This window comes from Pseudomonas sp. B21-059, assembly GCF_026016285.1.
GTDB lineage: Bacteria > Pseudomonadota > Gammaproteobacteria > Pseudomonadales > Pseudomonadaceae > Aquipseudomonas > Aquipseudomonas danubii.
On record NZ_CP087201.1, the window covers coordinates 125,001 to 240,343 of the forward strand.

The 115,343-nt window shown below is 63.0% G+C and carries 93 protein-coding genes, 1 tRNA gene, 2 rRNA genes and 1 pseudogene (2 of these 97 cut by a window edge); 65 read left to right on the top strand and 32 right to left on the bottom strand.

Annotated features, from left to right (window positions below):
• From LOY69_RS00615 to LOY69_RS30430, 4 genes and pseudogenes are all read left to right on the top strand, one after another.
• Window positions 1–1,861, top strand: a 23S ribosomal RNA gene (locus LOY69_RS00615) (it extends 1,031 nt beyond the left edge of the window).
• Window positions 1,862–2,007: 146 nt separating this feature from the next.
• Window positions 2,008–2,123 (top strand): 5S ribosomal RNA (gene rrf, locus LOY69_RS00620).
• A gap of 918 nt (window positions 2,124–3,041) precedes the next feature.
• Window positions 3,042–4,067, top strand: a pseudogene (locus LOY69_RS30425) (cache domain-containing protein); the annotation flags it as partial.
• Between the two features lie 69 nt (window positions 4,068–4,136).
• Window positions 4,137–4,922, top strand: a complete 786-nt coding sequence (locus LOY69_RS30430; RefSeq protein WP_371826218.1) for a methyl-accepting chemotaxis protein — start codon at window positions 4,137–4,139, stop codon at window positions 4,920–4,922.
• A gap of 69 nt (window positions 4,923–4,991) precedes the next feature.
• On the opposite strand, the gene LOY69_RS00630 is transcribed toward LOY69_RS30430, so the two are convergent.
• Window positions 4,992–5,756, bottom strand: coding sequence for a thioesterase II family protein (locus tag LOY69_RS00630; RefSeq protein WP_170002495.1), 765 nt, complete (start codon window positions 5,754–5,756; stop codon window positions 4,992–4,994).
• A gap of 300 nt (window positions 5,757–6,056) precedes the next feature.
• Between LOY69_RS00630 and lapG the strand changes: the two genes are divergently transcribed.
• Together lapG and lapD are read left to right on the top strand one after the other, a co-directional pair.
• Complete coding sequence (lapG, locus tag LOY69_RS00635) at window positions 6,057–6,749, top strand: cysteine protease LapG (protein ID WP_102882660.1); 693 nt, start codon at window positions 6,057–6,059, stop codon at window positions 6,747–6,749.
• Window positions 6,750–6,763: 14 nt separating this feature from the next.
• Window positions 6,764–8,710 (top strand): cyclic di-GMP receptor LapD, encoded by a 1,947-nt coding sequence (gene lapD / locus LOY69_RS00640; protein ID WP_102861885.1) that lies wholly within the window; start codon window positions 6,764–6,766, stop codon window positions 8,708–8,710.
• Window positions 8,711–8,753: 43 nt separating this feature from the next.
• Here lapD and LOY69_RS00645 read toward each other — a convergent pair whose 3' ends face one another.
• Both LOY69_RS00645 and LOY69_RS00650 read right to left on the bottom strand, forming a co-directional pair.
• Window positions 8,754–9,092, bottom strand: a complete 339-nt coding sequence (locus LOY69_RS00645; protein ID WP_102861886.1) for a tryptophan synthase subunit beta — start codon at window positions 9,090–9,092, stop codon at window positions 8,754–8,756.
• A gap of 159 nt (window positions 9,093–9,251) precedes the next feature.
• Entirely contained in the window at window positions 9,252–25,808 is a 16,557-nt protein-coding gene (locus LOY69_RS00650; RefSeq protein WP_265073993.1) for a LapA family giant adhesin, read from the bottom strand.
• A 362-nt stretch (window positions 25,809–26,170) separates the two neighbouring features.
• On the opposite strand from LOY69_RS00650, the gene LOY69_RS00655 reads away from it, so the two are divergent.
• The 14 genes from LOY69_RS00655 (at window position 26,171) to LOY69_RS00720 (ending at window position 44,652) form a co-directional block, all read left to right on the top strand.
• Window positions 26,171–27,523, top strand: a complete 1,353-nt coding sequence (locus LOY69_RS00655) for a TolC family outer membrane protein (RefSeq protein ID WP_265073994.1) — start codon at window positions 26,171–26,173, stop codon at window positions 27,521–27,523.
• A gap of 37 nt (window positions 27,524–27,560) precedes the next feature.
• Window positions 27,561–29,717 (top strand): type I secretion system permease/ATPase, encoded by a 2,157-nt coding sequence (locus tag LOY69_RS00660; RefSeq protein WP_102882663.1) that lies wholly within the window; start codon window positions 27,561–27,563, stop codon window positions 29,715–29,717.
• The gene (locus LOY69_RS00665; RefSeq protein ID WP_102862544.1) at window positions 29,707–31,074 is read left to right on the top strand and encodes an HlyD family type I secretion periplasmic adaptor subunit; all 1,368 of its coding nucleotides are present in this window, start codon (window positions 29,707–29,709) and stop codon (window positions 31,072–31,074) included. Before LOY69_RS00660 ends, LOY69_RS00665 begins: the two co-directional genes overlap by 11 nt.
• 326 nt (window positions 31,075–31,400) lie before the next feature.
• Window positions 31,401–32,288 (top strand): TauD/TfdA dioxygenase family protein, encoded by an 888-nt coding sequence (locus LOY69_RS00670; RefSeq protein WP_265073995.1) that lies wholly within the window; start codon window positions 31,401–31,403, stop codon window positions 32,286–32,288.
• A gap of 26 nt (window positions 32,289–32,314) precedes the next feature.
• Window positions 32,315–33,352, top strand: coding sequence for an ABC transporter substrate-binding protein (locus LOY69_RS00675; RefSeq protein WP_306468863.1), 1,038 nt, complete (start codon window positions 32,315–32,317; stop codon window positions 33,350–33,352).
• A 5-nt stretch (window positions 33,353–33,357) separates the two neighbouring features.
• Window positions 33,358–34,218 carry an ABC transporter ATP-binding protein gene (locus LOY69_RS00680; RefSeq protein WP_110597175.1) on the top strand — a complete coding sequence of 287 codons (861 nt, stop codon included), beginning with the start codon at window positions 33,358–33,360 and terminating at the stop codon, window positions 34,216–34,218.
• A gap of 33 nt (window positions 34,219–34,251) precedes the next feature.
• Window positions 34,252–35,118, top strand: coding sequence for an ABC transporter permease (locus LOY69_RS00685; protein ID WP_265073996.1), 867 nt, complete (start codon window positions 34,252–34,254; stop codon window positions 35,116–35,118).
• A gap of 215 nt (window positions 35,119–35,333) precedes the next feature.
• The gene (locus LOY69_RS00690) at window positions 35,334–36,260 is read left to right on the top strand and encodes a LysR family transcriptional regulator (protein ID WP_110651274.1); all 927 of its coding nucleotides are present in this window, start codon (window positions 35,334–35,336) and stop codon (window positions 36,258–36,260) included.
• A 176-nt stretch (window positions 36,261–36,436) separates the two neighbouring features.
• Window positions 36,437–37,981 carry an MFS transporter gene (locus LOY69_RS00695; RefSeq protein ID WP_102882664.1) on the top strand — a complete coding sequence of 515 codons (1,545 nt, stop codon included), beginning with the start codon at window positions 36,437–36,439 and terminating at the stop codon, window positions 37,979–37,981.
• A 14-nt stretch (window positions 37,982–37,995) separates the two neighbouring features.
• Complete coding sequence (locus tag LOY69_RS00700; protein ID WP_265073997.1) at window positions 37,996–39,066, top strand: HlyD family secretion protein; 1,071 nt, start codon at window positions 37,996–37,998, stop codon at window positions 39,064–39,066.
• Entirely contained in the window at window positions 39,063–40,559 is a 1,497-nt protein-coding gene (locus tag LOY69_RS00705) for an efflux transporter outer membrane subunit (protein ID WP_265073998.1), read from the top strand. Before LOY69_RS00700 ends, LOY69_RS00705 begins: the two co-directional genes overlap by 4 nt.
• A gap of 70 nt (window positions 40,560–40,629) precedes the next feature.
• The gene (locus LOY69_RS00710; RefSeq protein WP_102882666.1) at window positions 40,630–41,139 is read left to right on the top strand and encodes a sigma-70 family RNA polymerase sigma factor; all 510 of its coding nucleotides are present in this window, start codon (window positions 40,630–40,632) and stop codon (window positions 41,137–41,139) included.
• The gene (locus tag LOY69_RS00715) at window positions 41,136–42,089 is read left to right on the top strand and encodes a FecR domain-containing protein (protein ID WP_110597170.1); all 954 of its coding nucleotides are present in this window, start codon (window positions 41,136–41,138) and stop codon (window positions 42,087–42,089) included. The genes LOY69_RS00710 and LOY69_RS00715 overlap by 4 nt, the downstream gene beginning before the upstream one ends.
• A 97-nt stretch (window positions 42,090–42,186) precedes the next feature.
• Complete coding sequence (locus LOY69_RS00720; protein WP_110597169.1) at window positions 42,187–44,652, top strand: TonB-dependent siderophore receptor; 2,466 nt, start codon at window positions 42,187–42,189, stop codon at window positions 44,650–44,652.
• A 94-nt stretch (window positions 44,653–44,746) separates the two neighbouring features.
• Here the strand turns inward: LOY69_RS00720 and LOY69_RS00725 are convergent, their stop codons facing one another.
• Both LOY69_RS00725 and LOY69_RS00730 read right to left on the bottom strand, forming a co-directional pair.
• Window positions 44,747–45,496 carry a DUF3142 domain-containing protein gene (locus LOY69_RS00725; RefSeq protein ID WP_265073999.1) on the bottom strand — a complete coding sequence of 250 codons (750 nt, stop codon included), beginning with the start codon at window positions 45,494–45,496 and terminating at the stop codon, window positions 44,747–44,749.
• The gene (locus LOY69_RS00730; RefSeq protein WP_265074000.1) at window positions 45,466–47,664 is read right to left on the bottom strand and encodes an outer membrane assembly lipoprotein YfiO; all 2,199 of its coding nucleotides are present in this window, start codon (window positions 47,662–47,664) and stop codon (window positions 45,466–45,468) included. The genes LOY69_RS00725 and LOY69_RS00730 overlap by 31 nt, the downstream gene beginning before the upstream one ends.
• A 208-nt stretch (window positions 47,665–47,872) precedes the next feature.
• On the opposite strand from LOY69_RS00730, the gene LOY69_RS00735 reads away from it, so the two are divergent.
• From LOY69_RS00735 to LOY69_RS00745, 3 genes are all read left to right on the top strand, one after another.
• On the top strand, window positions 47,873–49,480 hold the full coding sequence (locus LOY69_RS00735) for a glycosyltransferase family 39 protein (protein WP_413787138.1): 1,608 nt from the start codon (window positions 47,873–47,875) through the stop codon (window positions 49,478–49,480).
• A 116-nt stretch (window positions 49,481–49,596) separates the two neighbouring features.
• Entirely contained in the window at window positions 49,597–50,058 is a 462-nt protein-coding gene (locus LOY69_RS00740; protein ID WP_102882672.1) for an aminoacyl-tRNA deacylase, read from the top strand.
• 14 nt (window positions 50,059–50,072) lie between these two features.
• Window positions 50,073–50,318: a DUF2789 domain-containing protein gene (locus LOY69_RS00745; RefSeq protein WP_102882673.1), complete on the top strand. Its 246-nt coding sequence runs from the start codon at window positions 50,073–50,075 to the stop codon at window positions 50,316–50,318.
• On the opposite strand, the gene LOY69_RS00750 is transcribed toward LOY69_RS00745, so the two are convergent.
• Both LOY69_RS00750 and LOY69_RS00755 read right to left on the bottom strand, forming a co-directional pair.
• Entirely contained in the window at window positions 50,315–50,596 is a 282-nt protein-coding gene (locus LOY69_RS00750) for a type II toxin-antitoxin system RelE/ParE family toxin (RefSeq protein ID WP_102882674.1), read from the bottom strand. The two genes, LOY69_RS00745 and LOY69_RS00750, sit on opposite strands and share 4 nt — an antisense overlap.
• Window positions 50,593–50,871 carry an antitoxin of toxin-antitoxin stability system gene (locus LOY69_RS00755; protein ID WP_265074001.1) on the bottom strand — a complete coding sequence of 93 codons (279 nt, stop codon included), beginning with the start codon at window positions 50,869–50,871 and terminating at the stop codon, window positions 50,593–50,595. The genes LOY69_RS00750 and LOY69_RS00755 overlap by 4 nt, the downstream gene beginning before the upstream one ends.
• A 197-nt stretch (window positions 50,872–51,068) precedes the next feature.
• Here LOY69_RS00755 and LOY69_RS00760 point away from each other — a divergent pair, with 197 nt between their 5' ends.
• From LOY69_RS00760 to LOY69_RS00790, 7 genes are all read left to right on the top strand, one after another.
• Window positions 51,069–51,497, top strand: coding sequence for a MarR family winged helix-turn-helix transcriptional regulator (locus LOY69_RS00760; protein WP_110595253.1), 429 nt, complete (start codon window positions 51,069–51,071; stop codon window positions 51,495–51,497).
• Window positions 51,494–53,581, top strand: coding sequence for an FUSC family protein (locus LOY69_RS00765; RefSeq protein ID WP_265074002.1), 2,088 nt, complete (start codon window positions 51,494–51,496; stop codon window positions 53,579–53,581). Before LOY69_RS00760 ends, LOY69_RS00765 begins: the two co-directional genes overlap by 4 nt.
• Window positions 53,578–53,787: a DUF1656 domain-containing protein gene (locus LOY69_RS00770; protein WP_011058538.1), complete on the top strand. Its 210-nt coding sequence runs from the start codon at window positions 53,578–53,580 to the stop codon at window positions 53,785–53,787. Before LOY69_RS00765 ends, LOY69_RS00770 begins: the two co-directional genes overlap by 4 nt.
• The gene (locus tag LOY69_RS00775) at window positions 53,784–54,674 is read left to right on the top strand and encodes an HlyD family secretion protein (RefSeq protein WP_265074003.1); all 891 of its coding nucleotides are present in this window, start codon (window positions 53,784–53,786) and stop codon (window positions 54,672–54,674) included. Before LOY69_RS00770 ends, LOY69_RS00775 begins: the two co-directional genes overlap by 4 nt.
• Window positions 54,671–56,119: an efflux transporter outer membrane subunit gene (locus LOY69_RS00780; RefSeq protein ID WP_102882679.1), complete on the top strand. Its 1,449-nt coding sequence runs from the start codon at window positions 54,671–54,673 to the stop codon at window positions 56,117–56,119. The genes LOY69_RS00775 and LOY69_RS00780 overlap by 4 nt, the downstream gene beginning before the upstream one ends.
• A gap of 93 nt (window positions 56,120–56,212) precedes the next feature.
• Window positions 56,213–56,848: an NADH:ubiquinone oxidoreductase subunit N gene (locus LOY69_RS00785; RefSeq protein WP_102882680.1), complete on the top strand. Its 636-nt coding sequence runs from the start codon at window positions 56,213–56,215 to the stop codon at window positions 56,846–56,848.
• 198 nt (window positions 56,849–57,046) lie between these two features.
• Window positions 57,047–58,549 carry a YdgA family protein gene (locus tag LOY69_RS00790; RefSeq protein WP_110651256.1) on the top strand — a complete coding sequence of 501 codons (1,503 nt, stop codon included), beginning with the start codon at window positions 57,047–57,049 and terminating at the stop codon, window positions 58,547–58,549.
• Window positions 58,550–58,722: 173 nt separating this feature from the next.
• Here LOY69_RS00790 and LOY69_RS00795 read toward each other — a convergent pair whose 3' ends face one another.
• Together LOY69_RS00795 and LOY69_RS00800 are read right to left on the bottom strand one after the other, a co-directional pair.
• A complete protein-coding gene (locus tag LOY69_RS00795; RefSeq protein WP_253167009.1) occupies window positions 58,723–59,316 on the bottom strand; it encodes a DUF4291 domain-containing protein in 594 nt (197 codons plus the stop codon).
• Window positions 59,317–59,364: 48 nt separating this feature from the next.
• Complete coding sequence (locus LOY69_RS00800) at window positions 59,365–59,634, bottom strand: hypothetical protein (RefSeq protein ID WP_265074004.1); 270 nt, start codon at window positions 59,632–59,634, stop codon at window positions 59,365–59,367.
• A gap of 421 nt (window positions 59,635–60,055) precedes the next feature.
• Here LOY69_RS00800 and LOY69_RS00805 point away from each other — a divergent pair, with 421 nt between their 5' ends.
• The 7 genes from LOY69_RS00805 (at window position 60,056) to LOY69_RS00835 (ending at window position 64,755) form a co-directional block, all read left to right on the top strand.
• The gene (locus LOY69_RS00805) at window positions 60,056–60,334 is read left to right on the top strand and encodes a BrnT family toxin (protein WP_102882683.1); all 279 of its coding nucleotides are present in this window, start codon (window positions 60,056–60,058) and stop codon (window positions 60,332–60,334) included.
• The gene (locus tag LOY69_RS00810; protein WP_110595261.1) at window positions 60,312–60,575 is read left to right on the top strand and encodes a BrnA antitoxin family protein; all 264 of its coding nucleotides are present in this window, start codon (window positions 60,312–60,314) and stop codon (window positions 60,573–60,575) included. Before LOY69_RS00805 ends, LOY69_RS00810 begins: the two co-directional genes overlap by 23 nt.
• A gap of 201 nt (window positions 60,576–60,776) precedes the next feature.
• The gene (locus LOY69_RS00815) at window positions 60,777–61,337 is read left to right on the top strand and encodes a YbhB/YbcL family Raf kinase inhibitor-like protein (protein ID WP_170002517.1); all 561 of its coding nucleotides are present in this window, start codon (window positions 60,777–60,779) and stop codon (window positions 61,335–61,337) included.
• 88 nt (window positions 61,338–61,425) lie between these two features.
• Window positions 61,426–63,195 (top strand): vWA domain-containing protein, encoded by a 1,770-nt coding sequence (locus LOY69_RS00820; protein WP_265074005.1) that lies wholly within the window; start codon window positions 61,426–61,428, stop codon window positions 63,193–63,195.
• Between the two features lie 37 nt (window positions 63,196–63,232).
• Window positions 63,233–63,814 (top strand): RNA polymerase sigma factor, encoded by a 582-nt coding sequence (locus LOY69_RS00825; RefSeq protein ID WP_265074006.1) that lies wholly within the window; start codon window positions 63,233–63,235, stop codon window positions 63,812–63,814.
• A complete protein-coding gene (locus LOY69_RS00830; RefSeq protein ID WP_265074007.1) occupies window positions 63,811–64,494 on the top strand; it encodes a hypothetical protein in 684 nt (227 codons plus the stop codon). The genes LOY69_RS00825 and LOY69_RS00830 overlap by 4 nt, the downstream gene beginning before the upstream one ends.
• Window positions 64,495–64,566: 72 nt before the next feature.
• Window positions 64,567–64,755, top strand: a complete 189-nt coding sequence (locus tag LOY69_RS00835) for a hypothetical protein (protein ID WP_110595265.1) — start codon at window positions 64,567–64,569, stop codon at window positions 64,753–64,755.
• 18 nt (window positions 64,756–64,773) lie between these two features.
• Here the strand turns inward: LOY69_RS00835 and LOY69_RS00840 are convergent, their stop codons facing one another.
• From LOY69_RS00840 to LOY69_RS00850, 3 genes are all read right to left on the bottom strand, one after another.
• Complete coding sequence (locus LOY69_RS00840; protein WP_265074008.1) at window positions 64,774–65,238, bottom strand: hypothetical protein; 465 nt, start codon at window positions 65,236–65,238, stop codon at window positions 64,774–64,776.
• On the bottom strand, window positions 65,222–66,073 hold the full coding sequence (locus LOY69_RS00845; protein ID WP_265074009.1) for a hypothetical protein: 852 nt from the start codon (window positions 66,071–66,073) through the stop codon (window positions 65,222–65,224). The genes LOY69_RS00840 and LOY69_RS00845 overlap by 17 nt, the downstream gene beginning before the upstream one ends.
• Before the next feature lie 174 nt (window positions 66,074–66,247).
• Window positions 66,248–66,324 (bottom strand) — tRNA-Arg (locus LOY69_RS00850).
• 188 nt (window positions 66,325–66,512) lie between these two features.
• Here LOY69_RS00850 and LOY69_RS00855 point away from each other — a divergent pair.
• The 9 genes from LOY69_RS00855 to LOY69_RS00895 all read left to right on the top strand — a co-directional run bounded on the left by LOY69_RS00855 (window position 66,513) and on the right by LOY69_RS00895 (window position 74,207).
• Complete coding sequence (locus tag LOY69_RS00855) at window positions 66,513–67,055, top strand: RNA polymerase sigma factor (protein ID WP_181430787.1); 543 nt, start codon at window positions 66,513–66,515, stop codon at window positions 67,053–67,055.
• Window positions 67,056–67,174: 119 nt separating this feature from the next.
• The gene (locus LOY69_RS00860; RefSeq protein ID WP_011058560.1) at window positions 67,175–67,402 is read left to right on the top strand and encodes a RebB family R body protein; all 228 of its coding nucleotides are present in this window, start codon (window positions 67,175–67,177) and stop codon (window positions 67,400–67,402) included.
• Window positions 67,403–67,426: 24 nt separating this feature from the next.
• A complete protein-coding gene (locus LOY69_RS00865; protein WP_265074010.1) occupies window positions 67,427–68,089 on the top strand; it encodes a hypothetical protein in 663 nt (220 codons plus the stop codon).
• A 160-nt stretch (window positions 68,090–68,249) separates the two neighbouring features.
• Entirely contained in the window at window positions 68,250–68,777 is a 528-nt protein-coding gene (locus LOY69_RS00870; RefSeq protein WP_265074011.1) for a hypothetical protein, read from the top strand.
• A 112-nt stretch (window positions 68,778–68,889) separates the two neighbouring features.
• Window positions 68,890–69,204, top strand: a complete 315-nt coding sequence (locus LOY69_RS00875) for a RebB family R body protein (protein ID WP_011058563.1) — start codon at window positions 68,890–68,892, stop codon at window positions 69,202–69,204.
• 55 nt (window positions 69,205–69,259) lie between these two features.
• Complete coding sequence (locus LOY69_RS00880; protein ID WP_102862578.1) at window positions 69,260–69,574, top strand: RebB family R body protein; 315 nt, start codon at window positions 69,260–69,262, stop codon at window positions 69,572–69,574.
• 378 nt (window positions 69,575–69,952) lie between these two features.
• Window positions 69,953–71,395: an NADP-dependent succinate-semialdehyde dehydrogenase gene (gene gabD / locus LOY69_RS00885; protein WP_102882696.1), complete on the top strand. Its 1,443-nt coding sequence runs from the start codon at window positions 69,953–69,955 to the stop codon at window positions 71,393–71,395.
• A gap of 177 nt (window positions 71,396–71,572) precedes the next feature.
• The gene (gene gabT / locus LOY69_RS00890) at window positions 71,573–72,850 is read left to right on the top strand and encodes a 4-aminobutyrate--2-oxoglutarate transaminase (protein WP_102862579.1); all 1,278 of its coding nucleotides are present in this window, start codon (window positions 71,573–71,575) and stop codon (window positions 72,848–72,850) included.
• A 142-nt stretch (window positions 72,851–72,992) separates the two neighbouring features.
• Window positions 72,993–74,207 (top strand): response regulator, encoded by a 1,215-nt coding sequence (locus tag LOY69_RS00895; protein WP_110595271.1) that lies wholly within the window; start codon window positions 72,993–72,995, stop codon window positions 74,205–74,207.
• Between the two features lie 105 nt (window positions 74,208–74,312).
• Here the strand turns inward: LOY69_RS00895 and LOY69_RS00900 are convergent, their stop codons facing one another.
• A complete protein-coding gene (locus LOY69_RS00900; protein ID WP_102882698.1) occupies window positions 74,313–75,305 on the bottom strand; it encodes a GGDEF domain-containing protein in 993 nt (330 codons plus the stop codon).
• 187 nt (window positions 75,306–75,492) lie between these two features.
• Complete coding sequence (gene desA, locus LOY69_RS00905; protein WP_102862582.1) at window positions 75,493–76,677, bottom strand: delta-9 fatty acid desaturase DesA; 1,185 nt, start codon at window positions 76,675–76,677, stop codon at window positions 75,493–75,495.
• 146 nt (window positions 76,678–76,823) lie between these two features.
• Between desA and dibA the strand changes: the two genes are divergently transcribed.
• From dibA to LOY69_RS00950, 9 genes are all read left to right on the top strand, one after another.
• Entirely contained in the window at window positions 76,824–78,743 is a 1,920-nt protein-coding gene (dibA, locus tag LOY69_RS00910; RefSeq protein WP_102862583.1) for a phosphodiesterase DibA, read from the top strand.
• A 506-nt stretch (window positions 78,744–79,249) separates the two neighbouring features.
• On the top strand, window positions 79,250–79,432 hold the full coding sequence (gene oscA / locus LOY69_RS00915; RefSeq protein ID WP_022643503.1) for a sulfur starvation response protein OscA: 183 nt from the start codon (window positions 79,250–79,252) through the stop codon (window positions 79,430–79,432).
• Window positions 79,433–79,604: 172 nt separating this feature from the next.
• Entirely contained in the window at window positions 79,605–80,615 is a 1,011-nt protein-coding gene (locus LOY69_RS00920; RefSeq protein ID WP_102882699.1) for a sulfate ABC transporter substrate-binding protein, read from the top strand.
• A 149-nt stretch (window positions 80,616–80,764) separates the two neighbouring features.
• Complete coding sequence (gene cysT / locus LOY69_RS00925) at window positions 80,765–81,583, top strand: sulfate ABC transporter permease subunit CysT (protein ID WP_102862585.1); 819 nt, start codon at window positions 80,765–80,767, stop codon at window positions 81,581–81,583.
• Window positions 81,584–81,596: 13 nt separating this feature from the next.
• Window positions 81,597–82,466, top strand: a complete 870-nt coding sequence (gene cysW / locus LOY69_RS00930) for a sulfate ABC transporter permease subunit CysW (protein WP_016968484.1) — start codon at window positions 81,597–81,599, stop codon at window positions 82,464–82,466.
• Window positions 82,467–82,469: 3 nt separating this feature from the next.
• Window positions 82,470–83,459 carry a sulfate/molybdate ABC transporter ATP-binding protein gene (locus LOY69_RS00935; RefSeq protein ID WP_265074012.1) on the top strand — a complete coding sequence of 330 codons (990 nt, stop codon included), beginning with the start codon at window positions 82,470–82,472 and terminating at the stop codon, window positions 83,457–83,459.
• Window positions 83,460–83,754: 295 nt separating this feature from the next.
• Window positions 83,755–85,131, top strand: coding sequence for a cytochrome C (locus LOY69_RS00940; RefSeq protein WP_110595274.1), 1,377 nt, complete (start codon window positions 83,755–83,757; stop codon window positions 85,129–85,131).
• Complete coding sequence (locus LOY69_RS00945) at window positions 85,128–85,640, top strand: sorbitol dehydrogenase (RefSeq protein WP_102882702.1); 513 nt, start codon at window positions 85,128–85,130, stop codon at window positions 85,638–85,640. The genes LOY69_RS00940 and LOY69_RS00945 overlap by 4 nt, the downstream gene beginning before the upstream one ends.
• Window positions 85,637–87,874 carry a GMC family oxidoreductase gene (locus LOY69_RS00950; protein WP_110651230.1) on the top strand — a complete coding sequence of 746 codons (2,238 nt, stop codon included), beginning with the start codon at window positions 85,637–85,639 and terminating at the stop codon, window positions 87,872–87,874. Before LOY69_RS00945 ends, LOY69_RS00950 begins: the two co-directional genes overlap by 4 nt.
• A gap of 44 nt (window positions 87,875–87,918) precedes the next feature.
• On the opposite strand, the gene LOY69_RS00955 is transcribed toward LOY69_RS00950, so the two are convergent.
• Window positions 87,919–88,443, bottom strand: a complete 525-nt coding sequence (locus LOY69_RS00955; protein WP_102882704.1) for a DUF962 domain-containing protein — start codon at window positions 88,441–88,443, stop codon at window positions 87,919–87,921.
• Window positions 88,444–88,545: 102 nt separating this feature from the next.
• Between LOY69_RS00955 and LOY69_RS00960 the strand changes: the two genes are divergently transcribed.
• A complete protein-coding gene (locus LOY69_RS00960) occupies window positions 88,546–89,232 on the top strand; it encodes a Crp/Fnr family transcriptional regulator (RefSeq protein WP_102882705.1) in 687 nt (228 codons plus the stop codon).
• A gap of 147 nt (window positions 89,233–89,379) precedes the next feature.
• Here LOY69_RS00960 and uraH read toward each other — a convergent pair whose 3' ends face one another.
• Both uraH and LOY69_RS00970 read right to left on the bottom strand, forming a co-directional pair.
• Window positions 89,380–89,790 carry a hydroxyisourate hydrolase gene (uraH, locus tag LOY69_RS00965; RefSeq protein WP_102862589.1) on the bottom strand — a complete coding sequence of 137 codons (411 nt, stop codon included), beginning with the start codon at window positions 89,788–89,790 and terminating at the stop codon, window positions 89,380–89,382.
• Window positions 89,791–89,888: 98 nt separating this feature from the next.
• Window positions 89,889–90,377 (bottom strand): GlcG/HbpS family heme-binding protein, encoded by a 489-nt coding sequence (locus LOY69_RS00970; RefSeq protein ID WP_102882706.1) that lies wholly within the window; start codon window positions 90,375–90,377, stop codon window positions 89,889–89,891.
• Between the two features lie 135 nt (window positions 90,378–90,512).
• Between LOY69_RS00970 and LOY69_RS00975 the strand changes: the two genes are divergently transcribed.
• Both LOY69_RS00975 and LOY69_RS00980 read left to right on the top strand, forming a co-directional pair.
• Window positions 90,513–91,193: a heavy metal response regulator transcription factor gene (locus tag LOY69_RS00975; protein ID WP_041115126.1), complete on the top strand. Its 681-nt coding sequence runs from the start codon at window positions 90,513–90,515 to the stop codon at window positions 91,191–91,193.
• A complete protein-coding gene (locus LOY69_RS00980; RefSeq protein ID WP_265074013.1) occupies window positions 91,180–92,568 on the top strand; it encodes a heavy metal sensor histidine kinase in 1,389 nt (462 codons plus the stop codon). Before LOY69_RS00975 ends, LOY69_RS00980 begins: the two co-directional genes overlap by 14 nt.
• Window positions 92,569–92,579: 11 nt before the next feature.
• Here the strand turns inward: LOY69_RS00980 and LOY69_RS00985 are convergent, their stop codons facing one another.
• From LOY69_RS00985 to LOY69_RS00995, 3 genes are all read right to left on the bottom strand, one after another.
• Window positions 92,580–93,800: a type II toxin-antitoxin system HipA family toxin gene (locus LOY69_RS00985; protein WP_253085845.1), complete on the bottom strand. Its 1,221-nt coding sequence runs from the start codon at window positions 93,798–93,800 to the stop codon at window positions 92,580–92,582.
• The gene (locus tag LOY69_RS00990) at window positions 93,793–94,041 is read right to left on the bottom strand and encodes a helix-turn-helix domain-containing protein (RefSeq protein ID WP_102862594.1); all 249 of its coding nucleotides are present in this window, start codon (window positions 94,039–94,041) and stop codon (window positions 93,793–93,795) included. Before LOY69_RS00990 ends, LOY69_RS00985 begins: the two co-directional genes overlap by 8 nt.
• A gap of 171 nt (window positions 94,042–94,212) precedes the next feature.
• Complete coding sequence (locus LOY69_RS00995) at window positions 94,213–95,217, bottom strand: AraC family transcriptional regulator (RefSeq protein ID WP_102882708.1); 1,005 nt, start codon at window positions 95,215–95,217, stop codon at window positions 94,213–94,215.
• 99 nt (window positions 95,218–95,316) lie between these two features.
• On the opposite strand from LOY69_RS00995, the gene LOY69_RS01000 reads away from it, so the two are divergent.
• Both LOY69_RS01000 and LOY69_RS01005 read left to right on the top strand, forming a co-directional pair.
• Window positions 95,317–96,390 (top strand): fatty acid desaturase, encoded by a 1,074-nt coding sequence (locus LOY69_RS01000; protein ID WP_265074014.1) that lies wholly within the window; start codon window positions 95,317–95,319, stop codon window positions 96,388–96,390.
• Between the two features lie 396 nt (window positions 96,391–96,786).
• A complete protein-coding gene (locus tag LOY69_RS01005; RefSeq protein WP_265074015.1) occupies window positions 96,787–96,951 on the top strand; it encodes a hypothetical protein in 165 nt (54 codons plus the stop codon).
• Window positions 96,952–97,132: 181 nt separating this feature from the next.
• Here LOY69_RS01005 and LOY69_RS01010 read toward each other — a convergent pair whose 3' ends face one another.
• Genes LOY69_RS01010 through LOY69_RS01020 form a run of 3 tightly spaced genes read right to left on the bottom strand, consistent with a single transcriptional unit; the run spans window position 97,133 to window position 101,165 of the window.
• Entirely contained in the window at window positions 97,133–98,743 is a 1,611-nt protein-coding gene (locus LOY69_RS01010) for an arylsulfatase (protein ID WP_265074016.1), read from the bottom strand.
• 14 nt (window positions 98,744–98,757) lie between these two features.
• Window positions 98,758–99,573 (bottom strand): ABC transporter ATP-binding protein, encoded by an 816-nt coding sequence (locus LOY69_RS01015; protein WP_110595281.1) that lies wholly within the window; start codon window positions 99,571–99,573, stop codon window positions 98,758–98,760.
• Entirely contained in the window at window positions 99,570–101,165 is a 1,596-nt protein-coding gene (locus tag LOY69_RS01020) for an ABC transporter permease (RefSeq protein WP_110595282.1), read from the bottom strand. The genes LOY69_RS01015 and LOY69_RS01020 overlap by 4 nt, the downstream gene beginning before the upstream one ends.
• A gap of 386 nt (window positions 101,166–101,551) precedes the next feature.
• Between LOY69_RS01020 and LOY69_RS01025 the strand changes: the two genes are divergently transcribed.
• The gene (locus LOY69_RS01025) at window positions 101,552–102,574 is read left to right on the top strand and encodes an ABC transporter substrate-binding protein (RefSeq protein WP_265074017.1); all 1,023 of its coding nucleotides are present in this window, start codon (window positions 101,552–101,554) and stop codon (window positions 102,572–102,574) included.
• A gap of 265 nt (window positions 102,575–102,839) precedes the next feature.
• Here the strand turns inward: LOY69_RS01025 and LOY69_RS01030 are convergent, their stop codons facing one another.
• Window positions 102,840–103,760 (bottom strand): LysR family transcriptional regulator, encoded by a 921-nt coding sequence (locus tag LOY69_RS01030; RefSeq protein WP_102862601.1) that lies wholly within the window; start codon window positions 103,758–103,760, stop codon window positions 102,840–102,842.
• Between the two features lie 183 nt (window positions 103,761–103,943).
• On the opposite strand from LOY69_RS01030, the gene LOY69_RS01035 reads away from it, so the two are divergent.
• A complete protein-coding gene (locus LOY69_RS01035; protein WP_110651294.1) occupies window positions 103,944–104,849 on the top strand; it encodes a TauD/TfdA dioxygenase family protein in 906 nt (301 codons plus the stop codon).
• Between the two features lie 155 nt (window positions 104,850–105,004).
• Here the strand turns inward: LOY69_RS01035 and LOY69_RS01040 are convergent, their stop codons facing one another.
• Window positions 105,005–106,621, bottom strand: coding sequence for an alkaline phosphatase family protein (locus LOY69_RS01040; protein ID WP_265074018.1), 1,617 nt, complete (start codon window positions 106,619–106,621; stop codon window positions 105,005–105,007).
• Between the two features lie 275 nt (window positions 106,622–106,896).
• Window positions 106,897–107,841 (bottom strand): LysR family transcriptional regulator, encoded by a 945-nt coding sequence (locus LOY69_RS01045; RefSeq protein WP_110651204.1) that lies wholly within the window; start codon window positions 107,839–107,841, stop codon window positions 106,897–106,899.
• Window positions 107,842–107,995: 154 nt separating this feature from the next.
• Here LOY69_RS01045 and LOY69_RS01050 point away from each other — a divergent pair, with 154 nt between their 5' ends.
• Window positions 107,996–110,368, top strand: coding sequence for a TonB-dependent receptor (locus tag LOY69_RS01050; RefSeq protein ID WP_265074019.1), 2,373 nt, complete (start codon window positions 107,996–107,998; stop codon window positions 110,366–110,368).
• A 114-nt stretch (window positions 110,369–110,482) separates the two neighbouring features.
• Here LOY69_RS01050 and LOY69_RS01055 read toward each other — a convergent pair whose 3' ends face one another.
• From LOY69_RS01055 to LOY69_RS01075, 5 genes are all read right to left on the bottom strand, one after another.
• Entirely contained in the window at window positions 110,483–110,797 is a 315-nt protein-coding gene (locus LOY69_RS01055; RefSeq protein ID WP_102882709.1) for a hypothetical protein, read from the bottom strand.
• Window positions 110,798–110,820: 23 nt separating this feature from the next.
• Window positions 110,821–111,249 (bottom strand): SMI1/KNR4 family protein, encoded by a 429-nt coding sequence (locus LOY69_RS01060; RefSeq protein WP_265074020.1) that lies wholly within the window; start codon window positions 111,247–111,249, stop codon window positions 110,821–110,823.
• A gap of 104 nt (window positions 111,250–111,353) precedes the next feature.
• Entirely contained in the window at window positions 111,354–112,025 is a 672-nt protein-coding gene (locus LOY69_RS01065; protein ID WP_102882710.1) for a hypothetical protein, read from the bottom strand.
• A gap of 74 nt (window positions 112,026–112,099) precedes the next feature.
• The gene (locus LOY69_RS01070; protein ID WP_011058598.1) at window positions 112,100–112,315 is read right to left on the bottom strand and encodes a helix-turn-helix domain-containing protein; all 216 of its coding nucleotides are present in this window, start codon (window positions 112,313–112,315) and stop codon (window positions 112,100–112,102) included.
• Between the two features lie 9 nt (window positions 112,316–112,324).
• The gene (locus LOY69_RS01075; RefSeq protein WP_102882711.1) at window positions 112,325–112,903 is read right to left on the bottom strand and encodes a hypothetical protein; all 579 of its coding nucleotides are present in this window, start codon (window positions 112,901–112,903) and stop codon (window positions 112,325–112,327) included.
• Window positions 112,904–113,208: 305 nt separating this feature from the next.
• On the opposite strand from LOY69_RS01075, the gene LOY69_RS01080 reads away from it, so the two are divergent.
• Window positions 113,209–113,460 (top strand): helix-turn-helix transcriptional regulator, encoded by a 252-nt coding sequence (locus LOY69_RS01080; RefSeq protein WP_092318531.1) that lies wholly within the window; start codon window positions 113,209–113,211, stop codon window positions 113,458–113,460.
• Window positions 113,460–114,656: a type II toxin-antitoxin system HipA family toxin gene (locus tag LOY69_RS01085; RefSeq protein ID WP_265074021.1), complete on the top strand. Its 1,197-nt coding sequence runs from the start codon at window positions 113,460–113,462 to the stop codon at window positions 114,654–114,656. Before LOY69_RS01080 ends, LOY69_RS01085 begins: the two co-directional genes overlap by 1 nt.
• A gap of 221 nt (window positions 114,657–114,877) precedes the next feature.
• On the opposite strand, the gene LOY69_RS01090 is transcribed toward LOY69_RS01085, so the two are convergent.
• On the bottom strand, window positions 114,878–115,343 hold the 3' portion of the coding sequence (locus tag LOY69_RS01090; protein WP_265074022.1) for a DUF6392 family protein. The gene runs 11 nt beyond the window's last position; 466 of the gene's 477 nt are visible here — the last part of the coding sequence; its start codon lies beyond the right edge, outside the window; its stop codon occupies window positions 114,878–114,880.

Genomic DNA, 115,343 nt, shown 5'->3' on the forward strand with positions numbered 1-115,343 from the left:
GGCTTAGACAGCTAGGAGGTTGGCTTAGAAGCAGCCACCCTTTAAAGAAAGCGTAATAGCTCACTAGTCGAGTCGGCCTGCGCGGAAGATGTAACGGGGCTCAAACCATACACCGAAGCTACGGGTATCACGTAAGTGATGCGGTAGAGGAGCGTTCTGTAAGCCTGTGAAGGTGAGTTGAGAAGCTTGCTGGAGGTATCAGAAGTGCGAATGCTGACATGAGTAACGACAATGGGTGTGAAAAACACCCACGCCGAAAGACCAAGGTTTCCTGCGCAACGTTAATCGACGCAGGGTTAGTCGGTCCCTAAGGCGAGGCTGAAAAGCGTAGTCGATGGAAAACAGGTTAATATTCCTGTACTTCTAGTTATTGCGATGGAGGGACGGAGAAGGCTAGGCCAGCTTGGCGTTGGTTGTCCAAGTTTAAGGTGGTAGGCTGGAATCTTAGGTAAATCCGGGGTTCTAAGGCCGAGAGCTGATGACGAGTTACCTTTTAGGTGACGAAGTGGTTGATGCCATGCTTCCAAGAAAAGCTTCTAAGCTTCAGATAACTAGGAACCGTACCCCAAACCGACACAGGTGGTTGGGTAGAGAATACCAAGGCGCTTGAGAGAACTCGGGTGAAGGAACTAGGCAAAATGGCACCGTAACTTCGGGAGAAGGTGCGCCGGTGAGGGTGAAGGACTTGCTCCGTAAGCTCATGCCGGTCGAAGATACCAGGCCGCTGCGACTGTTTATTAAAAACACAGCACTCTGCAAACACGAAAGTGGACGTATAGGGTGTGACGCCTGCCCGGTGCCGGAAGGTTAATTGATGGGGTTAGCTAACGCGAAGCTCTTGATCGAAGCCCCGGTAAACGGCGGCCGTAACTATAACGGTCCTAAGGTAGCGAAATTCCTTGTCGGGTAAGTTCCGACCTGCACGAATGGCGTAACGATGGCGGCGCTGTCTCCACCCGAGACTCAGTGAAATTGAAATCGCTGTGAAGATGCAGTGTATCCGCGGCTAGACGGAAAGACCCCGTGAACCTTTACTATAGCTTTGCACTGGACTTTGAATTTGCTTGTGTAGGATAGGTGGGAGGCTTTGAAGCGTGAACGCCAGTTTGCGTGGAGCCATCCTTGAAATACCACCCTGGCAACTTTGAGGTTCTAACTCAGGTCCGTTATCCGGATCGAGGACAGTGTATGGTGGGTAGTTTGACTGGGGCGGTCTCCTCCTAAAGAGTAACGGAGGAGTACGAAGGTGCGCTCAGACCGGTCGGAAATCGGTCGTAGAGTATAAAGGCAAAAGCGCGCTTGACTGCGAGACAGACACGTCGAGCAGGTACGAAAGTAGGTCTTAGTGATCCGGTGGTTCTGTATGGAAGGGCCATCGCTCAACGGATAAAAGGTACTCCGGGGATAACAGGCTGATACCGCCCAAGAGTTCATATCGACGGCGGTGTTTGGCACCTCGATGTCGGCTCATCACATCCTGGGGCTGAAGCCGGTCCCAAGGGTATGGCTGTTCGCCATTTAAAGTGGTACGCGAGCTGGGTTTAGAACGTCGTGAGACAGTTCGGTCCCTATCTGCCGTGGACGTTTGAGATTTGAGAGGGGCTGCTCCTAGTACGAGAGGACCGGAGTGGACGAACCTCTGGTGTTCCGGTTGTCACGCCAGTGGCATTGCCGGGTAGCTATGTTCGGAAAAGATAACCGCTGAAAGCATCTAAGCGGGAAACTTGCCTCAAGATGAGATCTCACTGGGATCTTGAATCCCCTAAAGGGCCGTCGAAGACTACGACGTTGATAGGTTGGGTGTGTAAGCGCTGTGAGGCGTTGAGCTAACCAATACTAATTGCCCGTGAGGCTTGACCATATAACACCCAAGCAATTTGCGAACTCGAAAGAGACCAGATTGCGGTGTGTGAAGACGAAACAAACCGAAAGTTTGCACAACACACAAATCTATTACATACCCATTCGCTGGCACGTTGCATCAGCAACGGACTGGCTACCGAATTTCTTGACGACCATAGAGCGTTGGAACCACCTGATCCCATCCCGAACTCAGAAGTGAAACGATGCATCGCCGATGGTAGTGTGGGGTTTCCCCATGTGAGAGTAGGTCATCGTCAAGATTAAATTCCAAAACCCCTGTTTGCTGACGCAGACAGGGGTTTTGTTTTTGCGCTCGATAAAGTCTGGGTAATCAAGTCACAAGGTCCTGCGGAGTACCTGTAGCTGCCTTGAACAGACGGCTATTACCAACGTTCGACTCTATCCTTAACGCCAGGCTCTACGCCGATTGCCGCTCCTGCGGGCAATCAACTTACACCACCAGATATAAATGCCATCAGCCACAGCCCACAATTGCCGGGCAAGACCAGGGTTGTAATGGAACTCATGCAGAAACGGCACCAGGTTCTCTCTGTAAGCCGCAGGCTCCCCCCAAAGCGCTTGAGCACTGACCGAATCTAGATAAAGCACCTAATGGCTTTGGCATAACGCCTGCGGGTGGTAGTTCCGTACGTGGTACAACTGCCAGCAATGCAGTGTCCGGCCTCTTGTAGATACTCCTGCAGCCTTGGATATCCGGTCTGCACTCGGTCCACCAGCGCTCCGGGTGCCAGTAGTAGCGCTGCTCCGGATGCTTCATAGAGTTGGGGAAGGCATGCCGGCTCTCCACCAGCAGTGGGCGCCGAGTGCCCCGCTGATCTGGACGGCGAACTTGCTTGATGACATGGAGCCTGCCGGCCTGATTGCCACAAATGACAATTAGTCGTGCTGTTATGGAGGGGTTATCGATTTGGCAGTGAGCAGGAAGCTGTCGGTCATCTAAAAATGCGCGGCGGACGCTCTGGAATGCCGTTCGGCGGGAATCTGCAAGTTCAGACAAGTAATTCAGATAAATCTCTAAGGGTTCGGGGATTCTTGCCGAAAGACTGATAAGACATGTGTGCACCAAAGTAGAGCGGCCGGAGAATGTCGCCTGCACTGTTACATGGAATGTTGCTTTACGGACGCATCCCCACTTTCGGCATAAGAAGTCCCATGAAATGAATCTCAAGTTCAGCCATAAAATCCTTTTGGCCGCCTCCGGCGTAGTGGTTCTGGCTTTTGCGTTGTTCACTTTGTACAACGACTACTTGCAGCGAAACACTATCCGACAGAACCTCGAGTCCTCCATTCAGCAGGCCGGTGAGCTCACCTCCAGCAGCGTGCAGAACTGGATGAGCGGGCGAATCCTGGTGCTCGAGAACCTGGCGCAGAACGTTGCCCACCAAGGTCACAACGCAGACTTCCCGGGCCTGGTGGATCAGCCAGCCTTCACCTCGAATTTCCAGTTCACCTATGTCGGCCAAGCCAATGGCACCTTCACCCAGCGTCCTGATGCGAAGATGCCCGACGGCTACGATCCGCGTCAGCGGCCCTGGTACAAACAGGCCGTAACCGCCGATAAAACCATGCTGACCCCGCCCTACATGGCGGCTGTCGGCGGTCTGGTGGTCACCATCGCCATGCCGGTGAAGAAGCAGGGAGAATTACTCGGTGTGGTCGGTGGCGACCTGAGCCTGGAAACCCTGGTGAAGATCATCAACTCGGTGGACTTCGGCGGCCTGGGCCATGCCTTCCTGGTCAGCGCCGACGGTCAGGTGATCGTCAGCCCGGACAAAGACCAGGTGATGAAGAACCTCAAGGACATCTATCCCAGCGCCAATGTACGGATCGCCAGCGGCAACCAGGAAGTGGTCCTGAACAAACAGGAACGCATCCTTTCCTTCACCCCGGTGACCGGTCTGCCGAATGCCGAATGGTACATCGGTCTGTCCATCGACAAGGAAAAGGCCTACGCACCACTGAGCCAGTTCCGTACTTCTGCCTTGATCGCCATGTTTATCGCTGTGGCGGTGATTGCGGTATTGCTGACTCTGCTGATCCAGGTGCTGATGCGCCCGCTGATCACCATGGGCCGGGCGATGCAGGACATTGCTCAGGGCGAAGGCGACCTGACCCGGCGTCTGGTCGTGGAAAGCAAGGACGAGTTCGGCGAGTTGGGCAGTTCGTTCAACCAGTTCGTGGAACGGATTCACGCCTCGATTTCCGAAGTGTCCTCGGCTACTCGCCAGGTGCATGATTTGTCGCAACGGGTGATGGCATCGTCCAACGCGTCGATCATCGGTTCCGACGAGCAGAGCGCCCGCACCAACAGCGTGGCCGCAGCGATCAACGAACTGGGTGCTGCCACCCAGGAAATCGCCCGCAACGCCGCCGATGCCTCGCAACACGCCAGTGGCGCCAGCGAGCAGGCCGACGACGGTCGCCAAGTGGTGGAGCAGACCATCCAGGCGATGACCGAGCTGTCGCAGAAGATCAGCCTGTCCTGCACCCAGATCGAGACCCTGAATGCCAGCACCGACAACATCGGGCACATTCTTGATGTGATCAAGGGCATCTCCCAGCAGACCAATCTGTTGGCCCTCAACGCCGCCATCGAAGCGGCCCGTGCCGGTGAAGCCGGCCGTGGTTTCGCCGTGGTGGCCGATGAGGTGCGTAACCTGGCCCACCGTACCCAAGAGTCGGCGGAAGAGATCCACAAGATGATCACCTCCCTGCAGGTCGGGTCCCGCGAGGCGGTCTCGACCATGAATGCCAGCCAGGCGTCTAGCGAAGAGAGCGTCGAAGTGGCCAACCAGGCCGGTGCACGGTTGATCAGCGTGACTCAGCGGATCGGCGAGATCGATGGCATGAACCAGTCGGTGGCTGCGGCAACCGAGGAACAGACCGCGGTGGTGGAGACCCTCAACGTCGACATCAACCAGATCAACCTGCTGAACCAGCAGGGCGTTGCCAACCTCAACGAAACCCTGAAGGACTGTGATGCACTGTCGCAGCAGGCCAGCCGCCTGAAGCAACTGGTGGACAGCTTCAAGATCTGAGGCCGTCAGGGACCGCCCCTAAAGCCCGCTCCTGCATCACAGCAGAGCGGGCTTTTTCATGGGCGGCGTTCAGGTCAGGTGTTCCCCCAGCAGCCCCAGGTGCGTGTTGATCACCTGCAACAGGCGCTGGCGCTGAGACTTGATGAAGAAATGGTTGCCGGCCACTTCAATCAGTTCGAATTCGCGCCCAGTGAACTCTCGCCAGTTGAGCATATGGTTGGCTGTCGCCAGCGGGTCCTCACTGCCATAGAAAGCCGTCAGCGGTATGTCGAGGCAGCCGCTGGAGGTGTCGTACCAGGTTTCGAAGAGTTTCAGGCCGTTGCGCAGCAAGCGTTCGTAGGATTGCAGGTCGTTTTGCCCCCGGGGCATCTCCAGGGGGCTGGCGCCGAGAGTCAGGATCGCTTCGCGGAATGCCGCGATGGGCAATGAGTGCAGCAAAGGCCGGCGGGGCAGGCTGTCAGGGCTGCGGCAGCCAGAGACGAACAGGTGGCGGGTCTGCAGTGGAAACCGCTCCTGGGCGTACTTGCAGGTTTCGTACGCCAACAGTGCCCCCAGGCCGTGGCCGAACAGCGCATGGGGCTTGTCGAGCCAGGGATTGAGGGCGGCGAACGTGTTTTCCAGCAGGCTCGGCCAGTTGTCACAGGGCGCTTCGTCGCGGCGTGGGCCGTGCCCCGGAAGGTTGATCACCACCAGCTCGATGTGATCGGCCAGGCTGTTGGACCACACCCGCAGTTGCTCCGCTGCCGCCCCGGCCTGGGGAAAGCAGATCAGGCGTATGCGGGTGGCGTGCCCTGAGTTGATCACCAGCGTCCATTGTCGGGTGTCGGTGTACACAGCTTTTCCTTAAGCAAGGTGGCCCGTGGGCGGGATCTCGTTGCGGACAAGAGGCCGTTGGAGGGGGACGTCCCAGTCCGCGAATGGTTTCTAACATAGTGGCTGGCGCGGCTGAATGCACGTGGCGACGGGTGAAATTCATGGGCTGTCGCCGGCAACGCAAAGGCCACTTGAAGCTATTCTCTGAGTGTTGAATGCAGGCCCTTCCCTGGTGGCCGGTGATTGTAAGGTGCCATTGTTTTTTGTCGGGCCAGCCTTCACCATCAGCCGATTTACGACAGCTCCCATGGACTCATTGCATTGGCGGCACGTTTAGCTCTTTTTCGGACCTTGCGCTGGTTCTGCTCGGCACTGCTGCTGGCTGGCGCGCTGCTGGGCAGTCTGCACGCCGACTGGGATTTTTCCCTGATCAGCCGCCGTGCCACGGCGCTCTACGGTCCCCTGGGCGAAGGTCAGCAACGTATCGATGCCTGGCAGCACCTGCTGGCCACGCAGAAGCAGGTGCCCGAGCGCGAGCAGTTGAAAGTGGTCAACCTGTTCTTCAATAAGAACATGCGCTACATGGAAGATATCGATCTGTGGCGTCAGGTGGACTACTGGGAGACGCCGATCGAGGCGCTATGGAAGGGCGCCGGTGACTGCGAGGACTATGCGATTGCCAAGTACTTCAGCCTGCGGCGTCTCGGGGTGTCCAGTGACAAACTGCGCATCACCTACGTCAAGGCCTTGCGCCAGAACCGCGCGCACATGGTCCTGACCTACTATTCCACGGCGGATGCCATGCCGCTGGTGCTTGATAGCCTGGAGGACTCGATCCGCCCGGCCAGCGAGCGAACCGACCTGCTGCCGGTGTACTCCTTCAATGCCGAAGGGTTATGGCTGCCGGGCGCCAAAGGCAACAAGCGGGTCGGTGATACCAAGCGCCTGTCCCGTTGGCAGGATGTGTTGAAAAAAATGCAGGCCGAAGGTTTCCCGGTCGAGACGACTAACTAGGAGCACGAGCTCAGATGTCTTTGTTCAAACAACTGTTGATCGCAATCTGTGTGTTCCTGGTGGTCGCCTTCAGCGGCAGCTTCATGGTCAGCCTGGAAAGTTCACGCACCCAGTATGTCAATCAGCTGCGCTCCCATGCCCAGGACGCGGCCACGGCCCTGGCCTTGTCGCTGACACCGAATATCGACGATCCGGCGATGGTCGAACTGATGGTCAGTTCGATCTTCGATAGCGGCTACTACGCCAGCATCCGGGTGGTGGACCTGGCCACCGACAAGACCATCGTCGAGCGCAACGGCATCCCGGAAGTCAGCAATGTGCCCCAGTGGTTCGTCAAGCTCATCGGCCTTGAGCCTGCCGGCGGCGACGCCATCGTCAGTCGTGGCTGGGAGCAGGCCGCGCGGGTCGAGGTGCTCAGCCATCCGATGTTCGCCGTGGCCAAGCTTTGGCAGAGCGCCCTGGGCAGCCTGGGCTGGCTGTTGATCTGTGGTGCGGTGAGCGCGGTGCTCGGTGCCCTGTTGCTGCGGCGCCAGCTCAAGCCGCTGGACTACATGGTCCAGCAGTCCCATGCCATTGCCCGCCGCGAGTTCCTCAGCCTGCCGCAACTGCCCCGAACCCCGGAACTGCGCCGGGTAGTGCAGGCGATGAACCAGATGGTCGAGAAGCTCAAGGCGCTGTTCCAGGAGCAGGCCGAGCGCAGTGAAAAACTGCGCATCGAGTCTTACCAGGACAGCCTGACCGGGCTGGCCAACCGACGTTATTTCGAAATGCAGCTGCATGCCCGGGTGAGCAACCCGGAGCAGGCCAGCTCCGGTTACCTGCTGCTGTTGCGGGTCAAGGACCTGGCTGGCCTGAACCAGCGTCTAGGGGGCCAGCGCACCGACCAACTGCTGCAAGCGGTGGGAGAGCAATTGCTGCGCGAGTGCAACAAGTACCCCGAAACCCAGAACCTGGTGACCCGGGTCCGCGGTGGCGAATTCGCCGTACTGGCGCCCGGCCTGGTGCGTGAGGAAGCCATCCAGCTGGCCCAAAGCCTGGACAGCGCTCTGGGCAACCTGCATGCCACCGGCGCCACCGACGTTGCCGCAGTAGCCACCATCGGTCTGGCGGCCTTTGCTCACGGAGATTCGCCACAAGCGGTGCTCAGCCTCGGCGATCAGGCCCTGGCCCAAGCCGAAGCCCAGGGCGAGACCAACTGGGCCTGCCTGGATCAGGGGGGTGGCGCTCAAGTCGGTGATGATCACCATGCCTGGCACCGGCTGCTGGACCGGGCGCTGTCGGAGCAGCGCTTCAAGCTGTATTTCCAGCCGGTGGTGGCGGCCCAGGACACCACGCTGGTGCTGCACTACAAGGTGTTGTCGCGGTTGCTGGACGAGCAGGGCCAGACCATCCCGGCCGGGCGCTTCCTGCCCTGGTTGGAGCGCTTTGGCTGGACGTCGCGCCTGGATCTGCTGATGTTGGAACAGGTGTTGAAGCAGATGGTCGGACATGACCACTGCCTGGCGTTGAACCTGTCGGCAGCCACCCTGGAAGATCCTCAGGCCCTGAACCGGGTATTCGAGATTCTGCGCCAGCACTCTGACCTGGGGCCGCGCCTGACCCTGGAAATCGGTGAGGAACAGCTGCCTGAGCAGATTCAGCTGGAACAGTTGACCCGGCGCCTGCGGGAACTGGGCTTCTCCCTCAGCCTGCAACGCTTTGGCGGGCGCTTCAGCATGATCGGCAACCTGGCGCGCTTGGGCCTGGCCTATCTGAAGATTGACGGCAGCTACATCCGCGACATCGATCAGGAAAGCGACAAACGCCTGTTTATCGAAGCTATCCAGCGGGCTGCCCACAGCATCGACCTGCCGCTGATTGCCGAGCGGGTCGAGACCCAGGGCGAGCTGCAGGTGATTCGCGAGATGGGGCTGTATGGCGTGCAGGGGCAACTGTTCGGCGAGCCAGCACCTTGGGCTTGAACGTGCATTCGCCGGCAAGCCGGCTCCTGTAGGCGAGGGGCTTTCAGATCAAACCGGTTTCATCATCATTGATCAGCCGGCTGAGTCCACCCAGGGCCTCACGGGCCTGGGTGCGATCCATCAGCTTGGCCTGAGCCGCCGCCGGCAGGTCGGTGACGCGAATCACGCCCTTGCTGGTCAGGACCTGAATCAGGTCGTCCAGCACCCGGATCATTTCCAGGTCACTCTGCTTGAGCTGCTTGAGACTGACTTCCACCGCCTCGTTGGCGTACCAGGTCTGGATCTCGTGGTGATCGGCGGGCAGCGTCTCGGTAGCCTCGGCGTAAGCGGCGGCTTCCACGCGAATCAGCTGACCTTGCGCATCGCGTTGCACGTAGAACATGGCAAATCCCTCAGGCTTTTTTAGGCATCCGGCTGTCAGCAGCATAGGCCAGCGCAGCATTCAGAGCGCGAGTATGCGGTGCGCCGCGACAATCGTCACGGCGCAGGCTGTTGGCCAGGACCCGGCAACCACCCGCCAGGGGTGGCTGCCAGGAGCCGATCAGCTGTTGTTGTGATCGATCTTGATGGTCGGGTCGCTACCGGCGATCAACGAGTTGATGTTGGCATTGGACCAGTTGTTGCCTTCCAGCTTGATCGTCACGTCGGCGTTGGCCAGGCCCCCGGCGGCGTTTAGCTTGCCTTCGGAACTGACCTGCAGAGTCGAGACCCCGTCCACGGTAGTGATCTTGAGGAAGTTGTCGATGGTGCTGGCGCTCTCGCCCTGCAGCAGATCCCGCAGGTCGATACGGTCACCTTCACTGGCCTTGAAATCCTTGATCACATCGTTGCCAGTGTCGCCGGCCTTCCAGACAAAGGTATCGGCACCTGAACCGCCGATCAGGATGTCATTGCCCTGGCCGCCGATCAGGGTGTCTTTGCCGGTGCCCCCCAGCAGGATGTCATTACCCTTGCCGCCGTCCAGCGTGTCGTTGCCGCCCTGGCCGAAGAGAATGTCATTGCCGGCGCCGCCCAGCAGGGTGTCGTTGCCGTCATGGCTGCCAGACACATCGAACTCTGTGTAGTGCTCGGTGATGTACTGGTGCACGTTGCTGGTGGTGACCTTGCTCACATCGACCCCGTTCTGCTGGGCCACGTAGGCCTGCATGGCCTGGTAACCCTCGCCGGCGATGCCGTTGAAGCTCACCAGGTCGCCGAACAGGATGTCGTTGCCGTCGCCGCCGCTGACCTTGTCGGCCCCCGGCATGGTGGCTTCGGTGTGACCGATGATCGAATTGGCCAGGTCGTTCGGGTCGATGTTGGTCTGCGGCTTGCCATCGCTGTCGTATGGCTTGAGGTCGTTGAGGCTGACATCGTTGTTCAGGCCGATGGCTTCCACCTGGGACAGTTTGCTCAGCAGTACGAAGCCATCATTGGAGTTGCTGGTGGTGGCCGAGTTAGTGCTGCTACCGGTACCCGCCAGGTTCGACAGCTCATAGGTGCCGTCACCCTGGGCGTGCAGGGTGCCCAGGGTCTTGCTGCTCCAACCCCAGCCATTGGTGTAGGTCTGCAGAACCACCGAGCCGCTAGAGTTCACGGAGAGGTAGTGGGTGTTGTCGATGTAGCTGCTGAAGGTATCCCCCAGCTTGTAGTTGCTGGTGGTCACCACATCGTCGAGGCGCACGTTGCCGTACAGCGTCGGGTTGGTCTGCTCGCCGCTCTGGTAGTAGGTCGGCTTACCGTCGGTGATGAAGTAGGTCAGGTTGGTGGCATTGGTATTACCGGTGGCCTGGCTGCTCTGGAAGAAGTTGGCCGTGGTCTTGAACACGTCTTCATAGTTGGTGCCGCCGCCAGAAGCCATCGAATCCAGCACGGCCTTGAGTTGGGCCAGGGCATTCGGGTCGTTGAGGTTCACCGCTACCGACTTGTTGACCTGGGAATCGAAGTCGGCCAGGAAGATGTTCACGGTACCCGAGCCAGCGCTGCCGATGCTGTTCTTCAGGGTATTGAACACCGAGGTCAGTGAGTTCTTGGCCGCGGTGATCGAGGCGCTGCTCATACTGCCCGAGGTGTCCACCATGAAAGCGATGTTGTAGTTGGTGCCCGGGACCACCGTCAGGCCGCCGATGTCGGCGACCACGATGTCGTTGCCGTCGGTACCGGTGACGGTATCGTCGTCGGCGGTGGCGACCACAGCGTTGTAGTTTGCCGGGTAGACCTTGACCGGGATCTGCGCCGAAGTGCTGGCAGAACCGCCCAGGGACTCGGTGGAGGTCGAGGTCACGTTGAGGTTGAAGGTGCCGTTGTAGTACGGCGGCGGGGTGACCGTCAGGTTGCCCAGGTTCCAGCCGGTGACGTTGGCTTCGCCGGAGGTCGCGGTGGCGGTGAAGGTATGCCCGGCGCCATCGCTGAGGACCGAGCCAGCCGGGATGCCGCTGATCTTCACGCTCAGGGTTTCCGAACCGTCGGTATCGGTCAGGCCGGTGCTGATCTTCGACAGATGCACGCTGCCGCCTTCGCCGCCTTCGTTGAGCTTGTAGCCGTCGTAGTAACCCTCGCCGTTGGTGCCGTGCAGGTCGGACACCGAAACTCCGGCGTTGGTCAGGTCGGTGACGCCGGTGTACAGCGGCACGCCGGCGTTGCTCAGGTCTACCGGGGCTCCGCCGTTGACCGACAGGTTGACGTCGTAGCTGCCCGGGCCACTCTGGTTGTGGTGGTAGATATCGATGGTGTAGTAGCCGTTGGTGGTCGGGGTGAAGGTACCGTTGAGGTTACCGCCCGCGCCCCAGGTGGTGCTGGCCACGTTCTTGCCGCCGATGGTCACCAGCAGGCTGTCGTCGCCGGTGCCGGAGAAGGTGTAGGCCTTGCCGGCTTCCAGGTAGATCAGGCCGGAGGTCTTCGATGCGGTGCCCGGGGTGATGTTGCCATCGGACTGGACGTTGGTCGCCAGGCTGCTGCTGTTAGGCGTACCGGCAGCATCAATCACCGATTTCAGGGTGCTGGCGGACGCGCCGTTGCCGTCGGTGCCCAGGCCGCTGAGGCCGGTCCAGACTTCCTTGAGCAGGCCCACCGAGTTGACGTTGTTGCCCGCCACGCTCAGGGTCGGGGCATCGGCCACTGGGGTGATGTCGACCGTGACCGTACCGGTGCTGCCCAGGGCCTGGCCATCGGTTGGCTGGAACTTGATCTGGGCGTAATCGGCCTGTTGGTTGCCTACGCCGCTGCCGCCGTAGCCATTGGTGCCGGATTCATTGGCGTCCGGGGTGAAGCGCAGTTTGCCGGCATCGATATCGGCCTTGCTGAAGGTCTGGTTGTTGGCCACATCCTTCCAGGTCGAACCGTCCAGGTACTGCAGTTTGCCTTCACCCGGCAGTTGGGTAATTTTCACTCCAAGGTTGGCAGCCGGGCTGTCGACGTCGCTGACGCCGAAGTTGGACCAGGTCAGGGCCAGCGGGCTGTCTTCGCTGCCGGTCACGGCGCCGCCGGTGGCGGTTGGGGCGTCGTTTACCGCCACCACATTGACCGTGGTGGTGGCGACGTTGGAGTAGTTGCCGCCGTCGGTCACGGTCACGGTGATGGTCCGTGGCGTGGTGCTCGGGTCTTCACTGTTGTTGGTGAAGGTGATGTTCTTGATCTGTTGCATGTAGTCGGCCAGCGTCGCGTTGCCCGACAGGGTCAGGGTGATCGAGCCGTCCTTGCTGTTGGCATTGATGTTGATGCCGTTGACGCTGTTGCCCAGGTTCAGCGAGTCCCCCGGCTGACGGTTGGTCAGCACGATGGTGGCGCCGGTCAGCATCGTGCTGTCCGGGTCGGTGATGCTCAGGTCGGTGTCGGCGATCGACACGCCAGGGCCCGTGGTGCCTTCGGTGAAAGTGACCTTGTAGTCGGCACCGGTAGCGCCGCTGGAGTTGTTGGCGTCCAGGTCGATGACCGGTGGCGCATCGTTGTCGATGATCGAGGTGGTGACGCTGTTGTTACTGCCCACCACCAGGTTCTCGAAGTTACCGCCGCTGGCCGAATCGATCTTGACCGTGAAGTTCTCGGTGCCTTCAGTGATCTTGTTGTCAATGGTGGCGACGTTGAAGTTGGCGCTGCTGGCGCCGGCCGGAATCTTCACGGTGTACACGCCGCTGAAGTCCGAACCGTCAGTGGCGGTGCCGCTGTAGCTGATCTTCAGGGTGACTTCGGTCTGCGCCGGATGCGTCAGGCTCACGGTGTAGCTGGCGGTCTGGCCTTCAGTGACCGAAGTGCTGCCGGTGATGCCCACCGAAGTGGTATCCACGGTGTCGGTCACGTTGGTCACCGCTGGTGTGGTGTCCGGCACCAGCTTCTCGAAGTTGCCTCCGGTGGCGCTGGTGATCGAGGCATTGACCTTGCCGGCGTCGATATAGACGTCGTCAGCCGGCGCCGCAACGGTGACGGTGCCGGTGGTTTTGCCGGCGGCGATGTTGATCACCGCGCCGTTGCTCAGAGTGACGGTCACCGGAGTACCGGCTGCGTTGGTCAGGGTCGCGGTGTAGATGATCGAACCGCCTTCAGCCACGGTGCCAGTGGCGCTGAGGCTGACACTGGTGGTGTCGACGGAGTCGGTCACGGTGGTGCTGACCGGGGTCTTGTCGGCCACCAGGTTCTCGTAGTTGCCGCCGCTGACGTTGGTGATGGAGTTGGTCAGCGGAGTGTGGCCGACCAGTACATCGTTAGGCGCGCTGATGCTCACCGAACCGGTGGTCTCGCCGACCGGGATGGTGATCTTCTCGCCATTGGCCAGGTTCACGGTGACGGGCGAACCGGTCACAGGAGCGCTAACGGTGGCGGTATAAGTGACGTTGCCGCCTTCGGCAGCCGAAGGCGTGGCCTTGAGCGTGACGGTGCTGTTGTCGATGGTGTCGGTAACGTCGGTCACCGCTGGTGTGGTGTTTGGCACCAGCTTCTCGAAGTTGCCGCCCTCGGCCTTGGTGATGGTGGCCTCAACCTTGCCAGCGTCCTTGTAAACGTCATCGGTTGGCGCCGCGACGGTGGCGGTGCCAGTGGTGGCGCCGGCAGCGATGGTGATTACTGCACCATTACTCAAGGTCACGGTAACCGGAGTGCCTGCAGCATTGCTCAGGGTCGCGGTGTAAACGATGGAACCGCCCTCGGCCACAGTGCCGGTGGCAGTGAGACTGACACTGGTGGTGTCGACGGTGTCGGTCACGGTGGTGCTGACCGGGGTCTTGTCGGCCACGAGATTTTCGTAGTTGCCGCCGCTGACGTTGGTGATGGAGTTGGTCAGCGGAGTGTGGCCGACCAATACATCGTTCGGTGCGCTGATGCTCACCGAACCGGTGGTTTCGCCGACCGGGATGGTGATTTTCTCGCCATTGGCCAGGTTCACGGTGACGGGCGAACCGGTCACTGGAGCGCTAACGGTGGCGGTGTAAGTGACGTTGCCGCCTTCGGCAGCCGAAGGCGTGGCCTTGAGCGTGACGGTGGAGTTGTCGATGGTGTCAGTCACATCGGTTACGGCTGGCGTGGTGTTTGGCACCAGCTTCTCGAAGTTGCCACCCTCGGCCTTGGTGATGGTGGCTTCGACCTTGCCTGCATCCTTGTAAACGTCATCGGTTGGCGCCGCGACGGTGGCGGTGCCAGTGGTGGCGCCGGCAGCGATGGTGATCACCGCGCCGTTGCTCAGGGTCACGGTGACTGGAGTACCGGCCGCATTGCTCAGTGTTGCGGTGTAAACGATGGACCCGCCTTCGGCCACGGAGTCAGTAGCACTCAGGCTCAGTGTGGTGGTGTCTGGCGTATCAGTAACCGAGGTTTCAGCTGGTTTGTCGCTGATCTCCAACTTCTCGTAGTTACCGCCGTCAGCCTTGGTAATGGTGGTGCTCAGGGAGCTGCCGCCAGCCAGAGCATCGTTAGGCGCGGTGAAGTTCACGGTGCCGGAGGATTCACCGACCGGAATGGTGATGGTCTGACCGTTGGACAGGGTCACTACTACTGGTGAGCCAGTCACTGGCGCGGTGACCGAAGCGGTGTACACCACAGTGCCGCCTTCGGCGACGCTTGGCGTAGCGGTCAGCGAAACGGTGCTGGTGTCGATGGTGTCGGTGACATCGGTGACGGCTGGCGCTGGGTTGGTCTCCAGGTTTTCGAAGTTGCCACCGTCTGCTTTGGTGATAGTGACTTCGACCTTACCGGCATCCTTGTAAACATCATCCGCAGGAGCGGCAACGGTTGCAGTCCCCGAAGTAGCGCCAGCGGCGATGGTGATGACGGCACCATTGGAGAGTGTGACCGTGACCGGAGTGCCAGCGGCGTTGGTCAGTGTTGCGGTGTAAACGATCGAGCCACCTTCGGCCACAGAATCGGTGGCCGTCAGGCTCAGGGTGGTGGTATCCGGAGTATCGGTAACCGAGGTTTCAGCGGGTTTATCGCTGATCTCCAGCTTCTCGTAGTTGCCGCCGTCAGCTTTGGTGATGGTGGTGCTCAGGGAGCTGCCGCCAGCCAGGGCATCGTTCGGTGCAGTGAAGTTCACCGAACCTTGGCTTTCGCCAACTGGGATGGTGATGGTCTGACCGTTGGACAGGGTCACTACTACTGGTGAGCCAGTCACTGGCGCGGTGACCGAAGCGGTGTACACCACAGTGCCGCCTTCAGCCACGCTTGGTGTAGCGGTCAGGCTGACGGTGGAGGTGTCGATGGTATCGGTGACGTCAGTCACGGCAGGTGCTGGATTGGTGACCAGGTTCTCGAAGTTACCGCCGTCCGCTTTGGTGATGGTGGCTTCAACCTTGCCGGCGTCTTTGTAGACGTCATCGGCTGGGGCCGCGACAGTCGCGGTGCCAGTTGTGGTACCAGCGGCGATGGTGATCACCGCGCCGTTGCTCAGGGTCACAGTGACCGGAGTCCCTGCAGCGTTGGTCAGCGTAGCGGTGTAAACGATGGAGCCGCCTTCAGCCACGGAGTCGGTGGCCGAAAGGCTCAGTGTCGTGGTGTCTGGTGTATCGGTAACCGAGGTTTCGGCTGGCTTGTCATTGATCTCCAGCTTCTCGTAGTTACCACCGTCAGCCTTGGTAATGGTGGTGCTCAGGGAGCTGCCGCCAGCCAGAGCATCATTTGGAGCGGTGAAGTTCACGGTGCCGGAGGATTCACCGACCGGAATGGTGATGGTCTGACCGTTGGACAGGGTCACCACGACCGGCGAACCGGTCACCGGAGCGGTAACCGACGCGGTGTAAACCACGGTTCCACCTTCGGCGACGCTCGGGGTCGCGGTCAGGCTGACAGTCGACGTATCGATAGTGTCAGTGACATCAGTCACAGCTGGCGCTGGGTTGGTGACCAGGTTCTCGAAGTTGCCGCCATCCGCTTTGGTGATGGTGACTTCAACCTTACCAGCGTCTTTGTAGACGTCATCGGCTGGGGCCGCGACAGTCGCGGTGCCAGTTGTGGTACCAGCGGCGATGGTGATCACCGCACCGTTGCTCAGGGTCACGGTGACCGGAGTACCACCAGGGTTGGTCAGCGTAGCGGTGTAAACGATGGAGCCACCTTCAGCCACGGAGTCGGTGGCCGAAAGGCTCAGTGTCGTGGTGTCTGGTGTATCGGTAACCGAGGTTTCGGCTGGCTTGTCATTGATCTCCAGCCTCTCGTAGTTACCACCGTCAGCCTTGGTAATGGTGGTGCTCAGGGAACTGCCACCTGCCAGTGCATCGTTAGGCGCGGTGAAGTTCACGGTGCCGGAGGATTCACCGACTGGAATGGTGATGGTTTGACCGTTGGACAAGGTCACCACAACTGGCGAACCGGTCACTGGCGCAGACACAGACGCGGTGTAAACGACGATGCCGCCCTCGGCGACGCTCGGAGTCGCCGTCAGGGAAACGGTGCTGGTATCGATAGTGTCAGTTACATCGGTGACCGCAGGCGCTGGATTGGTGACCAGGTTCTCGAAGTTACCGCCGTCCGCTTTGGTGATGGTGGCTTCGACTTTGCCGGCGTCTTTGTAGACGTCATCGGCCGGCGCTGCGACGGTGGTGGTGCCGGAAGTGGCACCGGCAGCAATGGTGATCACCGCGCCGTTGCTCAGGGTCACAGTGACCGGAGTCCCTGCAGCGTTGGTCAGGGTCGCGGTGTAAACGATGGATCCGCCTTCTGCTACCGAGTCAGTAGCACTCAGGCTCAGAGTAGTGGTGTCCGGGGTATCGGTAACCGAGGTTTCAGCTGGCTTGTCGTTGATCTCCAGCTTCTCGTAGTTACCACCGTCGGCTTTGGTGATGGTGGTGCTCAGGGAACTGCCACCTGCCAGTGCATCGTTAGGCGCGGTGAAGTTCACGGTGCCGGAGGATTCACCGACTGGAATAGTGATGGTCTGACCGTTGGACAAGGTCACCACAACCGGCGAGCCGGTCACTGGAGCGGAGACCGAAGCGGTGTACACCACAGTGCCGCCTTCAGCGACGCTTGGCGTAGCGGTCAGCGAAACGGTGCTGGTATCGATAGTGTCGGTGACATCGGTGACGGCTGGCGCTGGGTTGGTCTCCAGGTTTTCGAAGTTGCCACCGTCTGCTTTGGTGATAGTGACTTCGACCTTACCGGCATCCTTGTAAACATCATCCGCAGGAGCGGCAACGGTTGTAGTCCCCGAAGTAGCGCCAGCGGCGATGGTGATGACGGCACCATTGGAGAGTGTGACCGTGACCGGAGTGCCAGCGGCGTTGGTCAGTGTTGCGGTGTAAACGATCGAGCCACCTTCGGCCACAGAATCGGTGGCCGTCAGGCTCAGGGTAGTGGTATCTGGCGTATCGGTAACCGAGGTTTCAGCAGGTTTGTCGCTGATCTCCAGCTTCTCGTAGTTGCCGCCGTCAGCTTTGGTGATGGTGGTGCTCAAGGAGCTGCCGCCAGCCAGGGCATCGTTCGGTGCAGTGAAGTTCGCGCTGCCGGACGATTCGCCAACCGGAATAGTGATGGTCTGTCCGTTGGACAGAGTTACCACAACCGGCGAGCCGGTAACCGGAGCCGTAACCGAAGCGGTGTACACCACAGTGCCGCCTTCGGTGACGCTTGGTGTAGCGGTCAGGCTGACAGTCGACGTATCGATAGTGTCAGTGACATCAGTCACGGCAGGCGCTGGATTGGTGACCAGGTTTTCGAAGTTGCCACCGTCCGCTTTGGTGATGGTGGCTTCGACTTTGCCGGCGTCTTTGTAAACGTCGTCGGCTGGTGCTGCGACGGTGGCGGTGCCGGAAGTGGCGCCAGCGGCAATGGTGATCACCGCGCCATTGCTCAAGGTTACGGTGACCGGCGTACCAGCCGCATTACTCAGTGTCGCGGTATAGACAATGGAGCCGCCTTCAGCCACGGAGTCGGTGGCCGAGAGGCTCAGCGTCGTGGTGTCCGGGGTATCAGTGACTGTAGTTTCAGCTGGTTTGTCGCTGATCTCCAACTTCTCGTAGTTACCGCCGTCAGCCTTGGTAATGGTGGTGCTCAGGGAGCTGCCGCCAGCCAGGGCATCGTTCGGCGCGGTGAAGTTCACCGTGGCGGAAGACTCGCCCACTGGAATAGTGATGGTCTGACCGTTGGACAGAGTCACCACAACCGGCGAGCCGGTAACCGGAGCCGTAACCGACGCGGTGTATACCACTGTGCCGCCTTCGGCGACGCTCGGAGTGGCAGTCAGGCTGACGGTGGAAGTGTCGATGGTGTCGGTGACATCAGTCACAGCCGGAGCTGGGTTGGTGACCAGGTTCTCGAAGTTGCCGCCGTCAGCTTTGGTGATGGTGGCTTCGACTTTGCCGGCATCCTTGTAAACATCGTCTGCGGGAGCGGCAACGGTGGCAGTCCCCGAAGTGGCGCCTGCCGCGATGGTGATGACGGCACCGTTGGAGAGTGTGACCGTGACCGGAGTGCCAGCGGCATTGGTCAGGGTCGCGGTGTAGACGATGGAGCCGCCTTCGGCCACCGAGTCGGTGGCGGTGAGGCTCAAAGTCGTTGTATCCGGGGTATCGGTCACGCTGGTCTCAGCCGGTTTATCGCTGATCTCCAGTTTTTCGTAGTTGCCGCCATCGGCCTTGGTGATGGTGGTGCTTAGGGAGCTGCCACCGGCCAGAGCGTCGTTGGGGGCGGTGAAATTGACAGAGGCCTGGCTTTCGCCGACCGGGATGGTGATGGTCTGGCCGTTGGACAGGGTCACTACAACTGGCGAACCGGTCACCGGCGCGGTGACCGAAGCGGTGTACACCACGGTGCCGCCTTCAGCGACGCTTGGCGTTGCAGTGAGGGACACGGTACTGGTGTCGATGGTGTCAGTGACGTCGGTTACTGCCGGAGCAGGGTTGGTCTCCAGGTTCTCGAAGTTGCCGCCGTCAGCTTTGGTGATGGTGGCTTCAACCTTGCCAGCGTCCTTGTACACGTCGTCGGCCGGGGCGGCGACGGTCGCGGTGCCGGAAGTGGCGCCAGCGGCGATGGTGATCACCGCGCCATTGCTCAGGGTCACGGTCACCGGAGTACCTGCCGCATTGCTCAGGGTCGCGGTGTAGACGATGGAGCCGCCTTCGGCCACCGAGTCGGTGGCACTCAGGCTCAGAGTAGTGGTGTCCGGAGTGTCGGTGACAGCGGTCTCGGCCGGCTTGTCATTGATCTCCAGTTTTTCGTAGTTGCCACCCTCGGTCTTGGTGATGGTGGTGCTCAGGGAGCTGCCGCCAGCCAAGGCATCATTGGGCGCCGTGAAGTTCACGGTGGCGGAAGACTCGCCCACCGGAATGGTAATGGTCTGTCCGTTGGACAGGGTCACCACAACCGGAGAGCCGGTCACCGGCGCCGAAACCGACGCGGTGTACACCACGGTGCCGCCTTCGGCGACGCTTGGGGTAGCGGTCAGGCTGATGGTCGAGGTGTCGATGGTGTCAGTGACATCGGTCACCGCTGGAGCCGGGTTGGTCTCCAGGTTCTCGAAGTTGCCGCCGTCAGCCTTGCTGATGGTGACTTCAACCTTGCCGGCGTCCTTATAGACGTCGTCGGCAGGCGCCGCGACAGTGGCGGTGCCAGTCGTGGCGCCAGCGGCGATGGTGATCACCGCGCCGTTGCTCAGGGTTACGGTCACCGGGGTGCCAGCGGCATTGGTCAGTGTGGCGGTGTAAACGATGGAACCGCCTTCGGCCACGGAGTCGGTGGCCGAGAGGCTCAGGGTGGTGGTGTCCGGGGTGTCGGTTACTGTGGTTTCAGCGGGCTTGTCGCTGATCTCCAGCTTCTCGAAGTTGCCGCCGTCAGCCTTGGTGATGGTGGTGCTCAGGGAGCTGCCGCCAGCCAGGGCATCGTTGGGTGCGGTGAAGTTCACGGTGGCGGACGATTCGCCCACCGGGATGGTAATGGTCTGTCCGTTGGACAGGGTCACTACAACTGGCGAGCCGGTCACCGGCGCCGACACAGACGCGGTGTACACCACGGTACCGCCTTCGGCCACGCTTGAAGTCGCCGTCAGGTTCACCGTCGAGGTATCGATGGTGTCGGTGACATCGGTGACGGCTGGCGCTGGGTTGGTTTCCAGGTTCTCGAAGTTGCCGCCGTCAGCTTTGGTGATGGTGACTTCGACCTTGCCGGCGTCTTTGTACACGTCGTCAGCCGGTGCGGCGACGGTGGCTGTACCCGAGGTAGCGCCAGCGGCGATGGTGATGACTGCACCGTTGGACAGGGTCACGGTGACCGGAGTGCCTGCAGCATTGGTCAGGGTAGCGGTGTAGACAATGGAGCCGCCCTCGGCCACGGAGTCGGTGGCCGACAGGCTCAGCGTCGTGGTGTCCGGCGTATCGGTAACACTGGTCTCAGCGGGTTTGTCGTTGATGTCCAGCTTTTCGTAGTTGCCACCGTCCGCTTTGGTGATGGTGGTACTCAGAGAGCTACCGCCAGCCAGGGCATCGTTCGGTGCAGTGAAGTTCGCGCTGCCGGAAGATTCGCCAACCGGAATGGTAATGGTCTGGCCGTTGGACAGGGTGACCACAACCGGAGAGCCGGTAACCGGAGCGGTGACCGATGCGGTATACACCACGGTGCCGCCTTCAGCGACGCTTGGCGTAGCAGTCAGTGAAACGGTACTGGTGTCGATGGTATCGGTGACATCAGTCACCGCTGGAGCTGGGTTGGTGACCAGGTTTTCGAAGTTGCCACCGTCAGCTTTGGTGATGGTTGCTTCGACTTTGCCGGCGTCTTTGTAGACGTCGTCGGCTGGCGCCGCAACAGTGGCGGTGCCAGTCGTGGCGCCAGCGGTGATGGTGATCACAGCACCGTTGCTCAGGGTCACGGTCACCGGAGTTCCGGCAGCGTTGGTCAGAGTGGCGGTGTAGACGATAGAGCCGCCCTCGGCCACAGACTCAGTGGCCGTCAGGCTCAGAGTCGTTGTATCCGGAGTATCGGTAACGCTGGTTTCAGCGGGTTTATCGCTGATTTCCAGTTTCTCGTAGTTGCCGCCATCGGCCTTGGTAATGGTGGTGCTCAGAGAGCTACCGCCAGCCAGGGCGTCATTCGGTGCAGTGAAGTTCACGCTGCCGGAGGACTCGCCCACTGGAATAGTGATGGTCTGGCCGTTGGACAGGGTCACTACCACTGGCGAGCCAGTCACTGGCGCGGTGACCGATGCGGTGTATACCACGGTTCCACCTTCAGCGACGCTCGGGGTTGCGGTCAGGCTAACAGTCGAAGTGTCGATGGTGTCAGTGACATCGGTCACCGCTGGAGCCGGGTTGGTTTCCAGGTTCTCGAAGTTGCCGCCCTCGGCCTTGCTGATGGTGACTTCGACCTTGCCGGCATCTTTGTAAACATCATCCGCAGGAGCGGCAACGGTTGCAGTCCCCGAAGTGGCGCCTGCCGCGATGGTGATGACGGCACCGTTGGAGAGCGTGACCGTGACCGGTGTGCCAGCGGCGTTGGTCAGGGTGGCGGTGTAAACGATGGACCCACCTTCGGCCACGGAGTCGGTGGCCGACAGGCTCAGGGTGGTGGTATCTGGCGTATCGGTAACGCTGGTCTCAGCAGGTTTATCGCTGATTTCCAGTTTTTCGTAGTTACCGCCATCGGTCTTGGTGATGGTGGTGCTCAGAGAACTACCGCCAGCCAGGGCGTCATTCGGCGCAGTGAAGTTCACGCTGCCGGAGGACTCGCCCACTGGAATAGTGATGGTCTGACCGTTGGACAGGGTCACCACGACCGGCGAACCGGTCACCGGAGCGGTAACCGACGCGGTGTAAACCACGGTTCCACCTTCGGCGACGCTCGGGGTCGCGGTCAGGCTGACAGTCGACGTATCGATAGTGTCAGTGACATCAGTCACGGCTGGCGCTGGGTTGGTGACCAGGTTTTCGAAGTTGCCGCCATCCGCTTTGGTGATGGTGACTTCAACCTTACCGGCATCTTTGTAGACGTCATCGGCTGGAGCCGCCACGGTGGCAGTGCCAGTTGTGGCGCCAGCGGCAATGGTGATCACCGCGCCGTTGCTCAGGGTCACGGTGACGGGAGTGCCAGCAGCATTGGTCAAGGTCGCGGTGTAAACAATCGAGCCGCCCTCAGCCACGGTATCGGTAGCGGTCACGCTAAGGGTGGTGGTATCCGGGGTATCGGTAACCGAGGTCTCAGCGGGCTTATCGCTGATTTCCAGCTTTTCGTAGTTACCACCGTCAGCTTTGGTGATGGTGGTGCTAAGGGAGCTGCCGCCTGCCAGTGCATCGTTTGGCGCGGTGACGTTCACGGTGCCAGAGGATTCGCCCACCGGAATGGTGATGGTCTGGCCATTGGACAGCGTTACTACGACCGGGGAGCCAGTTACTGGGGCGGTGACCGAAGCGGTGTACACCACGATGCCGCCTTCGGCGACGCTTGGGGTCGCGGTTAACGAAACGGTGCTGGTATCGATAGTGTCAGTGACATCCGTCACGGCTGGAGCTGGATTGGTGACCAAGTTTTCGAAGTTGCCGCCATCGGCTTTGGTGATGGTGACTTCGACTTTACCGGCATCCTTGTAGACGTCATCGGCCGGTGCCGCCACGGTGGCGGTGCCAGTTGTGGCGCCTGCGGCAATGGTGATCACCGCACCGTTGCTCAGGGTCACGGTGACTGGAGTGCCGGCAGCGTTGGTCAGGGTCGCGGTGTAAACAATCGAACCGCCTTCTGCCACGGTATCGGTGGCAGTCACGCTGAGTGTGGTGGAGTCCGGTGTGTCGGTGACCGAGGTTTCAGCTGGCTTGTCATTGATCTCCAGCTTCTCGTAGTTACCACCGTCAGCTTTGGTGATGGTGGTGCTCAGGGAACTGCCGCCTGCCAGTGCATCGTTAGGCGCGGTGAAGTTCACGGTGCCGGACGATTCGCCAACCGGAATAGTGATGGTCTGTCCGTTGGACAGAGTCACCACAACCGGCGAGCCGGTAACCGGAGCCGTAACCGAAGCGGTGTAAACCACGGTGCCGCCTTCAGCGACACTTGGTGTAGCGGTTAACGAAACGGTGCTGGTATCGACAGTGTCAGTTACATCGGTGACCGCTGGCGCTGGGTTGGTAACCAGGTTCTCGAAGTTGCCGCCGTCGGCTTTGGTGATGGTGACTTCAACCTTGCCAGCGTCTTTGTACACGTCATCGGCTGGGGCCGCGACGGTGGCGGTGCCAGTCGTGGCGCCTGCGGCAATGGTGATGACTGCACCGTTGGACAGGGTCACGGTGACGGGTGTGCCAGCAGCATTGGTCAGCGTGGCGGTGTAAACAATCGAACCGCCTTCTGCCACGGTATCGGTAGCAGTCACGCTAAGGGTGGTGGTATCCGGAGTATCGGTAACCGAGGTTTCAGCTGGCTTGTCGTTGATCTCCAGCTTCTCGTAGTTACCACCGTCAGCTTTGGTGATGGTGGTGCTCAGAGAGCTACCGCCAGCCAGGGCGTCATTCGGCGCGGTGAAGTTCACGGTGCCGGAGGATTCACCGACTGGAATAGTGATGGTCTGGCCGTTGGACAGGGTGACCACGACCGGCGAGCCGGTAACCGGAGCCGAAACCGACGCGGTGTAAACCACGATGCCGCCTTCGGCGACGCTCGGGGTGGCGGTCAGGCTGACAGTCGACGTATCGATAGTGTCAGTGACATCAGTCACGGCAGGCGCTGGATTGGTGACCAGGTTCTCGAAGTTGCCGCCATCGGTCTTGGTGATGGTGACCTCGACCTTGCCGGCGTCCTTGTACACATCGTCGGCCGGGGCCGCGACGGTGGCGGTGCCGGTGGTGGCACCAGCAGCGATAGTGATGACAGCACCGTTGCTCAGGGTCACGGTGACCGGAGTCCCTGCAGCGTTGGTCAGCGTAGCGGTGTAAACGATGGATCCGCCTTCTGCTACCGAGTCAGTAGCACTCAGGCTCAGAGTAGTGGTGTCCGGGGTATCGGTAACCGAGGTTTCAGCTGGCTTGTCGTTGATCTCCAGCTTCTCGTAGTTACCACCGTCAGCTTTGGTGATGGTGGTGCTCAGAGAACTACCGCCTGCCAGGGCATCGTTCGGCGCGGTGAAGTTCACCGTGGCGGAAGACTCGCCCACTGGAATAGTGATGGTCTGGCCGTTGGACAGGGTGACCACGACCGGCGAACCGGTAACCGGAGCGGTGACCGACGCGGTGTAAACCACGGTTCCACCTTCGGCGACGCTCGGAGTGGCGGTCAGGCTGACGGTGGAAGTGTCGATAGTGTCAGTGACATCAGTCACGGCAGGCGCTGGATTGGTGACCAGGTTTTCGAAGTTGCCGCCATCGGTCTTGGTGATGGTGACTTCGACCTTGCCCGCGTCCTTATAGACGTCATCAGCCGGTGCGGCCACGGTGGCGGTGCCAGTGGTGGCGCCAGCGGCGATGGTGATCACCGCACCGTTGCTCAGGGTCACGGTGACCGGAGTCCCAGCAGGATTGGTCAGTGTCGCGGTGTAGACGATGGAGCCGCCTTCGGCCACGGTGCCGGTGGCCGACAGGCTCAGGCCGGTATCGTCAATGGTGTCAGTGACTGTGGTCACGGCCTTGTCGGTGCTGGGCACCAGGCTCTCGAAGTTGCCGCCCTCGGCCTTGGTGATGCCGACCTCGATGGTGCTGCCGTTCTTGTAGACATCGTTGACCGGGGCCGCGACGTCGATCGAACCGCTGGACTTGCCCGCTTCGATGGTGATGACCGAACCGTTGGACAGGGTAATGGTCACCGGCGTTTGCGCCGGGTTGGTCAGGGTGGCGGTGTAGGTGATCTGTCCGCCTTCGGTGACGTTGGCATCGGCTGTCAGGGTGACGGTGGTGGTGTCGATAGTGTCGGTGATCTGGGTCACCGCCGGGGTTGGATTGACGGTCACCAGCAGGCCACCGCCGCCAGCGGTGCCGGTCACGCTCACGCTGATCTGGCCGGGGTCGATGTAGACGTTGTCTTGGGGCGCCAGAGGGACCTGCACGCTGCCAGTGGTTTGGCCCGCACTGATCACGATGACCGCACCATTGGACAGGGTGACGGTCAGGTCGGTCAGCGGTGCCTGGGTCAGAGTGGCGGTATACACCAGCACGCCACCGGCTTCGGTGATGGTCGGGGTGGCGCCCAGGGTCAGGGTCGCCGGACGCAGCGAATCACTGCCACTGCCGTTGCCATTGGCCAGGCCATTATTGTTGGTCAGCCCGCCAATGGTGTTGTCCTGGGCCGAAGTGGCCAGCCCCAGGCCGGCCGTCGGGAAGCCGATGGTCGGGTCCACCCGGCCAGCGGTTTCCTCAAGCTGGACGAAGCTATGGCCGCCCCCGGCGGCACCGCCCGTACCTGCTGCGGACGGGCCGGCAGCGGTGGCTTCCAGGTCGGTGGTCGGGTCGACACCCGCGGCAATGGCCTGCTGCAGTTCAGCCACCGATGGCGCGGCTTGCGCACTGGCCTGGGCCAGGTCGGTGCTGGAGTCCGGTGCGGCACCGCTCCATTGAGTGTCGCGGCCAAGGTCGAGGGTACGCCCGTCGGTCAACTCCAGGGTAACGGCACCCGCCGGGCCGGTATCCACCTGGTCACCCACGAACAGGCGGTCGCCTTCGATGAGTACGCGCCGGATTCCTTCCGGGGAAACTACGAAAACCTGACCGACAATGCTTTTGACGATGGCAACAACACTGCTCATTGGGGACTCTCCGGTGTACCGCTCAGTTGACATCCATGTACCGGCTTGGGCGCGGGCCGCAACTCAGTCTGGAGGTACATTGCTGTGTAATTGGGAACGGGTATTTGACAGTATAGTCGTCAATATTTTGGCTAGATTTTTTCGGGATTAACTTTATGCCAAACTATTGACCTTCTGGGTGCCATCCTAAACAATCGCCGAATTAATGTCACATTGATATTCGTGCAGTAACCTGACTTGAAGTATGTGAACCAGTTCTTAGTTTGAACTTTCCGACGGACGGTCGTTGTGGTTGCAATCATTCGATGTGGCACCACGTTATGACGTGTTTCTGGACATGCTGTCCGAGGGAAATTCTTACCATGCGTTTTCACCTGTTCAAGGCCCTGCCGTTCGCCTTAGCTGCCAGTTTCGTGCAGGCACAAACACTCCCCGAAGCCATGCAGAAAGCACTGGATGTGCACCCGGAAATTCAAGCCGGGGTAAACAGCCGTCTAGCCGCCGACTATCAACTTAAAGCCGCCAAGGGTGGCTATTTGCCGCGTGTCGATATGCTCGCTGGCTACGGTCGCGAAGGGACCGATAACCCTAGTACTCGTGCGGGTACTGGCAGCAATCACTGGGAAACCCTGAACCGTAGCGAGTCAAGTTTACGTCTCCAACAGATGGTTTTTGACGGTTTTGCCACGTCCAGCGAAGTGGGGCGTCAACAAGCCACCGTCAACTCTCGGGCTTATTCCCTGCTGGGTACTTCCGAGCGCACCGCGCTGACCGTGGCCCAGGTGTACCTGGATGTGTTGACCCGTCGTCAATTCGTGCAACTGGCAGAAGACAATCTGCGTAATCACGAACGCATCTACGACCAGATCAAACTGCGCACCCAGCGTGGCGTGGGCAGTGGCGCCGACCTTGACCAGGCCGAAGCGCGCATGGCCCAGGCCCGCAACAACCTGATCACCGAGCAGACCAACCTGGCCGACGCCCAGACCAACTACCTGAGTGCGGTAGGGCAGATGCCGGATCAGCTGGAACGCCCTGCCAGTTTTATGGCGATGCTGCCGGCCAACCTCGATGAGGCCCGCCGTCAGATGCTGGAAAACAGCCCGATCCTGCGCTCCGCCGAGTCCGACATTGTCGCTGCCGAGAAGCAGTACGACGCCGCCAAATCGGCGTTCTACCCACGTTTCGATGCTGAGCTGGGACGCACCGCCGACAACGACCTCGACGGTCAGAACGGCCACAACAATGAATGGCAGGCCATGCTGCGCATGCGCTTCAACCTGTTCGCCGGCGGCAGCAACAAGGCCGATCTGGAGTCCAAGGCCTACCAGTCCAACCAGGCGCTGGATATCCGCAACAACGCCCTGCGGGTACTGAACGAAGAACTGGGCCTGGCCTGGAACGCCTTGAACAATGCCAACGTCCAGGTGCCGATCGCCCAGCAATATGTTGATCGCAGCATGGCGGTGCGCACCGCCTACCAGAAGCAGTTCAGTCTGGGCGAACGTACCCTGCTGGACTTGCTCGACAGCGAAAACGAACTGTTCACCGCCTCCCGGCGTTTGGCCGAGATCCAGAACATTCAGTTATTTACTCAGTATCGAATCAAGGCGACCATGGGCGAGTTGCTCAAGAGCCAGGGAGTGGTCGCACCTATGGCTTCGGTCGTGCAGAACGATGCGAAGCCCAAGGTCCAGCTGCCTGGGATGAATTGAGCTACTTTCATCCTATTGCCAGCCAAGAGTGTCCAGCGTGGAACCAGAAGTCAGTCGTGTGCAACTCAGTCATGATCCGCGCGGCATGCATGACGACCCCTTGCTGGATGGGCTGCTGACCCTTTGCTTCCTGCATCAGAAGCCCGCCAGTGCGGCCATGCTGACCACGGGTCTGCCATTGCCGTCACAGCGCTTGAGCGCCGAGCTGCTGCCCCGTGCGGCGGCCCGGGCGGGGCTGCAGGGGCGCGTTTTGCGTCGCAAGCTCGAGCAGATTCCGACCATCGCGATGCCCGCCCTGCTATTGCTCAAGGACGGCCGCAGCGCCGTGCTTCTGGGCTGGCAGGGTGAGGACCAGGCACGGCTGCTGCTCAGCGAAAGCGACGGCGGTGAAGTCTGCGTCAATCGCCAGCTACTGGCCGACGACTACAGCGGCCAGGTGTTCTTTGCCCAGCCCCAGCACAAGTTCGACGTCAATCACGGATCGCTGATTCCCCGGGCCCGCTCCTGGTTCCGCGACACCCTCAAGCGTTCGCGCTGGTTGTATGCCGACGCCATCGCCGCGAGCCTGCTGATCAACATCATCGCCATGGCCGCGCCGCTGTTCGTGATGAATGTCTACGACCGGGTAGTCCCCAACCAGACCACCTCGACCCTGTGGGTGCTGTCCATTGGCATCATGGGCGCCTACATTTTCGACCTGATCCTCAAGAGTCTGCGCAGCCTGTGCCTGGACCTGGCGGGGAAAAAGACCGACCTGATCATTTCCGCCACGCTGTTCGAGCGCATCGTCGGCATGGCCATGAAGTACCGCCCGGCTCGGGTCGGTAGCTTCGCCCAGAACATCCATGAGTTTCAGAGCCTGCGGGATTTTCTCGCGTCCCTGACCCTCACCAGCCTCATTGACCTGCCGTTCACCCTGCTGATCTTCCTGGTGATCGCCATCTTGGGCGGCCACCTGGTGTGGATCCCGGTGCTGGCGTTCCCCATCGCCCTGGGTATCGGCTACGCCCTGCAGAAGCCCCTGGTGGCGACCATGGAGAAAACCATGGCCCTGGGTGCCGAGCGTCAGTCGAGCCTGATCGAAACCCTGGCCGGGCTGGACGCGGTCAAGGTCAACAACGCCGAAAGCGAGCGTCAGTATCAATGGGAGCAGACCATTGGCACCCTCAGCCGCCTGGAACTGCGGGTGAAGATGCTCTCCAGCCTGGCGATGAACATCACCTTGCTGATTCAGCAACTGGCCGGGGTGATCATGATCATCTTCGGCGTGTACCAGATCATCGACGGCAACCTCAGCATGGGCGGGCTGATCGCTTGCTACATGCTCAGCGGCCGGGCCCTGAGCCCGCTGGCTTCGCTGTCCGGCTTGCTGACCCGCTACCAGCAGGCCCGCGTCACCATGACCTCGGTGGACCAGATGATGGAGCTGCCTCAGGAGCGCAATTTCGACGAGCGTCCCCTGAGCCGCAGCGTGCTGCAGGGCGCCATCGAATGCCGGCTGTTGAATTTCACCTACCCGGGGCAGCAGAACCCGGCGCTGAAGAACATCAATCTGGTGATCAAGCCAGGCGAGAAGGTCGGCATCATCGGCCGCAGCGGCTCGGGCAAAAGCTCCCTGGCCAAGCTGCTGGTAGGGCTTTACCAGCCCGATTCCGGTGCCTTGCTGGTGGACGGCGTGGACATCCGCCAGATCGATGTCAGCGAGTTGCGCCATAACATTGGCTACGTGCCCCAGGACATCCAGCTGCTGGCCGGCACCCTGCGGGACAACCTGACCTCCGGTGCCCGCTACGTTGAAGACGAGCTGGTGCTGCAAGCCGCCGAACTGGCGGGGGTTCACGAATTCGCCCGGCTGCACCCGCAAGGCTATGAACTGCAGGTGGGCGAGCGTGGACAGAACCTGTCCGGTGGCCAGCGTCAGAACGTCGCCCTGGCCCGTGCCCTGTTGCTCAACCCGCAGATCCTGTTGCTCGACGAGCCCACCAGCGCCATGGACAACACCGGTGAAGAACGCCTGAAGCAGCGCCTGGAGTCAGTGGTGCAGAACAAGACCGTGGTCCTGGTTACTCACCGGGCGTCGCTGTTGTCGCTGGTGGATCGGTTGTTGGTGGTGGACCGTGGACAGATCCTGGCCGATGGCCCGAAAGCGGTGGTGATGGAAGCGTTGAAGAAGGGGCAGATCAGTGTTGCTTAAGTCGGGATTCAAGGACTCGATCCGCCGCTATTTCAAAGGCACCGATTCTCTTCAGGGGCAGCCGCTGCCTGAGGTCAACAAGGCCCTGATCGAAGATGCGCCTCGGGTCATTCGCCTGACCATCTGGGGCATCATCGCGTTCTTCCTGTTCCTGGTGCTGTGGGCCAACTTCGCGGTCATCGACGAAGTGACCAAGGGCGAGGGCAAGGCCATTCCGTCGTCCAAGGTGCAGAAGATCCAGAACCTGGAAGGCGGCATTGTCTCCGAGTTGTACGTCAAGGAAGGCCAGGTGGTGGAGGCCGGAGCGCCGCTGATCCGCCTGGATGACACGCGCTTCCAGTCCAACGTCGGTGAGACCGAGACTGTGCGCCTGTCCATGTTGCTGCGGGTCGAGCGCCTGAGCGCCGAGGTCGATGACCGGGCGCTGAATTTCCCCGAGGACGTGCTCAAGGAAGTCCCCGGCCAGGCCGCCAGCGAAAAGTCCCTCTATGAAAGTCGTCGCCAGCAACTGCATGACGAAATCGGCGGCCTCCAGGAACAGCTGATCCAGAAGCAACAGGAGCTGCGCGAGTTCACCTCCAAGCAGGCTCAGTACCGTCAGCAGCTGGGTTTGCAACGCCAGGAAATTGCCATGTCCGAGCCTTTGGTGGCCCAGGGCGCGGTATCACCGGTGGAAGTGCTGCGGCTCAAGCGTGCCGAAGTGGAAACCCGCGGCCAGCTGGACGCCACCACCCTGGCGATTCCCCGTGCCGAATCGGCGATCAAGGAAGTGCAGCGCAAGATCGATGAAACCCGCGGCAAGTTCCGCAGCGAGGCCCTGACCCAGCTCAACGAGGCGCGCACCGAACTGAACAAGGCCAGCGCCACCGGCAAGGCCCTGGAAGACCGGGTCAGCCGGACCCTGGTCACCTCGCCGGTGCGCGGTATCGTCAAGCAACTGATGGTCAACACCATCGGTGGCGTGATCCAGCCAGGCAGCGACATGGTGGAGATCGTGCCCCTGGACGACACCCTGTTGGTGGAAGCCAAGATCCGTCCCCAGGACATCGCGTTCCTGCACCCGGGGCAGGAAGCGATCGTCAAGTTCAGCGCCTATGACTACACCATCTACGGCGGCCTCAAGGCCCGCCTGGAGCAGATCGGTGCCGACACCATCACCGACGAAGACAAGAAAACCACCTATTACATGATCAAGCTGCGCACCGACCGCAGCCACCTGGGCACCGATGAAAAACCGCTGCTGATCATCCCCGGGATGGTCGCCTCGGTGGACATCATCACCGGCAAGAAGAGCATCCTCAGCTACCTGCTCAAGCCGATCATCCGCGCCCGCGCTGAAGCCCTGCACGAGCGCTGATCCGTGAAAAAAACGACCTTTCCAGCCTTGTAGGAGCTGGCTGCCAGCCAAGGGGCCCGTGAGAGCGTCTTCGCCGGCAAACCGGCTCCTACAGTTCGTCTCATCGAGCCGTCGACAGCGCAGCGGCCCCAGGTATCGCGCCGCTCGAATCAACATATCGTTATTCGCTAACGGTATTTAAATTCGCTTTCTTATATCTATAAAGTCGACTCCCTGCGTACCTGCCGACCAATCGGCGCGCCGCACGAAATGAACCCACACGGGATCTCCGTGAGTTTCTGATCGACGCGCGCGCCCTGGGCGCGCCTGCGCGGGAGTTTTAAGTCATGTCTGCATCAGCCAGTGCCGCGCCTATCGCTGCACAAGCCTTCGAAATCCGTCCCTTCAGCGGCGCCGTGGGCGCCGAGATTATCGGCCTGGACCTGTCCCGGCCGGTCAATGACCAGGACTTCGCCCGCATCCACCGCGCCCATCTGGATCACCACGTGGTGGTGTTCCGCGACCAGCGCATCAGCCCCCAACAACAGATCGCCTTCAGCCGCCGCTTCGGCGTGCTGCAGATCCATGTGCTCAAGCAGTTCCTGCTGGCCGGGCACCCGGAAATCCTCATCGTTTCCAACATCATCGAGAACGGCCAGTCCATTGGCTTGGGGGATGCCGGCAAGTTCTGGCACTCGGACCTGTCCTACAAGGAACTGCCGAGCCTGGGCTCGATGCTGCACGCCCAGGAATTGCCGGCCGAAGGTGGCGACACCCTGTTCGCCGACATGCACAAAGCCTGGGACACCCTGCCGGAGGCCCTGCGCAAGGCGGTGCAGGGCCGCAGCGCCGCCCACTCCTACACGGCGCGCTACAGCGAGACCAAGTTCGAGGGCAACTGGCGCCCGACCCTGACCCCGGAGCAACTGGCCCAGGTTGCCGAGGTGGTGCACCCCATCGTACGCACCCACCCGGAAAGCGGCCGCAAGGCCTTGTTCGTCAGCGAGGGGTTCACCACCCGCATCGTCGGCTTGCCGGAAGACGAAAGCGCCCAATTGCTGGCCGAGCTGTACGCCCACAGCGTGCTGCCGGAAAACATCTACCGCCATCAATGGCACCCCCACGATCTGGTGTTCTGGGACAACCGCTCGCTGATCCACCTGGCCGCCGGTTGCCCGAGCCATCTGCGCCGCAAGCTGTATCGCACCACCATCCAGGGCGACGCCCCTTACTGATCGCCAGGCACGGCAGGAGAATCATCATGTCCTTATCCATTCCCTTCATTCCCCGCCTCGGCAAACTGGCCACGGCCATCGGCCTGGGTTTCAGTCTGCTGGCCGGCAGCCTGGTCGCCCCTGCGGCGGCCCATGCCGAAGGCGAAATTCGCATCGCCGAACAGTTCGGCATCGTCTATTTGCTGCTCAACGTAGTGCGCGATCAGAACCTGATCGAAAAGCACGGCAAGCAAGAGGGCATCGACATCAAGGTCGACTGGACCCAGCTGTCCGGCGGCGCAGCGGTCAACGACGCGTTGCTGTCGGGCTCCATCGACATTGCCGGAGCCGGCGTCGGCCCGCTGTTGACCATCTGGGACCGCACCCACGGCCGGCAGAACGTCAAGGCCGTGGCGTCCCTGGGCAACTTCCCCTACTACCTGGTCAGCAACAATCCCCAGGTCAAGACCATCGCCGACTTCACCGAGAAGGACCGCATCGCGGTGCCGGCGGTGGGCGTCTCGGTGCAGTCGCGCTTCCTGCAATACGCTGCAGCCAAGCAATGGGGCGACCAGGAATTCAATCGCCTGGATAAGTACACCATCGCCGTGCCGCACCCGGACGCCACCGCCGCGCTGATTGCCGGCGGCACCGAGCTGACCGGGCACTTCTCCAACCCGCCGTTCCAGGATCAGGCCCTGGAGAACCCCAATGTGCATGTGGTGCTCAACACCTACGACCTGCTGGGCCCGAACTCGCCAACGGTGCTGTTCGCCACCGAAAAATTCCGCAACGACAACCCCAAGACCTACAAGGCCTTCGTCGAAGCCCTGGCTGAAGCTGCCGAGTTCGCCCAGAACGACAAGGGCGCGGCCGCCGACACTTACATCCGTGTGACCAAGGCCAAGATCGACCGCGCCGCGCTGCTGAAGATCATCGACAACCCGCAGTTCGAATTCAGCGTGACGCCGAAAAACACCTACCCGCTGGCGGAGTTCCTGCACCGGGTCGGCGCCATCAAGAACAAGCCGCAGTCGTGGAAGGACTACTTCTTCCAGGACGCCAAACCGCTGCAAGGGAGCTGATGGCCATGAACGCCCCCTTGCCAGGCCACACGGCCAGCAACCTCACCGCCATCGCCGAGACGCTGTTGGCGGTGGATCAAGTCAGCCTGGAATACCGCACCCCGCAGCGCGTGGTGCGGGCCACCCACCGGGTGAGTTTCGAGGTTGATCCAGCCGATCGTTTTGTCCTGCTGGGGCCTTCGGGCTGCGGCAAGTCGACCCTGCTCAAGGCCGTGGCCGGGTTCATCCAGCCTTGCGAGGGCGAGATTCGCCTGCAGGGGCGGCGAGTCAGTCAGCCTGGGCCGGATCGCATCGTGGTGTTCCAGGAGTTCGACCAGCTACCGCCCTGGAAAACCGTGAAGCAGAACGTGATGTTTCCCCTGCTGGCGTCGAAAACCCTCGGCCGCCGCGAGGCCGAAGAGCGCGCCCTGCACTATCTGGCCAAGGTCGGCCTGGCGGCTTTCGCCGATGCCTATCCACACACCTTGTCCGGTGGCATGAAGGCTCGGGTGGCGATTGCCCGGGCCTTGGCCATGCAGCCGAAGATCCTGCTGATGGACGAGCCCTTCGCGGCCCTCGACGCCCTGACCCGGCGCAAGATGCAGGAGGAGTTGCTGCTGCTCTGGGAGGAGGTGCGCTTCACCTTGCTGTTCGTCACTCACTCCATCGAGGAGGCGCTGGTGGTGGGCAATCGCATCCTCTTGCTGTCGCCGCATCCGGGGCGGGTGCGGGCGGAAGTCCACAGCCACCAGTACGACCTGCAAAGCCTGGGCGGTGTGGCTTTCCAGCAGACGGCACAGCGTATTCATCGCTTGCTGTTCGATGAAGGCCAGGGGCCTGACACCGAAACCGAGCTGGATTTCGCCGATATCCGTATCGCCTATTGAGCCGTCAGGCCACCGTTGAACGAGGAACGCCCGATGAGCCAGTCATCCCCCGTGCGCGAAGAATACGAAGTTGTCCTGCAACCCTTGCTGCAAGTCCCGCTGGAACGAGAGCTGCCCCTGGGCCAGCGACTCTGGCAACAGGGCTGGCTGCGCAAGGGCCTGATCCTGATCCTTTTGGCGCTGCTGTGGGAAGCCGTGGCCCGCTACCAGAACAATGACCTGCTGCTGCCCAGTTTTCTGCAGACCGCCAGCGCTCTTTACCAGGGCCTGCTCAGCGGCGAATTGCTGGGCAAGGTGGGCATTTCCCTGGTGGTGCTGCTCAAGGGCTACCTGATCGGTATCGTCCTGGCGTTCGCCCTGACCACCCTGGCGGTCTCGACCCAGTTTGGCCGTGACCTGCTGAGTACCTTGACCTCGATGTTCAACCCGTTGCCGGCCATTGCCCTGTTGCCTCTGGCGCTGCTGTGGTTCGGCCTGGGGCAGAACAGCCTGATTTTCGTGCTGGTGCATTCGGTGCTCTGGGCCCTGGCCCTGAACACTTACGCCGGGTTTCTCGGCGTCTCGGAAACCCTGCGCATGGCCGGGCGCAACTACGGCCTCAAGGGCCTGCGCCTGGTGCTGTTCATCCTGATCCCGGCGGCGCTGCCGTCGATCCTGGCCGGGCTGAAGATCGGCTGGGCCTTCGCCTGGCGCACCCTGATCGCTGCTGAGTTGGTGTTCGGCGCCACCAGCGGCAAGGGCGGCCTGGGCTGGTACATCTTCCAGAACCGCAACGAGCTGTACACCGACAAGGTCTTTGCCGGGCTGGCGGTGGTGATCCTCATCGGCCTGTTGGTGGAGAACCTGATCTTCGACACCCTGGAGCGCATCACGGTGAAACGTTGGGGCATGCAACGCTGAGCTACCTCGTCCGCCAGACCCCTCGACTGTAGGAGCTGGCTTGCCAGCGAAGGCGTCCTCAGGGCGATGCAAGGTTTGAAGGCCCATTCGCCGGCAAGCCGGCTGCTACGCGGGCAGTGGGTTCGCGGGTAAGGATTGATCTCTCTCATTTTCCTCGGCGCCAAGCCTGCTAGCATTGCGTCTGGATCATCCCTGATCAGTCATGAGTGCTCAGTATGCAACTACCGGATATGAACCTTCTGGTCGCCCTCGATGCCCTGCTGGACGAGGGCAGCGTAGTCGGCGCCGCACGACGCATGAACCTCAGCCCAGCGGCGATGAGCCGGACCCTGACGCGGATTCGCGAAGCCCTGGGCGACCCGGTGCTGGTGCGTGCCGGGCGTGGCCTGGTGCCCACCCCCAAGGCCCTGGAGCTGCGCAGCCAGGTGCGTGATCTGGTGGAGCAGGCGGCGCTGCTGTTTCGCTCGGCGGACCAGGTCGACCTGTTGTCGTTGCGGCGGCGCTTCAATGTGCGCGCCAACGACTTTTTCGTCGGCGTCTATGGCGGTCGCCTCATCGACACCCTGGAGCGTCAGGCGCCTTTGTGCGAGCTGCGCTTCGTGCCGGAAGGCGATGGCGATGACGAGGCCCTGCGGGAGGGACGCATTGACCTGCGGATCAGCAACACCCGGCCCCTGACCCCGGAAGTGAAGGTGCAGAACCTGTTCACCACGGCCTTTGTCGGCCTGGTGCGTGAAGGCCATCCATTGTTGGACGAAGACATCACCGCCGAGCGTTTTGCCGCGTTTCCCCATATCAGCATGTCGCGTCGAGGCATTGCCCGTGGGCCGATCGATACGGCGCTGGCGGAGCTGGGCCTGGAGCGTCGAGTGCCGCTGATTGCCCCGGGTTTTCACGCCGCCATGTTCATGCTGCCGGATTCGGACCTGATCCTGCCGGTACCCCAGGAAACATTGCTCAGCGTCTCGCGCCTGGGCCTGCGTCTGCGCTCCTTTGTCCTGCCGATTTCCCTGCCGACCCTGGTCCTGACCCAGGCCTGGCACCCGCGCTACGACAAGGACCCGGCGCACAAATGGTTCCGCGAAACCCTGCGCAGCTCCTGCCAGGCCACCTGGCAAGAAGCCCAGCCGGCCTCTTCGTAGGAGCCGGCTTGCCGGCGAAAGCGGTCTTGATGGCCCCTTCGCTGGCAAGCCAGCTCCTACGGTCAATAGGGTTAATTGTTGCGTTTGGTGCACTTATAAAGTGTCGATAAGTCAGTTTTCGTCAGTGCTGGCTGTTCATAAACTGCTCTGGTTTTCTTGTCTGGAGCAGTATTTCCATGAGTTCTCTCGCTGTCGCTGCGCCCGCTTCGGTTGAAGCCGCCAGCAAGCCGGCAGCCATCGCCCCACCGGTCTTCGGACCGCGAATCATTATCGGTCTGGTGGGTGTGCTGCTGGTGGTGCTGGTTTCCGGTCTCAACGACATGGTGACCAAGATCGCCCTGGCGGATATCCGCGGCGCGTTGTTCATCGGATTCGACGAAGGCACCTGGCTGGTGGCGTGCTACTCCGCCACCTCGGTGGCTGCCATGGCTTTCGCGCCCTGGTGCTCGGTGACCTTTTCCCTGCGGCGTTTCACCCTCTGCGCCATTGCGCTGTTCACCCTGCTGGCGGTGCTGTGCCCCTTCGCCCCCAACTACCAGAGCCTGTTGCTGCTGCGCACTCTGCAAGGCCTGGCCGGAGGCGCGCTGCCGCCGATGCTGATGACCGTGGCCCTGCGCTTCCTGCCGGCCAACGTCAAGCTCTACGGCTTGGCCGGCTATGCCCTGACCGCCACCTTCGGCCCCAGCCTGGGCACGCCCCTGGCAGCACTGTGGACCGAGTACGTGGGCTGGCGCTGGGCCTTCTGGCAGGTGGTGGCGCCCTGTCTGCTGGCCATGGCGGCGGTGGCTTACGGCCTGCCTCAGGACCCGTTGCGTCTGGAGCGTTGCAAGCAGTTCAACTGGCGTGGGCTGCTGTTGGGCTTCCCGGCGATCTGCATGCTGGTGATCGGCATCCTTCAGGGCAATCGCCTGGACTGGTTCGAGTCGCCGCTGATCAGTGTGCTGCTGGTCGGCGGGCTGGTGTTGCTGGTGCTGTTCATGATCAACGAATGGTCGCAGCCGATTCCCTTCTTCAAGCTGCAGATGCTCGGCATCCGCAACCTGTCCTTCGCCCTGCTGACCCTGGCCGGGGTGCTGGTGGTATTGACCGCAGTGATCATCATCCCGTCGGCCTACCTGGCTCAGGTCCAGGGCTATCGACCGTTGCAGACCGCGCCGGTGATGCTGGTGATGGCCTTGCCGCAACTGCTGGCCCTGCCCCTGGTGGCGGCCCTGTGCAACCTGCGCTGGGTCGACTGCCGCTGGGTGCTGGGGATCGGCCTGGGCATGCTGGTGCTGTCTTGCCTGGGGGGCACGCACCTGACCTCGGCCTGGATTCGTGACGATTTCTATGGGCTGCAACTGCTGCAGATCTTCGGCCAGCCGATGGCGGTGCTGCCGTTGTTGATGCTGTCCACCGGCAGCATCACGCCGGTGGAGGGGCCCTTCGCTTCGGCCTGGTTCAACACCGTGAAAGGCCTGGCGGCGGTGATCGCCACCGGGGTGCTGGATGTGCTCACCACCCACCGTTTGCATTTCCACTCGACGATGTTGGTGGACCGCCTGGGCAATTCGCCCCTGGTGGACGACCGGGTGCCCGGGCTGGCCCAGCGCCTGCACCAGCAAGCCTTGGTGCTGACCTCCGCCGATCTGTATTTCTGCATGGCAGGGGTGGCCGCTGCGCTGATCCTGCTGATTTTCTGGCTGCCGACGCGGATCTATCCACCGCGGGCGCCCACTTGAACGAGAAGGTTTTTATGACGATCCAGAGCAAAGACAAAATCGCCGTCGCCGTGGCGACGGTAGCGGCCCTTGGCGTGCTGGCTTATCTGGTGGCGCCGGGCCTGTTCGGCCGCTCCAGCGAGCAGAGCACCAACGATGCTTTCATCGCCGCCGACTACACCCTGGTGGCGCCGCGGGTGGCCGGGTTCATCAAGGAAGTGCTGGTGGAGGACAACCAGCAGGTCAAGGCCGGGCAACTGCTGGCGCTGATCGATGACCGTGACCTGCGGGCCGCGGCCCAGGCGGCGGATGCCGAAACCCTGGTGGCCCAGGCCCAGTTGCAGAACGCCCGGGCCACCCTGGACCGGCAGAGTTCGGTGATTGCCCAGGCCCAGGCGGCCTTGAGCGCGGCCCAGGCCGAGCGTGCCTTTGCCGAGCATGAGCTGAACCGCTACAACCACCTGGCCGGGGTCGGCGCCGGTACGGTGCAGAACGCCCAGCAAGCCAGGACCCGCATCGACCAGGCCAGTGCCCGCGTGGCCACCGCCACCGCGGCCCTGGCGGCGGAACGCAAGCAGGTGGAAATCCTCACCGCCCAGCGCGACGCCGCCGAAGGCAGCCTGAAGCGGGCCCAGGCAGCCCTGGAAATGGCCAGCTACGAGCTGTCCTACACGCGCATCGTCGCCCCGGTGGACGGCATGGTCGGCGAGCGCGCGGTACGGGTTGGCGCCTATGTCACTCCCGGCAGCAAGATCCTCGCCGTGGTGCCCTTGCAGCAGGCCTATGTGCTGGCCAACTTCCAGGAAACCCAGCTCACCGCCATGCACGCCGGGCAGGCGGTCGAAGTCCGGGTCGACAGCCTGGGCGGCGAAACCCTGCATGGCCGCGTCGAGAGTCTGGCCCCGGCCACCGGCGTGACCTTCGCCGCAGTCAAGCCGGACAACGCCACCGGCAACTTCACCAAGGTGGTGCAGCGCATTCCGGTGAAGATTCTCCTGGACCCCAACCAGCCCATGGCCGAGCGCCTGCGGGTCGGCATGTCGGTGGAAGCCAGCGTGGACACCCACAGCTCCACCACCCGTGCCCGCGAGGTGACCCAGCGATGAGTATCGAGCGGCAGATCCAAGAGAGTTCGTTGCCAAGGCACCTTTCGTGGCGCCCTGCATTGCTGGTGCTGAGCCTGCTGGCGCTGGGCGCCTGCAGCGTCGGCCCGGATTTCCAGCGGCCCCAGGCGACTCAGGTCCAGGCCTGGTCGGCCCCTGCACAGGCCGCCGCCAGCCAGGCGGTGGACAGTGCCATGCAGGAGCGCTGGTGGGAGGTGTTCAACGATCCACAACTGTCGGCCCTGAGTCGCCGCGCTCTGAGCGACAACTTCGACCTGCAACTGGCCAGCAGTCGCTTGCAGCAAAGCCGCGCGGCACGCCAGGTGATCACCGCCGAGCGCTACCCAAGCACGGCGGCCAATGGCGGCTACGGGCGCAAGCGCAACAGTGGCGAAGGCTTGAGCGACCCCTCGGGGAACAACGGCAAGTCAGCCTTCAATCTCTGGGAAGCGGGTTTTTCCGCCGCCTGGGAGTTGGATCTGTGGGGCCGGGTCCGGCGCGAGACCGAGGCCGCCGACGCGACCCTGGAAGTGGCGGAGAACGACCGGCGCGGGGTGCTGCTGTCGGTGCTGGCGGAGGTCGCTCAGGACTACATCCAACTGCGTGGCGTGCAGAGCACCCGAGCCGTTACCGAGCAGAACCTCGAGGTTGCCCGGCACAGTCTGAAGCTCTCGCAACTGCGCCTGGCCGATGGCGTGGCCACTGACCTGGATGTGGCCGAAGCGGCGGCCCAGGTCGCGACCATCGAGGCCCGGCTGCCGGAGTTGCAGCAGCGTCAGGCGCAGTTGATCAACGCCCTGAGCCTGCTGCTGGGCGAGCCGCCCCAGGCCCTGCACCAGGTGTTGGCCAGTGACGCGCCGGTGCCCCAACCCCCGAGCCAAGTGGCCATCGGCCTGCCGTCGCAGCTGGCCGAACGCCGCCCCGATATCCGCCAGGCCGAGGCACGGCTGCATGCCGCGACGGCCAGCATCGGCGTGGCCAAGGGGGATTTCTATCCGCGCATTACCTTGTCCGGCAACTTCGGTTCCCAGGCCCTGCAATTGGCAGATTTTGGTTCCTGGAGCTCCCGCCAGTTTGGCATCGGCCCGCAGTTCAGCCTGCCGCTGTTCGACGGTGGTCGTTTGCGCGGCATGCTCCAGTTGCGCGAGGCCCAGCAGCAGGAAGCGGCCCTGGCCTATCAGCAGACCGTGCTGCGGGCCTGGCACGAAATCGACGACCAGTTGACCCGCTACAACGCCAGCCAGCTGCGCCGCGACAGCCTGGCCGAAGCGGTGCGGCAAAATCAGATCGCCTTGCGTACCGCGCAGCAGCAATACGTCGAAGGGGTGGTGGATTTCGTCAACGTCCTGACCGTGCAGGGCGCCTTGCTGGCCACCCAGGAGCAACTGGTGGAAAGCTCGGCGGGGGTGTCCCTGTCCATGGTCGGTTTGTACAAGGCGCTGGGGGGAGGCTGGGAGTCGGTGTATCCGCTGCACGCCGCCAGTCAGGGGCACTGAAAGCCTTTTTGCCTGGATTGAGAAAAAAGTGTAATGATAATTGCTCTCAATCATGTGTGCAGTTTCATTCATGGAAGCAACCACTGACGGTAACGCCCAGCTCCATCGTCTGTATCGAGATCATCACGGTTGGCTGCAGAGCTGGTTGCGCAAGCGCCTGGGCGATCGCGAGCATGCGGCGGACGTGGCGCAGGACACTTTCCTGCGCCTGTTGCTGTCGGGGCGCTTTCCCGGGCACCAGGAAAGCCGCAGTTACCTGGCGCAGATCGCGCGCAATCTGGTGATCGACCAGTGGCGCCGGTTGCGCATCGAGCGCGCCTACCTGGAAAGCATCGCCCACCTGCCGGAACCCCAGACGCCTTCCCTGGAAAGCCGCGCACTGATCCTCGAAACCCTGATGCAGATCGACGCCATGCTCGATCGCATGCCGGACAAGGTGCGCCAGGCCTTTGTCATGTCGCAGTTCGAAGGGCTGGGTTATGCCCAGATTGCCGAGCGCCTGGAGGTTTCTGTCAGTTCGGTGCAGAAGTACATGATCCGTGCGATCCAGGCCTGCTATCAGGTGCTTTACGAAGAATGAAGGCGCATCAGGCACCCATTGCTCCCGCCATCGTCGAGCAGGCCAGTGAATGGCTGATGCTGCATTGGGGCGGGGAGCTCGATGCGCAGCAGCGCGAGGCGTTCGTGGCCTGGCAACAGGCTGACTCCGAACACCAGCGGGCCTGGCAGCGCTTGCAGCAACTGCAACAAACCCTGGGCGGGGTGCCGGAGCACAGTGCCCATGTGCTGCTGGCGCAGGCCCCGGACCCGCAACGACGTGCGGCGCTGAAACTGTTGGGCTTGCTGTTGGTGGCCGGGGGCAGCGGTTACCTGGTCCAGGACAGCCAGCCTTGGCGGGCGGCCTTTGCCGGGCAGCGTACGGCCACCGGAGAAATTCGCCACCTGACCCTGAGCGACGGCAGTCGCCTGGACCTCAACAGCGCCAGCGCCGTCGACCTGCTGTTCAGTGCCAGTGAGCGGCGCATCCGTCTGATCCAGGGCGAGCTCCTGCTCACCAGCGGGCATGATGCCTCGCGGCCGCTGATCGTCGAAACCGCCGCCGGAGACATCCAGGCCCTGGGCACGCGCTTTGCCGTGCGCGAGCTGGACGGCGGCACCCGGGTCGATCTCTACGAAGGTGCGCTGCGGGTCAGTCCCCGGCATGCCCCGGCCCTGCAACTCAAGGCCGGCGAGCGCCTGTGGTTCAGCGCCGGGCGGGTTTCGGCGCGGCAAGTGGCCGAGGTCAATGCCAGCAGCTGGAGCCAGGGCCGGCTGATTGCCGAACGCCAGCCCCTGGGGCAGTTCGTCACCGAGCTGGCGCGTTATCGCCCGGGGCTGTTGCGTTGTGACGAGCAGGTGGCCGGCCTGTTGCTCACCGGAGTCTTCCCCCTGGCGGACAGCGATGCGGTTCTCGCGGCCCTGGAACGTTCGTTGCCGGTGCGGGCGCACGCGGTGACCCGCTACTGGGTGACCCTCAAGCCGCGGGACTGATTGCAAATAATTCTTCTGCGCGATTGTCGATTCTGCCGAGCTGTCCGGGATACCCCATGAAAGCCGATCAAGACGCATTCTCATGGGGAGTTCAGGAATGCCTTACCAGACCACAGCATCCATTTTGACCCTGGGCACCGCTGCCCGCCGCCGCGCCTTTGTCGCGCTGCTGGCCATGGCCCCGGTGTTGCCTGGCATGGCCCAGGCCGACAGCGGCAGCCAGAGCCAGGCGCGGGACTACCAGATTGCCGCCGGCAATCTCGATCAGGTCCTGAATCGTTTCGCCAGTGCCGCGGGGATTCTCCTGTCGGTGGATGCGAGCATGACGGCCGGCAAGCACAGTGCCGGCCTGCATGGGCGCTACGAGGTCGCACAGGGCCTGCAGACGTTGCTCGCTGGCAGTGGTTTGCAGGCGGTGCAGACCGGGGCCAGTTGGGGCCTGCAACCCTTGGCCGAGAACGGCGCGCTGCAGCTGGCGCCGACCCGGATCGGCGCCACGCAGATGACCGAGGATGCCTGGGGCGCGGTGCCGGGAATCGTCGCCAAGCGCAGCGCCACCGGGAGCAAGACCGACTCGGCGCTGGTGGAGATTCCGCAGACCATCAACGTGATCGGCGCCAAGGAAATCAAGGCCCGCGGCGCCCAAAGCGTGACCGAAGCGCTGCTCTATACCCCGGGCATGACCGGCGGTGGCTTTTCTGACCGGGTGAAGATTTTCGACGAACCCACCTCCCGTGGTTTTTCCCCGACGCCGATGTACCTCGATGGCCTGCATTTGCCCTACGGCGGCGGCAGTACCGGCGGTGCCCTGCAGATCGATCCCTATGCCCTGGAGCGCATCGAAGTGCTCAAGGGCCCGGCCTCGGTGCTCTACGGGCAGAACCAGCCGGGCGGGATCGTCAACATGGTCAGCAAGCGGCCCACCGAAACCCCCTTGCATCAGCTGGTGCTGGAAGCCGGCAGCTATGACCACAAGAGCGTCGCCCTGGACCTGGGCGGCCCGCTGGATGAGCAGGGGCAGTTCCTCTATCGCCTGACCGGGCTGGCCAGCGACAGCCAGGACGCCGTCGATTACGTCCAGCGTCAGCGCCAGTTCATCGCCCCGAGCCTGACCTGGCGGCCCGATGACGACACCCAGCTGACGCTGTTCGCCCAGTATCAGAAGGACAATGACGTACCCGAGGCCCAGGGCCTGCCCAGCGTGGGCACGGTGTTCGCCAACCCCAATGGCAAGATCGACCGCGACCTGTTCCTCGGCGAGCCCGGGGTCAATGCCTATGACCGCGACCAGTTCGTCCTCGGCTACGAGTTCTCCCATCGCCTGAACGATGTCTGGACCCTGAAGCAGAACGCCCGCTACGCCGACGTCGATGACCGCTACCGCGCGCCGCTGCACGGCTACAAGTTCGTCAGCAATCCCAAGACCGGCCTCAACGACCAGCGCTACATGACCCGTTATGGTGTGGATTGGAAGCAGCACAACAAGGTCTATGGCGTGGATAGCATCGCCCAGGCCGAGTTCGACACCGGGCCTTTCAGTCACACCTTGGTGATGGGACTGGACTACTACCACTCCAACTCCAAGTTTCACGGCAAGTACGACTACAACCCGCCGATCCTCGACATGTTCACCCCCACTTACGGCCAGTCGCTGAATTTCGGCAACCCTTACCAGTGGGACAACACCATCATCCAGACCGGCCTGTATGTGCAGGACCAGATCAAGTACGAGAAGTGGGTGCTGGTGCTGGGCGGTCGCAACGACTGGGCGGAAACCGATAACAAGACGCCGCTCAACGGTGGTCATACCAACGCCAAGAGCCAGTCCTTCACCGGGCGCGGTGGGCTGGTGTACCTGTTCGACAATGGCCTGGCGCCCTTTGTCAGCTATTCGGAATCCTTCCTGCCCTTGAGTGGCACCAGCGTCGGGGGCAGCGCTTTCGAGCCGTCCAGCGGCAAGCAGTACGAAGTGGGGATGAAATACCAGCCGCCGGGCCAGGAGAGTTTTGTCCAGGTGTCGGCCTACCAGCTGGATCAGGAGAACATCCTGACCTCCGACCTGGCCAACCCCGGGTTCAGCATCCAGAGTGGCGCGGTGCGTTCCCGTGGCATCGAGCTGGAAGCCAAGGCCAGCCTCAGCGAATCGCTGGACGTGATTGCCTCGGCGTCACGCAACGACGTCAAGTACACCAAGGACAACGACGGGCGCGAAGGGCGTCACCCGGCCGGCATGCCGCCGCTGACCGCCTCGCTGTGGCTCAACTACACGATCCTTGGCGACACGCCGCTGGCGGGCCTGGGCGCAGGCGTCGGCACCCGCTACGTCAAGGGCAGCTATGGCACCGATTACGACGGCGCCTTCCAGATCCCGTCCTACACCGTGTACGACGCCAGCCTGAGCTACGACCTGGAAAAATCACCACTGCAATGGAAGGGCGTGAAGCTGGCACTGAACGTGAAGAACCTCACCGACAAGACCTACGTCGCCAAGTGCACCAGCATCTGGGACTGCTACTACGGTGAGGGGCGGACCATGGTGTCGAGTTTGACCTATGACTGGTAAGGGTCCATCAGGCTGATGAGCTGGAGCGTTGTGCGCTTTTGGTTTTTGCCGGCGCTGGCCTGTCAGCGAAGGTGTCCGCCAGACCGCCTTGCTCTCAAGGATTCTGTAAAAACACCACATAGCCCCTGAACCAGGGGCTATCGCGCAGCGCCTGGAGCTCCTGCCAGTCACCGCCCTGGATCAGGCCAACCTTGTAGGGCAGGCCCATGCGGTCCAGGCGCGGCAGGTAGCTGGCGTAGTTGGGGATGCTGCGGCGGCCCTGGTAGGTCTGCACCACCACTTCGTCCACCACGCCCTTGAGCTGGCTGATGGCTTGCGGGTCGGCGTTGCTGCCCCAGTCCATCAGGCCGGTGATGCTCAGGCGGTAGTGCGCCGGCAGGCGCTGGCGCAGGTCGCGCAGGAAGCTCGCATAGCGTTCGAGGTCGCGGGTGCTGCTGTCGAAGTCGATCTGGATGCCCATCACCGCGGTGCCCGTGGCATGCCAGCGCTGCACTTGGCCAAGCAATTGGCTATACAGCGACTCCGGCCAGGCCAGGGTGTGGGCGCGGTAGACCACCCAGACCTGCTCCTGGGGCAGTTGCGACACCGGCAGGCCCTGGGCGATGAGCTGGACGCCGCTGGCCGGATGGCGCCGCGAACGGCTGATCTGGCCCTGGAGGATGTACAGGGTCTTGGCCTGGGCCAGCACTGGCTGGGTCTTGACTCCACTCCACAGCCAGAAGGCGTCGTATTGCGCCGCGTCTACGGTGGCGCCTGCTGGTGCTGCCCAGTACAGGCACAGTGACAGCAGGCAGCCGGCCAGGCGTTTTGGATTCACCAGTAGTAACGCAGCGACTGGCCCCATTGGGTGTCCCCCAACTTGCCCTTGAGCTGGCGGAACCAGGCCTTGCGCACCGCCGGCTCGACGCCGGCGCCGCCACAACGGTTGTTGCCGGAGGAGGCGTAGCAGTAGATGGCCCGGTACAGGGCATAGGCGCGTTCGTCGCGGCTGGCCTTGGGGTTGTTGATCACCACTTGGTAGCCGTCGAGTCGCGAGAAAGGCTTGCCGGGGAAGGTGTCCTGGGTGCCACCCAGGGACTGGGCGTTCGGTGGCGTGTCCAGGGGCATCTGATCGAAGTTGTTCAGGCGCATGAACTCGCCGAGGCAGAGCAGCCCGGCCGGCGCTTTCGGGTCACGCTCAAGGAGCGCGGCCGTCTCCACCAGGCTCGGGCAACGGTAGTCCGGCTGTTGCTCTTCAGGCTGGGGACCATTCCAGCGGAAGTCGCGCAGTGGCGGCGTATCGAGGTAGATGTAGCCCAGGCTGGCGCCAAGGCTATCGTCGGGCAGGCTGGGCGGCAGTTGCTCGTAGTCTTTGCCGAAGGCCGCGTACTGGCCGCGGGTCAGGTCCTTGTACAGCAGGATAAAGCGCGCGGCGTTGCGCTCCGCTGGTGAGTCGGCCTGTTGGGCCTGCTGGCGCAGCAGTTTGGGCGAGGCCACCTGGCGCAGGAGAATGGCGCGCACCTGGGCGCTCTTGATCGGCGAGTCGGCGGCGAACACCTTGGCCAGTTGCCCGCTGCGCTCGTAGGTGTAGGCCAGGGCCAGTTCCAGCTGTTCGCGTTGCAGCGGTTGCTGGGCCAGGGGCAGCAGTTGCAGCCACAGCGCCTCGGCGCCTTTCCAGTCCTGTTGGGCCTGCAGGGCGAGGCCGCGCAGGGTCTGCTGGCTGAAGCTCAGGTAGTCCAGTTGCGATGGCAGTTGGCTGGGCAATTGTTTGAGCGCCGCCGCCGGTTGCTGTTCGACATACAGGCTGAAAGCGGCCTGGAGGTAGTCGAACAGCGCCGGCTGGCTGGCGAACAGGGCCTTCTGCTGTTGCAGGGCGTCCCGGGTCAGAGGCGCCGATGGCGCGTCGCGCATGCGCATCAGGTCCTTGACCGCCAGCAGCAGAGGGGCCTTGAAGTTGTCTTCGGGCAGGCTCAGCAGTTTGTAGTCGACTTCTTCCACCAAGTCGTCCAGAGGCATGTTGCGCGGGGTGCCGGGTGCCTGGGTCAGTTGCTCGGCGTAGTCATCGGCCAGGGCCTGGGTGTCGCCCTTCAGCCAGTGCACACGGCGGATCAGGCCTTTGGCGGATACGGCGTAACGGCCCTGTGGATAAGTCTTCAGGTAGGCCTCGAAACCGGCGCTGGCCTGTTGCAGGACGGGTTTGTCCACATGCTCCAGATTGACCATGCTCCATTCATCGAAGGCGTTCTGCTGGGCCAGGTTGAGCAGGGTGCGCGGGCTCATGTAGGCCGCGGTTTCGGCCAGCCAGGGCTGGGGATTGTCCTTGAGCGCGGCAAAACCGTTGCCGGCTTCGCTGAAGCGGCCGCTGTAGAAGTCGGCGGCGGCCTGCAGGTAGCGGGCGAACGCCTTGGCCGCCGCCGAGTTCAGGTTGCCCGGCAGCAGCTTGCTCATTTCGCTGGCGTTCCAGTCGCAGCTGGCCAGCAGTTGCACCCGGGCCTCGGCCAGGGCCTGGCGTTCTTCCGGGCTCAGCTGCGCCTGGTTGAGCTGCTCGACAAACGCCAGGGCACTGGCGTCCGAGTTGCTGCGGCAGCGGCTGCCTTCTCCGGAGAGAAAGCCGTCGCCGGCGGTTTTCTGGTTGGCGCGACGCAGGCCCACGGCCTGCAGCAGGCTGTCGAGCTGCTCGGTGGCGGGCGAGGGGCCGGGTTTGGGTGGGTTGCCAGTGGCGGGGTCGAGCTCGGGCTGCGCCGGGTGCAGGCGATAGTGCATGAAGGGCACGGGACCGTAGCCCATGCCTAGTTCATCCTGAATCAGGGGCCGGGGCGTCAGGGGCAGGCTGCCCTGGTCGGCCAGCAGCAGCCGCAGGTTGACCCGGCTGTCGTTGCCCGGGCTGAGAAAGGGCAGGTTGCTGCAACTGTCCAACTGGTTGGCGTAGAGCTTCCAGGTCGGTGAGCAGATGTCGTCCGAGCTGGCCTGGGCCAGGGCGGCAAACAAGGTGCCCAGGGCCAGGGTCAATGATGGAAGAAGACCGATACGCATGAATTGTCCTTAATTCGCAAAGCCGCGAGGGAGCACCTTGAAGATGGGCGAATCATACAGAAGGCCAGGAGGCACACCTATGCAGCCAGCGAAGATTCCGATGTTTTGCAACGGCTGTCGGGCCTGTATGGGCTTTGCGGTTTTCCAGGCAAAAGAAGATGCTGTGCCGGTCATTGCAGCCACGTCATGCGGGTGAGGGGAGCTGGGAATGGAATTTCGCAAAGCGCCGGATCTGGTCGGGCGTTTGTCGCCGCAGACGATGATGCAGCAGGGCGCTGGGCTGCAGCGGTTGGCCCGGCGGGTGCTGGAATACGGGTTGCTGCCGATCTTGCTGCTGGCCGCCGGCATCCGCTTCTATGACCTGACGGCGGCCGCCATCTGGGGCGACGAGGGTTCCAGTCTGTTGCTCAGCCAGTATTCCCTGATAGAGATCTGGCGGCATGCCGCGCGCGATGTCCACCCGCCGCTGTATTTCATGCTGCTGCATGGCTGGATCGCACTGTTTGGCGACGGCATTTTGTCGGTGCGAATGTTCAGCGCCGTGCCGGGGATTGTCACGGTGGGGTTGGGTGTCTGGCTGGTGGCGCTGCTGGCAGGCCGACGAGCGGCGATTCTCGCCGGGGTGCTCCTGGCGTTGCTGCCCACCGCCGTGCGCTACAGCCAGGAAGTGCGCATGTATGCCCTGCTGGGCATGTTGCTGCTGGGGGCGACCCTGGCCCTGGCGTACTGGGTACGCCAGCCTCGGCGCCGGCGCTACCTGCTGATCTACAGCCTGTTGTTGGCGCTGGCGTTCTACACCCATTACTTCACGGTGCTCTGTGTTCTGGCCCATTGGCTGTACCTGGCGCTATCGGGCGCCCGGGGCGAGGACGGTCGGCGGTTGCTTGGTCGGCCGGTCTGGTGGCTGGCCAATGCCCTGGTGGTGCTGTTGTACCTGCCCTGGGTTCCCGAGCTGCTGGAGCTGCTGCGGCACCTGGACGAGTTGAAGGTCGGTGGCGATGTGGGCTGGGAACCTGCGGTGACCTGGTCGTCCCTGCCGGCCATGGTCTGGCAGCTGTTGCTCCAGGACGAAGGCGATAGCCTGTCCTGGCCGCTGTTCGTGGGGTTGCCGCTGCTGATGCTGCTGGTCTGCCTGGTGCCCGCGTGGCGTGACGACTCGCGGACCCGGCTGGGTGGGCTGCTGGTCAGTTTTACCCTGGTGCCGCTGTTGCTGGTGTTTGCGGTGTCGTTCATTTCCCCGGTGTTCATCGAACGCTACTTGACGGCCTATGCCCTGGGCCTGCCGTTGATCGTGGCAATGGTCATCGACCGCTGGCTGCGCACCGCGCGACTGCTGGCTCTGGCCCTGTTGTTGGTCTTCGTGGGGATCGAAGCCCAGGGGCTGCGAAACAACACCGATGTCGACGTCAACGACCAGATCAGCGTGATGGTGGATTACGTCAACACCCACTACGCCCCGGGCGACCGCATCGTCATCAGCGACATGCTCTGGTACTTGAGCTACGTCTACTACAACCGCACCGATGCTCAGCCGTTGCTGTACACGCCGCCGTTGCCAGGGGGCGCCTCCGGCAGGCCGAACGCCTATGGTTTCGGCACCCTGATCGACCAACCGGATGAGGTCTACCTGGATCAACTGGGCTCGTTGCCGGTGGGCAGCGGTCGGATCTGGCTGGTGGGTACCGACGATCAACCCGAGGAGTTCGCGCCCTTGCCGGCCGGCTGGCACACAGTCAGCGAGTTCGCCGCAGGCAGCACCCGGGCCCGACTGTTTGTCATGTGCGCCTCTGTGACAGCGCTATGCAGCTCGCGCTGAGTGCGTTGAATGCCGTTCGGAAGTTGCGCGGTGCGGCAACCCTGGCCCGACCTAGACTCATTTGAGGGAACGTCAACCTGCCGCCTCGAACCGGTTTCGGGGCACCGAGGTGCATCATGCGTATGGCAAGAACCGTGCAACGCAGCCTGGAGCTGGCGCATTGCGAATTTGACCTGATAACTCACCCTCACTCGGCCAGCAGCCTGGAGACCGCACGTGTGGCGGGGGTTCCCGCGCAGCGGCTGGCCAAGTCGGTGATTCTCGACGATCACCACGGTCACTACCTGATGGCGGTATTGCCCGCCAGCCGTCATCTGGATTTGAGCAAGGTCCGCGGCAGCGGTGAATGGCAGATCACCCGGGAAAGCACCCTGGCCCATCTGTTCAACGACTGCGAGCGCGGCGCGGTGCCGGCTCTTGGCGAATCCTATGGCCTGGATGTCGTCATCGACCCCTGCCTGACCCGGCAGAAAGACATCTATCTGGAGGCCGGCAATCACCACAACCTGGTGCACATGAGCATGGCTGAGTATCTGAAAATGGTGCCCCACGCCCAGGTTTGCGAAGTGTCTCACTGATCAGGAGTCAGACCATGGAATCACCGACCCACAATCTGCCGGCGCTGTTCAAGCAACTGGGGCTGGCTGATGACCCGGTGAGCATTGATCGATTCATCGCGACCCATTCCCCGCTGAAACCGGAGTTGCACCTGGCGGACGCGTTCTTCTGGAGCAAGAGCCAGGCGGATTTCCTGCGCACGGAACTGCTCGACGATGCGGACTGGGCGGAGGTGGTGGATCAGTTGGATGTGTTGTTGCGCAGGGGGCGAGGGGGCTAGCTCAGCGGTGGCCATTGGCGAGAAGTGTGTACCAGGGTCAGTATCCAGATCCTGTCTTGGTCGATCTGATAGACCAAGCGATAGCTGGGGTGGGGAATCAGCTCGCGGGTTCCGACCACCAGCCCCACAGATCCGATATGTGGATTGAGGATCAGGTGTTCGACGCAGTCGCTAAAGCGCCTGTCCATCTCAACGGCCGCCCTTGGGTTGAGGGCGTACAGGTAATCCCAGATGTCCGAGCGGTCCTTCACGGCTTCTGGAACCCAGGCGATGTTCATTCGGGCCTCGATGCCTTGGCGCGTCTGGCAGCGAACTCGGCTTCTATGTCTTCATGGCTGTGCCCGCGTTGAGCTTCCACCGAGGCTCGGGCGAGCTTAATTTTCTGCTGCAGAAATGCCTCGTACTCCCGGGATTCGTGCTGCTTCTGGACGAAATCGCGCATCATTTCGCGAATGATCTGCGAGGCCGGACGGTGGCAGGCTTGTGCTTCCGCCATGAACTGATCCCGCAGTTCAGTTTCGAGTTTCATGGTAAAGACGGCGTGCTTTGGCATGAGCGTTCTCCGCAAAAAGTCATGAAAAAGTATATACCTTTTCAGTATCTGCTCTGGCTGGAAGCGGATCAGCAGGATGCTTGGGCTGGGTAATTGTTACAAAACTTGACTGGATTTATCCGTGGATGCCATATTGATAGTTAGCAAACTAACAGTGTGCGAACCATCTAGTGTCCAACTCCCTTGAATCACTCCACATGAACATCAGCAGTGGCATGGTGGTCGCGTCCCGGCATTGGCGGCGTATCTGCCAGACCACCCTGGTCAACTTTGGCATCTCCGAAGCCTGTGCGGTGCCCCTGTTGATGATCGGGCGCCTGGGCGAGGGCGTGCGTCAGGTCACGGTGGCCCAGGCCGCGGGGATGGAAAGCCCATCCCTGGTGCGTTTGCTGGATCAACTGTGCAGCGCCGGCTACGTGTGCCGCAGTGAAGACCCCAACGATCGCCGGGCCAAATGCCTGAGCCTGACCGACAGCGGCCGCGAGCTGGTGCACGCCGTGGAGAGCGAGTTGGTGCGCCTGCGCCATGAAGTCCTCGAAGGCATCAGTAGCAGCGACCTGGAAGCGGCACTGCGGGTGATTCGCGCCTTCGAGTCCGCCAGCCATGTACCGGTGCTGCCATCTTGAAAGGCTTTTTCACCGGCATGCCCCCCGCGCGGGACTGGTTCTACGGTGTACGCACCTTCGCCGCCTCAATGATCGCGCTGTACATCGCCATGCTGATGCAGATGCCGCGTCCCTATTGGGCCATGGCCACGGTGTACATCGTCTCCAGCCCCTTTGTCGGCCCCACCAGTTCCAAGGCGCTGTATCGGGCGGTCGGTACCTTTCTTGGCGCGGCGGCTGCGGTGCTGCTGGTGCCGATGTTCGTGCAGAGCCCCTATCTGCTGGTGCTGATCATCGCCCTGTGGACCGGGATCTTGCTGTTCCTGTCCATGCATTTGCGCACTGCCAACAACTACGCCCTGATGCTGGCCGGCTACACCTTGCCGCTGATTGCCCTGCCGGTGGTGGACAACCCTCTGGCGGTGTGGGATGTGGCCGAGGCACGAACCGAGGAAATCTTCCTCGGCATCATTTGCGCTGCGGTCATCGGCAGCCTGTTCTGGCCCCGGCGGCTGGCCCCGGTGTTCGTCGATTCCACCAGCAAGTGGTTCGCCGATGCCGCGCGCTACAGCCAGCGCTTCCTGGCCCGCAACGTCCAGCCTGAAGAAGTCAGCGCTTTGCGCACGTCGATGGTGGGCACCTTCAACACCCTGGAGTTGATGATCGGCCAGTTGCCCCACGAAGGCGCCCGGCCGCAGACGGTGCGCAACACCAAGGAACTGCGCGGGCGGATGATCCACCTGCTGCCGGTGGTGGATGCCCTGGATGACGCCCTGGTCGCCCTGGAGCGGCGTACCCCGGAGCGGGTGGCGCAATTTGCCCCCTTGCTGGCCAAGGCCGATGAATGGCTGCAAGACACTGCCCGGGACGCTTCGGTGGAACGCTGGCAAGCCCTGCGCGATGAGCTTGAAGCCCTGCAGCCGAGCGCAGAAGCCCTGGATGACCGGCACCAGTTGCTGCTGTCCAACGCCCTGTACCGCCTCGGCGAGTGGATCGACTTGTGGCAGGACTGCCGCAGCCTGCAGCACGCCATCCAGAGCGAAAGTCAGGACACCTGGCGCGCGGTCTACCGGCATTGGCGCCTGGGCCGGCTGACGCCCTTTCTCGACCGCGGGCTGATGCTGTACTCGGCGGGCTCGACGGTGCTCGCAATCATCGTCGCCTCGGTGCTGTGGATACTCCTGGGCTGGACCGACGGCGGCAGCGCGGTGATCCTCGCGGCGGTGGCCTGCAGCTTCTTCGCCTCCATGGACGACCCGGCCCCGCAGATCTACCGGTTCTTTTTCTGGACTGCGATGTCGGTGCTGTTCGCCAGCCTCTACCTGTTCCTGATCCTGCCCAACCTGCATGACTTCCCCATGCTGGTGCTGGCCTTTGCCGTGCCCTTCATCTGCGTCGGCACCCTGACGGTGCAACCGCGGTTCTACCTGGGCATGCTCCTGACCATCGTCAACACCTCGTCCTTCATCAGCATCCAGGGCGCCTACGACGCGGACTTCCTGAGTTTTGCCAACGCCAACCTGGCCGGGCCCATGGGCCTGCTGTTTGCCTTTGTCTGGACCCTGATCGCCCGGCCGTTCGGTTCGGAGCTGGCGGCCAAGCGCCTGACCCGTTTCAGCTGGCGCGACATCGTCAGCCTCTCCGAGCCGGCAACCCTGGCCGAGCACCGGCACATGGGCGCGCAGATGCTCGACCGGCTGATGCAGCACCTGCCGCGCCTGGCCATGACCGGCCAGGACACCGGCGCCGCCCTGCGGGAGTTGCGCGTGGCGCTCAATGTCCTGGACCTGCAGGCCTACGCGCCACGGGTGCAAGGACAGGCCCAGACCCTGCTGCGCCGGGTGGTGGCCGAGGTCGGCGAATACTTCAAGGCCTGCCTCAAGGCCGGTGAGCGCCTGCCCGCACCCAGTGCGTTGCTGATGACCCTGGATCGCACTCGGCGAGCGCTCAACAGCCAGGGCCTGCAAGGCGACGACGAAACCCGCCTGCACCTGCTGCACGCCCTCAGTGGCCTGCGCCTGGCGCTGCTGCCGGGGGTGGAATTCGTCGCCACCGGCGAGCTTGAACAACCCCTTCCCCATGGCATTGATGGAGCGCCCTTGTGATCGGTGATCTGGATATCAGCGGGGTGTTCCTGCCCACGCTGCTGGTGCTGATGGGCATCACCTATGGCTTGTACCTGTTGGTGCACGGGGTGCTGACGCGCTTGCACTTTTATCGCCTGGTCTGGCACCGGGCGCTGTTCAACGTGGGTCTCTACGCGCTGCTGCTGGGCGCGGTGGACTCTCTCAGTCGATACCTGATGACATGAAAAAACCTTTATTGACCATTGGTCGTGTGGTCCTGACGTTACTGGTGGTGACCTTCGCGGTCGTGGTGGTCTGGCGCATGGTGATGTACTACATGTTCGCGCCCTGGACCCGGGACGGGCACATCCGCGCCGATATCGTGCAGATCGCCCCGGACGTGTCCGGGCTGATCCAGCAGGTGCAGGTGCGCGACAACCAACTGGTCAAGCGCGGCCAGGTGCTGTTCAGCATCGACCAGGACCGCTTCAAGCTGGCCCTGCGTCAAGCCAAGGCGGCCCTGGCCGACCGCCAGGAAACCCTGGCCCAGGCCCAGCGCGAGGCCAAGCGCAACCGTGGCCTGGGCAACCTGGTGCCGCGCGAGCAACTGGAAGAGAGCCAATCCCGCGAGGCCCGCGCCCAGTCGGCCCTGGCCGAGGCCCAGGTGGCGGTGGACAGCGCCCAGCTCAACCTCGACCGCTCGGTGGTGCGCAGCCCGGTGGACGGTTACGTCAACGACCGCGCGCCGCGGACTCAGGAATTCGTCACCGCCGGGCGCCCGGTGCTGTCGGTGGTGGACAGCAACTCCTTTCATATCGATGGTTACTTCGAAGAAACCAAGCTCGACGGCATTCATGTTGGTCTGGCGGTGGACATCCGTGTGATCGGCGACCGCGCGCGGCTGCGCGGGCATGTGGAAAGTATCGTCGCCGGGATCGAGGACCGTGACCGCAGCAGCGGTTCCAACCTGTTGCCCAACGTCAACCCGGCCTTCAGCTGGGTGCGGTTGGCCCAGCGGATTCCGGTGCGCATCGCCTTCGATGAGGTGCCGGCGGACTTCCGCATGATCGCCGGACGTACCGCCACGGTGTCGATCCTCGACGACCAGGCCAAGCGGGAGCCCGGCCAATGAACAGCGGCGCACGTTTGGCCCTGGCCGGACTCGGCCTGCTGCTCTCGGCCTGTCAGATGGTCGGGCCGGATTACCGTCTGCCCAAGGACGCGGCGCTGCAACGCCAGGACCTGCAGGGCCAATTGACCGCCCAGGGCGCCAATGTGGTGTCGGCGCCGGTGCCCGCCGACTGGTGGCGCCTGTACCAGGACCCGCGTCTGGACCAGTTGGTGCAGCAGGCCCTGGCCTCCAACACCGACTTGCGCGTGGCCGCGGCCAACCTGGCCCGGGCCCGGGCTCAGGTGGATGAGGCCCAGGCAGCCGGTGGCTGGAGCGGTGGGGTCAAGGCCGGGGTCGAGCGCCTGCAGGAGTCTGGCGAAGCCTTCCTGCTGCCGGAAAAAGTACCGGTGGCCAACGTCGGCAACCTGTCCATCAGCACCTCTTACCAGTTCGACCTGTTTGGCACCCTGCAACGCGGCATCGAAGCGGCCCAGGCCAATGCCGATGCCACCCAGGCGGCGGCCGATACCGCGCGCATCACCCTGGTGGCGGACGTGGTGCGGGCCTACACCCAGGTCTGCGCGGCCAACGAGGAGCGGGAAATCGCCGAACACTCCCTGCGCCTGCAAGCCCAGAGCACCGAACTGACCCAGCGCCTGCGCGATGCCGGGCGCGGCGACGAAACCCAGGTCACCCGCTCCCAGACCCAGTTCAAATCCCTGCGCGCCGAGTTGCCGCGCTATGAAGCCGCACGCCAATCGGGGCTGTTTCGCCTGTCGATGCTGCTGGCCAAACCGCTGGATCAACTGCCCGCCGGCACCGGCACGTGCGCCGAGTTACCGCACATCGCCCAGCTGTTGCCGGTGGGCGATGGCGCGGCGCTGCTCAAGCGTCGTCCCGATGTACGGCAGGCCGAGCGCCAACTGGCCGCCGCCACCGCGCGCATCGGCGTGGCCACCGGGGCCCTGTACCCGGACATCAGCATTGGCGCGACGGTCGGCACCGTGGGCATCCTCGACAACCTCGGCAAGCCCTCCACCAACCGCTGGGGCTTTGGTCCGCTGATCAGCTGGACGGTGCCGGCCAACGGCGCCCGTGAGCGCATTCATGAGGCCGAAGCGGCGAGCCAGGGCGCCCTGGCCCATTTCGACGGAGTCGTGCTCAACGCCATTCGTGAAACCCAGACCGGCCTGGCCCAGTACAGCGCCCAGCTGCAACGCCGCGAGGCCCTGGCGGATGCCGAGCAGTCGGCGCAACTGGCGGCGGACCAGACTCACCGTTTCTTCCAGGCCGGGCGCGCTTCCTTCCTCGCCGACCTGCAAGCCACCCGCACCTACACCGATATGCGCGCGCAACTGGCGGCGGCCAACACCCAGGTGGCGATGAGCCAGATCGATCTATTCCTGGCCCTGGGCGGCGGTTGGGAAAGCGGACGAACGCAAGGCTCGCAACCCGCGAAACCCTGAGGCCGTTGCTATGCTTTGATCTGTTGGAAACGTCCTGCGTGCAATGGACTTTCCAGCCGATCAAAGCATGTGATGGTCATGGGGATTCCAATAATGAAAAACCCTTATGCTCCGGGCTTCTGGTGTGCGCTCTGTGCACTGGTGCTGCTGTCTGCCACCTACTTCTACGGCATCATGCTGGCCCACCAGATCGACAAGGCCATGGTGTTCCTCGACAGCGCCAGCGCGCTGATCGCGGTGTTGGCCATCGGTGTGGTGGCCTGGGCCTCGTGGCAAAGTCAGAAAATCAAGAAAAGACAGCTCGAACAGAGCAAGACCCTGGTGATGATCTGGGACACCAAGGTGGCTCTGCGCCGGGTTGAGACCGTGTTCGACCGTTACTTCTGGGGCAGCTACTGGCAGCCGGGGCGGACCTTCGCCGAAGTCATGGGCGAACTCACCGGCACCCCGCTGGAAAAGAGCCTGGAAGCTCTGAAAAAGCAGTGCATGCTGCTCGACAAACAGGCCGATGACGGCCATCACTGGCTGAGCAATGCCCGGGAACTGTCGGATGTCGCCACCGCCATGGCCCGGGAGCGATACCAGCTGGATTTCTGTGATCCCCGTGGCGAATCCCGTGGCAACAGCCCGGTGATCGATCGGGATTTCGAAGTACTGGTCTACACCTGGAGCGCCCGCCTGAAGAGCTTCGACCATCAACTCGATGCCCTGGAAGTCGAATATTCCTGAAATCCCTTCCCCCGGCCCTGCGGCAACCGCTACAGGGCCCGATCCCCGCGTTCCGCGGTTTTTCACATTCAAAGATTGGGCTCGCGCTAGCCGCCAGTGGTAATCTGCGCCGGTTTTGCGCGGAGTCGAGCCGCAACCCGTCATGGGTTCAGGGAAGACGAGCACACCTTCAAACAACGGATATTGATCGGGTCAGACATGAATAAATCAGCAGGCGTACTGTTAGGAATCGTCGTCGCGGTAGGTGTCATCAGTGCCGGCGGCGCCTGGTACACCGGCACCAAGCTGGAAGGGGTTCTGCAGCAGCAGGTGGTTGAAAGCAACAAGGAGCTGCAAGCGGCGCTGATCGGTTACGACGCCACCGCTACCCTGGAACTGGTGTCCCTGGAGCGTGGCGTGTTCAGCAGCGACGCCCGCTACCGCCTCAAGACCGAGGGCGAGGTGTTCAACGGTGGGCTGGAACTGATGATCGCCGACCACATCGAACACGGCCCGCTGCCTTTCTCGCGCCTGATCCGTCTCAAGTGGCTGCCCGTCATGGCGTCCAGTCATTACCAACTGGAAAATAATGCCCAGACCGACAAGTGGTTTGCCGCCACCAAGGGCGCTGCACCGTTCAAGGGCGTGGTCAATGTTGGCTATGACCTGTCCGCCGAGGGCACTGTGGATTTCGCTCCGATGGAGCTGGCCCTGGATGAGCTGAACAACCTCAAGTTCTCCGGCCTGAACGCCACCTTCAGCGTCAGCGAAAACCGCCAGAAAGCCAAGGTCGACGGCTACATGGACAGCCTGAGCCTGTTCCTCAGCTCGCCAGAAAAAGCACCGCTCAAACTGGAAATCAACGGCCTGACCCTGGCCAGCAACCTGCAAAAGAGCAGCTTCGACTACTACCTGGGCCAGAACACCCTGGAGCTCACCAGCACCAAGGCCACCTTTGGTGACAAGCAGTCGGTGCTGACCCTGAAGAACTTCGAACAGAAGACCTCCAGCGAAGAAACCGGCAGCACAGTAGCGGGCCGCGCGGATTACCGAGTGGGCGAAATCGCCTTCGACGGCAAGACCGTGGGTTCGGCCGAGATGCTCTGGAGCATGAAGAACCTCGACAGCCAGGGCATGCTCGATCTGCTCCAGATCTACCAGACCGTGCTGCAGCCGTATCAGCAGGCGGCCAACGAGGCGACTGCCGAGGGTGAGCCGGCACCGGAACTGCAAATGAGCGACGCCCAGCAGGTCAAGGTACGTGCCGCGGTAAACAAGGTCCTGGAAGCCAAACCACAGATCGCCCTGGAAAGCCTGGCATTCAAGACCGCTGGTGGTGAAAGCCGCTTCAGCCTGAGCCTGGACCTGGCCAAGCCGCAGAGCCTGGAACTGCCGCCGGCTGAGCTGGGCAAGCAACTGATCAGCCAGCTGGACGCCAAGCTGTCGCTGTCCAAGCCGATGCTGGCTGACGTCGCCGCCTTGCAGGCCCAGGCCGAAGGCCAGACCGACGCCAAGCAGATCGCCGAGCAAAGCGCCGCCACCGCGGAAATGCTCAGCGCCATGGCCCTGGCCACCCAGTTGGCCAAGCTGGAAGGCAATGCGGTGGTGTCGTCGCTGCACTACGCCAATAACGAAGTGAATTTCAACGGCCAGAAGATGACCGTCGAGCAGTTCGTGGGTTTTGTCATGAGCAAAATGGGCGGTGCTGGCACCTTGCAGTAAGCCCTAAGTGGGGGCGTCTCTGGCGCCCTCCGACCGCGAAGCCCAACGCCCGGCGCTGTTCAACAGCCCGGGCGTTTTGCTGTCCGGAGAGGGGTCGTCATGCAGTGTTTGCGCCTCAGTCCTGAGGAGGTAGGGCAGGCGTCGCTGATGGTTGAGCTGGCGCCAAGGGCGACTCATCTGTACTCGCGGGGAGTGGGATATTCCTGTTCTTGCGGAATCAGACTGTGGGCGCCGTCCAAATCACCTAGCTGAATAAGCCGATGAATCTCGTGGGCCAGGGGGGTGACATCGGTGATGCGCTTGATCCACTGGTTCACATACAACTGCACGGCCTCCTTGCTCAGGCCGATCTGGATCGCGCGATGTTCCTGGGGCCGCAGGTACAGGTCACGCTCCGGGTCCCATTGAATGCGCACCGGCGACTGATCTTTCAACTTCAACCACTCTTCTTTGCTCATGGACTCGTCGGCATGGCTCAGGCAGCCGTTGGCCAGGGCCCATTCGAAGCCTTCGCGGCTGATGTCGATGGCCAGGATGCGGGTCTGTCCGGCGTCTTTGTAGCCCCAGCCGGCGCGGTACATCATCCACAGGAAAGACGGCTTTATCCAGGTCATGCGCTCCATCTTGAAGGGCGGGGAGACGAAGGTGCCGTGGGCCAGGGCGGCGTCGGCGATGCTGTCGGAGTAGGCTTGGTAGACGCGGATGGTGTCGGCGTCGTAGAGCGCGCGGATCTGGCGCTGGGGGAGTTCTGTTGCGGGTTTATGCATGGCATTTCCTTATGAAAAGCGGGCGGCCGGGAAGCCGCCCGGGGGTGTTTAGAGTTCGGCCTGCGGTTGCAGGCGCCGTGATGTCACATCCAGCAGATCACAGCCATCGCGCAGCAGGATGCTGCACACCAGGGTCAGTTCCTGCAAAACCACCGGTTCACTGCGCAGGGGCTCGGCGGCGAAGTTCTCCAGCAGTTGGGTCGCGGCGCGGATGCGAAAGGCTGCGGCGTCGTGCAGCACGTCGATGGGCGCCTGGGTGTCGATCAGCAGGGAAGGAATCAGGCAGTCGTGGCCGGTTATCGGCATGTAGCGGTTCATGATCAGTTCTCTCTATTCCGTTAGTTGAGCGGCTGTCCACTTACCGTCGCCAAACAATAGGTGGCAGTTGTGCGCAGGTTGGCGAGCCGGCAATAGAGAAAACCGACAGACCCGAAGGTCTCCCACGCACAACCGCCATAGAGCAATCATGCGGGCGCAAAAAAACCTGCAAGCAGGTTGTTTGCATTCTCTATATGTCGGGTCGCCAAACCCGAGTCGCCATCTGGGCGACGGCCGGACTATAAGCCGCCGGCTTCCAGCGGTGCAAGGCAAGTGTGGCGGTGTCTTTTCCGAGAACGCTGTAGGGCTTTTTCCGTACACATCCATCCCGCTTACGACTGTATTTCCAGGTGTTTACCCAGGCCGCTTTTGGCGAACGGTTGGCTAGCCTGTATGTACATTTGTAAATACGGAATTGCTCATGTACTTTGAATGGGACGAGGCCAAGAACCACGCCAACCTGCTCAAGCACGGCATCGATTTCAACGATGCCGTGCTGATGTTCCAGCGTCCGGTGCTGTCCTTGCGCGATGAGCGCCTGGACTACGGCGAAGAACGCTGGGTCAGCCTCGGTTGGATCAGGACCCTGGTGGGCGTGGTGGTCCATACCGAGCGGCGGGGTCATGCGGTGCGTATTATCTCGGCGCGAAAAGCCACTAAACGGGAGGCTAAATATTATGTCCAACGGATCGAAAACTGACGGATCGAAAACGGATTGGGAGCGCCTGGCGAAAGCCGATGACCAGAGCATCGATACTTCAGATATTCCCGAGCTGGATGACGATTTCTTTCGCCGCGCCGAGGTGCACCTGCCGGGCAAGAAGGCCGTGACCATTCGCCTGGACGCCGATGTGCTGGAGTGGTTCAAGGGCCAGGGCGCGGGTTATCAGACGCGGATCAACCAATTGCTGCGTCAGTACATGCAGGCCCATCGAGGCTGAGGGCCTGCCGCGTCATGTCGGGCGCAGTGTCTGGCCGGCCGTGAACTGTGCTCGCGATCGCGGTTGGACTCTGAAATATTCATTTACAACTACCCCTGTCCTCAAGCTCAATCTCCCCGCGCCCTGCACGAAGGAGCGCGCTCTTTTGTGCAGGCTATAGTCCTCTGGCCCCCTGATCTCATCTGCAAAAGGTGCTTTCGTATGTCTCGCTTTGCCTCCCGCAATACTTGGCTGGCCGCTGGTGCCGTGCTGCTGTGCCTGCAGTTTCCCGTGCAGGCCCAGGAGCGTTTTACCCTGAATATCCCTGGGGTCTCGGATGACCGGCTGTTCACCACCGGCAATGCCAGTGATGCCAAGGGCTGTGGCGGGCACAACAACTCCCCGGCCCTGAACTGGACCGCAGGCCCCACCGGCACCTTGAGCTACGCCATCGTCATGCACGACCCGGACGGCGCCAAGGGCCAGGGTGTGGATCACTGGGTGCATTACGGCATCAAGTCCAGCACTCGGCAGATTCCCGCCGGAGCTGGCACCAAGTCGACTCTGGAAGGTGTGGGCGGCCTCAACAGCCGCAACGGTACTTCCTACATGGGCCCATGCCCGCCGGTGGGTGACAGCGCGCACCACTACATCATCCAGATCTACGCCCTGGATCTGGCGCCGGATGCCCTCCCTGCCGGGCTGACCCGGGCTCAGTTGCTGGAGAAGATCAACGGCCACGTGTTGCGCAATAGCAGTGTGGTGCGCCGTTACGCTCGCTGAGTGAATTTTTTTCCAGGGCTTAACCCGAATGGCTCAGGGGCTTCGTCTGAAGGGGGGAATGGATCATTTCTTCCCGAGGTCAGCCCCCATGTCCCTTCCCGTGCATTTCCTTCGTCCGGTCGCCCAGGGTTTCGCCGCCGGTCTGTTGCTGGCGGTTGCCGGCTGTGGTGTGTCGTCCAAGCCCGAATCCGCCGCCGGGTCGTCAACCCAGGGAGCATTGCCGGCTGCGCCTGAAGCGCAGTACGAGGCGCAACACGCCGATGCCGCCATGACCAAGCGCGTGGCGCATCCCATGAGGTTGTCGGCACCGATGCCGGCGCCCATCGCCGCCCGTGATTCGATCATGGCCGGTTACCGCGACGAGGCCCGTGAGCAGTACCAGAAGTTGCCGGACAACCCGATCCACAGCGTTGCCCAAGCACCGGTCTCTACCTTCAGCGCCGACGTCGATACCGGTGCTTATGCCAATGTCCGCCGCTTGCTCAACCAGGGCAGCCTGCCGCCGGAAGGCGCGGTGCGCCTGGAGGAGCTGGTCAACTATTTCCCCTACGATTACGCCCTGCCCAGCGATGGCTCGCCCTTCGGCGTGACCACCGAGCTGGCGCCCTCGCCGTGGAACCCCCACACCCGTTTGCTGCGCATCGGCATCAAGGCATCGGATCGCGCGGTGGCAGAGTTGGCCCCGGCCAATCTGGTGTTTTTGGTGGACGTCTCCGGCTCCATGGACCGCCGCGAAGGCCTGCCCCTGGTGAAAAGCACCCTCAAGCTGCTGGTGGATCAACTGCGGGATCAGGATCGGGTGTCGCTGGTGGTCTACGCCGGCGAATCGCGAGTGGTGCTGGAGCCTACATCCGGACGCGACAAGGCGAAGATTCGCACTGCTATCGACCAGCTCAGCGCCGGCGGTTCCACGGCGGGCGCCTCGGGCATCCAGCTGGCCTACCAGATGGCCCAGCAGGGTTTTATCCACAAGGGCATCAACCGCATCCTGTTGGCCACCGACGGCGACTTCAACGTCGGCATCAGCGATTTCGACAGCCTCAAGGCCATGGCCGCCGAGAAGCGCAAGAGCGGTGTCTCCCTCACCACTCTGGGGTTCGGTGTGGATAACTACAACGAGCACCTGATGGAGCAACTGGCCGATGCCGGTGACGGCAACTACGCCTACATCGATAACCTGCGCGAAGCGCGCAAGGTGCTGGTGGACCAGCTCAGTTCCACCCTGGCGGTGGTGGCCAAGGACGTGAAGCTGCAAGTGGAATTCAACCCGGCCCAAGTCAGCGAATACCGTTTGCTGGGTTATGAGAACCGTGCCCTCAAGCGTGAAGACTTCAGCAACGACAAAGTGGACGCAGGGGAAATCGGCGCTGGGCATACGGTGACCGCGTTGTATGAAATCGTCCCGGCGGGCGAGAAGGGCTGGCTGGAGCCCCTGCGTTATGCACAGGCCAAGGCGCCGCAGCAGAGTGGCAAGAATGGTGAACTGGCGATGCTGCGGGTGCGCTACAAGGCGCCGGAAGGTGGCAGTAGCCGCTTGATCGAACGGCCGATCAGCGCGCAGCAGCCGGCTAAACTGGCTGAGGCCAGCACCGACCTGCGCTTCGCTGCTGCGGTGGCGGCGTTCTCCCAGCAGCTCAAGGACGGCCGCTACACCGGCAACTTCAGCCTGACCGACACCGCCAAGCTGGCCCGGGGCGCCAAGGGCGAAGATCCTTACGGACTGCGCGGCGAGTTCGTACAACTGGTGGAGCTGGCGCAAAGTCTGCAAACTCAGGCGCCGAAAACCCAGACGGGAAATGCTGCCCAGGCCGAGGCTCAGCCCGTGGACGTGAGCCAAGTGCAGAGCCGTCTTGAATAGACCCATCACGAGCAGTGAACAGGAGTTCATCCACCCTATGTCTGCTCCCCAAGTGTCCACCGATGCCAGCAGCGATGAAGCGCTGCTGGCGCGTTATCGCGCCGGAGATCCTGCGGCCTTCGAGCTGCTGTACCAGCGCCATCGCCAGGGCCTGTATCGCTTTGTCCTGGGTCTGTGCGGCAAGGCCGAGCTGGCGCAAGAGGTCTACCAGGACACCTGGCTCAGCCTGATCCGCAGCACCAGCCAGCCCCAGGGGCGGGCCAGCTTTCGTACCTGGCTGTATCAGATTGCTCGCAACCGCCTGATCGATCACTGGCGCAAGCACGGCCAGCGCAACCCGTTGCACGACAGCTATGACGAACAACTGCATGGCGAAGCCGACCAGGCTCCCGGTCCCGAAGAGCAACTGAGCCTGTGCCGCGACCAGCAGCGTATCGAAGCCGCCTTGCAAGACTTGCCCGAAGACCAGCGCGAAGTGTTCCTGCTGCGGGCCCACGGCGACCTGGAACTGCCAGAAATCGCCAGCCTGACCCAGGCGCCGCTGGAAACGGTGAAAAGCCGTTTCCGTTATGCGCTGAAAAAACTGCGTCGGCTCCTGGCCGAGGAGGTACTCACATGACTGACGCCCGACAGACCCCGTCCCCTGAAGAGCAGATGCTGGCGCACATCCGCCAACACAGCGCCCAGGAACCACCGGCCCATCTGGATGCCCTGATCCTGGCCACTGCGTGCCGCGAAGCCCCGGCGCCCAAGCCGAGCCTCTGGCAGCGCTGGATGCGCGCCTGCCAGCGGCCGCGCTATCAACTGGCCTTTGCCAGCCTGTTTGGTGTGGCGCTGGTCATTGGCTTGCTGCGGCCTTCCCCGGAGCACTATCCACAAGAACAGGCCTTTGTCCCTGCGCCCGCTCCAGCCCCAGCTGCACCGATGGCACGCCAGGCGGCGCCACGTTCCGCCGAGCTGGCCGGGGCCTTGAGCGTCCCTGAGCCCGCAGCCCCTTCGCCCATCGCACCGGCGGCCCCTGTCGGCAGTTTTGCCGCGGCGCCGGAGATGGAAGCGTCCGCTGATGCAGCGCCACCTGCGCTGGCCAAGCCCAGGGCCGAGTCGAGCAAGCTGGCCAAGCGCATGTCGGCCCCGGTCGAGCCCCGGACGATCAAACGGCTGGATGAGCAACTTCAGGCGGTCTTGCGCCTGTGGGAAGACGGCCAGAGCCGTGCGGCGGCCGAGCTGCTGCTCCAGTTGCATGAACAGTATCCACAGGAGGATCTGGACGCGCGCCTGCAAGCCTTGCGTCGTCAATAAGGTGCGGGGGTTGGCTGTCGCCAGGGAAAGCGCGCACTATCTGCGCAGTTTCCAGAAAGTGAGAGGCCGGTCATGGCACCCCGCATCGACCGTATAGCGGCAATGTTGAACTGCCCGATCAAGGGCGCGGATATCCGTCAGGCCATCAAGGAGAGTCGCAAGGACTTTGGCCTGGAAGAGGCTGAAGAGGGCGTCGATCCCGAGGCGCAGGACGAAGCCGAACAAGCGCAGCAGGACGCCGAAGCCGCCGAGGATGAATAATTCCGGCGGCCGCCGGGTTCAGCTGTAGGGCAAGGCGGGCAGGTCGATGAACTCGGCGCAGGCACTGTCTGCGGTCATGCGCCGGGCCCGTTCCGGCAGCAGCCGGGCGTGATTTTCCACCTGCCAGCGATACCAGCTCAAACGCTGCACGATGCGCCGCCGGCAGGGCTCCGGCAGCTGTGCCAGCAGATCGACGCTCTCGGGCGCCCAGCGGGTCCGGGTCGAGTAATAGCCGAACAGGTTTTCCCGCAGGCCGAAGCAATCCTCGATGGTTTCCCCAACGCTGTAGACGTAAAGCTCGAAGGCGCTGCTCAGTTGCTGTGCGCCATCGGCGTGGTCCCGCAGGTAAGCGAAGATCCCCGGCCAGTTGATGCAGTACAGGTGCTCGTCCCAATCGCCATCCCGGGTCAGGTACTGGCCCTGGCCGCGAAAGAACTGGGGTATTTCCTGACGCTCAAGGGCCACTTCAAAGTTGCTTTTCATCGCGTATTCCTTCGACGTCGGTGATGTTCACGGACAGCGCCACGCATTCGATCACGCAGTCAAAACCGATTTCCAGGCGCAGGTGATAACCGGGGTTGAGGCGGGTGAGCTGGGTACGCATGCGCCCGTCGAAGCGCGTACCGCTGAGCGCCAGTTCGCTGATGCCCTGGACCTTGAGTATCAAGCTGCAATGGGTTGGGGCCTGGCTCGCCGGCCAGGTGGAAGGCACGGACAGCCGTCCCAGATCGCCATACAGCTGCAGGCTCAGTTGCTCGCCTTGAAACACCGGGCCTGGGGTATTGAAGTTATAGGGCGTGGCCGCCTCATTGAAGACCGCTCTCCAGGTTTCGCTGTTGTCGATGTTGAACAGCCAGTCGCGGGTGCCCCGATCCCGCTGCGCAATCTCCCTGCTTTCCTGCAGAGACGGCAACCGTGCGCGGCTCAGGTCCTCGTGCCACAGCTCCCGGGCCGCGACCAGCAGGCGCTGGAAGAAGTCCCGGCTGTCGTCGAGCACCGCCGGCCAAGTGCTGGGCCATTGCGCGTATTCGTCGTCATCTTCAGCAGGCTCCCAGATGTTGTCGAAGTCATAGTCCGGATCGTCCAGTGCGGCTTGCAGAACCTCTACCAGCCGTTGCCGATGACGGAAGTTCTGCTGGGGGTAGTCGCGCCGCAATGCGTAATGACGGATCAGGTATTCGCGGTCCTGGGAATCGTTGGGGTTATAGCGGCTCAGTTCGGCATCCAGTGCCGGGGGCATGTCATAGCCCATGAAACAGCTGACCCAATCACGAATGTCTGGCTCGAAGGGATGGTTGAGCAGGGGATGGCGCAGCATTGGGACCTCCTGTCCGGGGGGCTGGGAATGTAGCAAGTCGCACTCCACCGGGACAGCCTCCAGTCGCGAGCCGTCGTCCTGGATCAGGGAGTGAATGAGGCTGCTGCCGGCAACGCCGGCTTTCGGAAACAAAAAAGCCCCAGGCCATCAGACCTGGGGCTTTCTCGTTGAAGCTGGTGCACCCGGCGGGATTCGAACCCACGACCCCTGCCTTCGGAGGGCAGTACTCTATCCAGCTGAGCTACGGATGCAGTGCGGGCGACATCATACCTATGTCGACTCGAAGCGTCCACGCCGGCTTGCATCCCTTTTCCACCGCCCGGCGCAATCCCCGGAAACCCGGGCCGTAGTGGCAGTTTTTCCCGCTGCATTGGCCGGTCGGCCCAGCGCAACCTGCAGCCCTATCCGTGCAGTCACGGGGCACAGGGAGGTGCGGGAGATGAACTGTTTGATGCAAGAGGGCCTGTCGACAGCGTTGGCGGATCATCTGTTCGAGGCCAGCTGGAAGGCGGTGCTGCCCGGGTTGCAGCGCCGCGCCCGGCAATTGGCGCGGGGTAACGCCGATGGCGCCCAGGAGTGGCTGGCGGCCACGGCGATCAAGGCGCTGCTGTTCTTTCGCCGTTCGCCGGAGCGGATTCGCGACCCCCAGGGCTTTCTGTTCCTGGTGCTCGATCATGTGTTTGTCGACAGCTGTCGGCGGCGGGCGCGGGAGCAGCGTCTGTTCGTGGATTTCGCCGATTTCGAGGACGACCCGCTGCAGCAGTTGGAGGCGCCGCAGATGTCGGTGCTGGAGCAGGTGGAACTGCTGGAAACCCTGGCCCTGCTCAGTCGGCGGGTGGCGCAATTGCCTTTTAAAAAACGCCGCTTGTTTGAACTGAAGTTTGTCGACGATCTGCCCTACCCGAACATCGCCGCCGAGCTGGGAATGAACCAGCCCCTGGCGCGCAAGCATGTGCAATTGTTGCGCGAGGCCCTGCGTTGAGGGCGTGGCAGGATTCACAGCGGGTGCGCCGGGACGTTCTTGTTCAGTGAGCCTGTTTTCGACGCTGTAGCCGGTGCCGCCGCCTTCTGCGGTGGGCCATTCCATCTAAGGAGAGATGTATGCCCGATCCAATGGTCAACTCGCAGATCACCGATGCCGTGACCCAGACCAACGTCAAGGTGGTGGCCGAAGCCCCGGCCCAGGCCATCGCCTCGTTGTATCAGGTGGCCAGCCACTCGGCGGGCCTGTCGTTGCAGAACGCGGTCAACAGCCAGCAGGCGCTGAACCAGATCTCCAACGCGGTGGTGTCCAAGGCCGTGGCGTTGATCATGGCGATCGGCGAATAGGGCTGATCGCCCGGGAGAATCGTCATGGCATGGTTCAAGAAGAAAACCCCACCCGCGGCCGCGGCCGATGACACCGCGAGCGCGGCGGCCGGCCCCAGTCCGGGTGCGGAAACGGTCGAGCCTCAGGCGGCGCCCAGCGAGCCCACGTCGACCGGCACCGATGCGGCGGCCGAGTCTGCGCCATCACCGCCGTCCGCCGCCGCGCGGCCTTCGGTGATGGAGACGATGAACGCCCATTTGCTCAAGCAGGCCGGCAGCCCCAGCACCGACAGCACTGATGCGCTCAACAGCCAGATCGTCCAGGCGGTGCAGTTCACCAATGCCCAGACTTTCAGCTATGCCCCGGCGCAGATCGCTGCCGCACCGGACATGATGATCAGCCAGGCCGCCGGCCTGGTGGCGCAGTCGGCGGCGGGGTATTTCGACGGGGTCAGCAAGCTGGCCCTGGCGGCCCAGGCGGTGCTGCTCAAGCAGATGACCGAGAACATCGTCAAAGAGAACGTCAAGGGCGCCGCCGAGGATGCCCTGGGCGTGTTGGCCACCGACCTGATGGTCGGCGCGGCCGCTGCCGTGGCGGCTGCGGCGGGTGCGATGGAAGCGGAGGCGGCAGGCATGGCCATCGACAAGATCGACGCCAGCATCGCCAAGTACAGCGCCACTCTGGCCAATCGTTCGTCGTCTTCCTGAGTCCGACCCTCGGGCGCGCAAGGTGCCCGGGGCCGTCGTGCCAGAGGCGCCGGCCGCTCTGTTCACCCCCAGGCGTTGAAGTTCGACGGACCCGGTGCCCAGCCCTTCAACGCCATTCATCAACAAGGAGCATGCAATGGCGAATGAAGAGCAAACCCCGATGGCGACGATACTTCTCTTTGCCGAGAAGTATCTGAATCGTCCATTGACCCAGGTCGAGCGCCAGGTACTGGAGGCGTTTGTCCAGGACAAGCCGCTGGACATGTCCAAGTCCGCGCAACAGAGCGTTGATCAGGCGCGGCAGCGGGCCGTCGAGCTGATAGAGGCCGATGAGCAGCGCACGCGCAAGATCATCGAGCAGTTGTCGGGTGTCGGCGTCGATAGGGCCGATCCCCAGGCGCGCGAACTGGTGCTGCGTCAACTGCAGGCGGTGGCCGAGAGTCAGGCCGCGGCCGCCACTGCTGCGCCGACTGCCGTATCGGAACCGGCAGCAGCACCAAGTTCGGACAAGGCCGCGGCCGCAACACCCACTCCCGCCCTGGCCCCTGCCGACGATCCAGCCCTCAAGGCGATGATCAGCGTCCTGGTGCAGCAGGAGGTGAAAATCGCCGTCGAGGCGCGCATGGCCGAGTTGTCGCAGAAGGTCGAGGACACCCTCAAGCAAGTGCTCGCCGCTGCCGGGCAATAAGCCCCCCCTGAAATAAGCCGACGGTCCCAAGCCTCACGGTTCACAGCAAAACGGCTGCCACGTTCACTCAAAGACACGGAATGCTCCGTGTACCAACAAAGGAAGTTGAGCCATGCCACTTGTAAACGAACAAATCACCGATGCCGTCACCCAGACCAACGTCAAAGTCGTCGCCGAAGCGCCGGCCATGGCGATGGGCACCATCTACCAATCCATGGCCCAGGCCACCGCGATCCTGTTCCAGAACTCGGTCTCGGCGCAGCAGCAACAGAACACCCTGGCCCAGGCAGCCACCAACCAGGGCGTGATGCAGATCTACAGCGTCGACACCACCGCCGGCGCCGCCGCCACCGAGAAGGTTGCCCAGGGCGGGGTCTCCGACAACCTCACCAGCCTGCTGACAGTACTCAAGTCCTTCCAGAGCTGAGTGGCTGAGCGCCTGATTTCCCGTTGAACTTTCCTGCTGAAAAAATGGAGTTTTTATGAGCACAGTCAGTCCGCAAATCACCGATGCCGTGACCCAGACCAACGTCAAGGTCGTTGCCGAAGCACCGGCCATGGCGATGGGCACCGTCTACCAGTCCATGGGCCAGTCCGTGGCCATCCTGTTCCAGAACTCGGTGTCGGCCCAGCAGCAGCAAAACACCCTGGCCCAGGCGGCCACCAACCAGGGCGTGATGCAGATCTACAGCGTCGACACCACCGCCGGAGCGGCAGCCACCGAGAAAGTCGCCCAGGGCGGCGTGGCCGACAACCTCACCAGCCTGTTGACGGTGCTCAAGTCGTTCAGTAGCTGATCCTTTCCCTGGCGTCACGCCAACGCCCCCGCGGTCTGCAGGCCCCGGGGGCGTTGTCTTTTCGGCGGTTGCGAGTGACGTTGATCTGAAATTTTTAACCTAAAGGACGTTTACGTTCTTTTTTTCGAACAGCCTATTGTCCTTTACCCCTGTTGACCCTAGGATTCGTTTGAGATTTCAAACGCTCTTGCCTGGGTGCCCAAGCGCACGTCTATCCTTGTGTGCGACATTTTCGTGCTTTTACCCAGTGAACGATTTTCCTGACGGCAGCTTTGTCCAGGGCTTGCAGACGCGCCAGCGCGGTCCATGCCTGACAGGGCGCCTTTTTTACAATCACAATTCGCCCCGCGTATGCGCGGTGCTGTTAAGGAAGCCGACATGCAGCTCAAAGACGCCCAGTTGTTCCGCCAACAAGCCTTCATCGATGGAGCTTGGGTCGACGCGGACAACGGCCAGACGATCAAGGTCAACAACCCCGCGACCGGTGAAATCCTCGGCACCGTACCCAAGATGGGCGCCGCCGAAACCCGCCGCGCCATCGAAGCCGCCGACAAGGCGCTGCCAGCCTGGCGTGCCCTGACCGCCAAGGAGCGCGCCACCAAGCTGCGCCGCTGGTATGAACTGCTGATCGAGAACCAGGACGACCTGGGTCGCCTGATGACCCTGGAGCAGGGCAAGCCGCTGGCCGAAGCCAAGGGCGAAATCGCTTACGCCGCCTCCTTCATCGAGTGGTTCGCCGAAGAAGCCAAGCGCATCTACGGTGACGTTATCCCTGGCCACCAGCCGGACAAACGCCTGATCGTGATTAAGCAGCCGATCGGCGTGACCGCAGCCATCACCCCGTGGAACTTCCCGGCCGCGATGATCACCCGTAAAGCCGGCCCAGCCCTGGCCGCCGGTTGCACCATGGTCATCAAGCCTGCTTCGCAAACCCCGTTCTCGGCCCTGGCCCTGGTGGAACTGGCGCACCGCGCCGGCATTCCCAAAGGCGTGCTCAGCGTGGTCACCGGCAGTGCCGGCGACATCGGCGGCGAGCTGACCAGCAACCCGATCGTGCGCAAGCTGTCGTTCACCGGCTCCACCGAAATCGGTCGCCAGCTGATGGCCGAATGCGCCAAGGACATCAAGAAAGTGTCCCTGGAACTGGGCGGCAACGCGCCGTTCATCGTGTTCGACGACGCCGACCTGGATAAGGCCGTCGAAGGCGCGATCATCTCCAAATACCGCAACAACGGTCAGACCTGCGTCTGCGCCAACCGCCTGTACATCCAGGATTCGGTCTACGACGCCTTCGCCGAGAAGCTGAAAGTCGCGGTGGCCAAGCTGAAGATCGGCAACGGTCTGGAAGAAGGCACCACCACCGGCCCGCTGATCGACGAAAAAGCCGTGGCCAAGGTCCAGGAACACATCGCCGACGCCCTGAAAAAAGGCGCGACCCTGCTGGCCGGTGGCAAGTCCATGGAAGGCAACTTCTTTGAGCCGACCATCCTGGTCAACGTGCCTAAAGACGCGGCCGTGGCCAAGGAAGAAACCTTTGGCCCGCTGGCGCCGCTGTTCCGCTTCAAAGACGAAGCTGAAGTCATCGCCATGTCCAACGACACCGAGTTCGGCCTGGCGTCGTACTTCTATGCCCGCGACCTGGGGCGTGTGTTCCGTGTCGCCGAGGCCCTGGAATACGGCATGGTCGGGGTCAACACCGGCCTGATCTCCAACGAAGTGGCGCCGTTCGGCGGCATCAAGGCTTCGGGCCTGGGCCGTGAAGGCTCCAAGTACGGAATCGAGGATTACCTGGAAATCAAATACCTCTGCCTGGGTATCTGATCCGGTTTCAAGCGCCGGGGGCACGAGAGCGCTGTCCCCTGGCGCCGCTTTAAAAACGCACGTTTTCAAGGTGGCCCGGGACCGCTCCGGCAGTCGATCATCGCATGCTGTCGCAGGCGCTTCCCCGCCCCGCAACCCTTGAATCACACCGCTGTAGCAGCGGTGAATGAGGACACTATGAGCAAGACCAACGCATCCTTGATGAAACGCCGTGAAGCCGCTGTACCACGCGGTGTTGGCCAGATTCACCCGATCTTCGCCGACAGCGCGAAGAACGCCACCGTCACCGACGTTGAAGGCCGCGAGTTCATCGACTTCGCCGGCGGTATCGCGGTACTGAACACCGGTCACGTGCACCCGAAAATCATCGCCGCGGTGACCGAGCAGTTGAACAAGCTGACCCACACGTGCTTCCAGGTCCTGGCCTACGAGCCTTACGTGGAACTGTGCGAGAAAATCAACGCCAAGGTTCCGGGTGACTTCGCCAAGAAAACCCTGCTGGTGACCACCGGTTCCGAAGCCGTGGAAAACGCCGTGAAGATCGCCCGTGCCGCCACTGGCCGTGCCGGCGTGATCGCCTTCACCGGCGCCTACCATGGCCGCACCATGATGACCCTGGGCCTGACCGGTAAAGTCGTGCCTTACTCGGCCGGCATGGGCCTGATGCCAGGCGGTATCTTCCGCGCGCTGTACCCCAACGAACTGCACGGGGTGAGCATCGACGACTCCATCGCCAGCATCGAGCGCATCTTCAAGAACGACGCTGAGCCACGTGATATCGCTGCCATCATCATCGAACCGGTGCAGGGCGAAGGCGGTTTCTACGTCGCGCCTAAAGAGTTCATGAAGCGCCTGCGCGCCCTGTGCGACCAGCACGGCATCCTGCTGATCGCCGACGAAGTGCAGACCGGCGCTGGCCGTACCGGCACCTTCTTCGCCATGGAACAGATGGGCGTTGCCGCCGACCTGACCACCTTCGCCAAATCCATCGCTGGCGGCTTCCCGCTGGCCGGTGTCTGCGGCAAGGCCGAATACATGGACGCCATCGCTCCAGGCGGCCTGGGCGGCACCTACGCCGGTAGCCCGATCGCCTGTGCCGCCGCTCTGGCGGTGATGGAAGTGTTCGAGGAAGAGCACCTGCTGGATCGCTGCAAGGCGGTGGGCGAGCGTCTGGTGACCGGCCTCAAGGCCATCCAGGCCAAGTACCCGGTGATCGGCGAAGTGCGCGCCCTGGGCGCGATGATCGCAGTGGAACTGTTCGAGAACGGCGACAGCCACAAGCCGAACGCCGCTGCTGTGGCTCAGGTCGTGGCCAAGGCTCGCGACAAGGGGCTGATCCTGCTGTCCTGCGGCACCTACGGCAACGTGTTGCGGGTTCTGGTTCCGCTGACCTCGCCGGACGAGCAACTGGATAAAGGCCTGGCCATCATCGAAGAGTGTTTCGCTGAACTCTGAGTGGTTGCTGCTGTGACCTGATCGACAAAAAAACCCGCTTCGGCGGGTTTTTTTCATCCCCAGGCGGTCCATAGGGGATTTGCGCTGTATGGAAGCCCGTGCATTGACTAAGGTGCAAAGGATTGCCTAGGGAGCGTGCTGCATGACCGCTGTTGATTTACCCGCTGTACCTCGTGTGCTGATTGCCGAGGCCGATCCCTGGTCTCGTGATTTGCTCAAGCAAGTGCTGCTCAACGTGCGCTGTGACGCGCGTCTGGATCTGTGTGCCGACGGTCAGGAAGCCCTGGAACTGTTGAGCGCCAAACCTTATGACCTGATCATTGCCGACTGGGAGTTGCCGGGCATCGACGGTCTCGCCTTGCTGCGCTCCGTGCGCCAGCGCAAGCGCAACCCGTTGCAGCCTTTCATTCTGCTCAGCGTGCGCAGTGACAGTGCCAGCGTGCGCGAGGCCTTGCCTCTGGCGCCCACGGCCTACCTGACCAAACCCTTGAACATGGAAAGCCTGACCCAGCGCCTGCAGGGGCTGCTGCTGGATGCTGGCCAGGAGGTTGCCTGCGAGGTGCCGACCCTGGCCCCGGGCATGACCCTGTGGACCTTTCTTGAACGCCGTCGCGAGATCGCCGATGGCGCACCGCTGCTGACCGATGTGCAATTGGCGGTCAAGCGCAGCCTCAACCCCGACGGGCTGGACCTCAAGCTGCTGGAGGAGGAGATCCGCACCGATCCCCAGATCACTGCCGTGCTGATCTGCGCCGCCAACAGTGCCGCGCAACACAACGGTGAAGGCGTACAGACCCTGTCCCAGGCCCTGCACCGGCTGGGTACCGGGCAGAGCATGAACCTGATTCTGGGCCTGGCCCTCAAGCGCAGCGCGCGCCTGAGCGATCCGGCCCTGGCCGACTATGCCGAGCGCTACTGGGAGCTGTCGTTGCACACGGCGGAATATGGTCGGACCCTGGCCCGCCTGCTGGACCTGGATCAGGAGCGTTGCTATTGCGCGGGCCTGCTGCACCGGTTGGGCGACCTGGCATTGCTGCGTTGTCTGCAAGAGTGGAAGCAGGCCGGTGGCGAACTGGATGAGCAGGAAGAAATCGGTGATGCCCTGGAGCGTTTCGGTGCCGCCTATGGTTCGGCGCTGCGTACTCGCTGGCGCATGCCCCTGGAGCTGCGTGAACTGATCGCCTCGATCTACCAGTTGGGCGGAGGGGTCTATTCCCGCGAAGCCCTGGTGATGAACCTGGCGGCGCAACTGGCGCGGCTGACCGAACATGAAGGGGTGGAGGAGGTGGCCCGCAGCAAGACGGCGCGCCTGCTGAAAGTCGGCTTGCCGGAGCTTTCCCGCCTGCGCAAGGGCTGATCCTCTTTAGCCGCCGGCTCGCCGGCGAAGACATTCGCCACCGCGCTGTGGGCCTTTAGGGCCTGTTCGCTGGCAAGCCAGCTCCCACGGATGGGGCGCGCGTGGTTATCCGCTGACGATGCGGTTCTTGCCCTGGCGCTTGGCTTGGTACATCGCCGCATCGGCCCGGGCGAACAGGCTGTCGAGGCTTTCATCTTCGCGGCGCCGGCTGCTCAGGCCCTGGCTGATGGTGATGTTGAAGGTCTGGCCCTGGCAACTGAAGGTCTGCCGCTGAATCTCGCGCTGCAGGCGTTCGGCGACCTGATGGGCCATGTCCGCGCTGCAGCCGGGAAACACCGCCGCGAACTCTTCACCGCCGATGCGCCCGAACAGGTCTCCCCGACGCAGTGCAGCCCGTCCGCTCTCGGCAATGCGCTGCAGAACGATGTCGCCTTCGGGATGGCCGTAGGTGTCGTTGATCACCTTGAAGTCATCGATGTCCAGCAACAGAAAGACCAGGGGTAAACCTTGCCGGCGTGCCTGTTCGAACTCGCGATGGGCACATTCGAAGAAGTGTCGGCGGTTGCTGCTTTGGGTCAGCACGTCGGTGGTGGCCAGGCGTTGCAGCTCGGCTTCCAGCTGCTTCTTTTCGGTGATGTCTTCGGCAATGCCCACCACGATCAGCCGTTGCCCGGGTTCGGTGTTGCGGTTGATGAAGCATTTGTCGCTGAGCCAGCGCACCTGCCCCTGGGCATCGATGATGCGGTACTCGCGATCTTCCACCGCGCCCCTGTCCAGGACCTGGGCCAGGCTGCGCTCGGCGTATTCCAGGTCGTCGGGGTAAATGCTGTCGCGCCACTGGTTGAAGTCCGCCAGCAGCAGGCCTGCCGGGCGACCGAAGATCCGTTCATAGGCCGGGCTGACGTACAGCACCTGGCGGTTGTCCCAATCGAAGGCCCAGAGCACTGCATTGACGCTGACCAGCAGGGCGCTGAACAGCTGCTCGCGCTCGGTCAGGCGGGCGACTTCGCCCTGTGCATGCATCAGGGCCATCAGGGTTTGCGCGGCTTCGGGCCACTGGGGAAGCGAAGATGGAGTGTGTGAATTCTTATTGACCATCGGCACAGATCTCAAAGGGCGTGCCGCGCCAAGTTCGACAGCAGCCACAACCAAGCCCGCCTGGGTGGCGAAGTGTTCAGTGAGATAGGGGATCGGACGCTAAGTTCCCAGCCGTTGCGGCGATACCTGGCGCTCCCGCCGGACGGTCGCAGTCGCCCCTCGCCGGCTTGTGGCGAGGGGCTTTGGCTCAGGCTGCGGTAGGACGCAGGGAGTAGGTTTTCAGCTGATTGGCGAAGTCCCGCAGGGACTGGATACCGCTGGCCTCGGCCTCGTGCACCCAGTCCTTGATCGCCGCCAGCATGTCGTGGCCGTTGGCGCTGGTCTTGACCCAGATCTGCTGTAGGGCCAGGCGCTTTTCGTAGATCACCTTCAAGGCCTGGCTGTGTTCCAGCATGGTCTGGATGCGCAGGTGGTGGCGGTCTTCCAGCAGGCTGGTTTCCCGGGACAGCAGGCGCTTGGCGCGGTGGAACTGGTGGCGCACCGAGTGATCGACCTTGGCCAGCTCCTGCTTCACCAGCGGGCCGATCACCAGCTTGCGGTACTGGGCCATGATCTGGAACCGGTTGTTGAGGATGGCCATGGCCGTGTCCATGTCCAGGTGGCCCTTGCCTTCGACCCGGTGGGCGATGGGCGCTACGCGCTGGACCTTGGCCAGGCGCAGGAAGCTGAAGACCTTGATCCAGGCCCAGCCCATGTCGAACTCCCACTTCTTCACCGAGAGCTTGGCCGAGTTGGGGTAGGTGTGATGGTTGTTATGCAGTTCTTCGCCGCCGACGATGATGCCCCAGGGCACCAGGTTGGTGGCGGCGTCGCGGCATTCGAAGTTGCGGTAGCCGACGGCGTGGCCCAGGCCGTTGATCACGCCGGCGGCCCAGAATGGAATCCACATCATCTGGATCGCCCAGATGGTGATGCCGATGGTGCCGAACAGCAGCAGGTCGATGACCGCCATCAGCGCGATACCGCCCAGCTTGTAGCGGCTGTAGAGGTTGCGCTCGATCCAGTCCTCCGGGCAGTTCTTGCCGTAGATGCGCAGGGTTTCCGGGTTCTTGGCCTCTTCGCGATACAGCTCGGCGCCCTTGCGCAGCACCGTGGACAGGCCCTTGATCACCGGGCTGTGGGGGTCGTCGACGGTCTCGCATTTGGCGTGGTGCTTGCGGTGGATGGCGGTCCACTCGCGGGTGTTCTGCGCCGTGGTCAGCCACAGCCAGAAGCGGAAGAAGTGTTTCAGGCCGGCGTTGAGTTCCAGGGAACGGTGCGCGGAATAGCGATGCAGATAGATCGTGACCGCAACGATGGTCACGTGGGTCATCAACAGAGTGACTGCCACCAGTTGCCAGGCGGACAAGCCAAGTAAACCTTCGTACCACATAGGCGATAAGGCCCTCGATAAAGAAAAAAACAGCCCAGGCATTATCACTAAGCCCGCTGAGAAAACCAGTCGCCCTTTCAGATAAGAGTGGCGGCATGTTTCTTCCTCTATAATCCCGAACTTTTCGTGTGGAAATAGACGGACTTATGTCGGTTTCTTATCGCAATGGCTTGCGTGCCGCGCTGCTCTATCTGCTGCTGTCCCTGATCTGGTTGCAGTTCAGTGGTTATTTACTGAGCAGTTTCTTCGATGAATTTGCCGATCAGGCCTACTGGCACGAGGTCAGTGGCTACGCCTGGGCACTGGTCAGCGCGGTGCTGATCTTCTTTGCCCGGGCCCGCCTGTTGCGAGTCATGGGCGCCGACCGCTGGTTGCGCCATCAGCAGAAGGATCGCGAGCGCCTGCGCCAGGCGGCGGCAGTGTTCGACTGCACCCGCGAGGGCGTGCTGGTCAGCGATACCCAGGGCCAGATCGTCCACGTCAATCGCGCCTTCATCGAGATCACCGGCTACCAGCGTGAAGAGGTGCTGGGTCGCCAGCCGAGCCTGTTTAAGTCCGGCCACCATTCGCCGGACTTCTACAAGGCGATGTTCGACTCGCTGCAGAAAACCGGCGAATGGAGCGGCGAAATCTGGAATCGACGCAAGAGCGGCGAGATCTACCCGCAATGGCAGAGCATTCGCGCGATCCGCGATGAGCAGGGCGAGCTCACCCACTATGTCGCGGTGTTCTCCGACATCAGTGCAATCAAGGATTCCGAGCACGAACTGGCCCACCTGGCCCACCACGACCCCTTGACCGACCTGCCCAACCGCCTGCTGTTCACCGATCGTGCCGAACAGGCCCTGGCCTCGGCGCAGATCCACAAGCGCGGCTGCGCCATGCTGATGATCGACCTGGATCATTTCAAGATGATCAACGACAGCCTCGGTCACAACGTCGGCGACCAGTTGCTCAAGGCCGTGGGCGAGCGCCTGGGGGGCATGTTCGGCCCGGGCATGACCCTGGCGCGTCTGGGAGGCGACGAGTTCGCAGTGCTGGCCGAAAGCTGCCCGCAACTGGTGCAGGCCGCGGCCCTGGCGCAGCGCATCATCGATGGCCTCAAGGAGCCCTTCCAGCTGGGTGAGCAGCAGGTGGTGATCAACGCCAGCATCGGCATCAGTCTGTTCCCCAGTGACGCCCTGAGCGCCAGTCAGCTGCTGCGCAACGCCGATGCGGCGCTGTTCAAGGCCAAGAGCGCCGGGCGCAACGGCTATGCCCTGTACACCGAGGAACTCACCGCCCATGCCCAGCAACGGGTGGAGATTGCCTTCGAACTGCGCCGGGCCCTGGAGCAGCAGGAGCTGCGGGTCTACTACCAGCCGGTGCACGATCTCAAGAACAGTCGCCTGATCGGCGTCGAGGCCCTGGTGCGCTGGGAGCATCCGCAACGCGGCCTGGTGTCTCCGGCGGAGTTCATTCCGATTGCCGAACGCACCGGGATGATTGCCGAGATCGACGCCTGGGTCATGCAGCAGGCCTGCCGGCAGATGTGCCAGTGGCAGGCTGAAGGTGTGGTGCTGTCGTTTGTCGCGGTGAACGTATCGACCCGTCTGTTCGCGCGCAGCGAGCTCTATCAGCAGGTGGCCCAGGTGCTGCACGACACCGGCCTGGACCCGGCCTACCTGGAACTGGAAGTCACCGAAAGCGCGGTCATGGACGATCCCGAGGTGGCGCTGGAGCAGATGCACCGTCTGCGTGAACTGGGCATTCGCCTGGCCATCGATGACTTCGGTACCGGCTACTCGTCCTTGCTGCGCCTCAAGCGCCTGCCGGTACAGAAGCTCAAGATCGACCAGGGTTTTGTCGCCGGCCTGCCGTTCGATGAAGACGATGCGGCGATCTCTCGGGTGATCATCGCCCTGGCCCAGAGCATGGGCATGCAGGTTCACGCCGAGGGTATCGAGCAAGCGGAGCAGGCGCGGTTCCTGCTCGAACACGACTGTGACCTGGGCCAGGGCTACTGGTTCGGCCGGCCGGTGCCGGCGGAGCAGCTCGACTGGAGCAATGCCCCCGCCATCCGCTGATACCCCTGTAGCCGCTGCCGCAGGCTGCGAACGAGCTGGGCGGCACTCCGACGCAGCGGTCGCGGCGATGTCAGGACGCCAAGGGTTCGTCTATCGATCGCCAGGCAAGGCCCTGCGGGCCTTGTCGCAGCCTCGCGAAAGCTCGGCAGCGGCTACAGGATCGAATGCGCCATGGCCAGGGGAATTCCCAGGTTCTGCCCGGCCGGGCGCCCCGACAAAACGGCCTTCCACCAACCCTTGTAGCCGCTGCTGAGCCTGCGAAGCTGCGAACGACCGCAACGCGGGCGCAAATGTTGTAGACCGCTGAAGGCCTGACGGCCTTGTCGCAGCCTCGCAGGCTCGGCAGCGGCTACAGGGGGCTAAGCTGCTGTCAGGTCGAATATTTTTTCTGGTTATATAAACATTCTTAAACAGTATTTTTAAGAATATCCGCGCCTATCTACTATTGCTCCCACGCCGCAAGCAGTGCCGCCACTGCCAGGCACCTTTCACTCAGGAGCAGCACCATGAGCGCATCTCTACGTAGCGTTGACGGCCAGGACGAAGCAACCATCTTGCGGGAAATTCAAAGCGCCCTGCGCGACCTGCGCTTTGGCGCGGTGGAAATCACCGTGCACAACGCCCAGGTCGTGCAGATCGAACGCAAGGAAAAATTCCGCCTGCAACAGCCCGGCAACAAACCCAGCTGACTGCAGCGCAGTCGAAGACCGCATCACCCTCTCGTGATCGAGAGGCCCGACTGGATAACCGGAGGGCGTCATCCATGACCCCCAGTCTGAACCCCAGCATTCGCCCACGAATGCGGGCCTGATTCGCCATAAGAAAAATGCCAGCACTTTAAAAAATTTCGGGAGCTCCATCATGTCGTCGATTCGCCGTTATGCCCTGGCCGCCCTCGCCAGCGCCGTTTTTGCCGGTTCCGCCGTTGCCAAGGATTACGAGCTGCTCAACGTGTCCTACGACCCGACCCGCGAGCTGTACCAGGACTACAACGCCGAGTTCACAAACTTCTGGAAGCAATCGCATCCCGGCGACAACGTGAAGATCCAGCAATCCCACGGTGGTTCCGGCAAGCAGGGCCGGGCGGTGATCGACGGCCTGCGCGCCGACGTGGTGACCCTGGCCCTGGCCGGTGACATCGACGAAATCGCCAAGCTCGGCAAGACCCTGCCGGCGGACTGGCAGAAACGCCTGCCCGACGCCAGCACCCCCTACACCTCGACCATCGTGTTCCTGGTGCGCAAGGGCAACCCCAAAGGCATCAAGGACTGGGGCGACCTGATCAAGAAAGACGTCTCGGTGATCACCCCGAACCCGAAAACTTCCGGCGGTGCGCGCTGGAACTTCCTTGCCGCCTGGGCCTATGGCCTGAAAACCGGCGGCAGCGAAGCCAAGGCTCAGGAATACGTCAAAGAGCTGTTCAAGCACGTGCCTGTGCTGGACACCGGCGCTCGCGGCTCGACCATCACCTTCGTCAACAACGGTCAGGGCGATGTGCTGCTGGCCTGGGAAAACGAAGCCTTCCTGGCCCTCAAGGAAGACGGCGGCGCCGACAAGTTCGACATCGTCGTGCCTTCGCTGTCGATCCTCGCCGAGCCACCCGTGGCGGTGGTGGACAAGAACGCCGAGAAGAAAGGCAACACCGAGATCGCCGAGGCCTACCTCAAGCACCTGTACAGCCCGGCCGGCCAGGAAATTGCCGCGAAGAACTTCTACCGTCCCCGGGACAAGGATGTCGCCGCCAAATATGCCCAGCAGTTCCCCAAACTGGACCTGGTGACTATCGACAAGGACTTCGGCGGCTGGAAGACTGCCCAACCGAAATTCTTCAACGACGGTGGTGTGTTCGACCAGATCTACACGGCCCAGTGAACCTGTTGTAGGAGCTGGCTTGCCAGCGAAGGCGCCCTCAAGGGCCACACCAGGCTGCAGGCCCCTTCGCCGGCAAGCCGGCTCCTACCAGGTAGAGCCCGCATTCAGTTGCGGGCTTTGCGTATCCGTTCCGTTAACCAAGGACTTTTATGTCGCGTCGTATCTCCCCCGTCATACCCGGCTTCGGGCTGACGCTGGGCTACACCTTGGTGTACCTCAGCCTGATTGTGCTCATCCCCCTGGCGGCGATGTTCGTGCATGCCGCGCAACTCACCTGGGAACAGTTCTGGGCGATCATTTCGGCGCCACGGGTGCTCGCCGCGCTCAAGCTGAGCTTCGGTACCGCGCTGTATGCGGCCATGATCAACGGCGTCATCGGCACCCTGCTGGCCTGGGTCCTGGTGCGCTACAGCTTCCCCGGACGCAAGGTCATCGATGCCATGATCGACCTGCCGTTTGCCTTGCCCACTGCCGTGGCCGGCATCGCCCTGACCGCGCTCTACGCGCCCACCGGCCTGGTGGGACAGTTCGCCACCGACCTGGGTTTCAAGATTGCCTACACGCCCCTGGGCATCACCCTGGCGCTGACCTTCGTCACCCTGCCATTTGTGGTGCGCACGGTGCAGCCGGTGCTGGCGGACATTCCCCGTGAAGTGGAAGAGGCCGCCGCCTGCCTGGGCGCCAAACCCTGGCAGGTGTTCCGCCATATCCTGGTGCCGGCCTTGCTGCCGGCCTGGCTCACCGGCTTTGCCCTGGCCTTCGCCCGGGGCGTTGGCGAGTACGGCTCGGTGATCTTCATCGCCGGCAACATGCCGATGAAGACCGAAATCCTGCCCCTGCTGATCATGGTCAAGCTCGACCAGTACGATTACACCGGCGCCACTTCCATCGGCGTGCTGATGCTGGTGGTTTCCTTCATCCTGTTGCTGCTGATCAACCTGCTGCAGCGGCGCATCGAACGTCCATAAGGAGGCGCGACTCATGTCTCAATCGTCTATCGCCGCCTCGTCGGCCAACGCCGCCCGCCGTGGCAGCGCCACCTCACGGCGGGTGCTGATTGGCCTCGGCTGGCTGATCTTTGCCCTGTTTTTGCTGCTGCCGTTGTTCATCGTGGTGTCCCAGGGCCTGAAGCTGGGCATCGGTGCGTTCTTTGAAGCGATCTTCGAGCCCGATGCCCTGTCGGCGCTGAAACTCACGGTGATCGCGGTGCTGATCTCGGTGCCCCTGAACCTGGTGTTCGGGGTCAGCGCCGCCTGGTGCGTGAGCAAGTACTCGTTCCGTGGCAAGAGCATCCTGGTGACCCTGATCGACCTGCCGTTCTCGGTGTCGCCGGTGATCGCCGGCCTGGTCTATGTGCTGATGTTCGGCGCCCAGGGCCTGTTCGGCCCGTGGCTTTCGGATCACGACATCCAGATCGTCTTCGCCTTGCCCGGCATCGTCCTGGCCACCATCTTCGTCACCGTGCCCTTCGTCGCCCGGGAACTGATCCCACTGATGCAGGAGCAGGGCACCCAGGAAGAGGAAGCCGCCAGGTTGCTGGGAGCCAATGGCTGGCAGATGTTCTGGCACGTCACCGTGCCCAATATCAAATGGGGCCTGATCTATGGCGTGGTGCTCTGTACCGCCCGAGCCATGGGCGAATTCGGCGCGGTGTCGGTGGTGTCCGGGCACATTCGCGGGGTCACCAACACCCTGCCGCTGCACGTGGAAATCCTCTACAACGAGTACAACCACGTGGCCGCCTTTGCCGTCGCCAGCCTGCTGCTGATCCTTGCGTTGTTCATCCTGCTGCTCAAGCAGTGGAGCGAATCCCGAATCAACCGCCTGCGCGCCAGCGCCGCGGAGGAATAAGTCATGTCGATCGAAGTCCGTAATGTCAGCAAGAACTTCAACGCCTTCAAGGCCCTGAACAGCATCAACCTGGATATCCACAGCGGCGAGCTGGTGGCCCTGCTGGGCCCGTCCGGCTGCGGCAAGACCACCCTGCTGCGCATCATCGCCGGCCTGGAAACGCCGGATGACGGCAGCATCGTGTTCCACGGCGAGGACGTTTCCGGCCACGACGTGCGCGATCGCAACGTCGGTTTCGTGTTCCAGCACTACGCCCTGTTCCGCCACATGAGCGTGTTCGACAACGTCGCCTTCGGCCTGCGCATGAAGCCCAAGAACCAGCGTCCCAGCGAGAGCAAGATCGCCGAGAAGGTCCATGAGCTGCTGAACATGGTGCAACTGGACTGGCTCGCCGACCGTTACCCGGAGCAACTGTCCGGCGGCCAGCGCCAGCGTATCGCCCTGGCCCGCGCCCTGGCGGTGGAGCCCAAGGTGCTGCTGCTGGACGAACCCTTCGGCGCCCTCGACGCCAAGGTGCGCAAGGAGCTGCGACGCTGGCTGGCGCGGCTGCACGAAGACATCAACCTGACTTCGGTGTTCGTTACCCACGACCAGGAAGAAGCCATGGAAGTGGCGGACCGCATCGTGGTGATGAACAAGGGTGTGATCGAACAGATCGGCTCCCCGGGCGAGGTCTACGAGAACCCCGCCAGCGACTTCGTCTACCACTTCCTGGGTGACTCCAACCGCCTGCACCTGGGTGAGGACAACCACGTGCTGTTCCGTCCCCACGAAGTGTCGCTGTCGCGTTCGGAACTGGAAGACCATCACGCCGCCGAAGTGCGCGACATCCGTCCCCTGGGCGCCACCACCCGGGTCACCCTCAAGGTCGAAGGCCAGAGCGAGCTGATCGAGGCCGAAGTGGTGAAGGACCACGACAGCCTGATCGGCCTGGCCCGTGGCGAGACGCTGTTCTTCAAGCCCAAGGTCTGGCAGAAACACTCCAGCCTCTGACCCCACCGACATCACGCCCGCTGTAGGAGCTGGCTTGCCAGCGAAAGCGTCCTCCAGGTTTGTACCTGGCTCGAAGGCCCTTCGCCGGCAAGCCGGCTCCTACGCAGAGGATGTTGCGTATCGACGGTGGGTGATGGCGTTCGCTATTGCTGCTAGCTCGATTCGATCTATGGCCCGTGCCCTGGGCGCAAGTTTCCTTATCTACGCTGGAAACTGTGCCAGGAGGGCGCAATTGAAGAGTCCTTGAAGGACCAGCGTTCTGTCTCCTGGCCAGCCTGATGCCAAGGAGACAAGCATGAAAAAGGAAGTCCATCGGCCCGGTCCGAGGTTCGGTTGTGCACTCTGCGGTGCACTGCTCAGCCCTCTGGCCCTGGCGCTCGCGCCCCCAGACCTGTCCTCGCGCATACCCTACGACGTTGCAGTGACCGCCCCCCCGGAACCGACCCTGGAAAGCCTGCAGCGGGATTTTGACGTGCTGTCCTGGCAGACCTTCATCGCCCTCAACTGGCCAGCCCAGGCCGACGGCAGTCCCGGCGTTGGGCCCATCGGCAAGGAGGACGGTCCCACCGTCTGGGAAGGCTGGAAAGAGAGCTATCAGATCTTCCGGGCCAAGGGTGAGAAGCCTTTGGCCTGGGAGGCTCCGGCGATTCTTCCCAAACCCTGTGAGGGGCTCAAGTCCGGACGCCTGCTGCAACAGATGGGCAAGGTCGCGGGTGTCCTCGACGAGTTCATCCAGCCGTTCCAGAGCGGCCCGCTGGTGGACCAGAGCGGCACCTACACCCGTAACGAAATCGTGGTCAACCGGCCGATGTTCAACGATATCGTCGACAAGGGCTTGTACAGCGTCCAGGGCCAGCAGGCGTATTTCGCCGCCAGCCCGAACAACCGCGTGGCCTTCAGCTGCAGCTCCAATCCCCACCAGAAGCACGGCGCAATCATGGTCAAGGCCTCGTGGAAGGTGCTGGACGGCAACGACCAGCGCAGCCGCTTCCATACGGTGGACGCCCTGGTCTATACCCCCGGCAACAGCGATCCGACCCGCGGGCCCATCGTGGAAGAGTCGTGCAAGGCCGAGGCGGTGGGCCTGGTGGGCCTGCACATCGTGCACAAGACCGCGCTGGCCCCGCAGTGGGTCTGGTCGACCTTCGAACACGTGGACAACGTGCCGGAAAAAACCACCCCGCCGGAGCAGCGCAAAGGCCCGTACCTGTTCTACAACGCCGCCAGCCCGGCCAAGGTCAACGAGCCGCCGCCCCGGCCCTGGAACCCGGCGGTCAAGGCCACGCCGTCGCAGATCGTCCGCGAGATCCCGCTGACCGAGGCCGCCAAGGCGCTGAACAGCACCTACCAGGCGCTGTTGCGCACGGCCAACCCGCAGAGTGTCTGGGCCAACTACCAGATGATCGACACCCAATGGCCCGCCGATCCGGCCCCTGACTGCGAGACGCCGTCGCCGACCAATCCCTTGGGCAGCCCGGCCCCGACCTTCCTCGCCAACGCCACCCTGGAAACCTATATCCAGGGCACGGTGCCCCAGGCGTCCTCCAGTTGCATGGATTGCCACAACAACGCGACCACCCGGGTCACCCAGAACCCCCGCACCACCTTCGCCGACTTCACCTATCTGCTGGAGCGTGCCCAATCCACTGGCGCCGCAGGGAGCAAACCATGAGCACCGAGCGTGAGAATTTTGTCGGCCTGTCCTCGGCGTTGCTGGGGATCGGCAAGGCCTTGCTGGCGCCGTCGATCGACCCCATCGACCTGCCCAGCCAGTTTCTGGCCTATATCCGCCCGAAGCTGACCGAGGCCCAACTCAATGACCTGCTGAGCCAGTACGCCAGCCTGGTGGCTGACCAGCAGAGCCCGGAACAGATCGCCCGGGCGCTGCTGATGAGCAACGGCAAGCCGGCGGCCACACCTGCGGCCAAGGCCTGTCGTTCGATCATGAAAATGTGGCTGCTGGGGGTCTGGTACCAGCCTTATGACGCCAGCAGCTTCAAGGCCGGGCAGCAGTGGGTCGTGTCCGACCTGGCGTACCAGCAAAGCTGGGCCTGGAAGGCCGCCCAGGCCCATCCCATGGGCTACAGCCAGTTTCATTTCGGCTACTGGAACGAGACGCCGCCGAGCCTGGAGGCCTTTACCGGTGTGCCCGCCAAGGGGCAGCAAGGAGCTTCGTCATGAGCACAGAACAAGCGGATGTGGTGATAGTCGGCGCTGGCCTGGCCGGTAGCATCATCGCCTATCAACTGGGTCTGGCCGGGGTCAAGGTGCTGGTGCTGGAGTCCGGGCCGAGCATTCCGGCCAATCGTACGCAATACATGGAGCGCTTCTACAACGCCACCCTGAAGACTCCCGAGTCGCCCTATCCTCCGGCCAGCAACCTGCAGCCGCAGCTTTATCCGGAACTGCAGCCGGACCAGCAGAACGCGCCGCGCCCAACCATTGCCGACCTGATCAACGGCTGGCAGAACCCGCAGACCAGCTACCTGGTGCAGAAAGGCCCGCTGGCCTTCACCAGCACCTATGAGCGGGTGGGCGGCGGCACCACCTGGCACTGGGTCGCCACCTGCCTGCGCATGCTGCCCAATGACTTTCGCCTCAAGTCGCTGTACGGCGTCGGGGTCGACTGGCCCATCGGCTACCAGGATCTGCAAAGCGCCTACTGCCGCGCCGAGGCGGAGATCGGCGTGGCGGCGGATGTGGGTGACCAGGACTACCTGGGCATGACCTTTCCCGAGGATTATCAATTCCCCATGCACAGCATTCCGCTGTCCCTGGTGGACGAGCGTTTCATCAAGGCGCTCAAGGGCCATTCGTTTGCCGGCATGCCACTGTTCGTGAGCCCGACGCCGGCCGGGCGCAACTCCGAGCCTTATGCCGGGCGCCGGGTCTGTGCGGGCAATACCAACTGCACGCCGATCTGCCCGATCCAGGCCAAGTACGACGCCACGGTGACTCTGAACAAGGCGCTGGAGACCGGCAATGTCCGGGTGCTGTACAAGAGCGTGGCGAGCAAGGTCCGGGTCGATGGCAAGTCCAGCATCAGCGGCATCGAGTTCATCCAGTACCAGTTGGGGGACGGCCCGCCCACCGCCAATGGCGTGGCCCTGGGGCAGCACTATGTGATCGCCGCCCACGCCATCGAGACCCCCAAGCTGTTGCTCAACTCAGCCTGTCCCGAGGCACCCAATGGCGTGGCCAACAGCAGTCTCCAGGTCGGGCGCAGCCTGTCGGACCACCCGATCTACCTGGCCTGGGGGCTGATGCCGCCGGGGCAGACGGTGTTCCCTTATCGTGGGCCGGTGTCCACGGCGGGCATCGAGAGCCTGCGCGATGGGGCCTTTCGCAGTCACCGGGCGGCCTGGCGCATCGAGATCGGCAATGAGGGCCTGAACTGGCCGATCGGCGATCCCTACACCACGGTGTGCGACCTGATCGACGGCCAGAACAACAGCCACACCAACCCGTTGCCCGGAGACAAGCATGATCCCCAGGCGTTGTTTGGAGCGGACCTGATCCGTGCCCTCAACGACCGCCTGATCCGCCAGTTCCGAATTGCCTTCCTGGTGGAACAGGTGGAGAAGGATCCGGACCACGCCGACTGCTACATAGTCCCTTCTACCGAGTACAAGGACCGCCTGGGCATCCCCCGTCCGGAGATTCACTACAACCTGTCGGACTACACCAAGGAGGGCTTCAAACAGGCCCGGCAGGCCGCCACCTACATCATCACCGAGCTGCTGGGGGCCACCGAACTCACGGACCTCAAGCCGGACCCCAAGACCAACCCCGGGTTCTTCGTCTACGACGGCGAGCCCTACAGCTTCCAGGGCGCCGGGCACCTGATGGGGACTTACCGCATGGGGGACAACCCCAGGGACTCGGTGGTGGACAAGCATCAGCGCAGTTGGGATCACCGCAATCTGTTCCTGGTGGGAGACGGGGTGTTTCCCAGCAGCGGTACGTCCAATCCGAGCCTGACCATTGCCGCGTTGTCGTTCCAGGCCGCCGATGTGCTCGCCAACGAGCTCAAGGCCAGCACCGTGACGGTCCAGGCCAATCAGCCCTGGCAAGGCACCGGGGTGCAACTCAATGGGATCAGTGCGCAATTGGTGCGCTACGTCAGCGGGCGCTGGTCTGCCAGTCCGGCGGGGGGCATGGTGGACGGCCGGGGCAATCCGGTCTACATCGCCAAGTCCGGCTATACCTTGCCGGGGGCCAGCGAGGGCGCGCTGATCGGCCGCGTCGGGAGCGCTGGCACGCCCTTTCTGATCGGCGATCTGGCGCAGATACCGGCGGGCCAGCAAGGAGAGTTGCAGCTGTGCATCAATGACGACCTGGACGGGCGTTACGGTGTCGGCCTGAAGGACAACCAGGGCGCACTGACGGTGCGAGTGGAGTTTGGCGGCTTGTGACCCATCCTGGCCGGGCGTGCAGTCGGCACGCCCGGCCAGGGACTTCAGATCATGGCTTTTTTCTGGCGCAGGGCCACGGGGCCCGAACGCTGTTCGATGGCCTGTTTCAAGTCATGGCGCAGCCCCAGCAGGAACGCCAGTTCGGCCACCACGAACAGCGGGCCGACGATCAAGCCCGACAGATCATCGACAAAGGCCGGCTTGCGGCCTTCGTAGTAATGGCCGATGAACTGGATCACCCAACCGATCACGAACAGGCCCAGGCCGCTGCTCAACCACAGCCCGGTGCTTTGCGCTGCCAGCGCTTGCCCGGCCCAGACCGACAGCCCCATCAGCACACTCATCAACACGCCCAGGCGCAACTCCAGGCGCAGGTAGAACACCGCTGAGGCCAGGGCCAGCAGTACGGCCGGCGACAGCACGATGCCCGCCAGCGGCCAGGCGGGACGGGACAGCAGCACCGCCACCGCCAGAACGATCATGGGAATGCCGATAAAGTGGCTGGCGATATTGCGCGGGTCGCGGTGGTAGGCGGCGTATTGACTCAGATGATCAACGAGGCTTTTCATTGTTGTTCCTCCGTTAGGGTGGCCCGATCATGCCCGGCCGCCGATCACGGCACTGTCAGCTAGGCGACAATCACGCCGATGCCTTGAGGAAAAAACCTGTTCATGGACATGCAGCAGTGGCGTGACTGCCTGATGACCGGCCAGTGGTTCAGCCACCTGCCGGATTCCTTACAGAATAGTTTGCTCGGCGGTGCCCGCCTGCGCCGCTTGGCGCCGGGGCAATGCCTGTTCCTGCGTGGCGATCCGCCCTGCGGCTTGTACGCGGTGCTGGAAGGGACGGTGCGGGTGGGAGCCGTCAGCGAGCAGGGCAAGGAAGCCTTGCTCAGCCTGATGCAAGCGCCGCACTGGTTTGGCGAGATCTGCCTGTTCGACGGCCAGCCGCGTACCCACGATGCCTACGCCGAGGGTGCCTGCACCCTGCTTCAGGTGCCGCAGTCGAGCTTGTTGCAACTGTTGGAGCAACAGCCGCAGTACTGGCGCCAGTTCGCGCTGTTGATGAGCCACAAACTGCGCCTGGCCTTCATCAACCTGGAACAACTGAGCCTGATGCCGGCGCCGGCTCGTGTGGCCAGTCGCCTGCTGGCGATGGCCGGCGGCTACGGCGAAGTCAGCCAAAGTCGCAGCCTGCTGCAACTGCCCCAGGAGCAACTGGCGCTGATGCTCTCGCTGTCGCGCCAGACCACCAACCAGATCCTCAAGGACCTGCAGCACCAGGGCATCCTGCGCCTGAGCTACGGCGAGATCGAAATCCTCGACACCGAGCGCCTGCGCGCCCTCGCAGGCCTGTAGGCGCTGGCTTGCCAGCGAAGGAGCCCGCAAGACCGCCTTCGCCGGCAAGCCGGCTCCTACAAAATCCCGCGCGATTTCTCTGCCGATCGTAGGATCTGGCTTGCCAGCGAAGAGGCCCGCAAGACCGCCCTCGTCAGCAGCCAGCTCCTACGAACCGCGATAAGTCGAGAAGCCATAAGGGCTGAGCAACAACGGAATGTGGTAGTGCTGCTCGGTCTGCTTGACCTCGAAGATCACCGGAATCTCCGGAAAGAAGGTGTCGCGCTTGGCCTGCTTGAAGTATTCGCCGGTCTTGAACACCACCCGGTATTCACCCGCCGTCAGCGCCTGACCAGCGGGAAACAGCTCGCTGATCCGCCCCTGCTCGTTGGTCACGCCGCTGGACAGGGCTTTCCAGTCCTGGCCCACATGCTGCTCCAGGGTCACCTTGACCCCCGGTGAGGGCAAACCGTTCTCCAGGTTGAGCACGTGCACGCTCAAGGGATTGCCCGCCGCCAGGGCCAGGCTCGACAGACCGCAGAGGCCGATGGCCGCCAGGCTATTACGCAAAATATTCATGTCCCACTCCTTTCTCGATTGAACAAACAACAGACTCTGTAGCCGCTGCCGAGCCCGCGAGGCTGCGCATTAGCGCAACGCGGGCGCGGCACTCCAGTTCACTGACGTCCGGCCTCGGCCGCCAACCCCACCCGCTGTGCCGCCTGTAACGCGCACGCTTCGTCCTGCGCCGCGCCGCCCGCACCGGCAATGCCCATCGCGCCCACCAGCTGGTTGCCGGCAAACAAGGGAATGCCGCCGCCGAGCAACAACAGCTCCGGCAAGGTATTGAGATTGGCCGCCTCGGGGTTGTTGCGCGCCCGCTCGGCGAACAGCCGGGTAGGGGTCTTGGTGGACAGCGCGGTATACGCCTTGCGCTGGCTGGCGACGGTGTTGTGTGGGCCGACGCCATCAGCGCGCAGGGTCACCAAGAGGTTGCCGCCACGGTCCAGCACCGACACCACGGCCGTGCACTGGGCCAAGCTGGCGTCCGCCAACTGACGGGCGGTGGCCAGGTCCAGCTCTGCGTGACGCGGAAGTTCCGGGGCCGCCAGGGCAGTGCCGGCAAGGCCCAGACCAACGCTTAGAACGAGGGTTTTGCAGATCATGGGAAGGCTCCTGAAAGACAGGTCGCCACCTTACCCAGCGGTGCTCGTCAGAACCTCGTCAGTTGGATTACAAGTTTGTAATGGGCAATCGCGCGCGGGGCGCCTAGCCTGTGCCGATCATTTCCGAGGTGCACCATGCGTTTGCTGGTAGTTGAAGACGAAGCCAAGACCGCGAATTTTCTGGCCAAGGGGCTGGGAGAGTCCGGATTCGCTGTGGACGTGGCCCTGAACGGTCTGGACGGGCGCTATTTCATCGAGCAGCAGGAATACGACCTGATCATCCTCGACGTGATGCTCCCCGGTCTCAACGGCTGGCAGTTGCTGCAGTTGATCCGCCAGCGCGGCGCCACCCCGGTGCTGTTCCTCACCGCCAAGGACGCCATCGAAGACCGGGTCCGTGGCCTGGAACTGGGCGCCGACGACTACCTGCTCAAGCCCTTTGCCTTCGCCGAACTGCTGGCCCGGGTCCGCACTCTGCTGCGCCGCGGGCCGCTGCGCGAGGCTGAATCCTTCAGCATCGCCGACCTGGAGATCGACGTGCTGCGCCGTCGGGTCAGCCGTGGCGGCCAACGCATTGCCCTGACCAACAAGGAGTTCGCCCTGCTGCACCTGTTGGCCAGCCGCCAGGGCGAAGTGCTGTCGCGGACCCTGATTGCCTCCCAGGTGTGGAACCTGAATTTCGACAGCGACACCAACATGGTGGAAGTGGCGGTTCGCCGGCTGCGGGCCAAGGTCGACGATCCCTACATGCCCAAGCTGATCCACACCGTGCGTGGCGTCGGCTACCAGCTGGAAGCCCCGGATGAAGCGCTCTAGTTCCATCGCCTGGCGGCTGGCCCTGGCCTTTGCCGCGGTCTGCGCCCTGGTGCTCAGCGTGATCGGGGTGTTCCTCTACCGCTCCCTGGCCGAGGAAATCGCCTACCGCGACGACCTCGCCCTGTTGGGACGTCTGGAACAGGTGCGCGCCCTGCTGCAGGACAGCGACAGCCTGGACGCCCTGCAAGCCCGGCCCCGGCTGTACCAGAACATGCTGGGCAACCAGGAAAGCCTGCTGCTGGTGCTGCGGGCCGATGGCTCGACGGTGATCGGCATCAACCCCCGGCAACAGCGCTTGCCCGAGTTGCTGCCGATTGCCCGTGAGCAACGCCCGCAACGCCGCGACATCCTCCTCTGGCCGGGCAGCGACCAGGTTCCGGTGGCCCTGCTGGCGGGGCAGGCCAGCGGCCCCAAGGGCGAGGCGCTGACGGTGATTGCCGGGAAGGTACTCAGCGAGCGCGAGCAGATGCTCGCCAGCTACCGCCTGCGCCTGTACCTGGCGGTAGGCCTGGGGGCCTTGCTGGCCTTCGCCCTGGGCTTGCTGTTATTGCGTCGGGGCTTGCAGCCGCTGCGCCAGCTCAGCGAGTCGGTGCGCGAGATCGATCTGCGCAGCCTCGACCGACGCCTGCACACCAGCGGCATCCCGGCCGAATTCCACGAGCCGGTGCAAGCCTTGAACGCCATGCTGGCGCGCCTGGAGGAGAGCTTTCAGCGCTTGTCGCAGTTCTCCGCCGACCTGGCCCATGAAATCCGCACGCCGTTGCACAACCTGTTGGGCAGCAACGGCCTGGCCCTGAACCAGCCCCGCAGCGCCGCGGAGTACCAGGAAGTGCTGGCCTCCAACATGGAGGAGTTCGAGCGTCTGGGACGCATGGCCGAGAACCTGCTGTTCCTGGCCCGGGCCGAGCAGGCCGATGCGGCGCTGGACCGCCAACTGCTGTCACTCTCGGGCGTCGGCGCGCAGTTGTGCGACTACTTCGAAGCCCTGGCCGATGACCGGCAAATCCGTCTGGAGAACGGTTTTTACGGCGAGCTGCTGGCCGACCAGCAACTGCTGCAACGGGCCCTGGGCAACCTCCTGGCCAACGCCGTGCGCCATGCTGACGGGGGGTCGCTGATCCGCCTGCGGCGCCGCGACGAAGCCGGCTGGTGCTGGCTGCAGGTGCACAACCAGGGGCCGGCGATTGCCCCTGAGCATCTGCCCCGGTTGTTCGACCGCTTCTACCGGGTCGACCCGTCCCGCGCCGAACCGGGGGATTCCGGCGGCCTGGGCCTGGCCATCGTGCGCTCGATCATGCTGCTGCATGGCGGTCAGGTGCGGGTCGCGAGCGAGGGGCAGGCCACGGTGTTCGAACTGGGTTTTGCGGTTCTTTAACGGTGACCGGATCAACGGGTCAGGCTGCGCGCCACACCGGTTTTCCAGGCCTCGCTCATGGCCTCGGCCATGCCCTTGAAGGCGGGATGCGCCGCGCTATAGACCTGCATCTCGCCCATCGCCTGTGCCATGCCGTGCTCGACCTGTTGCAACAGTTCATGGCTGCGGCCTTCGCTGAGGTTGCAGGCCGTGCGGGCGAAGCGCAGCAGCGCCTGGCGTTTGGGCCAGGCCTTGGAGCCTCCCAGCAATAGCGCCAGGCTGTCCGCCTTGATGTAGACCGACGTGGTCACCAGATCAAAGGCCGGTGCCAGGCTGACGGGGGCTTCCACATCCGTGTCGGGGTACAGCACGCCGAAGTTCTTCAGATGGGCATCGCCATTTCTCAGTCCGGCCGACAACGCCACGATCTTGAAGAATGACTCCAGGGCCCGGTTCAGTAGGTGTGGGGAGACAAAGGCCTTGATCTGTTTCGCCGCGCCTTCGTAGGAGCCGTCGTACTTGGCTTTTGCCGGCCAGGCGTTGAGCACGCAGAAATCCTCGAAACCCAGGTAGCCCTGGGCGCTCAGGTCGAAACGTTTGACCACCAGGAACTGGCCATTCTGGCTGAGTTCGATCTCCGGCACTGGCAGGCCGGCATGCAGCGCCGCACGCATGCAGAAGAATTCGTTGGCGGCCAGGTGGGGGTATTGATCGGCGCGAAAAGCCTTCACCAAATGAGTAGCGCCGCGATGGGTCAGGCGTTCGACGCTGTTGGTGCTGTCGCGGATCAGGACTTTGGGCTGCACCCCGGAAACCCCTGAATACTGGCCATAGGTCGCCAATAGATCCTCGAACAGTCCCTCGGCACCGTCATGCACCAACAGGTCCTCCAGGCTGGTTTCCGGCAGCGGCGCCTGGGGTGATTGCGTTGTGCTGATGGCCACCCGACCCAGTTGGTGCGGCCCCACGATCGATAACAGAGCGAAGTCGTCGAAACCGCGCACCGCCTTGCTGAAACGGCGCAGCAGTTCATCACGCAGCGAACCTTCCGGCAGGTGCATATCGAACACCGGTAGCAGGCCTCGATCCCAGCCATAGCTCGCCAGGCGTGGCGGCATGGTCAGCGAGACCGCGTCGCGGGGCGAGGTGTTGTCGCTGTAGGTGAAAACCGAGTCCGCCTGCGCCTGGCCACGGCCGAGAGTGCCCACCGCCATGCCGGCCACCCGGATGTGCAGCCGCTGTTGCTCAGTCATGGAAATGCGCCTGTTTCAGGCTGTCCAGGGTCGGGCGTTGCCGGGGGCGGGGCACGGCGCTGAGCTCGTAGCCAAAACCATTGAGAATGGCTTCGACCTTGCGCAAGCCGATTTCGGTAATGGTGTTGTTTTCAATCCCCGAGATAGTGGCGCGGCTCATGCCGTATTGTGCTGCCAGTGCCTGCTGCGAGAGCTTGCGCTCTTTGCGCAGGGTCCGGATCAGTTGTCCAAGGCTTTCCATGGGATTTATTCCGCATTGTATGCAATGCATTTTTACTGAAAAATTATTTAATGCATCCTATTTGATGCATTGTGCAGTGTAGATCGGCAGGGTCTTTTTCGCGGGATTTTTTACTGGTGGAGGTTGCACCCGTCGCTGCACCTGTAGGAACCGGCTGGCCGGCGCAGGGGCTCAACGCAAACCGTCGCGAAACTGCCCCGGGGTCATCCCGGTCCAGCGTTTGAACGCCCGGCTGAAGCTGCTGGCATCGGCAAAGCCCAGCAGGTAGCTGATTTCGCTCAGGGAGCATTCCAGGTCCCGCAGGTGCAGCAGGGCGAGGTTCTCCCGGCATTCGTTGAGCAGGGTGTCGAAGCGCGTGCCTTCATCCGCCAGGTGCCGTTGCAGGCTGCGCAGGCTCAGGTGCAGGGCCTGGGCGACTCGTTCCGCGGAGGGTTCGCCTTCCGGCAATTGGGCTTCGATCACGCCGCGCACCTTGCGCTCCCAGGTCAGCGGCCGCAGTTGCAACAGGGTGCGCTTGAGCACCGCTTCGTTGTGCTCGGCCAGTTCCGGGTTGGCGTCGTCCAGGTGGCTGTCGAAATCGTGCAGGCCGAATTCCAGGCAGTCGTCGGCGGCGGCAAAGTGCACCGGGCAGCGGAACACCTTGTGCCACTGGCTCGGGTCCGCCGGGGCCGGGCGCCGCAAATGCACGGCCAGCGGCGCGTAGTCGCGGCCCAGGCGGTTGCGGCAGGTGCGCACGTAGATCGCGGCAAACGCGTCGATGGCCTCGATGGCCGGCTGCGGCGCGCCTTCGGGCACCTTGAGGAAGAACCGGTAGCGGTCCGGCTCGCGGGTCAGGGCCAGTTCCAGGGCGTCGCTGACCACCTGGTGATAACGCACGATGCGCTCGAACACTTCCCGCAGGCTGCCGCTGGCCACCAGGGCGTAGCCCAGGGCATGAAAGGTGGTGGGGCTGACAAAGCGCGACACCCGCAGGCCAATGGCCGGGTCGCCGCTGGCCTGCACGGCGAGATGCCACAGGCGGGTGGTGGCCGACAGCGGGTAGCGGGCGTTGGGGTCGTCCATCAATTGCGGGTCGAGCCCGGCTGCGCGGCACAGTGCGTCGCTGTCGAGGTCGAGGGCGTCCAGTTGCTTGCGCAAGGCGCGGGTCCAGCTGGCAAGGGAAGTGGCTTCGGTCATGCGATTGGCGCGTCCGGTCAACAGGTTGGCGTTTACGGCTAGGGCCCGGAGCCGGGGCTCGGGGCAGGATGCACACATCACTGACCAGAGGATGGAATCATGCAGGGTATTTCTGCAAGCCCCGAGCGGATGAACGCACAACAGCGAGCGGCGCACATTCGCCAGGTGGTCCTGGCCCGGGGCGATGAACTGCGCCGGCGCTTTCCCTTGCTGCGGCACCAGGACGCCTTGGGCGCGGGGATTTTGCTATTTGCCCTGTCCGGGATGCTGGGGTCAGCGGCGCTCTATATCGGTGGCTACCTGACTTGGTGGGCGTGCCTGCTGCTCAACGCGTTCTTCGCTTCCCTGACCCACGAGCTGGAACACGACCTTATCCACAGCATGTACTTTCGCAAGCAGCGCCTGCCCCACAACCTGATGCTGGCGCTGGTCTGGCTGGCGCGGCCGAGCACCATCAACCCCTGGGTGCGGCGCCACCTGCACCTGAATCACCACAAGGTGTCCGGCAGCGAGAGCGATATCGAAGAGCGCGCCATCACCAACGGCGAACCCTGGGGCATCGCCCGCCTGCTGATGGTCGGGGACAACATGATGGCGGCCTTCATCCGCCTGCTGCGGGCGCCGGGGGCCAGGCACAAGCTGCGCATCCTCAGCCGCACCCTGGCGGTGTACGCGCCGCTGGCCCTGCTGCATTGGGGCGCCTGGTACCTGTTCCTCGGCTTTCACGCCGCCAATGGCGTCGCCGCGTTGCTCGGCAGCCCGATCCAGTGGTCGCAGGACACCCTGGCGCTGATGCACGGCATCGATATTGCCGTGGTGGTGATCATCGGTCCCAACGTGCTGCGCACCTTCTGCCTGCACTTTGTCAGCTCCAACATGCACTACTACGGCGATATCGAACCGGGCAACGTGATCCAGCAGACCCAGGTGCTCAACCCCTGGTGGATGTGGCCGCTGCAGGCCTTCTGCTGCAACTTCGGCAGCACCCACGGCATCCATCATTTCGTGGTCAAGGAGCCCTTTTACATCCGCCAGCTGACGGCGCCGGTGGCACACAAGGTGATGGCCGAGATGGGCGTGCGCTTCAACGATTTCGGCACCTTTGCCCGGGCCAACCGCTTTCATCCCGTGGAGCAGGTGACCACGCAACCTGCGCATAACGCCCGGGCTTGAGGGGGCGGACTGTCTTTCTGGTTAAATATCCAAGGACCGATAACGTTAAGCCAAGGTCACGCGGCGCCGGGAAACGCCCGGAATCCGCGAAGGGGCAACGACAGGGAGACGCTATGAACAGTGCGCTAAGGCGATTGATCGCCGTTGCCTTGATGAGTGTGGGCAGCGTGTCGCTGGCCGACTCGGTGGTGGAAGGCCGCGACGAGGCGCTGGCGCTGAGTATCTTGAAGCATCTGGAAGTGAACGGTTTTCCGCAATTCCTTAAGGCCGCGGCACTACCCGGACGGCACCACGCTGGGCCAGACGCCCTATCGGATCTACGAGAAGGCCGCAGACGCCGATGGCACCTACAGCGCGACGGACGAAGAACAAAGCTGGATCTACAGCGTCAGCGTGATGGAGCAGGGGAAGCAGGGCATCACCATCTGTTTTGTCGACCAGAACCTGCACGGCAGCTACCTGGCCGCTTCGCCGTTGCGGGTCGAGAAAAACCGGGCGGGGCATTACGTTGTGGTCAAGGAACTGCCAACAACCCCGGCCTGCCGCATCACCCGAGGCTGAGGCCAGCGCCTGGCGCAGCCCGGTGTATTCACCGACAACCCAAACGCACCGCGTAGGAGCCGGCTTGCCGGCGAAAGGGCCCTGGAGACTTGTGTTGTTCTGGAGGACGCTTTCGCTGGCGAGCCAGTTTCTACGCTGGCCCGCTCTTGCACGGTCCGGTTCATAGCCAGCTCCTACAAGCTCAATCCGGCTGGAACGGCGATTCGCTGAGGATCACTCCGGTTTCATCCACATAACGCTGCCATTCCTCCAGCAGCGTGCGCAGTTTTTCCGGTTGGCGCTGGGCCAGGTCGTGAACCTCCCCCGGGTCCTGGCCCAGGTCATACAACTGCCAGGTCGCCGGCCCCACCGGCCCGGGGATGTACACCGCCTTCCACTGGCCCTGGCGAATCGCCCGGCGGCCGAACAGCTCCCAGCCGGTCACCGTGTGCTGGTCATGCACCTGGGCGGTTTCGCCGGAGAGAAAGCCCAGCCAGGACTTGCCCCGCAGCGGCGCCACATCGCGTCCGCGCCAGCGCTTGCCGGGGTGACGCACGCCGGCCAGGTCGAGCAGGGTCGGGGTGATGTCCATCACCGTGCCGAAGCCGTGGCTGATCTGTCCCTTGAGCGGCAACTGCGGGTAGTGCAGCAGCGCCGGCACACGAATCCCGCCCTGGGTGGTGAAGGCCTTGAACAGCCGCGATGGCGCCGTGGCCGCCTGGGCCCAGGCCGGGCCGTACCAGACGTAGGAGTTGGCCCGGCCGATGTTTTCCAGGCGGTTGTCGTAGTGCCGGTTGAGGTAAGTGAGCAGCTCCGGTCCGAACTTGGGAAAGGCTTCCAGCAGTGCGCCCTCGGCGCCGTTGTCGGACATGAACAGGATCAGGGTGTTGTCCAGTTGCCCCTGCTGGCGCAGGTAGTCCACCACCCGGCCGATGTTCCAGTCCATGCGCTCGACCATCGCCGCATACACCTCCATGGCCCGCGCCGAAACCTGCCGCTGTTCGTCGCTGAGGGCGTCCCACTCGGCGTTGAGGTTGATCAGCGGATGAGGCTCGACCTCGGCCTCGATCAGGCCCAGGGCCTTGAGTTTTTCCAGGCGTTCCAGGCGCAGCACCTCGGGGCCAGCGTCATAGCGGCCGCGGTACTTGGCGACGATCTCCGCCGGGGCCTGCAGCGGCCAGTGGGGCGCCGAGAACGGCAGGTAGGCGAAGAACGGCCGGCTCTGGTCGCGCTCTTTCAGGTACTGCAAAAGCTTGTCGCCGAAGGCATCGGAGGAATAGAAATCCGCCGGCAGTTCATCGATGAAGCGATCGTCCTCGATGTACAGCGCCGGAGTGGATTTGAGCAGCCCGGGGGTGTGCTCATCGTAGGTGGGCTCGAAGCCGTAGTGATTGGCCGCCCCCGGCAGCAGCGAAAACGAACGCTCAAAGCCCCGGGCATGGGGCGCGCGCTCGGCGGTGAGCCCCAGGTGCCATTTGCCGCTCATCAGGGTCTGGTAGCCGGCCTCGCGCAGCAGTTCCGGCAGGGCCACCACCCGGTCATTGAGGTAACCCTCGTAGCCCGGCTTGCCGATCAATTCGGGGGTCAGGGCTTCGGCCATGGTGCCGATCCCGGCGATGTGATGGTCGGTGCCGGTGAGCAGCATGGAGCGGGTCGGCGAGCAGGTCGGGGCGGTGTGGAAGTCGGTCAGGCGCAGGCCACCTGCGGCCAGGGCATCGAGGTTCGGCGTGGCGATCTCGCCACCGAAGGCGCCGAGGTCGGAGAAGCCCAGGTCGTCGGCCAGGATCACTAGAAAGTTGGGACGTTGCGGCATCGCGGCACTCCTGTTCAGCAGGCAATGAAGGTCAAGGGCAGGTTGCGGATCTGCACCGGCTGCGGCGCCTGGTAGTGATCATCGCTGGTGAGTTCGTGGAGCAGTTCTTCACGCAGTTGGTGGAAGTCGAAACCGCTGCGCTGGCGTGGGTGCGGCAGGGCCACCTCGACCACGCGCTTGATGCGGCCTGGGCGCGGTTCCATCACCACCACTCGGTCGGCGAGGAAGATCGCTTCCTCGACATCGTGGGTCACCAGCACCGTGGTGATTTTTGCCCGCTCGCGGATCGCCAGCAGCTCGTCCTGCATCTGCTGGCGGGTCAGGGCATCGAGGGCGCCGAAGGGTTCGTCCAGCAGCAGGATGCGCGGGCTGGCCACCAGCCCACGGGCAATGGCCACCCGCTGCGCCATGCCGCCAGAGAGCTGATGGGGATAGGCCCGGGTAAAGTCCTTGAGCCCTACCAGCTCGATGAAATCGTCGATCCGCCGCTGGCGCTCGGCGGCGCTCAGGGGCTCGTTGACCAGGCCCAGGCCGATGTTCTCGGCCACGGTCAGCCAGGGGAACAGACGGTGCTCCTGGAACACGATGCCGCGTTCACTGCCGATGCCGCTGACGGCCTGGCCGTCGACCCGGATCTCGCCGCGAAACTCGGTGTCCAGGCCAATCAGCAGGCGCAGCAGGGTGGACTTGCCGCAGCCGCTGGAGCCGACGATGGCGACGAACTCGCCGTCGGCGATGTCCAGGTTGAATTCGCGGATCGCCTCCACCTCGCCACCGGCGACGGCGAAGCTCTTGCCCACGTGATTGAAACTGACCAGGGGTGCGTTCATGCGTGTCTCCAGCGGGTGGCGCGGGTTTCGAGTTGTTGGCCCAGCAGATTGAGCAGGGCCCCGGTCAGGCCCACCAGGAGCATGCCGGCCATGATCAGATCCATGCGCAGCAGTTGCTGGGCGCTGATCATCTGGCTGCCGATGCCGCCATTGGACGGCATGAAATATTCCGCGCCGATGGTGCCCATCCAGGCGTAGATCAGGCTGATGCGCAGGCCGGCGAAAATCCCCGGCGCCGCGCCGGGTAGCACCAGCCGCCGCAAGCGTTGCCAGAGGTTCAGGCGCAGTACCTGGGCGGCCTCCGCCAGTTGCGGTGACAGCTGGGCAACGCTGCGCTGGGTGGCGATGAATAACGGGAAGAAGGCGGCCAGGGCGACGAACACCCACTTGGCCAGCTCCCCCAGGCCGAACCAGGCGGTGAGCAGCGGCACCCAGGCGAAAATGGCGATCTGGCGAATGGCGGCCAGGGTCGGCCCCAGCAGTCGTTCACTGAGGCGCGACAGCCCCAGCAGCAGGCCAAGGGCCAGGCCCAGTCCGCCACCCAGGGCCAGGCCGCCGAGGGCGCGACCCAGGCTCAGGCCCATGCCTCCCAGCAAGCTGCCGTCCCGCAGGCCGTCGACAGTGGTGCTGAGTACTGCCAGCGGGCTTACCAGGATGTTGGCGTCCACCCATTGCCCTGCGCTCGCCACTTGCCACAGGGCCAGCAAGGCCAGGGGCAGCAGCCAGGGTTGCAGGCGTTGCCAGCCCTGGTAGCGCGGGCCACGGCGCAGAGCGGCGGTGGCCGGGTGCGGCCAGTGCACCAGGGTGCGATCCAGCCAGCCGATGCCGCGGTCCATGCACACCCCCAGCACGCCGATCACCAGGATGCAGACGAAGACGATATCCAGCATGAACAGCTGCCGCGCCCAGACCATCAGGTAGCCGATGCCTTCGCTGGAGGCCAACAGCTCCACCGCCAGCAACGAAGTCCAGCCGGTGGCCAGGGCCAGGCGCACCCCGGCCATGAACGCCGGCAGCGCGGCGGGCAGCACCAGGCGGCGGATCAGCAAGGCCGGGGGCAGGCGCAGCACTGCGGCGGCTTCTCGCAGCTTGGGCTGGGCATCACGCACGCCCACCAGGGTGTGCAAGGTCACCGGCACCACCACGGCCTTGACCAGCACCACCAGCTTGAGCACTTCGCCGATGCCGAAAAACACCATGAACAAGGGAATCCAAGCCAGGGTCGGAATCTGTGCCAGGGCGCCGAAGGTGGGGTACACCAGACGCTCCAGACGCCGACTGAAACCCAGGGCGCCGCCCAGCAGGGCCCCGGCGGCGATGCCGGCCAGCAAGCCCCAGAACAGCCGTTGCAGGCTGATCGCCAGGTGGCTCCACAGCTCGCCGCGGCCCAGCTCCAGGGCGCTGCTCCAGACCAGGGCCGGGGCCGGCAGGATCTGCTCGCTCATCCACAGGTTGCGGCTGGCCAGCCACCACAGGACGAACAGGCTCAGGGGCAGCAGCCAGGGCAGCAGGCGCTGATGGATTGCGGGCCAGCCCGGGCGTCCGTTGGACGGTGCCGCCAGGGGCAGGCTGAGCAGGGAAACACGGGCCATGGATGACCTCCGTCGTCGGGTGCTGCATGGCGTGGGTCGATGCCGTAGGCGCTGGCTTGTCAGCCAATCAGCGCTTGAGGACTACGCAAGGCTGGCGGGCCGCTGCGCCGGCAAGCTGACTCCTACGGCATATGCATTGCAGTTCTATTAAATTTCTTATCGATTCTATTAAGAGATAAGAGAAGCCATTTAAGGCTTCTGCCCGACACGCATCCAATGCATTTGAAGAATATTTTTCATGCATTTCATGCATGTTCCCGGGGATGCCCGTGGGCACTGATTTATTCGAATGAGTTATTAAAATGTGAATTTATAGTATTTAAATGTTGATCGATTCCGTGCCTACCTTCTGCTCCTCACAGCCTTTGCCATCAGGAGCCGCACCCATGAACCTTCCCTTCAAACGCGTGATCAGCCTGTTCGCCGCGCCGGCCCTGGCGGGACTGCTGGGTTGCCTGCCGCTGCTGGCCCAGGCCGCCGAGCTCAAGGAAATCCGCATCGCCGTGCCCGACCTCAGCGCCGGCACCCAGCACAGTGGTGGCGGAGTGGTGGACGTGCTGCGCCAGCAACAGATCTTCGAAAAGGCCTTTGCCGACCAGGGCATCCAGATCCAGTGGAATTTCTTCAAGGGCGCGGGGCCGGTGATCAACGAAGCCTTCGCCAACGGCCAGGTGGACCTGGCCTATCTCGGGGATCTGGCGGCCATCATCGGCAAGTCCAATGGCCTGGATACGCGTTTGCTCAGCGCCTCGGCCCGTGGGGTCAAGCATTACCTGGGGGTGGTGCCGGGCTCAGGGATCAAGACCCTGGAAGACCTCAAGGGCAAGCGTGTGGCGGTGTTCCGGGGCACCGCCACCCAGCTGTCGTTCGATGCCGCCCTGGCCAGCCGGGGCCTGAGCGAGAAGGATCTGAAAGTGGTCAACCTCGACTTCAACGCGGCGGTGGCGGCCCTGGCGGCCAAGCAGATCGACGCCTCCTGGGGCAGCACCGGGCTTTCCGCCCTGCGCAGCAAGGGGCTGGCCGAACTGCCCCTGAGCACCAAGGACCTGGGCGGCGCCGGCAGCGTGCAGAGCGTGCTGGTGGGCGCCGGCAAATTTGTCGACGAGCATCCCGAAGCCGTTGAAAAACTGCTCAAGGCCCAGCAGCAGGCCGTAGAGTGGCTGACCCAGGACAGCAACAAGGACGCCTATATCCAGCTGGTGTCGGGCTTGGCCAGCTACCCGCCGGTGATCCTGCAGGAAGACCTCAAGGACCAGCGCCTGAGCGAGATCTTCCCCTCGACCCTGGACCCGGTGTTCCTCGGCAAACTGCAGGATTCGGTGGATCTGGCGGCCAAGGAACGGTTGATCCGCAAGCCGTTCAAGGTGGAGGCCTGGGTCGCCCCACCGCTCGCCGCCGCCGGCCTGTAACCCCCTTCCTGAACCCCTGTAGCCGCTGCCGCAGGCTGCGCCCGGCACCGTAGGGGCCGCCGGGGCCGGCAACGCGGTCTACCTGGAGGAACCGGGTGCCGTCTTGCGCCGACTGCGTCGTCGTTCGCAGCCTGCGGCAGCGGCTACAAGGCTGCGTTCGGCACCGTGGGGGGCGCTGGGCCGGCAACGCGGTTTATCTGGAGGAACCGGGTGCCTCTTGCGCCGACTGCGTCGTCGTTCGCAGCCTGCGGCAGCGGCTACAGGGTTAGACGGCGATGCCGTGGGTTTGCTGGTCGACCGCCACCAGCACTTCGATCAACTTGCGCGCCGCTGGCGACAGGCGAAAACCGCTGCGGCTGACGATGCCGCAGCGGGCATTCAGGCTTTCGATGTTCTGCGGCAGGTTGCGCCAGTGCAGCAGCACCAGCGACCCCTGTTCGATGTCTTCGGCAAAGGCCTCGGCGGTGCCCACGCCAATGGCATTGGACTGGCGGACGATCTTCACCAGCGCCGGAAAGTGTTCAGTCTCGATGGTCGGTGAAAAGTCGATGCGTCCGCTGAGGTTGGCCAAAAGCTTGCGAATCCCCGGAGGGATCAGGGTGGTGGCCAGGGGGTAGTCGAACATGTCGTTGGTGGACAGGCTTTCCTTGGCCAGCAGCGGGTGCCCGGGGCGGCAGAAGAACACCCCGCGCTTGGGCGTCAGCGGCTGGGTCTGGTAGTTCGGATCGGCCTCGAAATGGCGGATGTCGGCGATAAAGAATTCGATCTCTTCGCGGTTCAGGCTGCGGCTGAGTTTCTCCCAGTTATCCACGGCAAAGCAGGTGCGCACCTTGGGGTGGGCGCTGCTGAACTGCGCCACCGCGTCGGGCACCAGTTTCACCGCCGGCGCCGGGCCGCAGCCGAAGCGCACCTCGCCGGCATCGAGCTTGGTCATCTGGGTCACTTCGCTGCTGAGCAAGGCCGCGCCCTGTACCAGGCTCAAGGCGTGCTGCAGCACCACCTGGCCTTCCGGGGTGGGGCGCAGATCCTTGTTGCCACGGTCCACCAGTACGCAGCCGAACTCCTGCTCCAGGCCCTGGATACTGCGGCTGAAGGCCGGTTGGGTGATGCCCATCGCGTCGGCGGCACGGACAAAACTGCGGTGTTCATTGAGGGCGATGAAGTAACGCAATTGGCGAAGATCCATATGCTTTCCCGGCATCCGAAAAATAGCTCGAAGGCATTTGCGACGAGTGAGGAATGAGGTTTTAAATGCAAGCTCTTATTCCGTCAACGAAGCATGTAGTTATCTATTAGATCCAAATTGAATATAGATAGAGCGTTGTTTCGCGGCGGTTCCCACCGTAAGCAGTCGATGAGGGTGTACCTGATGAGCAATGCCGCCTTAGCCGTTAAACCCGCTGTTGATGCCCTTGATATCCACCCGGTGGCCGGTCGCATCGGCGCCGAGATCCGTGGCGTGCAATTGTCCGGCGACCTCGACGCCGGCACCGTGGACGCCATCCAGCAGGCGCTGGTGCAGTACAAGGTGATCTTCTTCCGCGGCCAGACCCACCTCGACGACCAGAGCCAGGAAGCCTTCTCCCACCTGCTGGGCGAACCGGTGGCCCACCCCACCGTGCCGGTGCGCGACGGCACCCGCTACCTGTTGGAACTGGACGGCGCCGAGGGTCAGCGGGCCAACTCCTGGCACACCGACGTGACCTTCGTCGACGCCTACCCGAAAGCCTCGATCCTGCGTTCGGTGGTGGCCCCGGCTTCCGGTGGCGACACGGTGTGGGCCAACACCGCCACCGCGTACAACGAACTCTCGGCGGAACTGCGGGAACTCGCGGACAAGCTCTGGGCGGTGCACAGCAACGAATACGACTACGCCGGGGCCAAGCCTGATGTCTCGGCGGAGAAGCTGGAGCGTTACCGCAAAGTCTTCACCTCCACCGTATTCGAGACCGAGCACCCGATCGTCCGCGTGCACCCCGAAAGCGGCGAAAAGAGCCTGGTGCTGGGGCACTTCGTCAAGCGCATCAAAGGCTATTCCCAGGCCGATTCGGCGCACCTGTTCAACCTGCTGCAAAGCCACGTCACCCGCCTGGAAAACACCGTGCGCTGGCGCTGGAGCGCCGGTGACGTAGCGATCTGGGACAACCGCTCGACCCAGCACTACGCCGTGGACGACTACGGCACCCAGGACCGCATCGTGCGCCGCGTGACCCTCAAGGGCGACGTTCCGGTGGGCGTGCATGGCCAGCGCAGCCAGACCATCAAAGGCCTCTGACCCGCCCCACGGGCATTTACCCGATGAACCTGCCCACTGTAGGAGCTGGCTTGCCAGCGAATGCGCCCCAGAGAGCGCTGCAAGGCTCAAGGGCTTGTTCGCCGGCAAGCCGGCAAGCCGGCTCCTACGGGTGAAGGTGCAGGTACGGGAGGGGGTTACCACACGCCAATCTGCACCAGCTTTTCGCTTTCCGGTTCGCCGTAGCGGAAACGCTGGCCCCGCAGGTCGATCTCTTCATGGCTGATGGTGGTGCGGCGTTTCAGGCCGCGCAGCCATTCCAGCAGATACCCCAGGTGTTCTTCACGCACCGCGGCATAGGCCGGGTCCGCCCCCAGGTCATGCAGCTCCTGTGGGTCGTTGTGCAGGTCGAACAGCTGTGGGCGAAAGCCGTCGTAGGCCAGGTACTTCCAGCGTTCGCTGCGCACCATGGTCATGCGGCAACGGTCGATGGGCTGGCCCAGGCGCTCCCGGGCCGGGGCCTGGAAGGCGTAGTCGTATTCGCTGATGGCGTAGCGGCGCCAGTCCGGTTCGGCGCCGTGCAGCAGCGGGATCAGCGAGCGGCCTTCCAGGCGATGTTCGGCTCCCGGCAGGCCCAGGGCCTCAACAAAGGTCGGCAGGGCGTCGATGGTTTCCACCAGGCGTTCATCCACCGTGCCGCGGCTGCTGTCCGCCGCCGCGCGCGGGTCGCGAACAATCAGCGGCACGCCCACCGCCGGCTCCAGCAGAAACTCCTTTTCCCCCAGGTAGTGGTCGCCAAGGAAGTCGCCGTGGTCGCTGGTGAAGACGATCAAAGTGTCGTCCCAGCGGCCGTTGCTCTGGAGGAAATCGAACAGTCGGCCCAACTGATCGTCCACCTGCTTGATCAGCCCCATGTAGGTTGGTACCACATTCAGGCGCACTTCATCCCGGGAAAAATTCAGGCTTTCTTCATGCTGGCGGAAGGCGGCGTAGACCGGGTGATCGTTGAGCTGCCCAGGCGCCGCGCGCACGGCCGGGATGACCTGCTCGGGGCCATACAGGGCGTGGTAGGGCGCGGGGGCGATGTAGGGCCAGTGCGGCTTGATGTAGGACAGGTGCAGGCACCAGGGTTGCTCGCCCTGTTCGCTGATGAAGTCGATGGCGCGGTCGGTGGTGTAGACGGTTTCCGAATGTTCCTCGGCGACCCGGGCCGGCAGGTGCGCGTTGCGCATCTTCCAGCCGCTGAGGATCTGCCCCTGCTCGCCGGCTCCAGCGTTGGCCCAGTCGTGCCAGGGGTTGCGCCCGTCATAGCCCAGCTTGCGCAGGTAATGGGTGTAGGGCGCCGACTCGCGTTTGTCATCGAACAGCGGGTCGTCGGGGTAGATGCCGTCGTGGCGCAAGTAGGGCTCGAAGCCGACTTCGTTCAGCGCCTCGGCTTGCGGGCTTTCGGGGTCGATGGCCAGGCGTTGCAGGGCATCGAGGTTGGGCGTGGCGTGGGTCTTGCCCACCAGCGCGGTGCGAATGCCGTAGGGCCGCAGGTAGTCCCCCAGGGTCAGTTCCTCCAGGGGCAGGGGCACGGCGTTCCACGCCACCTGATGGCTGCTGACATAGCGCCCGGTGTAGGCCGACATCCGTGATGGGCCGCAGATGGTGCCCTGGGTGTAGGCGCGGCTGAAGCGCACCCCGGCGGCGGCCAGGCGATCGATGTTCGGGGTGTGCAGGTGTGGGTGGCCGTAGCACGAGAGGTAATCCCGGCGCAGCTGGTCGCACATGATGTAGAGCACGTTGCGCACGTGCGGATGGGTATTGGACATGGGGGTCACCGAGGGGAAGACAGGCGAGTTTTTTCGCCTCCGGCGGGGCCTCCCGGCAAGCGCATTTGCCGAATAGTTTTGATGCAGGGCGTGCATCGCTCAGGTCCTTGTAGCCGCTGCCGCAGGCTGCGATCGACCGCGCAGCGGCCGCCGGGGATTTGCCGTGGATGGCCGGGGCGAGGACTGTGTCCTCGTTCGCAGCCTCGCAGGCTCGGCAGCGGCTACAGGTGCAAGCGCAGGGGGGCGAGTGTCGGGGCGGGACGCCAGTCAGGGGCTCAGACGGCCAGATTGTCGAGGGACGGCAGCGCTTCGTCCTGTTCGTCGATGGCCTTGATCTCTTCGATCATCGCCGCCGCCAGGGGCGACAGGCGATAGCCGGCGCGGCTGACGATGCCGTAGCGGGTGTAGAGCTCTTCCAGGTCGTCGGCCAGGCCGTCGATCTTCAGGCACACCAGTTCGCCCTTGGCGTTGTGCAAGGCATCGCTGTAGGAGCCGACGATGCCGATGGCGTCCGAGCGCATGACCACGCCCAGCAGGCTGTAGCTGTTTTCGCATTCCACGTTGGGCGTGAAGTCCGGCTTGCCGCTCAGGTCGACAATCACTTTGCGCAGGTTCGGCGGGCGGATGGTCACCGCCAGCGGGTAGCTCATCAGCTCACTGGCGCTGACGCTGGCGCGCTGGGCCAGGGGATGCCCGGCGCGGCAGCAGAAATGCCATTTGCGTGGGCGTAGGCGCTGGGTCAGGTAATCCGGGTCGGCTTCGAAGTGGCGGGTGTCGGCGACGAAGAACTCGAACTCTTCGCTGAGCAGGCGCTTGCTCAGGCTTTGCCAGTCATCCACCTGGAACTGCACCCGGGCCTTGGGGTAGCGCCCGATAAAGCTGCCGATGGCCCGGGGAATCAACCCCGAGGCTGGGGCCGGGCCGCAGCCGAAACGCAACTCTCCCGCCTCCAGGCCATTGAACTGGCTGATCTCGTTGGCCATCTGCTGGGCCCCACTGACCAGCCGACGCGCATGTTCCAGCAGTAACTGGCCCTGTTTGGTCGGCGCCAGATCCTTGCGCCCGCGATCCACCAGCTGGCAGCCAACGCTGTGTTCCAGGGCCTGGATGCTGCGACTGAAGGCCGATTGCGAGAGGTTCACCGCCGCTGCGGCCGCGACAAAGCTGCGCTGTTCAGCGAGGGCGATGAAGTGACGGAGCTGGCGCAGATCGATATGCATTTTTCACATAAAAAATATCGGGGAAATGCATTGGCTATGCATTAGGTCGACTCCTTATAAAGGCAATCTCTTATGCAGTAAATCTTTGTAAAAACATAAATAAATAACTTTAAGGAATATACGAGGCTGTATATTTTCTGACCAGGAGCCGCCCATGAGCCCGTTGTCCCTCGCGTCACCCCTCTCGCCCCGGCGGCTCAAGCGCCTGCCCCTGGCGCTGTTGCTGGCCGGCAGCGCCAGTTGGACGCCGACCTGGGCCGAAGAGGCCCCGGCGCCGGACACCGCGCCGGCCAAGAACAGCGCCAACAAGACCCAGGCCGACGATGGCCAGTTGCAAACGGTGACCGTGACGGCTCGCCGCCGCGAGGAAAGCTCGCAGAGCGTGCCTACGCCGATGAGCGTGGTCAGCGGTCAGGCCCTGGAGAGCCAGCGGGTGTATCGCATCCAGGATCTGCAGCAACTGGTGCCCAGCGTCAACGTCGCCTACATGCATGCGCGCCAGTCCAGCGTGTCGATCCGTAGCCTGGGCAACAACCCGGCCAGCGACGGCCTGGAAGGCAGCGTCGGGCTGTACATCGACAACGTCTATCTGGGACGGCCGGGGATGGCGGTGTTCGACCTGATGGACATCGAACAGCTGGAAGTGCTGCGCGGTCCCCAGGGCACTCTGTTCGGCAAGAACACCACCGCCGGGGTGATCAACATCGGCACCCGGGCGCCGAGCTTCACCCCGGAGCGCAGCATCGAAACCTCCCTCGGCGAAGACGGCTACTTCCAGACCAAGGGCACGATTTCCGGGCCGCTGAGCGATGAGCTGGCCGGGCGTTTTTCCGCCTACCGCACCCGCAGCGACGGCGACATCAAGAACGAGTTCGACGGCCACGATCTGAATGGCGGCTCACGCCAGGGCTTTCGCGGGCAGTTGCTGTACAAGCCCAACGAGCGCTTCAACCTGCGCTGGATCGGCGACTACAACGAAGAGGATTCCAGTGCCGGCACCCGAGTGCTGTACAGCACCGGGCCGACCATCAACGGCACCAATGTCTATGAGTCGCGTGCGGCGGCGGCCGGGGCGACCCTGGTCAACGGTTCGCACCGCAAGGTCAACCTGGACAACGACCAGCATGTCACGGTGTTCCAGGGCGGCACTTCGCTTGAGGCCAACTGGACCCTGCCCAGCGACTTCACGCTGACCTCGGTCAGTTCCTACCGCTGGTGGAATTTCACCCCGCGCAACGACGATGGCCTCAACGTGGCGGCTACCTACAACGCCGGGGTTTCGGTGGAAGACAAACAGTGGTCCCAGGAATTCCGTCTGGCTTCGCCCACTGGCGGCTTCTTCGACTACGTGCTGGGCGCCTACTACTTCGGCTCCGACCTGGACAACAAATCCTTCGCCTATTACGGGCCCAAGGCGGACATCTGGAACGGCACCCCGGCCGGTGCCTTGAGCAACGTCACCAGCATCGGTAACGGGCACATCCAGACCAACAGCTTCGCCCTGTTCGCCCAAGGCACCTGGCACCTCACCGAGCGCCTGGATTTCACCGCTGGCTTGCGGGGCACCTACGAGGAAAAAAGTGCCTGGGTCACCCGCAACGCTCCGCTGGGTGGCGCGGCAGTGGCGGGGGCTGCCGCCAATGCTCGTCGCGGACGCACCGGAGCCTATGACTCCGGTGACCTCAACCAGTACAGCACCAGCCCTTCTGGCCTGCTCAACCTCAGCTACCGCTTCACCGATGACCTGCTGGGCTACGCCACCCTGTCCCACGGCGAGAAGTCCGGCGGAGTCAATCTGATCGTGGGCTCGGCGCCGACCGCCGGGGCGGACTCGCTGTTGATCGGCACCGAGCGCGCCAACAACGCGGAACTGGGCTTCAAGAGCACCCTGTGGGACCGTCGCCTGCAACTCAACGCCAACCTGTTCTGGACTCAGGTCAATGGCTACCAGACCAACGCCTACGACGACGCCAATCGCGTGCAGTACCTGACCAACGCCGGTTCGGTGCGCTCGCGCGGGGTGGAGGTGGAAAGCACCCTGGTGCCGATTCGCGGCCTGACCCTGAACCTCAACGGCTCCTACAACGACGTGCGCTACCTGTCCTACAAGGATGCGCCGTGCCCGCCGGAAGTCAGCCTGCGTCCTGGCGCACCGGCGTCCTGCGACCTCAGCGGCCACCAGGTGGTGGGTGCTTCGAAATGGATCGGCAACGCCAACGGCGAGTACAAGTGGAACCTGGATAACGGCCTGGAAGAGTACGTCACCGCCAGCTATGCGTTCCGTTCCAAAGCGGTGGGCACCGTGGAGGATTCCGAATACGGGCAGATCCCCAGCTACGCCGTGGTCAACCTGTCCACCGGCCTGCGCGGCAACTACGAGCAGGGTCAGTGGGACGTCTCACTGTGGCTGAAGAACGCCTTCGACAAAACCTACTACACCACCCTCTGGACCGGCGGCAACGGTGGTTACGAAGGCCTGCTGGGCACGCCGCGAACCCTGGGCGTCACAGGCCGCTACGACTTCTGAAACCCGGCTTCACGGACCTCGCGCCGCAGAGCCCCCAGGGCATGTCACGCTCGGAAACGACGGTGAGTGTGGCGCAGGCGAGCTGGCTGGACGAGGCGGTTTTGGCCGACGGCCTCAGAAGTAGAAGTACAGGCCGGTATCCCGTTCCAGGGCCAGTCGATTCAGGGCGATCAGCCTGTGGATAAGTTCATCCTCGGGCGTCGCGGCCTGCATCAGGATCGACAGGGCCGTGGCCAGGGCGGCCTGGCCCTGGATCGAGGCGTCTTCGTAGTCGTCGATCAGGCTGCCCAGGGCGCGGTTCAGGCTCGGCAGCAGGTCGCTGCGCGACAGCACCGCCCACTGCTCCGGGGACAGGGCCAGTTCCTCCAGGTCGCCCGGCAGGCACTGGTCCAGATCCAGGCGTTGCTGGGCCTCTTGGCTGGTGGGCACGACTATCCATTTGCCTGGCGTGTTCATGGTTGCCACAGCTCGACAAAGGCCTTGAAGTCGGCCGCCACCGGGTAGCGGCTGGCGCTCTCGGGATCGAAGACTTCCACCGCCACCCGCGGGCTGTTGAAGTCCAGGCAAATCAGCAGGCCACCGGCATCCCGGGCAATCGGCAGGCAACCGGCGGCGAGCCCCGGCACGCGGCCGGGGCTGGCGTACCAGAGCAGGCTCCAGGGTTGGTTGTCCAGGCCGAATTCGAAGAACTCGCTGATGCAGGCGTAGCCGTTGCCATAAGGGAATGTACCGATCCCTGGCGTGGCGGCCGCGGCGTACTGCACCAGCTCCAGGTACAGCGCCGGGAACTCGACGCCGAGGCGTTGCTGCACCTGGGCGATCAGCTGTTCGTCCACCGCCGATCCGGGTTCTATTTCCCAGGCATTCCAGTCCAGGGGCATGTTCGACCTGCGCCTTTTCGTTGAGGGGGCTACGCCCGCGCGAGGGGGATCGGGCGGGCGGCGAGGGGCGATTGTAGGCGTGTCGCCCGGTGCGCGGTAGGCGCTTAGTTGCAGCTGTGACCTTCGGGCAGGGTGACGGTGTATTTGCGCTGCACCCGGTTTTTGAAGTCCAGGTTGTTCAGGCTTTCCTGCACCAGGAAGTCCTCGACCTTGGCGTCCTGGCAGTCCTCGTTATAGGACGAGGCCCGCAGCAGGAACACGGTGCGCCGGCTCTGCTCGTCCTTGGCCTTGATGTTGAAGGTGCTGAGGGTGGTGTAGCCGGTGCGCTCCGAGGAACCCACCGGGCCCCAGGTGGTGGTCGGGGTGCTGTTGCAGACCAGGTTCTTGTCCTTCTTGGTGCTCTGCTTGCACACCGTCTTGGTGCTGCTGGGCACCTGGCCGTAGTCGGTGGCGGTGTAGCGGTAGCTGGTCTTTTCGCTGCCCACGTCGAGGGTGAAGTTCATGCGAAACGGTGGGGGGTTCTTGGGCAGCGATGTCTCGGTGTAGACCTGCTTGAAGCCCATGCCGTGCAGGGCCGCGACCATATCGCGCAGGTAGTAGCTGGCGTTGAGGCCGTGGGCGTCGTTGGCGCCGTTGACGGTCACCAGCACCGGGGCCTGGGGATCGAAGTAGTAGTCCGGAGCCGGGGTAGCGGCGATGGCCACTTCGAGTTTGTTGGCGCAGCCGGTCAAAAGACAGGCGAGTAAAAGCAGCGGGCAGAGCAGGTAGCGAGTCATGAATAAGCCAATGTGCAACGTGAGGAGTGGTAAGGCTTTAACGAACGGGACTCGGATCAAACAAACGCGGGGGGTTACGCGGGCTCGGTGGCCTGGTATTCCAGAAGGTCACCGGGCTGGCAGTCGAGTGCAGCGCAGAGTTTGTCCAGGGTCTCGATTTTCATCCCCTTGACCTTGCCATTTTTCAGCAACGACAGATTCGCCTCGGTAATGCCCAGGATGGCGGCCAGCTCTTTGGAGCGAATCTTGTTTTTAGCCATGACAACGTCAAGCCGAACGATAATGGTCATCTCATTGTTCTATATGTAGTGACTGTGCTCATCACTGAGGACTTTGGCGTCGCGCATGATAATGGAAAACGAGCAGAGCAAGATTCCTTTGACCACCTCATAGGCTGCGTAGGACGAGAAGCCCGCGGAGATCTGCAGAATGCGCTGGCCGGGCGGCAGGTCGATGGACAGGGCCAGGCCTTGCAGGGTTTCCATCATCGGGAAGGTGGCCGGGGCGACGATCCACAGCATGCCCACGCGCCAGAGGATGCGGATGTTGCGATCGCTCCAGGTTTCGCCGCGCGACAGGCGCAGGAAGAACACCCCGGTCAGGTACAGGGCGAAGCTCGACAGCAGCAAGGGCAGGAAGTCGAGGATCACCAGCAGGGTGAAGCTCAGCGACGAGAGTTTGAAATCAGCTTCCAGCAGACGCGGCGAGTGGTCGGCGAAGACGCTGAGCAGGGCACCCAGAACCTGATCCTTGTTGTAGATCCACATTCCGGCATTGCCGCCGACCTCGACCACACCCATGACCCAGGCCAGGATCGCGGCCAGCAGGCCGACCCGTCGTAAGCGGTACTGGGCTGAGCCATTTATTTGGGGGTTCATGCGTCATTCCTTGCAAAACGTTGAGGGTGGCGAATTATTGATAAATAATTATCTGATTACAATAATTTATTTCTCTGTTAATGCCTTGGGTTCATAGCCAGGAATGATGATGTGGAGAGGGAGCTTGATCCCGCTCGGGCGCTTAGCGGCCGTAAAACCTGTGCTTGCGACAGTCAGGGAGTACATATCCACTATCGAAGCCTTTCATCCGCCGCCACGGAGTGTGAGCCCCCACAGTGTCCCTTTGATTTTTCGTTATGTTAGGTATACGTTACATTCAATAAATTTTGTTGCGTATACAGAACATGGACTACTTTCTGATCACCGCGCGCCTTGGCGAGCAGGTTCGCCAGCGCCGCCTGCATCGTGGCCTGACCCAAGCCAGCCTGGCCGCCTTGGCGGGTGTGACCCGGCAAAAGGTCATCGCCATCGAGCGGGGCGATTTGTCGGTGGGCATGGCGGCCTATGCGCGGGTGCTGGGAGCCCTGGACTGTGAATTCACTCTGGTGCCTGCCGCGATGCCCACCTTGGACGAGATCCAGGGAGTGTTCGACTGATGGCCACGGTGCTGCAGGTAGCCACCCCGGCCGGTGAGAGCGGGACAATCCACCGTGGCGCTGGCGATTATCTGTTTCGCTACCGCGATGATGCCCGGGCACAGGCGGCGATCAGTCTGCTGATGCCCGTGCGGTTGGATGAATACCGTTATCGGGAGTTGCACCCGATCTTCCAGATGAACCTGCCCGAAGGCTATGTGCTGGAGCAATTGCGCAACCGCCTGGCCAAGGTGGTGAAGGTCGACCCGATGTTGCTGCTGGCGCTGTCCGGCAGCAGCGCGCCGATCGGGCGGGTCGCGGTGAGCTCGCCCGAAGTCGATGGGCTGTTGCAGCGACAGCAGTTTCCCGGGGAAAAACTTGAAGAAATCCTCGCATGGGATGGCGCCGAGGACATCTTTGCCGACCTGGTGGACCGCTACATCCTGCGTGCCGGGATATCCGGCGTGCAGCCCAAGGTCATGGTGCCGGAGCGGCCTGATGCTGGGGCGCGGCGTTTTACCTCGAACACCTGCGAACTGATCATCAAGAGCGGCCGGGATGAGTTTCCGGGGTTGGCGATCAATGAATTCCTGTGCATGTCGGTGGCCAGGGAGGCGGGGATAGCGGTGCCCGAGTTCTACCTCTCCGATAACGCCAAACTGTTCGTCATGCGCCGCTTCGACCGGGACGAGCAACTCGGTTGCCTGGGGTTTGAAGACATGGCGGCGTTGATGGGGCTGGGGGCGGAGCAGAAATACAGCAAGAGCTATTCGGCCATTGCCAAGGCCGTTCGCCTGTTCTGCCCGCCTGAGCAGGTGCCGGGTTCACTGGCGCAGTTGTTTGCCATGGTCAGCCTGAGCTGCATTGTGGGGAATGGCGATGCCCACCTGAAGAACTTCGGGCTGTTGTATTCCGATCCTGGCCAGCGCGATGCGCGGTTGGCGCCGGCCTACGACATCGTCAACACCACGGCCTACATCCCGCAGGACGTGCTGGCTCTGGATCTGCTGGGCAACAAGTCCCTGTTTGCTTCGCGGCAGGGGTTGCTGGAGTTCGCCAAGGTCTGTGATGTGGCTCGTCCGCAAGAGGTTATTCGCGGGCAGTTGGACGCACTGGAGCGGGTGTTGAGCCGATCGGCCGAATGGGGCGAACGGGCACCGCATGTCGTCGCTGCGATCCGGCAATGTGCCGAGCCATTTATGAAAACCTTTGGCTAGTGCCTGCGTTCGGCCATCGTGTCTAAGGGGGCAGGCAGATCAAAATCCGACGGCGGCCTACCGGCCGGCCTATCTCTGTCGTCCTCCACGTTGCCTGTAACCGCTGCCGCGCCTGCGAGGCTGCGAAAAGGACCGCAGGGCCTTGCTTGGCGATCTCGCGCCGGTCCTCTGATGCCTGGCTGACCGCCGCGAGTCTCCAAGAGCCACTCTGTGCGGTCGAATCAGTCGCGCTGCGGCTCCAGCAAGTCAAACGACAGGACTCTGATCTGCATGTCGGCGCTATAGACGAATCCAACCCGAGCACTGGGATGCAGAGGCTCCGGCAGGCGGTAGCTCTCCCAGGCATTGAGCATGCATTGCCCATCGGCTGATGGCCTGCGCTCCCCCGAGCGCAGGGGCGTGCCCAGCAGCTCGCGAATGTCGGCGTGGGTCATGCTGCGTGAGAACGGGGCGGGCAGTTCGCCGCTGTAGAACGAGCGCCCCTGTTCAAGGGGCATGAGCTCAATCAGTACCTTTTCCAGGGCCAGGCTGTCTTCCCAGAAGTCCAGCATCAGGCCGGGCTCGACGATCACGGTCAGCCATTCGAATTCGTCGTAGAGCTTGCCCGTCGGGCGCTCGATGCGCTCTCCCCGGGCGATCAGTTCTGCATGGCTGAGCCCGAGGTTGCTTACCCAGCGGCTGATCGTT

Coding starts and splice junctions, on each gene's coding strand:
- LOY69_RS00815 (WP_170002517.1), top strand. CDS start 60,777: ATGTCTCGCTTTGCCTCCCGCAATACTTGGCTGGCCGCTGGTGCCGTG.
- LOY69_RS00955 (WP_102882704.1), bottom strand. CDS start 88,443: ATGAAAAGCCTCGTTGATCATCTGAGTCAATACGCCGCCTACCACCGC.
- LOY69_RS00735 (WP_413787138.1), top strand. CDS start 47,873: ATGGAATTTCGCAAAGCGCCGGATCTGGTCGGGCGTTTGTCGCCGCAG.
- LOY69_RS01045 (WP_110651204.1), bottom strand. CDS start 107,841: ATGCATATCGATCTGCGCCAGCTCCGTCACTTCATCGCCCTCGCTGAA.
- LOY69_RS01015 (WP_110595281.1), bottom strand. CDS start 99,573: ATGAACGCACCCCTGGTCAGTTTCAATCACGTGGGCAAGAGCTTCGCC.
- LOY69_RS00990 (WP_102862594.1), bottom strand. CDS start 94,041: ATGGAAAGCCTTGGACAACTGATCCGGACCCTGCGCAAAGAGCGCAAG.
- LOY69_RS00670 (WP_265073995.1), top strand. CDS start 31,401: ATGTCTGCATCAGCCAGTGCCGCGCCTATCGCTGCACAAGCCTTCGAA.
- gabT (WP_102862579.1), top strand. CDS start 71,573: ATGAGCAAGACCAACGCATCCTTGATGAAACGCCGTGAAGCCGCTGTA.
- lapD (WP_102861885.1), top strand. CDS start 6,764: ATGTCTTTGTTCAAACAACTGTTGATCGCAATCTGTGTGTTCCTGGTG.
- LOY69_RS01085 (WP_265074021.1), top strand. CDS start 113,460: ATGGCCACGGTGCTGCAGGTAGCCACCCCGGCCGGTGAGAGCGGGACA.
- LOY69_RS00790 (WP_110651256.1), top strand. CDS start 57,047: ATGAATAAATCAGCAGGCGTACTGTTAGGAATCGTCGTCGCGGTAGGT.
- LOY69_RS30430 (WP_371826218.1), top strand. CDS start 4,137: ATGGCATCGTCCAACGCGTCGATCATCGGTTCCGACGAGCAGAGCGCC.
- LOY69_RS00745 (WP_102882673.1), top strand. CDS start 50,073: ATGGAATCACCGACCCACAATCTGCCGGCGCTGTTCAAGCAACTGGGG.
- LOY69_RS01005 (WP_265074015.1), top strand. CDS start 96,787: ATGGAGCAGGGGAAGCAGGGCATCACCATCTGTTTTGTCGACCAGAAC.
- LOY69_RS00960 (WP_102882705.1), top strand. CDS start 88,546: ATGGACATGCAGCAGTGGCGTGACTGCCTGATGACCGGCCAGTGGTTC.
- LOY69_RS00655 (WP_265073994.1), top strand. CDS start 26,171: ATGCGTTTTCACCTGTTCAAGGCCCTGCCGTTCGCCTTAGCTGCCAGT.
- LOY69_RS00680 (WP_110597175.1), top strand. CDS start 33,358: ATGAACGCCCCCTTGCCAGGCCACACGGCCAGCAACCTCACCGCCATC.
- LOY69_RS01075 (WP_102882711.1), bottom strand. CDS start 112,903: ATGAACCCCCAAATAAATGGCTCAGCCCAGTACCGCTTACGACGGGTC.
- LOY69_RS00710 (WP_102882666.1), top strand. CDS start 40,630: ATGGAAGCAACCACTGACGGTAACGCCCAGCTCCATCGTCTGTATCGA.
- LOY69_RS00950 (WP_110651230.1), top strand. CDS start 85,637: ATGAGCACAGAACAAGCGGATGTGGTGATAGTCGGCGCTGGCCTGGCC.
- LOY69_RS00805 (WP_102882683.1), top strand. CDS start 60,056: ATGTACTTTGAATGGGACGAGGCCAAGAACCACGCCAACCTGCTCAAG.
- LOY69_RS00860 (WP_011058560.1), top strand. CDS start 67,175: ATGCCCGATCCAATGGTCAACTCGCAGATCACCGATGCCGTGACCCAG.
- LOY69_RS01000 (WP_265074014.1), top strand. CDS start 95,317: ATGCAGGGTATTTCTGCAAGCCCCGAGCGGATGAACGCACAACAGCGA.
- LOY69_RS00795 (WP_253167009.1), bottom strand. CDS start 59,316: ATGCATAAACCCGCAACAGAACTCCCCCAGCGCCAGATCCGCGCGCTC.
- LOY69_RS00750 (WP_102882674.1), bottom strand. CDS start 50,596: ATGAACATCGCCTGGGTTCCAGAAGCCGTGAAGGACCGCTCGGACATC.
- LOY69_RS00870 (WP_265074011.1), top strand. CDS start 68,250: ATGGCGACGATACTTCTCTTTGCCGAGAAGTATCTGAATCGTCCATTG.
- LOY69_RS00900 (WP_102882698.1), bottom strand. CDS start 75,305: ATGGTCAATAAGAATTCACACACTCCATCTTCGCTTCCCCAGTGGCCC.
- LOY69_RS00785 (WP_102882680.1), top strand. CDS start 56,213: ATGAAAAACCCTTATGCTCCGGGCTTCTGGTGTGCGCTCTGTGCACTG.
- LOY69_RS01020 (WP_110595282.1), bottom strand. CDS start 101,165: ATGGCCCGTGTTTCCCTGCTCAGCCTGCCCCTGGCGGCACCGTCCAAC.
- LOY69_RS00650 (WP_265073993.1), bottom strand. CDS start 25,808: ATGAGCAGTGTTGTTGCCATCGTCAAAAGCATTGTCGGTCAGGTTTTC.
- LOY69_RS00675 (WP_306468863.1), top strand. CDS start 32,315: ATGTCCTTATCCATTCCCTTCATTCCCCGCCTCGGCAAACTGGCCACG.
- LOY69_RS00970 (WP_102882706.1), bottom strand. CDS start 90,377: ATGATCTGCAAAACCCTCGTTCTAAGCGTTGGTCTGGGCCTTGCCGGC.
- cysT (WP_102862585.1), top strand. CDS start 80,765: ATGTCGCGTCGTATCTCCCCCGTCATACCCGGCTTCGGGCTGACGCTG.
- LOY69_RS00690 (WP_110651274.1), top strand. CDS start 35,334: ATGCAACTACCGGATATGAACCTTCTGGTCGCCCTCGATGCCCTGCTG.
- LOY69_RS00935 (WP_265074012.1), top strand. CDS start 82,470: ATGTCGATCGAAGTCCGTAATGTCAGCAAGAACTTCAACGCCTTCAAG.
- LOY69_RS00755 (WP_265074001.1), bottom strand. CDS start 50,871: ATGCCAAAGCACGCCGTCTTTACCATGAAACTCGAAACTGAACTGCGG.
- LOY69_RS01070 (WP_011058598.1), bottom strand. CDS start 112,315: ATGACCATTATCGTTCGGCTTGACGTTGTCATGGCTAAAAACAAGATT.
- LOY69_RS01030 (WP_102862601.1), bottom strand. CDS start 103,760: ATGGATCTTCGCCAATTGCGTTACTTCATCGCCCTCAATGAACACCGC.
- gabD (WP_102882696.1), top strand. CDS start 69,953: ATGCAGCTCAAAGACGCCCAGTTGTTCCGCCAACAAGCCTTCATCGAT.
- cysW (WP_016968484.1), top strand. CDS start 81,597: ATGTCTCAATCGTCTATCGCCGCCTCGTCGGCCAACGCCGCCCGCCGT.
- LOY69_RS00715 (WP_110597170.1), top strand. CDS start 41,136: ATGAAGGCGCATCAGGCACCCATTGCTCCCGCCATCGTCGAGCAGGCC.
- LOY69_RS01080 (WP_092318531.1), top strand. CDS start 113,209: ATGGACTACTTTCTGATCACCGCGCGCCTTGGCGAGCAGGTTCGCCAG.
- LOY69_RS00780 (WP_102882679.1), top strand. CDS start 54,671: ATGAACAGCGGCGCACGTTTGGCCCTGGCCGGACTCGGCCTGCTGCTC.
- LOY69_RS00810 (WP_110595261.1), top strand. CDS start 60,312: ATGTCCAACGGATCGAAAACTGACGGATCGAAAACGGATTGGGAGCGC.
- LOY69_RS00730 (WP_265074000.1), bottom strand. CDS start 47,664: ATGCGTATCGGTCTTCTTCCATCATTGACCCTGGCCCTGGGCACCTTG.
- LOY69_RS00980 (WP_265074013.1), top strand. CDS start 91,180: ATGAAGCGCTCTAGTTCCATCGCCTGGCGGCTGGCCCTGGCCTTTGCC.
- LOY69_RS00830 (WP_265074007.1), top strand. CDS start 63,811: ATGACTGACGCCCGACAGACCCCGTCCCCTGAAGAGCAGATGCTGGCG.
- LOY69_RS00695 (WP_102882664.1), top strand. CDS start 36,437: ATGAGTTCTCTCGCTGTCGCTGCGCCCGCTTCGGTTGAAGCCGCCAGC.
- desA (WP_102862582.1), bottom strand. CDS start 76,677: ATGTGGTACGAAGGTTTACTTGGCTTGTCCGCCTGGCAACTGGTGGCA.
- LOY69_RS00945 (WP_102882702.1), top strand. CDS start 85,128: ATGAGCACCGAGCGTGAGAATTTTGTCGGCCTGTCCTCGGCGTTGCTG.
- LOY69_RS01040 (WP_265074018.1), bottom strand. CDS start 106,621: ATGTCCAATACCCATCCGCACGTGCGCAACGTGCTCTACATCATGTGC.
- LOY69_RS00865 (WP_265074010.1), top strand. CDS start 67,427: ATGGCATGGTTCAAGAAGAAAACCCCACCCGCGGCCGCGGCCGATGAC.
- LOY69_RS00875 (WP_011058563.1), top strand. CDS start 68,890: ATGCCACTTGTAAACGAACAAATCACCGATGCCGTCACCCAGACCAAC.
- LOY69_RS00845 (WP_265074009.1), bottom strand. CDS start 66,073: ATGCTGCGCCATCCCCTGCTCAACCATCCCTTCGAGCCAGACATTCGT.
- LOY69_RS00820 (WP_265074005.1), top strand. CDS start 61,426: ATGTCCCTTCCCGTGCATTTCCTTCGTCCGGTCGCCCAGGGTTTCGCC.
- LOY69_RS00760 (WP_110595253.1), top strand. CDS start 51,069: ATGAACATCAGCAGTGGCATGGTGGTCGCGTCCCGGCATTGGCGGCGT.
- LOY69_RS00895 (WP_110595271.1), top strand. CDS start 72,993: ATGACCGCTGTTGATTTACCCGCTGTACCTCGTGTGCTGATTGCCGAG.
- LOY69_RS01035 (WP_110651294.1), top strand. CDS start 103,944: ATGAGCAATGCCGCCTTAGCCGTTAAACCCGCTGTTGATGCCCTTGAT.
- LOY69_RS00835 (WP_110595265.1), top strand. CDS start 64,567: ATGGCACCCCGCATCGACCGTATAGCGGCAATGTTGAACTGCCCGATC.
- LOY69_RS00645 (WP_102861886.1), bottom strand. CDS start 9,092: ATGTTCTACGTGCAACGCGATGCGCAAGGTCAGCTGATTCGCGTGGAA.
- LOY69_RS01060 (WP_265074020.1), bottom strand. CDS start 111,249: ATGCCCCTGGACTGGAATGCCTGGGAAATAGAACCCGGATCGGCGGTG.
- LOY69_RS00825 (WP_265074006.1), top strand. CDS start 63,233: ATGTCTGCTCCCCAAGTGTCCACCGATGCCAGCAGCGATGAAGCGCTG.
- LOY69_RS00855 (WP_181430787.1), top strand. CDS start 66,513: ATGAACTGTTTGATGCAAGAGGGCCTGTCGACAGCGTTGGCGGATCAT.
- uraH (WP_102862589.1), bottom strand. CDS start 89,790: ATGAATATTTTGCGTAATAGCCTGGCGGCCATCGGCCTCTGCGGTCTG.
- LOY69_RS00880 (WP_102862578.1), top strand. CDS start 69,260: ATGAGCACAGTCAGTCCGCAAATCACCGATGCCGTGACCCAGACCAAC.
- oscA (WP_022643503.1), top strand. CDS start 79,250: ATGAGCGCATCTCTACGTAGCGTTGACGGCCAGGACGAAGCAACCATC.
- LOY69_RS00775 (WP_265074003.1), top strand. CDS start 53,784: ATGAAAAAACCTTTATTGACCATTGGTCGTGTGGTCCTGACGTTACTG.
- LOY69_RS00840 (WP_265074008.1), bottom strand. CDS start 65,238: ATGAAAAGCAACTTTGAAGTGGCCCTTGAGCGTCAGGAAATACCCCAG.
- LOY69_RS00800 (WP_265074004.1), bottom strand. CDS start 59,634: ATGAACCGCTACATGCCGATAACCGGCCACGACTGCCTGATTCCTTCC.
- LOY69_RS00920 (WP_102882699.1), top strand. CDS start 79,605: ATGTCGTCGATTCGCCGTTATGCCCTGGCCGCCCTCGCCAGCGCCGTT.
- LOY69_RS00725 (WP_265073999.1), bottom strand. CDS start 45,496: ATGGGGCCAGTCGCTGCGTTACTACTGGTGAATCCAAAACGCCTGGCC.
- LOY69_RS00985 (WP_253085845.1), bottom strand. CDS start 93,800: ATGACTGAGCAACAGCGGCTGCACATCCGGGTGGCCGGCATGGCGGTG.
- LOY69_RS00705 (WP_265073998.1), top strand. CDS start 39,063: ATGAGTATCGAGCGGCAGATCCAAGAGAGTTCGTTGCCAAGGCACCTT.
- LOY69_RS01010 (WP_265074016.1), bottom strand. CDS start 98,743: ATGCCGCAACGTCCCAACTTTCTAGTGATCCTGGCCGACGACCTGGGC.
- dibA (WP_102862583.1), top strand. CDS start 76,824: ATGTCGGTTTCTTATCGCAATGGCTTGCGTGCCGCGCTGCTCTATCTG.
- LOY69_RS01025 (WP_265074017.1), top strand. CDS start 101,552: ATGAACCTTCCCTTCAAACGCGTGATCAGCCTGTTCGCCGCGCCGGCC.
- LOY69_RS00995 (WP_102882708.1), bottom strand. CDS start 95,217: ATGACCGAAGCCACTTCCCTTGCCAGCTGGACCCGCGCCTTGCGCAAG.
- LOY69_RS01050 (WP_265074019.1), top strand. CDS start 107,996: ATGAGCCCGTTGTCCCTCGCGTCACCCCTCTCGCCCCGGCGGCTCAAG.
- LOY69_RS00720 (WP_110597169.1), top strand. CDS start 42,187: ATGCCTTACCAGACCACAGCATCCATTTTGACCCTGGGCACCGCTGCC.
- LOY69_RS01065 (WP_102882710.1), bottom strand. CDS start 112,025: ATGACTCGCTACCTGCTCTGCCCGCTGCTTTTACTCGCCTGTCTTTTG.
- LOY69_RS00685 (WP_265073996.1), top strand. CDS start 34,252: ATGAGCCAGTCATCCCCCGTGCGCGAAGAATACGAAGTTGTCCTGCAA.
- LOY69_RS00940 (WP_110595274.1), top strand. CDS start 83,755: ATGAAAAAGGAAGTCCATCGGCCCGGTCCGAGGTTCGGTTGTGCACTC.
- LOY69_RS00700 (WP_265073997.1), top strand. CDS start 37,996: ATGACGATCCAGAGCAAAGACAAAATCGCCGTCGCCGTGGCGACGGTA.
- LOY69_RS00740 (WP_102882672.1), top strand. CDS start 49,597: ATGCGTATGGCAAGAACCGTGCAACGCAGCCTGGAGCTGGCGCATTGC.
- LOY69_RS00975 (WP_041115126.1), top strand. CDS start 90,513: ATGCGTTTGCTGGTAGTTGAAGACGAAGCCAAGACCGCGAATTTTCTG.